Below are 107,788 nucleotides of genomic sequence, written 5' to 3' on the forward strand. Positions count from 1 at the left end.
TGACCGAGGCGCTGATCTTGACCGAGGGCTGGCCGTTCTCGGGGATCAGGCGGAACAGAACGGTTTCGGCCTCGCCCGCCGCCGCTGGCTGAATGGAAATGCTGGAGCGCAGCCGGCCCTCGCGATCGACGATCTCGAGTCCGCTGCCGCGCAGGATGCCCGAGCCGTCCTGTGCCTTCGTCGGCAGAACCTGCGACAGCCCTATCCCCGCGAGCAAAACCAGATTGACCGCAGTCAATGCGCCAAGAACCGCTTCACGCCCCATCATCGTTCCTCCCGTCTTGAAACCGATTGGCGCCGCCTTCGTGGGACTTCAGCTCCCGGGCGAGCCAAGCTCTCCTGCATCCCAGAACTGGTCGAGCCATAGGTTGAGCCGCAGGAAGCCGGCATTGCTGACGGTATAGACGCGCCTTGTGCCTTCGGCCTTGGCGTTGACCAGTCCGGCCTCGAGCAGCACCTTCAGATGCTGCGAAACCGCCGGGCGCGAAACCGGCAAGCCGGCGGCCAGTTCGTTGACGGTCTTCGGGCCGCGCCGGAGCTCTTCCAAGAGATAGCGCCGGTTGGGATCGGCAATCGCCATGAAGGCGTCGGAAAACATCATGCTTTATTTGTGAGGCAAAGCCTTTCGAATCTCAACCGTCGGTTTCATCTTTTCTGCGCGGGTCGAGTCGCAGCGCCTCCGGCGTGAGCGAGCGGTCGGCCGGCTGTGTCGTGAAGGCGTCGCGGTTTTCGATCGGCACCGGCGCGCGGCGGCTGATGCGCAGCAGCGTGTAACCAGCCAGGCAAAGATGCGCGAGCGCGGTCGCCAGGAACATGCCTTCGGGACGCATCCAGCCCATCAGGCCGGCGGCAAGCATCGGTCCGATCATCGTGCCGAAGCCATAGAGCAGCAGCAGGCCGCCCGATACTTTGACGAAATCCTCCGAGCGCGCATGGTCGTTGGCATGCGCCACGGCGATCGAATAGAGCGTGTAGGCGAAGGCGCCGTAGGCGGCTGTGCAGACAATGACGAAGACGCCGGATCGCGGTTCGAACAGGAAGATGGCGATGGCGAACAGCGCCGCTCCGAAGGCAGCGCCGGCAAGCACGAAGCGGCGGTCCGTCTTGTCGGAGAGGCGCCCGGCCGGAAGCTGCATGGCGGCGCCGGCAACGACCACAAGGCTCATCATCAGCGCGATCTCGGCGGTGGAAATGCCGATGCGGGCGCCATAGACGGCACCGAGCGTGCCCCAGGCGCCGTTGGCGATGCCGATCAAGAGGCAGGCGATCGCCGACACCGGCGAATTGGCATAGAGGCTCTTGACGTCGAGCTTGACGTCCTGCAGCGGCTTGGGGAGCGAAGCCGTCGAGACCGCGGTCGGGATCAGCGACAGGCAGAACAGGATGCCGGTGATCATGAACAATGAGGCCGATTTCACGTCGCCGCCGGCAACGATCATCTGGCCGCCCATGATCGAGGCATAGGTGACCATCATGTAGAGGCCGAAGACGGTGCCGCGGTTCTCATTGGTGGCCTTCTCGTTCAGCCAGCTTTCGATGACCATGAAGGCGCCGGCCATGGTGAAGCCGGTGAAGGCGCGCAGCAGGATCCAGGTATATTCATCGATGATCAGGCCGGTCAGCAGCGCGACGATCGCTCCCGACGCGGCAAAGGCGCCGAAAGCCCTGACATGGCCGGCGCGGCGCACGATGCGCGGGGCAAAGAAGCAGCCGGTGACGAAGCCGCCGGCCCAGGCCGTGCCCATCAGGCCGAGCGAAGCGGTCGAGAACCCTTCCAGCTGGCCGCGCAACGGCAGCAGCAGGCCGTGCAGCCCGGACGCCGCCAGCAGGAAAGCAGTGCCGCGAAGCAGCGAGAGGATCGGTCTGTATGTTGCGAACATTTGCTGATCCGGGCTGGAGCTTGGGTGCGGGGTCGGAAGACAATTGCTTTCAGGCTTTTCGGCGGCGCTTCCGCACCGAAACGATGCGCGGAAACTATCCGCGGCGGAACAGCGCCTCGGCCGCCGACTTGGTGGTGCCCTTGGCCTTGAGTTCAGCCTCCAGCCGCGCGATCTCCTGGCGCAGGATGCCGATCCGCTCGGATAGTTCGTCGACCGAAAGCAGCGCTAGGTCCTGGCCGATCTCGTGCGGGCGCGCTTTCTTCTTGGGTTCGTCGTCGAAGATCGCCATCGTCGCTCCTCCCTGGTGAGGTGAATTGCGGGTTCGCTACATCAGTTTGGCCATTTGCCTGATTTGGCAATCAGCATACATAGGGCAGGGGTGCTGATGCAAACAGCCGGCAATTAGACCGGCACGGGACAGTTCATGGCGAGCGCACAGAAAATTCCGGCGAGGATGACGGCCATTGCAATCTCCGAACCCGGCGGGCCGCGGGTGCTGAAACCCGAAACACGCGATGTGCCATTGCCCGGCCCCGGCGAAATCCTGATCCGGGTGCGCGCCGCCGGCGTCAACCGGCCGGATGTGCAGCAGCGCAAGGGCGCCTATCCGCCGCCGCCCGGCGCGTCCGACCTGCCCGGTCTGGAGGCAGCAGGCGAAGTGGCGGCCCTTGGCGACGAGATATCGCGCTGGCGCGTCGGCGACCGGGTCTGCGCGCTGACGCCGGGCGGCGGCTATGCCGAATATGTCAAGGTTCATGCCGGCAGCGTGCTGCCGCTGCCGGCCGGCTTTACCCATACCGAAGCGGCGGCGGTGCCTGAAAACTACTTCACCGTCTGGCACAATGTGTTCGAGCGCGGGGGCTTGAAGAAAGGCGAGACGCTGCTTGTCCACGGCGGCTCGTCGGGCATCGGCACCACCGCGATCCAGCTTGCCTCGGCCTTCGGCGCCTACGTCGTCACCACCGCCGGAGCCAAGGAGAAATGCGACGCCTGCCTGAAGCTTGGCGCCGACCGGGCGATCAATTACCGCGAGGAGGATTTCGTCGCGGCGGTCAAGGAGGCGACCGGGGGCAAGGGCGCCAACGTCATCCTCGACATGGTCGGCGGCGACTATGTGGCACGCAACTACGAGGCTGCGGCGATGGAAGGCCGCATTGTCCAGATCGCCACGCAGGGCGGGGCGGTGGCCAGCGCCGATTTTTCGAAGATCATGGTCAAGCGGCTCGTCCACACCGGCTCGACGCTCAGGCCGCGCACCATCGAGTTCAAGGCGGCAATCGCCGCCGCGCTGGAGGCCCAGGTGTGGCCGTTGCTCGGCACGCGCAAGGTGGCGCCCGTCATGGACATGATCTTCCCGCTCAAGGAGGCGTGGCGGGCGCATGAGCGAATGGAAGACGGCGAGCATATCGGCAAGATCGTGCTCGACGTCGGCTGACGCATCGGAACAAGCCGCGCGCCAACAAGCTGAACAAAAGCTTAATGGTGCAATGCAACAATTGCATTGCGGCCATGCAAAAGCGTCTGTTCAATTCCTGGGCAGCGATGCCTATTTGAGTGGCATCGAAACGAATGATCCAACCAAATGGAGGACTGCCATGAACCCGATCCGCGCTTTCCGTAACTGGCGCATGTACAATGAGACCGTGCGTGAGCTGAACAAGCTCAACGCCCGTCAGCTCAACGATCTCGGCATCAACCGTGCCGACATCGAGAGAATCGCCCGCCAGGCGATTTGATTTCGGGCAGGTCCGACGGAAAAGGCCGGACCTGCCGAAAAAGCCAGAGCCGCCGCTGACAGTTTTTCGTCGCCGGTTCCGAGCCCGCTGGACGCAAGTCCGGCGGGTTTTGTCATTTGGTGGCAGCCGACTGAGCGCGTCGGCAATCAGTGGTTGACCCCAGTTTTCAGCATGGCATTTTGGTCGCGCGGGAATCGGTCAGTTGTGGGAGCGATCCGGGCCGGCAATGCATTAACTGCGAAAAAGGCTCCACGCATTCCATGTTCGATCATCTTACGGACAAGATCTACGAAGCCGCCTTCGTCCCGGATCTTTGGCCGGACGTGCTGGAGGAGATCGATGCGGTCTCGGCCTCGGTGGCGGGCGCCGTGTTTCTGTTCGCCGACGAGCAGCCCGTGCGCGGCAAGTCGGTCGAGCCTCTGCAAGACTTGCTCGGCGAATTCCTGACGAGCGACACATTGCAGTTTTCGACGGTGGTCTCGCGCATGTGCGCGGTGCAGCCGGCAAGCTTCGTCGATGTCGAAAGCTTTTTGACGGCCGACGAAATCGCGAGCGATCCTATCCGCATACGCTTGCGCGCTTTCGGCATTGGCGCACACACCTGCACCGCCATACCGATGCCCAGCGGCGAGCTTGCGATCTTCGTGTTTCAGCGACGGCTTGGCGAAGGCGCCTACGATCAAAAGGGCCTTGATGTACTGGACGGCCTCAGGCCGGCGCTGGCGCGTGCCAGCCTGATCGCCGGGCGCCTTGGCCTCGAACGTGCCGAGGGAACGGTTGCCGCCATGACGGCCATGGGGCTGCCGGCGGCCATCCTTTCATCGAAGGGGCGCGTGCTCGCCTCCAATGCGATGCTTGAAGCCATGTCCTCGCTGTTCCTGCCTGTCGCCTTTGGCGGCATGGCGATTGGCGACGCGCAAGCCAACCGGCTGTTTCAGCAGGCCATCATCGCCGGGCGCAGCGAGACCGAGCCATCGGTTCGTTCCATACCCGTGCCCGCAAGCGAAAACCGACCGCCGATGATCGTCCATGTCCTGCCGCTGCGCCGCGCGGCGCACGAGATCTTCTCGGGCGCGGACATATTGCTTGCGGCAACGGCAGTGAGCGCCAGCTCAGTCGTGCCTTCGCCGAACCTGCTTGCCGGATTGTTCGATCTGACGCCGGCCGAGGCGCGGTTGGCTTCGGCGCTCTCGCAAGGGCAGCCTTTGAAGGATGCGGCGGCCAGTTCCAACATTACGGTGAAGACCGGCCGGACATATCTCGAACGAATCTTCGCCAAGACCGGAACCCGCCAGCAAAGCCAGCTCGTGGCGTTGCTTAAAAGCGTCGACTCTTTTCGATGACGACGATGCCCGCCTTGAGGCCATGGCGCTTGCTCGAATGACGTTGCGAAATGGCAAGAGAGCGGTTATACAGGCCGCGAATTTCCCATTTTGGTGGCACTAAAACCACCGCCCGCGCGGGAACGCGGGCGAACGAGAAGGATATTTCATAATGGCCAATACGCTGCTGATGCCCAAGGCGACCGCCGTCTGGCTGGTCGACAACACCGCGCTGTCCTTCGAACAGATCGCGCAGTTCTGCGGGCTGCATCCGCTCGAGGTCAAGGCGATCGCCGACGGCGAATCGGCGCAAGGCATCAAGGGCATGGACCCGATCATGACCGGCCAGCTGACGCGAGACGAGATCGCGCGCGCCGAGAAGGAACCGAACCATCGGCTGAAGCTGTCCGACCCCAAGGTGCGGGTGCCGGAATCCAAGCGCAAGGGTCCGCGCTATACGCCGCTGTCGAAGCGCCAGGACCGACCTAATGCCATCCTGTGGCTGGTGCGCAACCATCCCGAGCTGAAGGACGCGCAGATCGCGCGCCTCGTCGGCACCACCAAGTCGACGATCGACCAGATCCGCGACAGGAAGCACTGGAACTCGGCCAATTTGCAGCCGATGGACCCTGTGACTCTGGGCCTGGCCTCGCAGATCGACCTCGACATGGAAGTCAACCGCGCCTCGCGTGGCCGCGAGCAGGCACAGCCGGCCGGCGACACGCTGCTGCCGGCGGCGTTGACCGAACGGCTGGTGCCGGCACCGGAGAAGCCGAAGGACGAGGATGCCGAACTCGACGCCAGCGCCGTCTTCGCCAAGCTTTCGGCGCTTAAGTCGAAGGACAAGGACGAGGAAGCGGACAAAGAGTAAGCCGATGTCCGTCGCGGTTACCGGCCCGCAGCTCTCAAGAAAAAAAGCCCGCTCCGAGCGGGCTTTTTTCTTGGTATCAGGTTCGCCCGGCGCGGTCACGCGACATGCCGTAATCCTCGCTGCGTTCCACCGCGCGATAGAAATCGGCGAGCTGCTTGCCGCGCTCCGGCTTGAAGACGCGGCCGGCAATCACCACCGAGGCGATGCGGTCGATGCGGAAGGCGCGGAAATCGTCGCGCATCTCGCACCAGGCGACCAGCGTCCACACCTTGCCCCAGAACCACAGGCCCAACGGCCGGATGTCGCGCGCGGTGCCGCGGCCGGCCTCGTCGGAATAGTCGATGGTCAGCACCTGGCGTTTTTCCACGGCGCGTTCGATCAGGTCGATCGCCTCGCGAGCGGCATCGCTCACCACCCACATCGGTGTGTGGATCTCGGTGCGGGCGATGCGATCCTTTTCGGCGTCGGGCAGCACGGCGCCGATCTTGACCAGCGCCTCGTCGGCGGCGCGCGCCATGGCGGCGCCGCCAAAGGCCCGCACCATGCGGGCGCCGGCGACCAGCGCGACGATCTCGTCACGCGTGAACATCAGCGGCGGAAGGTCGAAGCCCTCCCTCATCATGTAGCCAACGCCCGCCTCGCCGTCGATCGGCACCCCGGTCGACTGCAGGTCGGCGATGTCGCGGTAGATGGTTCGCTCGGAAACTTCGAGCCACGTACCCAGCTTCTGGGCGGTGACCAGACGGCCACCGCGCAGATGCTGCACGATCTGGAAGAGCCTGTCGGCGCGGCGCATCGTATGGTCCCTCGGCGTTATCTCTATCCATGTCGTTGCCCCAAAACCGGTTCCGACTTTTGGGCGGCATGGCATTGTCTTTATGCATGTCGTGGTCCCAAAACCGGTTCCCACTTTTGGGCGACATGCATTATGGCTTCAGCCCTTCGCGCTTGCGCTGCGCGGCGACGAACTCCGCGCCAAAGGACAATTTCCTCGTTGTCGGCGTCTTCGCGTCGATCACTCGCCAGTACGGCGCGATGTCGCTCAGCGACATGCCGCGCTCAAGATCCTCATTGGCAGCCTCGGCCACGGTGCGCAGATGATAGCCGATGGTGACGGGACATGTCACTTCCGCACCGTGCTCGATGGCGAGCGCGCTGCGCAAGGCGCGGACATCCATCTCCACGCCTTCGGGAATCGAACGGATGAAATCATCGACCTGGCGTGCCGTCGGCACCAGCATCGACTGGCCTTCGACGACGTCCGCGACCGTGCGCGGCGACGGCTTGATGCCGTTGATGCCCGGTGTGTTCAGCCTGTCGTTCCAGCTCTTCACCACGCGAATGTTCTCGTCCTAAACAAAAAGGCCGAAACTGTTGCCGTCAGGGTCGAGGCAATAGGCGAATGTGCCGGCCGGAATGGAGATCGCCGGCGAGACGACCTGGCCGCCATTCTGCGTCACCCGTTCCATGGCGTCCTCGATGGGCGCGGCCACCGACAAATGGATGGTCGGGCCGGTTCCAGGCGCTGCCGGCTTTCCGGGATAGACGTGGCCCGATGCCATCCGATCCTGCGCACTGAACATGGCGATAGGGTTCGGGCCACTTTCCTCGAGCGCCAGATCATTCCCGAGCACCGACGCATAGAAGGCGCGGGCGCGCGCCATGTCGGTGACAGGAATCTCAAACCAGGCCGAGGCTTTTGCAGGAATGGAGGCCATATCTTTCTCCTGAACTTGCTGCTTTATCGCACGCAACTCCTGACAACATACTGTCAGGAGCCTTCAGCAGCCCCCGCCACCTACATCTGGGGACTGCGGCGCCGGTATCCAGTCTCGGCCCGCAAAAACACCTCAGTTGTCGTTCCTGCGGCCGCTGGCGTACATGTCCGGCCAGCCAATGTCCTTGCGGATGCTCAGAGGCAACTCGTTCATGAACCGCTGGGTGCGGATCTCGTTGCGTATCGTCCGGATCTTGCCGACATAATGCTGCACGCTGCGCAAAATCGTAAAACCGTTCATGGCTACCTCCTATGTTTTGATGGAGGCATCATCGCACACCCCTGCTGACAGCAGTCTGTCAGGAGGGTGCAGGGTCTCCAAAGGTCTTGCCACTCCCCGCTCATCGACGGGAGGCAAGGCAGCCCTTTGGGGCTTCCGATCGTGCCGGTCGGTGACGCTGATTGTTCACCGCAGGCATCAGCGAGAGGGACGTTCGTTCAGTCTGCGGCGACGGACTGTCGGCATTCGCGGACTTCAGCGGCGGGGCCGGGGTTCTGATATTGAGGGTGAGAGTTCAGAGATCAGGGAGACGACAATGAGCCTGCAACTGACAGGAATCCACCATCTGACCGCCATCACCGCGAACGCACCCGGAAACCTTCATTTCTACACCGGGGTTCTGGGCCTGCGGCTGGTGAAGAAGACGGTCAATCAGGACGACACGTCAGCCTATCACCTCTTCTATGCCGACGCGCAGGCGACGCCCGGCACCGATGTTACCTTCTTCGACTGGCCGGTCGGCCGCGAGCGGCGCGGCACCAACAGCATCGTCCGCACCAGCCTGAGGGTGGCCAGCCCGGAAAGTCTGGCTTGGTGGAAAGAACGGCTGAACGGCGAAACCATCGCAACGGGAGAGATCGGCGACATCGGCGGCTATCCGTCGCTGGATTTCGAAGACCCCGAGGGCCAGCGCCTGCGTCTTGTCAGCGATGGCGGCAAGGGCGACAGCCACCCGTGGACACAAAGCCCCGTTCCGGCCGAGCACCAGATACGCGGGCTCGGCCCGATCGTTATCAGCGTTCCCGACCTCACCAACACGGAGGCGGTGCTGACCAGGGTGATGAATATGCGCAAGACGCGAGACTATGCCTCGCCGGACGGCGAGGGCCGGGTCCATGTCTTCGAGATGGGAGAAGGCGGGCCTGCGGCGGAACTTCATGTCGCCGTGCAGCCGGGCTTTGCGCCGGCACGGCAAGGCGCGGGCGCGGTCCACCACGTCGCGTTCAGGGCGCCCGACCAGGAGACGTTGCACAAGTGGACGGCGCGGCTGGCCGAGTTCCGTCTGCCGTCAAGCGGTGAGGTCGAACGATACTACTTCCGCTCACTCTATTTCCGTGAGCCGAACGGCATCCTGTTCGAGATCGCGACCGACGGACCGGGTTTCACCGCCGACGAGCCGCTGGAGACGCTGGGCGAAAGGCTGGCCTTGCCGCCCTTCCTCGAACCGAGGCGGGCCTCGATCGAGGCCGGCCTGAAGCCGCTGGCATAGCGCCTCCTCAGGAACAGGCGCCAAGAGCACTTTGACAGCCGGCCGCGATGCTGGTCAAACGCGGCATGTCGAAACTCCTCGCGCTCGTCATCATCGCCATGATGGTCATTCAGCTCATCAAGCCGCTCGGCTGGCCGGGGCTGAAGCGGCGCAGCGATTTCTGGAAGCTGGCGCTGCTGGCCATGGCGGCGATTTCGATAACGGCGGTGCTGGGGCATTGGACGTAAAGCCGAATTACTTGGCCTGTCGCGATCACGCGTTCAGCACCAGGTCGACGAGATGTTCCGCCCAGGCCCGATAGCCGGCTTCCGAGGCATGGAATCCGTCGGAGGCAAAGCCGGCTTCCGGGTCGGTGATCGGCAGGCGCGGCGCCGGAACCGCGCCACGCTCGAGGCAAAGGCGCTCGCCCATCCGGTTCATCTCGACGGCGCGGATTTCAAGGATCTTGCCGAGCAATGGCGGCATTGCCGGCGCGCGGGTGAATTCCAGCACCGGCGACCAGACGACACGCGCCTCCGGCCATTTGGCGCGCAGCGCGTAGAGCAGGCCGCCGAACTCCTTCTTGAAGCGTGGCACCGAGTGGAAGTTCTTGGTGTCGTTGGTGCCGATGGCAAGCACGATATGCGTCCACGGATCGGCCGACAGATTGGGCAGGACATGGTCGCGGATCTGGCCCGAGGTCGCGGAATTGAAACCGGCCGCCCGCCAGCGCACGGCCTGACCCGTGCGTTGCGAGATCAGAACAGCCAATTGCGCGGCGAGCCCGTTCTCGGAATGGCCAATACCGACCGAAGCGGCCGAGGAGTCGCCCAGCACCAGCAACGAAATTATCGGCGCCTTGCCCGATATCTCGTGCATGACCGGCCCCTGCGCCGGCAGCATGCGGGAGGTGCGGCGGCGCACGCCGAGCCCCTGCCAGACATAGACAGGATAGGCAAGCCAGGTGAGGAGGGCTGGAAGGCGCTGCATTGCAACAGCCTTAGCGCATGTGAAGCCGCAGGTGAACGACCCAGCGGCTGCCTGTGGTGTCAGCCGCAACAGCTCTCCTGCGATTTCGACTTGTCCGCATATTCGTCATGCAGTCGCACCCAGTCCATCAGGCCGTGATAGGGGCCGGTTTCGTTGCGGCCCTTCGGCGTCATGTCGAGATAATGGTAGGCGCCGATAAGCGGGTCGCCACCGCGGGCGCGTGTCATGAAGGTCAGGAAGATGTCGCCGGCCTCATCCCGATAGAACACGCTGGCGCCGGGGAGATCCTTCGATTTTCGCGCGCGCTGCTCGAAATTGTAGGTGGTGTCGCCGGCCGCGATCTGCTTGTCGGTGAAGGAAACCTGCATGTCGAAGTTGAAATCCGAGGCGTAGGACGACACCCAGTCGAACTTCCAGCCCATGCGCTGCTTGTAAGGCAGCAGCTCGGCCAACGGCGCCCGCGCCACCACGACCAGCGATACGTCGTGATGCCTCAGGTGCTGGTTGGCGCCGTCGATGTGGTCGGCGAGGAAGGAACAGCCTTCGCAGCGGTAGTCGGCGCCCGGCCCGAACATGAAATGGTAGACGATCAGCTGGCTCTTGCCGGCGAACAGGTCGGCCAGCCTCTTCGGCCCCTGTTCGGTCTCGAATACATAGTCCTTGCGGAACTTCAGCCAGGGCAATTCGCGGCGTTCGGCAGCGATGCGATCGCGAAACCGCGTCAATTCCTTCTCGCGCGACAGATGTGCCTTGTGCGCCCGGAACCAGACCTCGCGTGAAACGGTCTTGTTGTTTGGCATGAGCCTGCTCCTCTTTTCTCCCAGAGGACGTTCGGCAGGGGCGCAAGCCGACAGGTTTTCTCTCTTCTTTCCGATTTAGGTCTGCGACGGGGGCTCCAAACAAAACCCGGGCACATCGGCCCGGGTCCAACAATGCGAGAAATTTCGGTCAGGCGGCCTTTTCCAGCGCCGGTTGCCATTTTCCAAGTGCCGCCAGATGGTTCATGTGGGCGCGATGGGCGAAGGCGGCCTGGCCGGCGGCGACATTCGCCGCCTTGCCGCTCCATGCCTTCTGCGGGGCCGCCTGCAGGGCGCGGCCATAGGAGAAGGTCAGCTTCCACGGATGCGGGCCGATGGCGTTGATGGCGTTGAGGTTGGCGGTCGCTTCCTCGTCCTCCTGGCCGCCGGAGAGGAAGGCGATGCCCGGCACCGCCGCCGGCACCGTCTCGCGGAACAGTTTTATGGTCTTCTCGGCGACCTCCTCGGGGCTGCTCACCTTGCCCGATTTCTTGCCGGCCAGCACCATGTTCGGCTTCAGGATGGTGCCTTCGAGGACGACACGCGCGGCATGGAGTTCGGTATAGAGTTTTGTCAGCGTGGCCTTGCTGATCTCGTAGCAAGTGGCGATGTCGTGGGCGCCGTCCATCAGCACCTCCGGCTCGACGATCGGCACGATGCCGGCCTCCTGGCAAAGTGCCGCGTAGCGGGCCAGCGCATGGGCGTTGGAGCCGATCGAGGCGGCGGAAGGCACGCCCTTGGCAAGGTCGATGTCGATCACCGCGCGCCATTTGGCGAAGCGGGCGCCCATCTTGTAGTAGTCGGCGAGGCGCTCGCGCAGGCCGTCGAGGCCCTCGGTGATGGTGTCGCCGGGAAAGCCGGCCAGGGGCTTGGCGCCGGCGTCGACCTTGATGCCGGGGATGGCGCCTGAAGCCTTGATGATGTCGACCAGCGGCGTGCCGTCGGCGGCCTTCTGGCGGATGGTTTCGTCATAGAGTATGACGCCGGAAATGTACCTGGTCATCGCCTCCCTGGCGCGGAACATCATCTCGCGATAGTCGCGGCGGCTGTCGGCGGTCGATTCGACGCCGATCACGTCGAAGCGCTTCTTGATCGTGCCGGAGCTTTCGTCGGCGGCAAGCAGACCCTTGCCGTCGGCCACGATCGCGGCGGCGATATCCTCGAGACGTTCGCTCATTGTGGTTCTCCCTGAATTGGTCCGCGCCTAGCAGAACATTAGCGCGAGGGAGGTTCAAGTCGAACCGTTGCACCGGGGCAAGCGCGAATCGATTGAAAGTCGCGAGCGCCCCTTCAGCGCCCTCGTTTCAGGGCTTCAGCGCGTCGACGCCGGGCAAGGGCTTACCTTCCATCCATTCCAGAAAGGCGCCGCCGGCGGTCGAGACATAGGTGAAATCGTCGGCGACGCCGGCGTGGTTGAGCGCCGCCACCGTATCGCCGCCGCCGGCGACGGAGACCAGTTTGCCGGCCTTGGTGCGCGCCGCGGCGTGCCTGGCCGCCGCAACCGTGGCATGGTCGAACGGTTCGATCTCGAAGGCGCCGAGCGGGCCGTTCCAGACCAGCGTCGCGGCGCGGTCGATCCAGTCGGCAATGGTCTTCACGGTCTTTTCGCCGACATCGAGGATCATGCCGTCGGCCGGCACCTCCGATATGGCGACGGTCCGGCTGGCCGCACCCGGTTTGAATTCCTTCGCGACAACGCCGTCGACCGGCAGGATGATGGCGCAGCCGGCCTCTGCCGCCTCGATCATGATCTGCCTGGCGGTGCCGGCGAGGTCGTGCTCGCAGAGCGATTTCCCGACATCGGTGCCGCGCGCGGCAAGGAAGGTGTTGGCCATGCCGCCGCCGATGACCAGCGCGTCTACCTTCTTCACCAGATTCATCAAGAGGTCGATCTTGGTCGAGACCTTGGCGCCGCCGACGATGGCGACGACGGGACGGACCGGATTGCCGAGGCCTTTCTCCAGCGCGTCGAGCTCGGCCTGCATGGTGCGCCCGGCGAAGGCCGGCAGAAGCTGCGCCAGCCCTTCCGTCGATGAATGGGCGCGGTGCGCGGCGGAAAAGGCGTCATTGACGAAAATGTCGCCATTGGCGGCGAGCTTTTCGGTGAAGGTCGGGTCGTTCTTCTCCTCGGCCTTGTAGAAACGGGTGTTTTCGAGAAGCAGCACGTCGCCCTTGTTCATGGCGGCGACGGCGCTTGCGGCTGTGTCGCCGATGCAGTCGGACGCAAAGCCGACGGGGCGGCCAAGCACCTCCGCCGTCGCCCTGGCGATCGGCTCGAGCGAGAATTCGGGGGTCGGACCATCCTTGGGGCGGCCGAAATGGGCAAGCAGGATGACCTTGGCGCCCTTGCCGGACAGCTCCGTGATGGTCGGCGCGATGCGTTCGATACGGGTGGCGTCGGTGACCTTGCCGTCGGCGACGGGAACGTTGAGGTCGACACGCACCAGCACGCGCTTGCCGCCGATGTTGCCGATGTCGTCCAGTGTATTGAAGCCGGCCATGCTGATCCCTTTCGCGAAAAATCGCCGGGACCATACCCCGCGCCAACGACGATGCAAGACCCGCGGCCGGGCCTGATGGAAAATATGAGCGCCGGCCGTCCGGGTCGGAGTGGTCAGTTCTCGGTTGCCGCCTTTTCGACGACGGGTTCCGGGGCCGGCTTCGCGTCCGCCTGTGCCTCGGCAATTGGCGTCTCGGCAATCTGCGCTTCGGGCGGCTTGCGCCAATTGCGGACGAAGGCGGCGATGCGGTCGCCGATCTCGCCGGCGCTGAGGAACACCGGCACCCGCGCCACGGGTGCGGTCGGCTCGAAGGAAAGACCAAGGCCCGTGATCCTGCCCTTGTCGTCGACGTCGCGAACGATCAATTCGATCGGGCCAAGCAGCACGCGGTCGGCATATTCGGCATGGCCGCCGAGCCGTGCCGTCACCAAGGCGCCGACGGTCAGCTTGCGTTCCTCCTCGGTCAAGCCCGGCGCATATGCTGCTTCCAGTTCCGCGGCCGAGCGCGCCGGGTCGACGGCGAAGGCGCCGAAGAAATCCGCATCCTCGGGATCGACCACGGCGCGGCTGGCGAACAGCTTGTCGAGCAGGCGCGGATAGCGGTCCGGCACGAAGATGTAGACATGGTCGCCGGCGGCCAGCCTGCCCATGTCCTGGAAGCGCATCGAGCGACCGTCGCGCAGCACCAGCGAGGGCCGTGCCCAGCGCGGAATGCGCTCGCCGCGCGCCACCGGGCTGCCGGGCGCCACGCGGTAGGCGAGCAACTCGTGATGGGCTGAACCCGGCAGTTCGAGCTCGACCTTGTCCAGCGGCCCGAGGCGAGCCGGCACGATCAGGCCGAGGCGGCGCGCCAGCGGGCCGACGGTCCATCCCTGCACGACCAGCGACACCAGCACGACGATGAAGGCGATGTTGAAGATGATACGGCCGTTCTCCAGGCCGCCGAGCAGCGGGGTGATGGCGAGCAGGATCGACACGGCGCCGCGCAGGCCGACCCATGAGATGAAGGCGATCTCGGGGCGGGGCAGGCGAAATGGGATCAGGCAGACCCAGACGGCGATCGGCCGGGCAACGAATATCAGGAACAGGCCGAGCAACACCGCGGGCACCAGGATCGCCGGAAATTGCGAGGGCGTGGCGAACAGGCCGAGGATCAGGAACATGATGATCTGCGCCAGCCACGACATGCCGTCCTGGAAGCGCTTGAGGATGGTGACGGCACGGATGTCGGAATTGCCGGCAACCAGGCCGGCGAGATAGACCGCGAGAAAGCCGGAACCGCCAATGGCGCCGGCGGCGGCGAACACCATCAACGACAAGGTCAGCACGAAGATCGGCAGCAGGCCGTGATCGAGATTGAGCCGGTCGACGAGGCGCACGATGGCGAGGCCGCCGAGCACGCCGACAACGGCACCAAGCCCCATATTGATGAGGAAGCCGAGGAAAAGATCGGTGACCAGCATCTTGGCTTCAGGGTTGGCGCGAGCCGCGATGATCTCGACCAGGGTGATCGTCAGGAAAATGGCGATCGGATCGTTGGTGCCGGACTCTACCTCGAGCGTGGAACGCGTGCGTTCACGCAGATTGATCTCGCCGGCACGCAGCAGGAAGAAGACCGCTGCCGCGTCGGTCGAGGCGACGGCGGCGCCCAGCAGGAAGGATTCCAGCCAGGTGAGATCGATAAAATAATGGGCGGCGGCGCCAAACAGGCCGGTGGTTATCAGCACGCCGAACGTCGCCAGCGACAGCGCCGGTCCTGCCGCCTGCCGCAAGGCGTTGAGCGGCGTGCCGAAACCGGAATCGAACAGGATGACGGCCAGCGCCAGTGAGCCGGCAAAATAAGCCAGCCGCGCATTGTCGAACTCGATGCCGAGGCCGTCGGTTCCGGTGGCGAGGCCGATGCACAAAAACAGCAGCAGCAGAGGGGCGCCGAAGCGGAAGGCGATCAGGCTCGAAAACGCGGCGGCAACGACGAGCGCGGTGCCGACCAGCGTCACGAGATAGATCGCATGCTCCATCCGAATTTGCCCCTCACATTCGTGTCCCTCTCGAATTACGGGAGAGTGAGGCGAAGACGTGACCAGTGCAAGGCGGGAGGGTGGCTTTTTGGCCTATGTCCTAACTTTCGTCATCCCAGGGCGGAGCGACGCGAAGCGGCGCGATGACCCTGGGATACATGCCATAACATCGACCGGAGAGTGCTACGGAGCAGAATTGTGCACCACAGCAGCACTGCGAAGTCATGGCATGGATACTATGGTCTGCGCCGCGTCGCTTCGCTCCTTGCTTCGCCATAGGATGACGAAGTGATGAGTGCGCCTTGCCTGGGACCCTGACGAAAAACGCCCGGACGGAGCCGGGCGTTTGAAGTCGTCAGACGACGGTTCGTGATCAGGCGATGGTCTTGCCGAAGGCGACAGCGGTGTCGGCCATGCGGTTCGAAAAACCCCATTCATTATCGTACCAGGACAGCACCGAAACGAAATTGCCGTCCATCACCTTGGTCTGGTCGAGGGCCATGATCGAGGAATGCGGATCGTGGTTGAAGTCGATCGAGACGTTCGGGTGATGGGTGACGGCGAGGATGCCCTTCAGCTTGCCGTTGGAGGCGGCGATCACCGCTTCGTTGATTTCCTGCACGGTGGTCGAACGCTTGGCGATGAACTTGAAGTCGACCACCGAAACGTTGGGGGTCGGCACGCGGATCGAGATGCCGTCGAGCTTGCCCTTGAGATCGGGCAGCACCAGGCCGATCGCCTTGGCGGCACCGGTCGAGGTCGGGATCTGCGACAGGGCCGCGGCGCGAGCGCGGTAGAGGTCCTTGTGCATGGTGTCCAGCGTCGGCTGGTCGCCGGTGTAGGAATGGATCGTCGTCATCATGCCCTTTTCGATGCCGACGGCTTCGTGCAGCACGGCCGCCAGCGGCGCCAGGCAGTTGGTGGTGCAGGACGCGTTGGAGATGACGATGTGGTCCTTGGTCAGCTTGTCGTGGTTGATGCCATAGACGACGGTGAGGTCGGCGCCTTCGGCCGGGGCCGAGACGATGACGCGCTTGGCGCCGGCGGTCAAATGTGCGGCGGCCTTGTCGCGCGCGGTGAAGATGCCGGTGCATTCGAGCGCGATGTCGATGCCGAGTTCCTTCCACGGCAGTTGCGTCGGATCCTTGATCGCGGTGACCTTGAACGTCTCCTTGCCGACGGTGATCTTGTCGCCGGAAACCGTCACTTCATGCGGGAAGCGGCCATGCACGCTGTCATAGCGCAACAGATGCGCGTTGGTCTCGACCGGGCCGAGGTCGTTGACGGCGACGATGTCGATGTCCTTGCGGCCGGATTCGTGGATGGCGCGCAGGATGTTGCGGCCGATGCGGCCAAATCCGTTGATGGCAACTCTGACGGTCATTTTTCTCTCCCTGGGAGCTGGAAGGCAGACAATTGGTCCGCAGCTTCATAGCGGCGGAGACGGAAAGAATCCAGCCGCGGCGACGTGGATTTAAATCGATTAGGTTAGGCCAGCCCCGCGAAATCGCTTTGCTCGATTTCGCGGGGCCTCGATCCCTTACTTGCCGTGCAGGCGGGCTTCCGCCGCCTTGGCCGCGGCTTCGGCGGTGATGCCGAAATGCGGATAGAGCTGTTCGATCGAGCCCGAAGCGCCGAAGCCGGTCATGCCGATGAAGATGCCGTCGATGCCGATGAGATGATCCCAGCCCTGGCGGATGCCGGCTTCGATCGCCATCTTCACCGGCGCGTCGCCGATCGTCTTCTTGCGGTAGGCTTCGCTCTGCTTGTCGAACAGTTCGAAGCAGGGAACCGAGACGACGCGGGTCGGGTGACCGTGCTTCTCCAGCAAGTCGCGGGCAGCAAGCGCGATCTCGACCTCGGACCCGGTGGCGAAGATCGTCACCGCCGCCTCGCCGCTGGCAGCGGCCAGCTCGTAAGCGCCCTGGCTGCTCAGGTTCTTCGCCGAGTATTCGGTGCGCACTGTCGGCAGGTTCTGGCGGGTCAGCGCCAGCGTCGACGGCGTGTTCTCCGTCTCGAGGGCCAACTGCCAGCATTCGGCGGTCTCGACCGCGTCGGCCGGGCGGAAGACATTGTGGTTCGGAATGGCGCGAAGTGCCGCCAGATGCTCGACCGGCTGGTGGGTCGGGCCGTCTTCGCCGAGACCGATGGAATCGTGGGTCATGACGAAGATCGAGCGGATGCCCATCAGGCAGGCAAGCCGCATCGACGGGCGAGCGTAGTCGGAGAAGCACATGAAGGTGCCGCCATAGGCGATGAGGCCGCCATGCAGTGTCAAACCATTGAGTGCCGCGGCCATGCCATGCTCGCGGATGCCGTAATGGACATAGCGCTGGCCGTAATCGTCGGGCGTGATGTTCTTGGTCTGGCTGGTCTTGGTGTTGTTGGAACCGGTCAGGTCGGCCGAGCCGCCGATGGTTTCAGGCACCGCGCCGTTGATGACTTCCAGCGCCATCTCCGACGATTTACGGGTGGCGACCTTCGGCTTGTCGGCCGACAGCTTCTTCTTGTAGTCGGCGATGACGGCGTCGAAATTGGCCGGCAGCTTGCCAGCGATACGGCGCTCGAATTCGCCGCGCAGCTTGGCGTCGGCCTTGGCGAGGCGGCCTTCCCAGTCGGTGCGGGGCTTGGCGCCAGCCTTGCCGGCGGTGCGCCACGCGTCGAGGATGTCGGCCGGAATCTCGAACGGAGGCGAATCCCAGTTGAAGAACTTCCGCGCGCCGGCAATCTCCTCGGCGCCGAGCGGCGAGCCATGCGCCTTGTTGGTGCCGGCCTTGGTCGGCGCGCCGAAGCCGATGATGGTCTTGCAGGCGATCATCGTCGGCTTGTCGGAGTGGCGGGCGGCTTCGATGGCATAGGCGATCGCTTCGGGGTCCTGGCCGTCAATGTGGCTGGCGTTCCAGCCGGAGGCCTGGAAGCGGGCGACCTGGTCGGTGTTGTCGGCCAGCGATACCGGACCATCGATCGAGATGTTGTTGTTGTCCCAGAAGACGATCAGCTTGTTGAGCTTGAGGTGGCCGGCAAGCGCGATGGCCTCCTGAGAAACACCTTCCATCAGGCAGCCGTCGCCGCACAGCACATAGGTGTAGTGGTCGACGAGGTCGTTGCCGAAGGCGGCATTCATGATGCGCTCGCCGAGCGCGAAGCCGACCGAATTGGCGAGGCCCTGGCCGAGCGGGCCGGTGGTCGTCTCGATGCCCGTGGCATGGCCGTATTCGGGATGGCCTGCCGTCTTCGATCCGAGCTGGCGGAAATGCTTGATCTGGTCGAGGGTCATGTCCTCGTAGCCGGTCAAATGAAGCAGCGAATAGAGCAGCATCGACCCATGGCCGGCCGACAGGATGAAACGGTCGCGGTCGGGCCAATGGGGGTTCTTCGGATCGTATTTCAGGAAGCGCGTGAACAGCACCGTGGCGATGTCGGCGCAGCCCATGGGCAGGCCGGGATGGCCGGAATTCGCCTTCTCGACGGCGTCCATGGAGAGAAAACGGATCGCATTGGCCATCCGGTCATGTTGTTCACGCGACGTCATGGTTCCTCCGGGGTGGGGGTTCGGGGCCTTGGGAGAGGCCTTGGAAAGGGTGCGCGACACATAGCAGGCGCGGCTCTTGAGTCAACAAATCGGTGCGTTTTTGCCGGTCTTGTGATGCCGCAACCCCGCTACATTAGCGTTAGCAGGGGACAGTCGCGAGAGCTTTATTGACGTCGCCTTCACACGGCGCGTAATGTTTCCCACATAACGCGTTCTGAACGTGAATGATTCGGTGATGGGCAGGGCGCAGGACGAAAGCCATGACCGGGGAAACGACGCTTAAGGAAGTTATCGCCAGGCTGGGTAAAGCCATCGAGGGGCTGGAAAACGCCGTGGCGGCCAAGCTCGAGAACGAGCGGGACTATTCGGAGGCCGAGGCCGAGGTGCAGCGCATGAACGCCGACCGCTCGCGGCTGGCGCAGGAACTCGACAATTCCGAAGCGCGCGCCGAACGGCTGGAGGATGCCAACAAGGAAGTCTCGCGCCGGCTGGTGACCGCCATGGAAACCATCCGCGCCGTGCTGGACAGATAGGGGCTGGCCCAATGGCACAAGTCACGGTTTCCATCGACGGCAAGCAATATCGCATGGCCTGCGACGAGGGCCAGGAAGAGCATCTGATCGACCTCGCCGAGCGCTTTGATCGCTATGTCTCGCATCTGAAGGATTCGTTCGGCGAGATCGGCGACCAGCGGCTGACGGTGATGGCCGGCATCATGGTCATGGACGAGCTTTCCGAACTGCAAAAGCGCGTCAAGGGCATGGAGACGGAAGTGCTGACGCTGCGCAAGACGCGCGATGACGCGCTGACCAAGGCCGACAAGAACGACAGCGTGCTGACCGGCGCGCTTGGCGCGCTGGCCCAGCGCATGGAGGATCTGGCGACGACGCTGGCGGTGAAGAAGGCCTGAGCCGGCGGGTCGCCATTAGAGCGACGTGCGTCCATTCGGAAAATACGCTCTAACACTTTGACTCTTCGCATCGTGCTTTCCGAAAATCGATTCCGATTTTCGGGCCGATGCGATGGCGGCAGATATTCCTGTTGCATTTGCCGAAAAATGACAAAAATTTTGCGCCACCGACAACGATGCCGGTGGCAACAGGCGTTTAAAGGATGACGCCGGAGTGGTAAAAGCGCATAATCGGCGCTTGCGCTCAGTGCCGGCCACAATCCGCAATCACAGGGGTAGGGACACGCCATGGGCCTTCGTATCAACGACATCGCACCGGATTTCACCGCCGACACCACGCACGGGCCGGTCAGCTTCCATGAATGGATCGGTGACGGCTGGGCTGTGCTTTTCAGCCATCCGAAGAATTTCACCCCGGTCTGCACCACGGAGCTCGGCACGATGGCCGGGCTGGAAGGCGAGTTCAGGAAGCGCAACGTCAAGATCATCGGCATTTCCGTCGATCCGGTCGAAAACCATGCCAAATGGCAGGACGACATCAAGACGGCGACCGGCCATTCGGTGCAGTATCCGCTGATCGGCGACAGGGATCTCAAGGTCGCCAAGCTCTACGACATGCTGCCGGCGGGCGCCGGCGAGACCTCGGAAGGCCGCACGCCGGCCGACAACGCCACGGTGCGTTCGGTCTACGTCGTCGGTCCCGACAAGAAGATCAAGCTGGTTCTCACCTATCCGATGACGACCGGCCGCAACTTCGATGAGATATTGCGCGCGCTCGATTCCATGCAATTGACCGCCAAGCACCAGGTGGCGACGCCGGCGAACTGGAAGCAGGGCGAGGATGTCATCATCACCGCCGCCGTTTCGAACGAGGATGCCGTCAAGCGTTTCGGCGCCTACGAGACGATCCTGCCCTATCTCAGGAAGACCAAGCAGCCTTCTGGCTGACCCGCGCTTCGGAACAGTTTTTGGCTTTCTTGCTCTTGCGAGGCAAGTGATGCTTGACTGACCCACCCGAGTGGACAACCATACTCCTCTCGGGTGCCGGGAGAGAAAAACATTCCTGCCGGGCGTTGGTTTGAGGAAGCCGAAATTGCACGTAGCTTTGGCGAAGCCACAGGTCAGCGGCTTCCATGACAAGCCGACGGGGGCCATCCAATATGTCGTCGCCGACCAGACGACGAAGCGATGCGCCATCATCGACCCGATCCTCGACTTCGACGAGAAATCCGGGGCAACCGGCACGAAGAGCGCCGACGCCTTGCTCGACTTCGTCGGGGACCACGGGCTGAGCGTCGAATGGATACTCGACACCCATCCGCATGCCGACCATTTCTCGGCGGCGCACTATCTCAAACAGCAGACCGGAGCGCCAACGGCGATCGGCGACAGGATCGTCGACGTCCAGGCATTATGGAAGGCGATCTACAACTGGCCGGATTTTCCCGCCGACGGTTCGCAATGGGACAGGCTGTTCGCCGAGGGCGAGACCTTCCGGATAGGAACCCTTCCCGTCAGGGTACTCTTCTCGCCTGGCCACACGCTGGCCTCCATCAGCTATGTAATCGGCGATGCCGCCTTCATCCACGACACGCTGTTCATGCCGGACAGCGGCACGGCGAGAGCCGATTTTCCCGGCGGCAGCGCCGAGCGGCTGTGGCGCTCGATCCAGGATATCCTGGCGCTGCCGGAGGAGACGCGCCTGTTCGTCGGGCATGACTACCAGGCCGGCGGGCGCGAAGCGCGATGGGAAAGCACGGTCGCGGAGCAGAAGGCCGCCAACATCCATGCTGCAGCCTACCGGACGGAAGCCGAATTCGTCGCCTTGCGTGAGGCGCGCGACAGGACGTTGCCGATGCCGAGGCTGATCCTGCACGCGCTGCAGGTCAACATGAATGGCGGCCGCCTGCCGGAACCGGAAGCCAATGGCCGCCGCTATCTGAAGTTTCCGCTGGATTGCCTTTGAGGGGTTGTCTCCGCGGCGATTGGTGCTGCCTGTCGGCACTCGCTATTCCGGATAGGGCCGTCAGCGAAACTGCCGATCTCCCCCCTTGCGGGGGAGATGCCTGGCAAGGCAGAGGGGGTGCTGTCCCTCCGACCTGTCAACCAATCACAGCCGTGCCTTCAACCTGGTTTCCGGGTGAAAACAGCTGACGTCGAAAGTTGGCGATCCTTCGCACCCCCCTCTGTCCTGCCGGACATCTCCCCCGCAAGGGGGGAGATCGGATGCCGCTTTGGCTTTCGCTAACCGCCAACGTTGGAAGGCAGCATGAGGGGCAGCGCAGACGTCAGTCAGAAACACCGAAGAGACAGTTCACAGCAGTCGGCGGAACCCATAAAAAACGGCGGCGCCAGTTTCCTGACGCCGCCTTCTGTTTCATTACCGATGCTGGCGTTACGCCGCCGGCTGTGCCTCGATGGTGCGCAGGGCCTGCATCTGGCGCTTGGCCGCGGCCTTGACCGCGTCCTGGACCTTCTCGAAGGCGCGCACCTCGATCTGGCGCACGCGCTCGCGGCTGATGTCGAACTCGGCCGACAGCTCTTCCAGCGTCAACGGCTCCTCGGCGAGGCGGCGCGCCTCGAAGATGCGCCGCTCGCGGTCGTTGAGCACGGCAAGAGCGCCGGACAGCATGCCGCGCCGGTTTTCCAGCTCGTCCTGCTCGATCAGCATCTCTTCCTGGCTTTCGTGGTCGTCGACCAGCCAGTCCTGCCATTCGCCTGATTCACCTTCGCTGGCGCGGATCGGCGCGTTGAGCGAAGCGTCGCCCGACAGGCGGCGGTTCATCGACACGACTTCGGCTTCAGAGACGTTCAGCCTTGTGGCGATCTCGGCGATCTGGTCGGGCTTCAAATCGCCGTCGTCGAGCGCCTGGATCTTGCCCTTCACCTTGCGCAGGTTGAAGAACAGGCGCTTCTGGTTGGCTGTCGTGCCCATCTTGACCAGGCTCCACGAGCGCAGGATGTATTCCTGGATCGAGGCCTTGATCCACCACATGGCGTAGGTGGCGAGCCGGAAGCCACGCTCCGGTTCGAATTTCTTGACGGCCTGCATCAGGCCGACATTGCCTTCCGAGATCACTTCGCCGATCGGCAGGCCGTAGCCGCGATAGCCCATGGCGATCTTGGCGACGAGCCGCAAATGGCTGGTGACGAGCTTGTGCGCAGCCGTGGTGTCCTCATGCTCGGCATAACGCTTGGCGAGCATGTACTCTTCCTGCGGCTGAAGCATCGGAAAGCGGCGGATTTCTTCCAGGTAGCGGCTGAGGCCGCCTTCGCCGGAAACGATACTGGGTAGTGACTGGGCCATGATAGCGCCCCCTCTCTATTGGAGTGATGCCCCCGAAACGCGGCGGGCATGTGACGCGAATGCCATAAGGCTCATTCGCGACAACCGATTTATACAGGAACAAAACCAGAAAGCACAGCATTTGTTCAACACGAAACAGTGTGTCACGCCAAAGTGAACAATGCCGGTCAGGTTTTTGCTGATCTGGTTTTTGAATGAATGGCAGGTTTTGAACAGATGGATGGGGGTTCAGAGTTTGCGAAAGCCGTCGACGAGTTCCTCCATGTCCCCCGGTATCGGCGCCTCGAACCTCATCGATAAATGGGTGGTCGGGTGCCGGAATTCAAGAAGGCGGGCATGCAACGCCTGTCGTGAAAATGCCTTCACTAGTCCCCTGAGCGGCTCGGGCAGCCGGTTCGCCTTGGTGCGGAAGGCCTTGCCGTAATCGGGATCGCCGACGACGGGATGACCGATATGGGCCATGTGGACGCGGATCTGGTGGGCGCGGCCGGTCTCCAGCCGGCATTCGACCAGGCTTGCCGTGGCAAATTCCTGCTGCTTTTCGCCAAAACGCTCGACCACGGTGAAATGGGTGATCGCATGGCGGGCATCGTCGCGGCCTTCCGGCACCACGGCGCGGCGCACGCGGTCGGCGGCGCGGCCGAGCGGCGCGTCGACCGTGCCGGTCGGCCTTGGCGGTATGCCCCAGACCAGCGCCAGATAGGCGCGTCTGAGATCGCCGGTCAGGCCGTGGTCGGCAAAGGCCTCCGACAAGGCCTTGTGGGCGCGGTCTGTCTTGGCGACGACCATGACGCCGCTGGTTTCCTTGTCCAGGCGATGGACGATGCCCGGCCGACGCACGCCGCCGATGCCGGAAAGACTGTCGCCGCAATGGTGGATCAGGGCGTTGACCAGCGTGCCGGTCCAGTTGCCGGCGCCGGGATGGACGACAAGCCCCGCCGGCTTGTTGATGACAATCAACTCGCTGTCCTCATAAAGGACGTCTAGCGCGATCGCTTCGCCTTGCGGCTCGGCCGGTTCCGGCTCCGGCATATCGACCGAGACGCGGTCGCCGGCGGCCATCCTGCGCTTGACTTCGTCGACCGGCTTGCCGCCGATGCTGACCGCGCCTTGCCGGATCAGCATCTGCACGCGGCTGCGCGACATGTCGGGACCGAGCTTGCCCGCCAGCCATTGGTCGAGGCGCTGGCCAGCCGCATCGGGGCCGGCTTCCAGCTCTGTCGGTCCGCCCTCTATGAATTGGTCCTCTATCAATTCAGGGGCCTCTTCGTTATGAGCGCTCATCGAAAATTGTTCCGGAATTCTTGCATGGCCAGGCCGCTTGCCGAGGAAGATGAAGAAAAGCCTCTCGACCCCAAAGTCGAAGGCGTGCGGAGGAAACTCGTGCGCTTCATGGCCATCAATCTCGGCCTGCTCTTCCTCGCCCTTATGGTGGTGATCGCAGCGCTTGTCTACAAAGCGCGCAACGCGCCGCCCGCCAGCCCGCTGCCGGCGGGCGATGTCCAGGTGCCACCAGGCGAGCCGCTGACCGGCGACATCGTGCTGCCGGTCGGCGCCAAAGTCGTCAGCCAGTCGCTCTCCGGCAACCGCGTCGCCATCGACGCCGAGCTTGCCGACGGCAGCCGCGAGATCTTCGTCTATGACATCGCGGAACGTCGCATCATCGGGCGCTTCGCAATCCGGAACAGATGACCTCGCTGCAAGAATCAGGGCCGCAACAATGACCGGCTTTGCTGAAAGCCGACGCGTCGCCACAGTCGCGCTCGTGGTCAGGAACTATGGCGAGGCGATTTCCTGGTATGTCGGCAGACTGGGCTTTGTCCTCACCGAGGACGTCGATCTCGGTGGCGGCAAGCGATGGGTCACGGTGGCGCCGGCGAACGGGCAGGGCGCGCGGCTGCTGCTGGCCGAGGCGGCGGACGAGGTGCAAGGAAATGCCATCGGCAACCAGACCGGCGGGCGTGTCTTTCTGTTCCTCGAAACCGACGATTTTGCCCGCGACCACGCGACCATGCTGGAAAAGGGCGTCGAATTCCGAGAGGAGCCGCGCGTCGAGCCCTATGGCACGGTAGCGGTTTTCGCCGATCTCCACGGCAATCTCTGGGACCTGATCGAGCCGAAACGATAGGCCTGCCGACGGCGGATTGTGGCCGCGGCCGGAGTGTCGGAAGCCCAGTTGCTTTTTCCCGGCCGTCAGCCTATATCGCCGGTTCTTGAACGCGCCCATCGTCTAGCGGTCAGGACACCGCCCTCTCACGGCGGGAACAGGGGTTCGATTCCCCTTGGGCGTGCCAAGGATTTTCAATGCACGTATTCGGGCCGGCGCCGAAAGGCATGAAGCGACCGGCGACACGCCCATCAGCAGCAGGCTAGCAACGTGCGCATCAGCGTACGGTGAAAAAACCGCTCGCACGCGCTGCATCGAAGCAGACTTTACTGGGACGAGGGCCCTTTAGTTCAGCTAAAAAAGCGGCGTAGCCACGGTCGTACTCTTTTGTGCCTTGGTACTTGAAGAAATTGTTCATAGAGGAGTACGCGTACGCATTTGGGCACGAGAAATAGGCTGCCATAATGTACCCGCCTTGGTATGCGGCCGACTTAGCGTAGGCATTTGGAGATAGAAGCAAACTTGCACCAAGTGCTGATACCGCAACAACGCGGCGAATACGGCGGCTAATTGTCACTGAATCCCCCCAACATTTATTCAATCGAGCTCTATTTCCGTTGTGGCTGCTAGTCAATGTTCGTGCGTCGAAGCAACCTCATTCCAGATAACATTAGAGCTGCGCCGCGGGCCGCCGGCGCTCGCCGGTTGCGGCCCCGTCCCCATTTAAGCCTTGCCGCCCCTCCGAGCGCGCTGGCGAACTGGAACTGCGGTGCCACGGTTGACCTGCCAACCCTGGTCGGCCGGCCGCGGGCAGGCTGTGACTAGCTCCCGCTAGTCATAGATATTGCGTGTTTATGGAGGAAAGCACAGACTAACTTAGGCTGCAGCGAGGCTCGCGTAACAGCCCTCTCACACCGGGAATAGGGGTTCGATTCCCCTTGGGCGTGCCAAGGATTTTCTGCCAGATGTGATGCTTGCGCAGTAAGGCATGTTGCAGCAAGCTGGCTGCATGAAACAACTAGCTTTGCCCCTTCTCATTTCCGCGTCCCTGATTGCCCAGTGTGGGCCGTCGTTCTCCAAGGACAGGAAGATCACTGGCACCATTCGAGATTTCGAATGTGGCGACAATTGCTATCTGACCATTGTCGACCGTAAGAAGGTGGAGCAAGTCGGCTTGTGTTCGGCTCCCGAGTGCGAAAGCTGGAACAATCAAACCGCGATGCCGTCCCGCTACAAGGGAAAACGCGTGACCGTTACAGTCGGGCAAGGGCAGCAGGTCGATGACAGCGGCAACGTGATGGGAGAGATGATGTCCTTCACGAAGATCAGATTTCTCGACTAGCGATACTGGCATCGGAGGCAATTCGCCTTAGGCGCAATGCCGGCCCGCTTCTGGCGCAGCGGGGCCGATTGCATTAGCATCGCGCCATGGATCCTGCGGCACGGCTCCAGCGGCGCGCAGAACGCCGGGTGTTCGGCGGATCCGGACGGACAGTTGATGCCTCGTGAGGGAGACCAATGCAGAAACTGCAGTCGCAGGGCGTCCATCACATCACCCTGGTCGGCGCCGGGCGCCAGACCTCGATCGATTTCTGGGAGGGTGTGCTTGGCATGCCGTTCATCTTCGAGCAGCCCAATCTCGACAGGCCCAGCGAGAGCCACCTCTATTTCGATCCGGGCGACGGCCGGCTGATCACCATCTTCACCGATGAGAGCCGCACGCCAGTGGCGCGGCGCACGCCGACGGATACGGGCTGCGTCCATCACATCGCCTTTGCGGTGTCGCGCGTCACCTTCCTGCAAGCGGTTTCCCGGCTCGACGAGGGCGCCATCAAGCACAGCGGCGTTAAGGATCGGGGCTTCATGGATTCGATCTATTTCGAGGATCCGCTCGGCCTCTTGATCGAGCTCGCCTCCTACCGCTTCGAGCCGCCGGCGGGCTTCACCCATGCCGACGTGCTGATGGAAGCGCACAAGCTGCGCGTCGGGCGCGGCGACTACAACATCGCGGAGGTACATCTCGCCGATGCGATCCAGGCGCTGGTCGAGCGCTCGCGCGCGACCTTGTCGGACGACAGGGCGCCGAAGAATCCATACTGACGACAGCCAAACCTCGGGAGGACCACAATGGCAAAGACAACAACGAAGAGTGCGAAGAAGCTGGTTGCCAAGGCAGCCATGAAACCAGTTGCCAAGGCCGCGACAAAGCCTGCAGCCAAGGCGTTGAAGGCCAAGCCGGCAAAGAAAGCCGCGCCGAAGGCCAAGGCGAAACCGGCGAAGGCCGGGAAAAGCGGGTTGAAGCTCAGCATGCTGAAGCCGAGCGTCAACAATATGAGCGTGCGGGTGTTCGCGCGCGCCGCCGGGCTCGACCATTTCGAGACCGATGTATGGGGTCATACGCGCTCGCCCGAATATATGGGGCGAAACCCGGCGCATCTGACGCCGATGATCGAGGACAAGGGCCTGCCGCGCGGAGTCCTGTGGGAGAGTTGCGCCATCATGCAGTATCTCGCCAACAAGCACGGGCTGGAGAAATTCTATCCGAAGGCGCCGGCCAAGCGGGCGATGATCGACAGCGCCATGTTCTATCTCATCGGCACGCTCTATCCCTATGTGGCGCGCGCCACCTATCCCGCGCTGAACTTCCCGCAATATGCCGGCGAGGTCGGCCACAGCGACGCCCACCCCGACAGGAAGTCGGAAGCCCAGAAGGCCGCTGCGGCCTCGATTGCGGAGCCGCTGGAGGTCTTTCACTCCTTCTTCAGGAACGGCAAGCCCTTCATCGGCGGCAAGAATCCATCGATCGCCGACATCCGCCTGGCGGCGACGCTCGAATTCCTGGCGGTCATCGACTACGCGCTGCCCGAATGGGCTAGGGATTATATGGCGGCGATGGAGAAGAAGCTTGGCAAGGCCTATGCCGAGCCGGCCGGCGACGTGCGCGGCTATATCGCCTATGTCAAGTCTCAGGTCCCGGCCTGAACATAGCTGGATGGCTGGACGGTTCGAGATCGGGGCCCTGGGCTTTTTCGCAAAGCCGCTCGGCACTTTTGCGATTCCGGGCCATTTGCCACGACATCCAGAAAATCCGGCTGTCAATTGGACTTATGACAGGGACCGCTAACAGATTCGCTGTTTTTTTTAGACCGCCATGCCGTTACATTAGGATGATCAAATCGGTTTTTTCTGCGAGTTCTATCAATGGGTTCACTGGGTATGAAAGAAAAAGGTTACATAGGATTCGGGCAGAAAAAACCTTGAATTCGCCTGCGGGGGCGATGACGTGTCAATTCGGGAGAATCTCGCCACAAATCTCAGGCGGCTCTGCAAGGACCACGCCTCGGTGAGCGCGGTGTGCCGTGAGTTGCGCATCAATCGCACGCAATTCGAGCGCTATCTGCAAGGCCAGACCGTTCCCAACAAGGCCACCGCCAAGCTGATCTGCGACTATTTCAAGATCGACGAGGCGGAACTGTACCAGGACCACGGTGCTGCGGAGCCGATGGTCCCAGGCCTGCCGCCGATTTCCGAAAGCCTGTTCAAGCAGTTGATACGCCCGCCAAGCCCTTCGATCGCCGGCGGCACCTACTTGACCTACTTTTCCATACCAGGTCGCACCGACCTTTTGATGCGTTCGGTAACGTTCGTGCGGCGCGAAGCCGAACTTGTTACCTTCAGAAGGGTGACCGGGTGGTCCGAGCGGCGAGGTTCGACATGGGCACGCGCGCGCGGCAACCACTATGGGGTGGCGATCTCGCGCCTGAACTGGATCTACTTCAGCGGGATCAACCGCCGGCAGACAGGCGAGCCGTCGCTTATCTCGGTGCAATGGGCACCCATCTCCGAACCTGTCCTCACCGGCAGGGCAATGCTGCTGACCGAATCCGGGCCAGCCTTCGTGTCGGTGATCATGCGGCAAGAAGTTGCCATCAGCTCAAGAAACGCGATCCGGATGGCGCATGTCGTCAAGCTCGACGACCCAAGCGTCGATCAACTCGTCGTGGGCCTGACCCGGGATGGAGTCGACTGACAGGTGGCTTGCCCATAACGCTTTTTAAGAATAAATATACTCAATATTAGCGTAAATACCAGTAGACTACGCTATACAAGCGTAAAATGTCGCGCTACTTATATTATATAAGGATGCACGTCATACCATACTAGTATTGGTACCAAATTTACTACAATTTTAAGAAACTGTTAGGATTTCGGACCCTACCTTTCTTTCTGCGGATCCCATTGTGGGGCTCTTAAAGAGAGGGACGAAAAATGGCTAAGAAAGTGAACACCGCTCCGAAGCTGACGATCAGCGCCGGCACGCAGACCGTCTTCTTCACCCAGGGCATGCACTACAACAAGCGCTGAAATCGTGAGGCGCCGGCAGGCCTTTCGCTTGCCGGTACCGCGTCTTCGCGATGGCGTCGAACCGATGAAAATGCGCTCCTCAAAAACGCTGGTCTTCTATCCCGGACCCGGCAAGGTCACCGCTTGCAACTTCCTCACCAGGACTGTGTTCGAGTGCAGCTCCGAAGTGATCGGTCTTCTCGCGGCTTGGGATAAATGGGCATCGCCGGCGGATGTCTCGCGTACCCTTGGGTGGTCGCATTCCGAGCTTAGGGCGATCGTTCCCCAGCTGGTCGATTTCTCCGCGCTGGTGACGGCCGGGTCGCGGATCGCCGAACAGGAGGCCGCGTTCTCCGGGCAGTGGGGCTGGGGCGTGCCAACCGCGCTGATGCATTTTTGCGTGCAGGACAGCGAATTCATCAGCACCGAGCAGTCGGAGGAGCGGCAGATCGAACGCGCGGGGCGCATTCCGCAGCCCGACCTTCTGCTCAAGAACCCGCCCGGCGCCATTCGATTGCCGGAGGCGTTGGACGACAATGAGCTGCTCGCACTGATGGCGCGGCGGCGCACCAATCGCACAATGGGTGCGCCTACCATCACGTTGAAGCAGCTCTCCGACTGCCTGTTTGCCGGGGTGGGTATTACCGGCGAAACCACCAATTGCGTGGGTTCCCTGCCGCTCGCGATGACGCCTTCGGGCGGCGCGCGGAATCCCTATGAAGCCTATGTCGTTGCGATCGCGGTCGAAGGCCTCGAGCCCGGCGTCTACCACTATTCGGCCGCCGACCACGACCTCGGCAGGATTTCGGCAAATCATCTGCCGAAGATCTCCGATCTGATCGGAGGCCAGGAGTGGGCGGATGCGATGCCTTGCCTGATCCTGCTCTGCGCAAAACTCGATCGCACCATGTGGAAGTACGAGGACGCCAACGCCTACCGGGTGGTGCTGATCGAGGCGGGCCATATCGGCCAGAATATCATGCTGGCGGCGACCAATCGCGGCTTGTCGGCGTGCCCGACGGCAGCGCTATGCCATTCGGCGATCAAGCGTCTGCTCGGCCTGGAGCGCCTCACCGACGCGCCAGTCTATGCATTGACCATCGCAGTCCCGGATCCGGCTTCGCATTCCGAAGCCAGGTCGAGCAATTAGTTGCCCGGTACGTGTCCCCCGAGTTCCACCAGATGAACAGGAGCAGCCACGTGCCAAATCAAGCGTTGCGCCAATCCGAAATCGAAAACCTTCAATACATTTCCACCATGACCAATGAGCTGCTGCAGATGGCTGAAGCGAGCCGTTTCCCGATGATCGCGTATCTGCTGGGCATGGCCTATGCGGAGGCATTCGATGTCCTTCGCGGCGGGCAGCCGGTCCGGCAGATGGCCAGCACGCCGCGCCGCTCGGCGCTTCCACCAAAAGCAGTGCGGGCCCAATCGGTGGGTGCGTGAGGGAACACGAATGGCGATCTCCGATGCAGGGATGAGCTCGCTGCCTTGCCCAAACCGGTCGGAGGCACTTTGCACGCCGCAGGACCTGCTGCCGGTCCTGAGAAGGACGGTCGCCCCTGCCCGGCACGAAAGGAGCGCAAGACATGAACATGATCGCATCCATCAAAAGCGCCGACGTCACGGGCGCCGAGACCAGGAAAGACGCTTTTAGCCGACTTGAAGCCCTGATCGCCGAACGGCCGTGCTCGTTGGCCGCTGCTCGCGCGGAAGCCCGCCAGCTCGTTTCAGAGGCGATGGCCGATACCTGCCATTTCGACACTCTTTTGGGGGCGGTGGATGCGTTCCACGCCCATTTCGAATTCATGATGCAGACCATCGAGATCAATGGAGCCAGCGACGCCAGTCTCGGAAGTCTGCGGGTGCGCTGCCGCTTCTACCTCGAAGAGGTCGAGGCCCTCTGTCTGGCATCGCGCTATCGGTAGAATGGCGTCGTTCATTTGGCTGATGGCAAGTGCGCGGCAAAGGTTAAGGTTTCGTTTACCAATACTGCTGTCTACTGGTGAGCAGTTCACCTCATGCCCGCGACCGCGGATGTACCGGCGCGGATGTCGAGGAGGAAAAAAGGTCGGCCACGCGCCGGCCTTTTTGTTTTCAGCTTTGTTTCATCGCCGGCAATGTCTTGTCCCAATGGTCGTGCGAACCCGTTCAAGACGTCTAATGGTGACTGCGCCTCGCCTCGACGTGCCGCGCCAATTCCGGCGTCTCGAAGACATAGTCGCTCCAGGCCGATTCCGGAATTTGGCCGGCCAGATAGCATTCCAGCAGCAGACTTTCCTCGGGGTTGAGAGGCCGCGGTGCGCGCTCATGATCCATGCCCAGCGAGTGAAACAGATTTCTCGTCAGGTCCGAGACAGTGAAGTGGATCGACATCATGCGTCTCCTTTGCTGCATCAACGTCCGAGGCAAGACAAAGGTTTCAGCGGAACTGCCGGTAACGCCGGATTGATCAAGGAAGCTGCCGGCCATCAAATTTTTGATGGCCGCAGGGCGCCGGCGACGTGAATTGACGTCTTGCTGCGTTGTTGGCTCCAGCATCCAGGAAATTAGAAATGAAAACCACCGCGTGGCGTAGCTCGCTCTTCGGCGATAAATAAAGACCAAGAATTTTATACTAATACCATTTAGCGATATCGTTTTATCTTCGAACATTATCAAAAAATAGCAAGCATCGAATTTATAGGCTTTTAGTTTGGAATATCATATCGAATAACTTGATCTCTCCATGGAGATCTGGAAATTGACTTGCCGCCCTGCTCGATTTCCAGATGAATTTCGGATTCGCCACGCAAGCGTTGCTATTGCTGGTTTCGTCTCAATCTTGAAACAAAAGTGTAATATCGAATTTACGAGAGCTGGTTTAATAGACTAGAGCTAAAATCTCTAGAAATCGCGGATTTGCCTGGATTAGATGAGCCTCATTTAGTTCAGTCTTATTCACGATCAAAAAAGAGTTCGGCTCCGGGTTCTCGGCGGAAACAAGGCAAGGGTCACTCCAATGACACGCTTCTGGTCTAACGCTATGCTGGTGCTGGTGTTGGCGACGACATTCGCGCTCGGCGTTTCCTCTTCATACGCGGATACCTGCAGCGCGATCAGAAGCCAAATGCTCTCGGCCGGTCGCGGCGCCGGGTCGAGCCCGCAGGTCACCCAGTTGCGACGGCAGCTTGTCGCGATCCAAAGGCTGGAGAAACAGCGCCGATGCTCGGCGAAAAGCTCGATGGTCGGGTTCTTCTTCAACCCCTGCGCCGATCTCGTCCAGAGCAAGGCGCAGGTGCAGCGCCAGATTGCGAGCGCGTCGAATTCGGGCAGGGATACATCCGGCCTGAAGGCGCGGTTCGTTGCCTTGGGCTGCGCGTCTACAGCCAAGGAACGGCGGAAAGCGCAGCCGCAGCAAGTGGAGGCGCAGCAGCGTTCAGTACCCAAAACCGGATCCGACGGCATGAAATATGCCGGCAGCCCGATGCTGTTTTGTGTGCGCCTTTCGGACGGATATTTCTTCCCCGCGCCAAAATCGCAATTCGCCAAAAAGGACGATCTGAAAGAGACCGCCGATCAATGCCGCTACATTTGCGACGATGTCGGCGTCGACCTCTACACGCTTAGCGATGCCAGCCGCGAGACCGAAGAGATGGTCGCGCTGGAAACGAAACAACCCTATGTAGAGCTTCCGACCGCTTTCAAATACCGCGACGATGCGAATTTCAAGGCGTGTGACGTCAAGCGCTACAACCTGCGGGTCGCCGAACTCAGGGCACGGACGGTAACGCCCGCCAATATGGCCAACGCCATCATTCCTTTGCCGACGGCAAAGCCGGATCTTGGCACCGTTGCGCAGATCCCCGAAGCCGAAGCCCCCGATGCCAAAGTCCCGGAGGCCAAGGGCGCCGCCCAGCATCAGTCGATCGAAAAACTGGCCGGGACACGACCGGTAAGGGTGGTCGGACCGGCTTTCTTTCCCGAAGATTGATCTCCCCCGGAATTGACGAGGAAGATTGACGGGGCGGCGGCCAGCCGGGCCGCCGTTCTCGGGTGCTCCCGGCCATTGGCCCGATTCCCCAACTTCCCGGTCCCCAACTCGTAGCGGCCGTTCCTGCTGGAACGCATTGGCCGGTCGAAGCGTTGTCGCTGGAGCAATCGGAGAGCAGTGCCATGGTCACATTCAGGGAAATGAAGGTCCAGGAGATTGTCGAAGGCGAATCCATGACCACCGAAGAGAAGATCGCCAAACTTCGAGAGATCGAATCCGAAGCGCGGGGAATGCAGCGCGCGGCATCGGAAAGCCCGATGGGCGACGACGATGGCTGGCAGGACGAACTGCGCCAAGTCCGTATTGCGCTGGACAAGCTCGGCGCGGAAGAGCCCAAGAAGGGAGCAGCGTCATTGTAGCGTCACCTCGCTCGGCCCTGCTGTTCGAACATCAAGCGCGTCGCAGGGCATGCTTTTGGCCGATGACGTTATTCGCAGACCATACGGGCCCGCTTGCCGGGCTCGCTGACATTCCTGCAAGCGAGCGGCTTTGCTGGCCCGGTCGACAGAATGGGCGGGTTGTTGGACGTCATGCGCCTGGCAGGCGCCGCGGATGCGGTGCTCCTGCGAGCCACCGATCGCCTTGGCATTTGCGGCGCTACGGGAAAGACGTCGCTCTCCAGTTGCAACTGATCGGCTTGTGCATGCGGCGGGGGCTTGTCCCAAATGCGCCGGGCGTCGAGCGGCCTGGGAATGACCACGGTGCCGTCGTAACTGCGCGAGCAACCGCCCCCGAACAAAAGTACCGGGCACAGGAAGAAAGCCAGGATCCGTCCCAACATCAGTAACACCCCTGCAGAAATTATAACGCGCCTTCGGCACTGGCGACAACGGGCAGATCAGCGCAGGCTAATGCGTCTCCAGAGATGCGTCCGCTGCGATCCCAGGCTGCACAACGAGCGGATTTACCAAATCAATCGCAGGTCGCGATCCGTTAAGGTTAGCGGAACGTTAATGCTTCTCAGGCACATTCCGCCGACGAGCCATGGAGGGAAGGTTCGGCCTTGATCTTCGGGTTGGAACAGGATGGCAGAAGCGGGGGAACCAGTACGCGGCAAACGCAAGCCTCGCAAGACGGTGGCGCGTGGCCGCAAGGCGTCGTCGTCGGGTGAAAATAGGGATTCGACGAAGGCGCTTAGCGAACTGGTCGAGGCCGACTGGATTTGGGAGACTGACACCGAGCTGCGCTTTTCCTGGCTTTCAGAAAGCTTTCAGATGGCCACCGGCATCGATCCGGCCAGCGTGCTCGGCCGCTTCTGCTTCAACTTCTTAGAACAGGTCCTGGTCGGCAACCGAAACGCCGCTGCCCATCTGGAGGATCTGCAGGCACATCGGCCGTTTCGTGATTTCGTCTATGAGCTGAAGCGCGGCCGGGCGGATTGCCGTTGGGTTTGCATCGGCGCCTTTCCCCGTTTCGATAGCGAGAAGAAATTTGCCGGCTATCGCGGCATCGGCCGCAATGTCACAGCGCTCGCCAATGCATTCGACGAGCTGAGGCGGACGCAAGAGCAAAGCGTTGCGTCGACAGACGGCGAGACCGAACAGATCCTGTCCGACGTGGCGCGCACGGTAGCCACCGTGCTCATGGATGACGGACCCTATACGCTCGTCGCCAGCCAAGCTCATCCGGGGGGCTCCGGGGCGCTCGAAAGTGAAGTGGCGGCCGAACCTTTTGCCACCCTTCGCATCATGGTCGATTCAATGCCAATCGGCATTGTCCTCCTCGACGCGGAACTGCGCGTGGAAATGATCAACCAGGCCTTTTACGAACTCTGGAAGGTCGACCCCCGGCGCGCTGGTGTCGGGAGCTCGTTTCGTGATGTCATGGAGGCCAGCCGGAACGTCGATCCCAATGGTTCCGATGAAGAGGCCTGGCAGAAGCACATCGCCGGGCGCGAGACGGAAATCAGGGCGGGCGTGGTGGGATCGCGGCAATTGCCGCGCAATGACGGCCGGACACTGGTCTCTTCGATAGCGTCGCTTGCCGATGGCAGGCGGCTGATTTCCTATGTCGACGTCACCGACATCAAGGACCGTGAGGCGGAACTCGCCGAGGCGCTCGAAAAGTCCCGGCTGGCCGAGGCGGTGATCAACGACGTCAAGGATCCGATCTTCGTCAAGGACGACAATCTGCGCTTCGTGTTCGTCAACGAGGCGTTTGCCGCGCTGTACGGACAGCGGCCGCAGGCCATGCTCGGCAGGCCTGGAGGCGATTTCGTCAAGCCTGAAGAGGCCAGAAGCTTCGAGGAGAGCGAAAGGCACGTGCTGGCGAGCGGCCAGCCCTATGAGGTGGAAGAAAACTTCGCCTATTCGGGCATCGGCAGCTCTCGCATCGTCAGGAAAAACCGCGTCTCGATGGCGAGCGGCCGCAACTATGTTGCCGGCTTCATCTTCGACATTTCCGACATGAAGCGCCGCGAGACCGAAGCCGAAGACGCGCGCAAGCATCTCGCCACCGTGCTGGATTCACTGCCCGCCGGTGTCCTCATCTACGACCGCGACGATAATTTCGTCTTTGCGAACCGCAAGCTGCAGGACATGCTGCCCGCCTTGAAATCCGCGTGGCAGGCCGGACGCTCGTTCCGCGAGGCGTTGGCGCTCGGTCATTCAGCCGGCTATTTCCGCGTCAGCGGCGATCCCGAACTCGACAAGCTCTATGACAGCGATCCCGGCCGTTGGCTTGACGGCATATTGGCCCGCTATCGCCTGCCCAGTGCGTCCTTCGAACGCGTCAATCCCGACGGCCACTGGTATCAGGTCCAGGACATGCGGACCGATGACGGCACGTTCATCGGCGTGCGCGTCGACATCTCCGAGATCAAGAGCCGCGAAAAGGCGCTGCAGGAGAGCATGCGCCAGATCGAGCTGTTCCGGCATGTGATGGATGAACTGCCGGTAGCCGCTTTCATCAAGGCCGAGGATCTGAGCATCGAGTTCGTCAACAAGGCCTGGTGCGCCATGACCGGCATCCCCAAGGAGGATGTCATCGGTCGAACCGACTACCAGCTCTTCGGAGCCGTGGATGCCGAAAACTTCAGTCGCGACGATACCGAGGTCGTCGTCACCGGCAGTTTCAAGGAGATCGAGGAACCTGTCGCCCATCGCGACGGGACGGTGAGGCAAATGATGACGCGCAAGAACCGTCTGGTGGCACTGGACGGGTCAGTGCATCTGGTCGGTTCCAGCACCGATATTACTGACGTCAAGGCGCGAGAACGGGCCCTGGAACAAAGCATGCGCGAGAACGAGGTGTTCCGCAGCCTCATCGACAATGTGCCGGTGTCGATCTACGCCAAGCGCTCCGACCTCAGGCTGTTCTACGTCAACAAGCGCTGGTGCGATCTTACCGGCTTCAGGACGGAAGAGGCGATCGGCAAGACCGACATCGAGATTTTCGGGACGGATGGCGAAGCCTTCGTGAAAGGCGATCTCGCGGTGCTGGGCAGCGGCGAGACCCAGGAGATCGAGGAGACCGTAACGCTGGCCGATGGCCACATCCGCCACCAGTTCGCCCGCAAGGGCGCGCTGATCGCGTCAGACGGCTCGCTCTACCTGATCGGCTCGACCACCGACATCACCGAGATGAAGCAGCGCGAGGCCGAACTGCGCGAGGCACGGCAGCGGGCCGTGCTCGCCGACCGTGCCAAGTCGGAATTCCTTGCCAATATGAGCCACGAGATCCGCACGCCGATGAACGGCGTGCTCGGCATGGCCGAGTTGCTGGCCAAATCCAATCTCGACCCGAAGCAGAGGATCTTCACGGATATCATCGTGAAATCGGGGAACGCGCTGCTCACCATCATCAACGACATCCTGGATTTCTCCAAGATCGATGCCGGCCAGCTCGTGCTCGACCCGGCGCCGTTCAACCTTGCCGAGGCAATCGAGGACGTGGCGACGCTGATGTCGGCACGCGCCAAGGAGAAGGATCTCGAGCTCATCGTGCGCGTCCAGCCCGACCTTGAAAGCCTGTTCGTCGGCGATGCCGGCCGTATCAGGCAGATCGTCACCAATCTGCTGGGCAATGCGGTGAAATTCACCGACGAAGGTTTCGTTCTGGTCGACGTGACCGGCGAGGGAGATCCGGAAGGCACCAGGCTCAAGATCTCGGTGACCGATACGGGTATCGGCATTGCGCCGGACAAGCTGAAACTCGTCTTCGAGAAATTCAGCCAGGTCGACACCTCGTCGACAAGGCGGCACGAAGGCACCGGGCTTGGCCTTGCCATCACCTCGCGGCTCGTCGACCTCATGGGTGGCGAGATCGGCGTCGACAGTGCCGAGGGCAAGGGCTCTACTTTCTGGTTTACGGTGACACTGCCCGCCGCCGGGAACCAGACCGGGCAACGTATCACGCCGGTGGACGTGACCGGCGCGCGGGTGCTGATCGTCGACGACAATGCCGTCAACCGGTCGATCCTGACCGAGCAGATGATTGCATGGGGTTTCGATTCCTGTGCGGCAGAAAGCGGCGACGTGGGACTTGACGTGCTCGTCACCGCCGCTGCCTATGGCGTGCCGGTCGACTGCGTCGTGCTCGACTATCAGATGCCGGAGATGAGTGGCGCCGAAATGGCGCGGATCATGCGCAACACCGCCGGTCTGGCCGACACACCGATCATCATGCTGACGTCCGTCGATCAGTCGCCGGCCAACACCAGCTTTCATGATCTCGGCATCGATGCCCAGCTGATCAAGCCGGCGCGCTCCTCGGTGCTGCTGGAAACGCTGGTCGCCACCATCCAGCGGCGCCGCCACACCATGACGGGCACCGGCGCGCAGCCGGCCGGTTCGGGAAGCGACATGTCGCAGCCATCGCCGGCGCAATCGCCCGCTGCGGCGTCGGACGCGTCCGAAAGGGCGCTGCTTGAGCCGCCACCGGTTCGCCCCCGCGTGTTGGTGGGCGCCGGGCATCGGCTGGACATCCTCGTTGCCGAGGACAACGAGGTGAACCAGCTGGTCTTCAACCAAATCCTCGGAGAAACCGGCTACCGCTTCGAGATCGTCGACAATGGCCGCAAGGCGCTGGACGCTGTCGGCAGGCTCGATCCGCGCATGATCCTGATGGATGTCTCGATGCCTGAGATGAACGGTCTCGAAGCGACTGCCGCGATTCGCCGGCTGGAGGAAGAGAGCGGCAGGCATGTCCCGATCGTCGGCGTCAGCGCGCACGCGGTGAAGGACGATCGCGAGCGATGCCTGGAGGCCGGCATGGACGATTATCTGTCCAAGCCCATCAGTCCGAGGGCCTTGCTCGAAAAGATCGAGCGCTGGCTCGACGCCGATGGCGTGGTCCAGCTCAACGCGGGATAGAATCCAGCAGTACCGCAGTACCGCGCTCCCTTTGGACGCGCCAACGACGCCGCGGCCTTTTTATTTTTTGCACGTGATCCTTTTCGAACCTTCGGTTCGCGGGTGATGCGCAAGTTCATGAAGATTATCGCAAAATCAGCCGAGATTCGGGTGGCGCCTTGCGGACAAGACTATGGTGCGATCGCACCATACCAAAGCGCACGCCCAGCCGGAACAATGAGCGCATTCGACTTCCGCCCCTCCAGTTACGGGCGGGAGCAGCGACCGCCGGCAAGAGACAGCGTCAAATTCTACCCCAACGGACCCTGTTTCGGCGATGGCACGGGCCATGACATCCTCTGGCCGCATGCAACGCGCTCCCGCCCGGATTTTCTTTTTTGACTAGACCGTTCGGCCAGCGAACGGCCGGAAATCGTGCAAGTCGCTGATTCCAGCGGCAAACCGCGGTCATGCCGGCGAGGGCCCGCGATCAATCCTTTCGACATGGCTGTGCGGCGTTACCGGTGTGACATGAAACTGTCATGCAACTGTAATAATCGAAGGCTATTGGCCTCAGCGGGTGCCGATACACAATGGCGCCGAGAGACCATCTTCCGAACAGGAGCAGGCCACATGAAGAAATTCCTCCTTACGGCGTCGGCCGCGGCGCTTGCGCTCGCCGCGTCGTCCGGCTTCGCCGTCGCGCGCGACCAGATCCAGGTTGCCGGGTCGTCGACCGTTCTACCCTATGCCAAGATCGTCGCCGAGCAGTTCGGCGAAACCTTCACCAACTTCAAGACCCCGGTCGTCGAATCCGGCGGCAGCGGCGCCGGCATCAAGGAATTCTGCAAGGGCGTCGGCGAAGACACGATCGATATCGCCAACTCCTCGCGCCCGATCAAAAAGGACGAAATCCAGTCCTGCGTCGACGCTGGCGTGAAGGAAATCCAGGAAGTCCGCATCGGCTATGACGGTATCGTCTTCGCCACCGACATCAAGGGTCCGGACTGGGCGCTGGTACCCTCCGACATCTACAAGGCGCTCGCCGCCAAGCTCGTCGTCGACGGCAAGCTCGTCGACAATCCGAACACCAAGTGGAACCAGGTCAATCCGAAGCTGCCCGACTGGGATATCGCCGCCTACATCCCCGGTGAAAAGCACGGCACGCGCGAGGTGTTCGAGACCAAGCTTCTCGATGCCGGCTGCGACAAGGACGCCCTGAAGGCCGCTGGCGTCGCCGATGAGAAGGAAATCGGCAAGGCCTGCATCGCCATCCGCAAGGACGGCAAGGCTGTCGACATCGACGGCGACTATACCGAGACGCTCGCCCGCATCGACTCGAACAAGACCGGCGTCGGCGTGTTCGGCCTCGCCTTCTACGAAAACAATGCCGACAAGCTGAAGGTCGCCACCGTTGAAGGCATCGTACCTTCGACCGAGACCATCGCCGGCGGCACGTATCCGGTATCACGCCCGCTGTTCTTCTACGTGAAGAAGGCGCATCTCGGCGTCGTTCCGGGCCTCAAGGAATATGTCGAGTTCTTCCTCGACGACCAGATGGTCGGCCCGGAAAGCCCGCTCGCCGAATACGGCCTCGTTGCTGCTCCGGACGCCGAGCGTCAGGCCCAGCGCGACGCTTTCGCCGCCGGAAAGTCGATGTAGTCAAACTACGGAGCCGGGGCGCGGGTTACCCGCGTCCCGGTTTTCATCGCCCGCAATGGCGGTGGCGACGGCAGCATGATCCCGAGTGGGAAACCGGTGACCTCCGGTTCGGGTAAGATCATGCTCAAACAAGGAATTTCCCTGGGGTGGGTTCATGTCGTCTTTGCTGGTACTCGCCATTGTCATTGCCATCGGCGTCGTTGCATTCTTCATCGGCCGGCAGCGTGCCGCGGCGCATGACAATGGCGCGGTGAAGCCGCATTCGCGCGCCCATTATCATGGCTGGTGGGCCTTTCTGCTCGCCGTCTTGCCGGCCGTTTTGCTGCTTGCCGTCTGGACCATCGGCTCATCCTTCTACCTCGACCGGCACATTCGCGCCGCTCTGCCCGAGCGCACCGCCGACAGCAAGGTTGCGAGCGAGGCGCTGGACGTCAGCCTGGTGAAGAGCCTCGCCAAAGGCCTGCGCAAGCTCGATGCGGACACCGCGCTGCCCGCCACATTCGCCGAACTGCAGCCGCCGCTCGCCGCCAAGGGTGTGGCGCTGGCGAGCGATACGCAGGACTACATGATCCCGATCGCCGTCGAGGCGAATGCGGTGCAGAGCCGGCTCGGCCTGTTCGGTGCGGTCATTACGCTTGCCCTGTCGATTGCCGGCGCCTTCTACGCGCTCAGGCAAATCGCGCCGCGCGCCAGGGCGCGCAACAATGTCGAGAAGCTGATGCTGTGGGGACTGCTCGCCGCCTCCACCATCGCCATCCTGACCACGGTCGGCATCGTGCTTTCGATGCTGTTCCAGACGATCACTTTCTTCGAGAGCGTGTCGCCGATGGGTTTCTTCTTCGGCACCGTCTGGGACCCGCGTTTCGCCGCTGCCGGTTCGGGCGGCAGCCAGGGCCAGTTCGGCCTGATCCCGCTTCTCGCCGGCACGCTCTACATCGCCCTCGTTGCGCTGGTAGTCGCGGTGCCGGTCGGCCTGATGTCGGCGGTCTACATGGCCGAATATGCGTCACCCAGGGTGCGCTCGGTGGTCAAGCCGGCGCTGGAACTGCTCGCCGGCATACCGACCATCGTCTACGGCATCTTCGCCGTGGTCACGCTCGGGCCGTTCTTGCGCGATCTCTCCGCCGCGCTCACCGGCGGGTCGCCCTTCATCCAGGGGCAGAGCATTTTCACCGCCGGCCTCGTCATGGGCATCATGCTTATCCCCGTCGTGTCTTCGCTTTCCGATGATATCATCACGGCGGTGCCGCGGGCCATGCGCGACGGCTCGCTCGGCCTCGGCGCGACGCGCTCGGAGACGATCAAGCGGGTGATCCTGCCGGCGGCACTGCCCGGCATCGTCGGCGCCATCCTGTTGACCGCCTCGCGCGCCATCGGCGAGACGATGATCGTCGTGCTGGCGGCGGGCGTCGCCGCCAATCTCACCGTCAACCCGTTCGAGGCGATGACGACCATCACCGTCAAGATCGTCAACCAACTGACCGGCGACCTCGAGTTCAATTCGCCGCAGACGCTGGTCGCCTTCGCGCTCGGCCTGACGCTGTTCGTGCTGACGCTGGTGATGAACATCGTCGCGCTCTACATCGTGCGCAAGTACCGGGAGCAGTACGAATGACCGACATCTCCATGGATACGATGGCCCGGGCCGTGGCTCATCCACGCCGCGACATCGGGCTGAAGGGCCGCTATGCCGCCGAACGCCGGTTCCGCATCTACGGCGCGGTGGCGATTTCGGTCGGTCTTGCGTTCCTGGCCATCATGCTCATCACCATCGTCTCGAAGGGCTACACCGCCTTCTGGCAGACGACGGTGACGCTGCCGATCAATTTCGACGAGAAGGTGATCGATCCCTCCAACAAGCGCGCGACCGACCCGAGCGTGCTGATCAAGGCAAACTATCCAAAGCTCGCCGAAAACGCGCTGGTCGCCAAGCTCGGAATCAATCCCGACGACAAGCCTATGATCCAGAAGCTCAAGGGCTTCCTGTCCGAAGGCGCCCGCGTCCAGTTGCGCAACATCGTCGCCGCCGATCCGTCGGTGATCGGCACGACGCGCAACGTCGACATCCTCGCCGCCGCCAATCTCGATTCGGCCTTCAAGGGCCAGATCGACCTCAGCGTCGAGGAAGCGCGCCGCAAGGTCTCGGACCAGCAGATCGCCTGGATGGACAAGCTCAAGGCGGACGGCGCGATGGCCGAGCATTTCAACACCGGCCTGTTCACCTACGGCGCCTCCAGCCGTCCGGAAACCTCTGGCATGGGTGTGGCGATCATCGGCTCGTTCTACATGATGGTAATCGTGCTGCTGCTGGCGCTGCCGATCGGCGTTGCCGCCTCGATCTATCTGGAGGAATTCGCCAAGAAGAACCGCCTCACCGACCTGATCGAGGTCAACATCAATAATCTTGCCGCGGTGCCGTCCATCGTCTTCGGTCTGCTCGGTCTGGCCGTCTTCATCAATTTCCTCGGCATGCCGCGTTCCGCGGCTTTCGTCGGTGGCCTCGTGCTGACGCTGATGACGCTGCCGACGATCATCATCGCCACGCGCGCCGCCCTTGCCGCCGTGCCGCCGTCGATCCGCTCCGCCGCGCTCGGCCTCGGCGCTTCCAAGATGCAGATGGTGTTCCACCATATCCTGCCGCTTGCCGCTCCGGGCATCCTCACCGGCACGATCATCGGCCTGGCGCGCGCGCTCGGCGAAACCGCGCCGCTGCTCTTGATCGGCATGGTCGCTTTCGTCGCCGACTATCCGAAGACGCCTTTCGATCCGGCGACGGCGCTGCCGGTGCAGATCTACATGTGGGCGAACGAGGCCGAACGCGCCTTCGTCGAGCGCATGTCGGGCGCCATCATCATTCTGCTCGTCTTCCTCATGGCCATGAACATCACCGCGATCGTGCTTCGGCGTCGGTTCGAGCGGCGCTGGTAGAAAAAAGGCATTTTGGTATGAACATCATGACCGAACAGTCTCTTGAGAACGCAGTGGGCGAAAAAATGAGCGCCAAGTCGAACGAAGTGATCAAGATGCGCGGCGACAAGGTCGGCGTCTTCTATGGCGAGAAACAGGCGCTGTTCGACGTCAACCTCGACGTGCGCCTGAACCAGGTGACGGCGCTGATCGGCCCTTCCGGCTGCGGCAAGTCCACCTTCCTGCGCTGCCTCAACCGCATGAACGACACCATCGACTCGGCGCGGGTGACCGGCAAGATCACGCTCGACGAAGAGGACATCTACGACAAAAGCATCGATGTCGTCGAACTGAGAGCCCGCGTCGGCATGGTGTTCCAGAAGCCCAATCCGTTCCCGAAGTCGATCTACGAGAATGTCGCCTATGGCCCGCGCATCCACGGGCTGGCAAAGCGCAAGGCTGACATGGACCAGGTCGTCGAATCCAGCCTGAAAAAGGCGGCGATCTGGAACGAGGTCAAGGATCGCCTGCAGGAGCCCGGCACCGGCCTTTCCGGCGGCCAGCAGCAGCGCCTGTGCATCGCGCGCGCCATTGCCGTGTCGCCAGAAGTGATCCTGATGGACGAGCCCTGCTCGGCGCTCGATCCGATCGCCACCGCTCGCGTCGAGGAACTGATCGACGAGCTGCGCCAGAACTACACGATCGTCATCGTCACCCACTCGATGCAGCAGGCAGCGCGCGTGTCGCAGCGCACGGCGATGTTCCATCTCGGCTATCTGGTCGAGGAGGGCGCCACCGACAAGATGTTCACCAATCCCGACGACCAGCGCACCCAGGACTACATCACCGGTCGCTTCGGCTGAGCGGTTCCGACCACGCATAGAAGGACAGGATCATGGGTGAACATCATACGGTTGCGTCTTTCGACGAGGATCTCGGAGCGATCAGCAAGCTGATCTCTGACATGGGCGATCTGGCCCGCTCAATGGTCGCCGGCTCGACGCGCGCGCTGCTCAATTCCGACAATACGCTGGCGCAGCGCGTCGTTTCCGACGACGCCATCATGGATGCGCGGCAGCGCGAGCTGGACGACCGCGCCATTACGCTGATCGCCAAGCGCCAGCCGATGGCCAATGATTTGCGTGCCGTGGTCGGCTCGATCCGCATGGCCGGCGACCTCGAGCGCATCGGCGACCTGGCCAAGAACATCGCCAAGCGCGTCGGCACCGTCGGCCTCAGCGTCACCCCGCGCGACCTGTCGCATTCCATCGACGCGATGGCGCAACTGGTGCTCATCCAGGTGGAGGGAGTGATCGAGGAATATGCCGCAAAAAACGCGGCGGCACTCGCCAAGCTCCGAAACGAAGATGAGCGTATAGACGTCAAATACACTTCGGTGTTCCGCGAGCTCTTGACCTACATGATGGAGGATCCGCGCAACATCACCGCCTGCACGCATCTCCTGTTCTGCGCCAAGAACCTCGAGCGCATCGGCGACCATGTCACCAACATCGCCGAGAATGCCCATTATGTGCTGACCGGCCAGCAACTGCCCGCCAATCGTCCGAAGCAGGACGAAACGGCGATGTCGGCGCCGGCGGCATGACAGGGGCGACCGGCTAATGATCGCGCCACGCATCATGGTGGTGGAGGACGAGGAGCCGCTGGGGGTACTGCTCCGCTACAACCTCGAATCCGAAGGCTACCAGGTCGAGGTGGTGACGCGTGGCGACGAGGCCGAGATCCGGCTGCAGGAGAACGTGCCCGATCTGCTGGTGCTCGACTGGATGGTGCCGGCGGTTTCCGGCATCGAGCTTTGCCGGCGTCTTCGGATGCGGCCCGAAACCGAACGGCTGCCGATCATCATGCTGACCGCGCGCGGCGAGGAAAGCGACCGGGTGCGCGGCCTCTCCACCGGGGCCGACGACTATCTGGTCAAGCCGTTCTCGACGCCGGAATTCATGGCCAGGATCAAGGCGCTGCTGCGCCGCGCCAAGCCCGAAGTGCTGTCCAGCGTGCTCAAGGTCGGCGACATCGTGCTCGACCGAGAGTCGCACCGGGTCTATCGCAAGAAAAGCGAGATCAGGCTCGGGCCGACCGAATTCCGATTGCTCGAATTCATGATGCGGCACCCCGGTCGCGTCTTCTCGCGCAGCCAGTTGCTCGACAATGTCTGGGGCGAGACGATCTATATCGACGAACGCACGGTGGACGTCCATGTCGGCCGGCTGCGCAAGGCGGTCAACAACGGCCGCATGCCCGATGTCATCCGCACCATCCGCGGCGCCGGCTACGCTATCAGGGAAGACTGAGCGCAGCCTCTGAGTTCAGGCCACGTCTTTCTTTCCGGGCTTTGCCTGGATGCCCGGCGCGAAAATTTCCTGGTCGACGAAGCTTAGCGCACGCATGGCGCAGCCTTCGCGGATCAGCGGCAATTCATTCGGCTCGGTGTCAAAGGAGATCGAACCCGAATGCTGGCCGCCGGCAGTCTGGGCGATGGCTTCGCGCAGAGCCGGTTCGATCAGATCGAAGGCACCGGCGCTGACGCCGACCATGGCGACCGGCGCCGGATCGATCAGCGCGAACAGGCTGCCGAGGCCAAAGCCGAGCGCTTCGCCGGCGCGGCGGTAGGCTTCGCGCTCCGGCCCGTCCGCCTCGCGCGCCCGGGCGGCCAGCGCCCGCATGTCGGCATCGCTGACATCGGCGACCGGCTCGGCATTCTCGCTCAATTGCCTGGCGTTGCGCCAAATTGCGTAATTGCCGGCATAGGCCTCGACACAGCCGCGCCGCCCGCACCGGCAAAGCGCGCCGCCCGGCCGATGGATCATGTGGCCGAACTCGCCGCCCGAGGAATGGGTGCCGGTGAACAATTCACCCTTCAACACCAGCCCCATGCCGATGCCGTGCGAGAGCAGGATGGCGATGAAGTCGTCGCGATAGCGGTCCGGGTCGCGCCAGCGCAGCGCCACCGCCATCATGTTGCAGTCGTTCTCCATGGTGGCCGGAATACCGAACTCGCCTTCCAATATGTCGGCGAAGGCGATGTTCGTCTGCGGCGTGATCGGCGACCACAGCATGGCGCGCGCATGGGAATCGGTGATGCCTTGGATCGCCAGCGCGATGCGGGCGATGCTTTGCACATCGAGGTCGGGATCTTCGAGCCGGCGCCGGACTATTGCCGTGCATTCGCCGATCAGCTCGTCGCGCGGCATGGTCAGCGTGTCCAGCCGGCGCTGCTCCTCGGCGATCACTTGTCCGGCATAGTCGATGACGGCGACCGAAAGGAAATTCAGCGACAACACGACGGTCAACACCGCCGCCGCTTCCGGATTGAGGGCGAGGCCGACCTGCGGCCGGCCGCGTTTCAACGAAACGGCCTCGCTTGCCTTGCTCTCGCTCAGGATGCCTTCCTGGATCAGGTCGGAAGAGATCGCCGATATGGTCGAATGGCTGAGGCCGGTGGTCGCGGCGATCTCCGTCCGCGACGGCTGGCCGGCCCGGCGCACGGCCGAAATGACCATCGCCCGGTTGCGACGGCGCAAATCGTCGTGGCGGATTCCAACCGACATTCCTTCGCCTCCTCCCTATTGCCGCGGCCGCTCATGAATCGGCAGCCGTCGGTAATGTCCGACAAATACTGTCAGAAGGACAAGGTCCTGTCATTATTTATTCCGGGACTCGAAAAAAACTCGGCAAGGCATTAAAATCCATCAGAATCGATGTTGACAGCGCCCGGGTGTTGGATCAGTATTTTTTCGAGGCTCGAAAAAATAGAGCCTCTGTGCCGGCCTTCGGGTCAGTCTAGTCACGCCATACGTGGCGCAGGGAGGATATCATGAAGAGATTCGCAGCCGCCATCCTGGCGGGTGTCGCCATGTCGCTGACGCTCGCGTCGGTCGCGCAGGCGAAGGACAAGGTCATCGGCGTTTCGTGGTCGAACTTCCAGGAAGAGCGCTGGAAGACCGACGAAGCCGCGATGAAGGCAGCCATCGAGGCCGCCGGCGACAAGTATATTTCCGCCGACGCGCAGTCCAACCCCGGCAAGCAGCTCACCGATGTCGAGAGCCTGATCTCGCAGGGCGCCAATGCGCTGATTATCCTTGCGCAGGATGCCTCGGCCATCGGGCCGGCGGTGCAGAAGGCGCTGGACGAAGGCATTCCGGTCGTCGGCTATGATCGGCTGATCGAGAACAAGGACGTGTTCTATCTCACCTTCGACAACAAGGAAGTCGGCCGCATGCAGGCCCGCGAAGTGTTCAAGGTCAAGCCGGAAGGCAATTACGTCTTCATCAAGGGCTCGGGCGCCGATCCGAACGCCGATTTCCTGTTTGCCGGCTCGATGGAAGTGCTGAAGGAAGCCATCGACAGCGGCAAGATCAAGAATGTCGGCGAGGCCTATACGGACGGCTGGCTGCCCGCCAACGCCCAGAAGAACATGGAACAGTTCCTGACCGCCAACGACAACAAGGTCGATGCCGTGGTTGCGGCCAATGACGGCACCGCCGGCGGCGTCGTCGCCGCGCTGACGGCGCAAGGCCTAGCCGGAACCGTTCCGGTGTCTGGCCAGGACGGTGACTATGCCGCGCTCAACCGCATCGCGCTCGGCACGCAGACCGTGTCGGTGTGGAAGGACGCGCGTGAACTCGGCAAGAACGCCGCCGAGATCGCCTCGCAGCTGGCCGACGGCAAGAAGATGACCGACATTGCCGGCGTCAAGGATTTCACCACGCCGGGCGGCAACACCGTCACCTCGCTGTTCCTGACGCCGATTGCCATCACCAAGGACAACCTCAACGTCGTCATCGACGCCGGCTGGATCAAGAAGGACGCGGTCTGCGCCGGCGTGGCGGCGGGCAGCGTCGCGACCTGCAACTAAAACCGGGCTGCTACCGGTCTGAATCTCGACGCCGCGGCCCAAAAGCCGCGGCGTTTCTCAAGGTGCTTTCCGCTTCAAATGACCGTGGAAAGCAAATAGCATCGTGTTCCGGTATCCGCGCCAGACGGCAAACCGGTGGGAGGACATCATGACCGACACGACTTCCAACACGCCGGTCGCCGACACAGCCGCGGATCGGGCGCGTGCGTCCGAGCTCAGCGCCGTCGGGCGGTTCCTCAAGGCGACTGAACTCGATACGCGCATGCTCGGCATGATCGGCGCCCTGCTGGTCATCTGGGTCGGGATCCACATCCTGTCTGGCGGGCTTTTCCTGACGCCGCGCAATCTCTGGAACCTGTCGGTGCAGACCTCCTCGGTCGCGATCATGGCGACCGGCATGGTGCTGGTCATCGTGATGCGCAACATCGATCTGTCGGTCGGCTCCGTCGAGGGCGTGATCGGTATGGTGATGGGCGTGGCGCAGGCCGAATTCCTCATCCGCGTCATGGGTTTCCAGCTCGGAAATCCCTGGCTCTGGATCATCGCGCTGGCCGTCGGCGTGGTGCTCGGTCTTGTGATCGGCGCGTTCCAGGGCTTTATCATCGCCTATCTAGAGGTTCCGGCCTTCATCGTGACGCTGGGCGGCCTGCTGGTCTGGCGCGGCATGGCGTGGCTGATCACCAGCGGGCGCACGGTTGCGCCGCTGGATACCACCTTTCAGCTCATGGGTGGGGGGCCGCGCGGCTCGATTGGCGCCACCGCGAGCTGGATCGTCGGCATTCTCGCCTGTGCGGCCGTCGCCTTCATGCTGCTCAACGGCCGGTCGCAGCGCAAGCGGTTCAATTTTCCGCTGCGCCCCGTCTGGGCGGAGACCTTGCTTGGCGTCGTCGCCTGCGCCGCCATCCTCGGCGCCGTCTGGATCGCCAATTCCTATCCCTGGCCGATCGGAATCGTGCGCCAATACGCCCAGCAGAACGGTATCACCGTCCCCGAAGGCGGCCTGTTCATCGCCCATGGCATCGCCATACCGGTGCTGATGGCGATCGCCACCGGCATCGTCATGACCTTCATCACCAGGCGCACCCGTTTCGGCCGTTATGTCTTTGCCATCGGCGGCAATCCGGAAGCGGCCGAACTCGCCGGCATCAACACGCGCTGGGTGACCATGAAGGTGTTCATGATCATGGGTGTGCTGGCAGCGATCAGCGCGGCGATTGCGTCGGCCCGCCTCAATGCGTCAACCAATGCGCTGGGCACGCTGGATGAATTGCTGGTCATCGCCGCAGCCGTCATCGGCGGCACGTCGCTTGCCGGCGGCTCCGGTACGGTGCTCGGCGCCATGCTCGGCGCGCTTTTGATGCAGTCGCTGCAGTCCGGCATGGTGCTGCTCGGCATCGACTCGCCGCTGCAGAGCATCGTTGTGGGCGCCGTGCTGGTCGTCGCCGTCTGGCTCGACACCGTCTATCGCAAGCGGGTCTGAGCATGATCCCGAAAAGTGGAAGCCGGTTTTCGGACAGATCATGGTCGAGCAAAAACCATAGGGAGGAGAACGATCGTGGCTGACAAGTCCGTTCCCACAGGCACGCCGCTGATCGACATGCGCAACATCTCTATCGCCTTTGGCGGTATTCGCGCCGTCGACGATGCATCGATCGACCTTTTCCCCGGCGAGGTCGTGGCGCTGCTCGGCCATAATGGCGCTGGCAAGTCGACGCTGATCAAGATCCTGTCGGGCGCCTACAAGCGCGACTCGGGCCAGATCTTCGTCAACGGGCAGGAGGCGTCGATCTCCAATCCGCGCGACGCCAAGAAATACGGCATCGAGACGATCTACCAGACGCTGGCTCTTGCCGACAATGTCGACGCCGCCGCCAATCTCTTCCTCGGCCGCGAGCTGATGACCGGCTGGGGCACGCTCGACGATGTCGCCATGGAGGCCGAGGCGCGCAAGGTGATGGGCCGGCTCAATCCGCGCTTCCAGCGCTTCAAGGAGCCGGTGATCAAGCTTTCGGGCGGCCAGCGGCAATCGGTGGCGATCGCGCGCGCCATCCTGTTCAACGCCCGAATTTTGATCATGGATGAGCCGACGGCGGCGCTTGGACCACAGGAGACCGCTCAGGTCGGCGAACTGGTCAGGCAGCTCAAGGCCGACGGCATCGGCATCTTCCTGATCAGCCACGATATCCACGACGTGTTCGAGCTTGCCGACCGCGTCTGCGTGATGAAGAACGGCCAGGTGGTTGGCACTGCGCGAACGAGCGATGTAACCCAGGACGAGGTGCTCGGCATGATCATCCTGGGCAAGTGCCCACCCGGCGCCATCCCGGGACCAGGCGCGCTGAAGATCGCCGCCTGAAGCGCGGCGATACTTGTATCGTTGCGGCACGAGGAGCAACGCCGGCTGGAGTTCCGATAAGCACGACGAGCGAGAAATGAAAAGGCCGCCGTATGTTGAAGCAGACGGCGGCCTTCGCGTGCCTACCCCAGTCCCCGTCGGCGCGCTTGAGTGCTACATTAGCGATAGCGAAAACACCAAATCAACATCATTTGTTATGGCAGATCAGATCCGCATCCAACCGTGACAAAAATGCCGCCGTGGGAGGTGCAATCGAAAAAGCCCAGCTCGGTGGCCAGTCTCTTGACTTGGCGACGGTTTAGTGCTGGGCGACGCTTTAGTAAGCCGGCAAATTTCTTCTGCGTGATATGCCAGCCGTCATGATGAATTGGCCTCGCCATTGTGTTGACGCGGGGAGTTGCCCATAAAGGTCTCGAACCGACCATGGGCCGCCGCAGCAGTTGAAGAAGTTCTTCCCGATTGTCGCTTTCATCGCCGTCGCGCTGATCAGCCTGATGATGGCGGGATTCGCCTATTTCGCCACGCAGGAGGCGGCGCGCATCAAGTTCGAGGCGACGGCGGACGACGCGCTCAACCGGATCGAGGGCCGCATCGACCTGCATCTGTCGCTGCTGCGATCGACCCAGGCGCTGTTCGACGCCCGCAATGGCGACATTTCGCGCGGCGAGTTCAAGGCGTTCTTCAGCGCGCTCGATATCGACAAGAACTTCGCCGGCCTGCGCGGCATCGGCTTTCTGCGCCTGGCGAAAACCGGGGACGAGGCAGCGGTCGAACGTGACATCCTGCACGACCATGGCGTGGCCCGTGCGATCTATCCGGATACGACGCTGCCATGGCGCACGCCCATCGTGCTTTTCGAACCGCTCGACCCTTCCAACCAGTCCAGCATCGGCTACGATATGTTCACCGACCCGGCGCGGCGGGAAGCGATCGAAAAAGCGATGGCCGACGACCAGCAGCACGCAAGCGGGCTCGTCAAGCTTGGCCAGGACACAGGCGCCGCACAGACCTTCACCGGGTTCCTGGTCCTCGTGCGGCTCAACGTCGAAACCGCCCCGGACGTCATCAATGCGTCCAGGTCCTCGACATCAGGCTTTCTTTATGCGGCCTTCCGTGCCCGCGACCTGTTCCAGACCGCGCTCAGCCGCACGCCGCTGCTGCCGGTCAACACCGAAATCTATGACGGCAAGGTGGACGCCGACAATCTGTTGTTCCAGTCGGAAACGCCGCCGGTCTCGACCTTCGGCGACAGGCTGCTGGTTTCCCGCAAGATTACCGTCGCCGGCCGCCAGTGGACCGTCCTGTTCCGGCCGACAAGCGCTTTCTCGCAACCCTCTTCGCGCGCCATCCCGGTGATGCTCGGCCTGTTCGGGCTTTTACTGGCAGGCGCCATAGCGTTGGTGGCACGCTATCAGGAGCGGGCCTATGACGCCGTGTCGCTGCTGCACGAGACGACGGAAAAGAGCCTGCTGGAAAAAGACTTGATGCTGCAAGAGATGAAGCATCGCATCAAGAACTCGATCACGCGGGTGCTGGCGATCGCACGCCAGACGGCATCGCACGCCACCGACGTGAAGGAATTCTCGTCCTCCTTCTCGGCTCGCCTGCAAGCGATGGCGGCGTCCCAGGACATGCTGACACGCTCGCGCTGGCAGAAGGCCGATCTCGGCGATCTCCTGCGCATCGAGCTTGGCCAGGTGTTCGGCAAGGAGCTTCCCGACGGCATCCTGTCCGGTCCGCAGGTTCTTCTCGACGAGACGACGACGCAGGCGCTTGGCCTGACCTTTCACGAACTGGCGACGAACGCACTGAAATATGGCGAGGCCGGCAATTCAGCCAATACGCTCAAGGGCGATTCGGCGTTGAAGGTCGACTGGTCGCTTGAAGGCCGCGGACGCGACAGGATGCTGGCCCTCAACTGGCGCGAATCGGGCCAGAAGAAACTCGAAGCGCCGGCAAAAACCGGGTTCGGCACCAAGCTGATCGATCTGAACGTCACGCGCGAATTGGGCGGTACGATCAATCGCCATTTTCGCGATGACGGGTTGAGTGTGGAAATCAGGATTCCATTGCCGGCCTGAAACGTGACGGCATAAGCCGGCGCGCAAATGCGGAGACCGGGGTCTCCGCATTTGACGTTTCAGCTATCGCTTGAATTAGTTGCAGCGAGCTGTGTAGATTCGGCCGTGACGGTCTCTGTACTGGCAGTAGCCATTCTGGAGACGGCGCACGAGCAGACCGCCAATCGCACCAGCGCCGGCGCCGATCAAAGCGCCCTTGCCACCACCAACGGCGCCACCGATGAGCGCGCCGCCCACGGTGCCGATACCCACGTTTTCCTCCGTGGTGGTACAGCCGCTAACCGCGACCACGGCAACCATGGCAATAATCATCTTCCGCATAGAGTCACTCCTCGCTTTGTCCTCACTTTAACAAGCTCCAGCAGCCATTTAGCATGAATTGGCGGCCTTTGCCTGCCCGATTTCATTGTTGGCTAAGATAGTCTTTTTCGGGGCGCGCGCCGTTCGACGCAACGACAAGATTGGAAATCTCCACCGATGCATCGAGCGTGCCGTCCGGACGTACAGTCCAGACGATCTGATCGTAGTCATCTTCCAGCGCAGGGTCGACGGGAAGGCATTTGGCGACTATGCGCGTCGCTTGGCCCCGGACATCGCTCAAGGCGAAGGGACGCTCGGCAGTGCATTCGGCGGCGGTTTCGAAAACACTCACCGGTACGTTGAGTTCCCGGCACTCGGTCATGCCGTTCGAGCAACCGATGACCAGCAGCACGGCAGCAATGTGTTCCATGGCAACTATCCTCTCGCCACAAGAACGGCCCACAACAGCCAAAGTTCCTGTGTGAGCGACATGGCCCGTGAAATAATTGGAGGCGCGGCACAGTCAAGTGACTGACGATGAGCCTCATTTGGCGCGGCACTCAGCCCGAAGAAGTCTCGACCTGAGGTCAGGCCAACTGCAATGCCGCTATCAGCACGATGGCCGCGATCAATACGATAATTGCGAAGCGAAGCGTCGGGTGGTGGGACGTATGGGGCGAGGCCGAGACTTCGAGATCCTGAAACCCTCCCATCGAGACACGGGCGGCCTGCTCCAGCCTGTTCATATCTGAAACCGTCAAGATCATTCCTCCCATGCTGCGCTACGAACCGCTGCCAAAACGTCGGGTGGATCGGCAAGTTTCCAGCTTTATCTGGGACCAATAGCATCGGACTTTATGGTGAACAGCCGGTTAACTTTCGGCTGCCATCCTCCGCGCCCTTTCCAAGACAGTCATCATCTGTTTGATCAATCCGTCTCGAAATTGCCGTGGGGAACGACAAGGCGGTATTCCAGGCGGCCGTACGCGATTTCAAGCGTCGCCGTGCCATTCAGCGATGAAGGCACGACACGTTCGAGCGCAACACTGCCGAACCGCTTTTCGCTGCGCCTGATTTCGTTGGCTCCGATGGCCTCGGCCCATGTCAGCGACAGGGCGATCCCGTCGGCGTGGGCGGCTGTCATATCGGCGGTCACCTCGACGAAGCCGTCGGCTCGCGACAGAGCGCCGTAGCTGACCGAATTGACGGCGAGCTCATGCATGGCCAAGCCGATATGCAGGGCCGCATTGGGGTTGAGGTATGGGTTCGCGCCCCGAAAACGCAGGCTGCGCAACGGATCGGCTCCGTAACGGCTGACTTGGCCGGACACGAGTTCGCGCAGTGCGGCTCCGCGCCAGTTGGACGACGTCACCAGGTCCTGGGACGAGGCAAGCGACTGCAACCTGCCGCGAAAGCGTGTCAAGAAATCAGGGAGCGTGTCCGAGTAACGGCCGGTCTGGGTGGCGATGCTCTGGATAATGGCCAAAAGGTTCTTCGAGCGGTGGCTGACTTCGCGCAGCAGCGTCTTCAGGGTCTGCTCGCGGCGCTTGTGCTCGGTCGTTTCGACCATGGTAGTGACGACCCCGATCACGGCATCGCCGTCGCCGTGATCAGCGTCTACCCATACCTGGAACCAGCGGACGCCATCGTCGGCGGGAACGCCGAGTTCGAGGTGTTCCGGATTGCCGGATGCAATGACGCTGCGTTTGGCCGCACCGATGCGTTCCGCCTGCGCCGGCGGCAAGATGCCATTGCTGTCGGCCGTGTCGACGGCCCATGGCGCGCGCATGTTGCGTGCCCATACGGTTTTCATCTCGCGATCCTGATAGAGAACCGAAATGCCGGCATTGTGCAGTGCATGAAGAAGGGCGCGGCCAAGCTGCATTCCGCTCTCAGCCGGATGCAAAGCGATGATCTCGTCACTTTGTCCTCTGACTTTCATGTCTCCGGCTTTGGAATGCATCGTTCACGCCACCCACCCGGTTTGACGCTGAACGGCTCACCGGCAAATGGGTTCCCTAAACGGTCCGCCGGACGGGTTCCCTAAACGGTCCGCCGGACGGTGCTCTGTTGGGAACTCCGCCCGGCGGTGGCTGGAAACCGTTTGAGGGGTGCGGTCTCCAGTGTTCGCTCAGGTGACCATCGGGCTTCACGCCCGTTTAAACAGACCGGCGATAAGCGAAATGATCAGGAAAGCGAGAAAGATGAAAAACAGTATCTGCGCTATACCGGCAGACGTGCCTGCGATGCCGCCGAAACCAAGCGCACCAGCGATAATCGCCACAACGAGAAATACGAGCGCCCAGTAAAGCATGGTTCATCTCCTTCGACTGATGTACGAAAAACGTGGTTCGCTGACGTTTGTTCCACCAATTCCCGAAAAAGACGATCCGGAAATGGCGTGATGCGAGGCCGCCCAGATCCTAAAGCGCGTCGAGCTGAAAAGGTTTTCAGTCGACCCGCTTCAAGTCTATTCATGCATGTCGTTGTCGCAAAACCGCTGCGCACCCTCGGTTCAAGCCCGAGGGCATGCTTTTGGGCGACAAGCATTAGGCGGCGGCTTTTGCGTGCCGGTCGAAGAACAGCGCCTGGCTGATCAAGGCTTTGACCATATCCGGATTGAACGGCTTGGTGACAAGGAAGGTCGGTTCCGGCCGCTCGCCGGTGAGGAGGCGCTCGGGGAAGGCGGTGATGAAGATCACCGGCACGGACGTCAACGACAGGATCTCGTTCACCGCCTCGATGCCCGAGCTGCCGTCGGCAAGCTGGATGTCGGCCAGCACCATCCTTGGCCGCGTCTTGCCGAACATCGCCACGGCTTCGGTATGGGTGCGCGCCGTTCCGACAACGCGATGGCCGAGGCTTTCAACCATTTCCTCGATGTCCATGGCGATCAGGGGTTCGTCCTCGATGATCAGCACATCGGTCGCCACCTGGCGGGAAATCTCGTTGCTGGCCTGGGAGAGAAGCTCGGAGAATTCCTGCGCGTCGGCGTCGAGAATCTCGGCCGCCTCATCCTCGCTGAAGCCTTCGACGGCGACCAGCAGGAAGGCCTGGCGGGGACGGGGCGCGATCGCATTCAGATTGGCCGCCGCGCGCTGCTCCCACGCCGACTGCGCGTGCTCCTGCGGAACGCGGATGGCGACCGAGGTGAACAGCCTGGCAAAGACCTTATAGAGCGCGATGCGTTCGGTGGATGCCTTGGGAAAGACGTCGATGTCGGCGATGATGGCTTCAAGCATCGCGGCGACCAGCGCGTCACCACTTTCCTGCGATCCGGAAACGGCCCGCGAGAAGCGGCGCAGAAACGGCAGGTGCGGAGCGATGGTTGCTGACAGGCCCATGATAGACGTCTCCCTCTGACGCGATTGCTTAGATTGCAGGTCAAGCCGATTGCAAGCCCCGAAAGCACAAACGCCGATTTTCCGAAAAAGTTCCGATGGTTGCGGAACTAATATAAGCGGAAGGCGTTGGAGGTCGGGATGGGCAACCAGACAAGGGTGCCGCTTGTGTTGAATATTGTGCGGCTCGGGTGCTGGGAATGAAGGGCGAACCAAGGATATGACGAAAAATATCACGGCTGGCGCCGCGGACAGGCGCCGGGCTGCTTCCAGCGACCTGCTCGGGCCGAACTCGGAAATCGGCCGCAAACTCAAACAATACTACGACGAGCTGGTCTCCGATCATGTGCCGGATCGCTTCGCCCAATTGCTCAGCCAATTGGAACAGGCCGAACCCGCACAGAAGAAGGACTGAGGCATGGTGGCCGTCTCCCAAGGCTTCAAGACCGATCTGCTCGGCTCCATCCCGAGCCTGCGGGCCTTTGCCGTGTCGCTGACGCAAAATGCCGACAAGGCCGACGATCTGGTGCAGGAAACACTGGTCAAGGCCTGGGACAAGCATGAAAGCTTCCAGCCCGGCACCAATCTCAAGGCATGGCTGTTCACCATCCTGCGCAATGAATTCTATTCGCAAATGCGCAAGCGCGGCCGCGAAGTGCAGGACAGCGACGGCATCATGACGGCCCGGCTTGCCGTTCATCCGGCCCAGCATGGCCAGCTCGACCTCAAGGATTTTCGCGGCGCGCTCGAGCAATTGCCGGAGGACCAGCGCGAAGCCATCATCCTGATCGGCGCGTCGGGCTTTTCCTACGAGGAAGCCGCCGAGATCTGCGGCTGCGCGGTCGGAACGATCAAGAGCCGCGTCAGCCGCGCCCGGGCACGGCTGCAGGAAATACTCAAAATTTCCGGCGAAGACGAGTTCGGCCCGGACGCGATCTCGGCGCAGGTGACTGGCTCGAACGCCGCCTGAAGCATGGCCCCGATCGCGAATGGAGCCGCGTTTCAAACAACAAGAGGTCCGCGGCCACACGCCGCTGCCACCGCGCCGATGAGATCGTCTCCCGAATAGGGCTTCGTGACCAGTCTGACATCTGGAAAGGACGCCTTGATTTCGTCCGCGTCCGAATAGCCCGAGGCGAAGACGAATGGCACGCCGGATTGAAGCAATCCCGAGGCGAAATCGAGCGTCGAGGTGCCGCCCAGCATGAGATCGACGATGGCCGCGTCGAACCGCGAGGCAACGTTCTTTCGATCGATCTCGGCCAGATCGCGGGCGATGACCACGTCGCCGGCGCCATAGTCGCGGCAAAGCTGCTCGACATCCATGGCGATCAGAAACTCATCCTCCAGGACAAGAATCCGCAATCCGTCTAGCAATTGGGGCACCCGACAATGTCTCCTTCAAAACGCAAGGAGTCATGGCCGCTATTTGGTGTTCTGTCATTTAAAAAAGACATGTAAAAAAGACATGCCGGTCGCCGGTGGCGGGAACCTCGATCCCCGCAAGGCGTTTGCATTGCGCCCTTTCGAAGGGGCTTTCGAAGAGGGGTCGAAATGCCGGGCCAGAATGGTCATGCCTTTTCCAGCCGCCGGTATCCATGCGAGAAGTGTCCGCTCCGGCCATTGCCGGTCTTTCGCGAATTCGAAAAGCAGGAACTTGCCTTTGTCAGCACGTTCAAGAAGGGCGAGCTCGCCGTCGACAAGGGCGCCACTGTCCTGGTCGAGGGCAGCCACAGCGCCCATCTCTACACGGTGCTTTCCGGCTGGGCCTTCCGCTACAAATTGCTGTCGGACGGGCGCCGCCAGATCCTGAACTATTCCATGCCAGGAGATCTCATCGGGTTGCAGGGCAGCCTGATGGGCGAGATGCAGCATTCCGTCGAGGCACTGTCGCCGATGCTGCTCTGCGTCTTCGAGCGCGAATATCTGCACGAGCTCTACCGTAACCATCCGGGGCTCGCCTACGATATCACCTGGATCGCCTCGAGGGAGGAGCGCATGCTGGACGAAAACCTGCTCAGCGTCGGCCGCCGCACCGCGCTCGAACGCGCCGCCTATCTCATCGCGTTCATCTTCAGCCGCGCCAGAACGGTCGGACTGAACGGCAAGACACCGGTGCGGATCCCGATCACCCAGCAGCACATCGCCGACACGCTCGGCCTGTCGCTGGTCCATACCAACAAGACGATCCGCAAGCTGATGGACCGCAAGCTGATCGTCTGGCGTGACGGTGGTTGCGAGGTGGTCGACGGTGAAAGGCTGAAGGAGCTCGCCCGCTGGGAAGGGTTGGGCGAGGATCGCCGGCCGCTAATCTGAACACCCAGCGGGGATGTTCGCGCCGGGCTGGACTCGGGTGCGGAAACACCCTTTCATGGGCCCTGTGCCGATTTCGGAACCTTGACGTGTATCAAGCGTTTGAAACCAAGCAAACGCAAGGAGTTAAGCAATGGCGACTGCCGCAGGAAAGACCGCGAACGAAAGCCAGACGAATTCGGACCTCGAAGCCGACATCAGGCAATTGAAAGCCGACATCGAAAAACTCACCAAGCAATTGGCCAAGACCGGCGAACATGGCTACGGGACGGCCCGGCGTGCCGCAACCGAAGGCGTCGAACAGTTGCGCGCCCAGGGTGAAGCTGCCTTCGACAGCCTGCGCGGCAACGCCAAGGACATCGAGGCGCAGATGGTAGCCAGCGTGCGCGAAAAGCCGGTGACGTCGCTTGCGATCGCGGCCGGCGTCGGCTTCCTCTTCGCGCTTCTCGCACGACGCTAGCTCGACCGGATGGGAATGCTGGCAACCCTGATCTCGGGTTTGGCTTCAGGGGAAACCGTCGCAGCCATGCGCCGCGCGCGCACGGCTGCCGTCGTTTACGTGTTGGCGGGACTTGCCGCCTTTTGCGGCCTCGGTTTCCTTGTCGGGGCGGCCTATATCTGGGCCGCGGGCCGCTATGGGTCGATGGCGGTTGCTCTTGGGTTCGGGATCGGCTTCCTGCTGATCGCGGGGATCATCCTGCTTGTCTATCAGATATCGGCCGGCACGCGCGCCCGGCGTCGGGCGCAAAGGCGCAACGCCGACATCAAGGCGATCGGCATCGCAGCCGCGCTCGCCGTGCTGCCGACATTGCTCAAGGGGAAAAGCGGTCTGGGCGCCGTTCTCGGCCCGGCCATTGCGCTCGCCGCCTATGCCATCTATCGCGAGAACGTGAAACCCGGCCCCGACGATCCGGATGCCGGTGGCACGACATAAGTCACTTCGACAGATCCTCCAGCGGCATCGATATTTCAGCGAACACGCCTTCGGGCCGGTATTGGTGGATCACTTCGCTGGAGAGGACCTTGGCCAGGCTGCGGCGGATCAGGATCGAGCCGAAGCCGTGACGTTCGGGCGGGGCGACCTCAGGGCCGCCGCTCTCGCGCCAGGTCAGCACAAGGCGTCGCGTGCCTCTCTTGCCCAGGGTCTTCCAATCGAGATCGACCTTGCCCGAAGGCGCCGACAGCGATCCGTATTGCAGCGCATTGCTGGCCAGTTCGTGCAGGATCAGGCCCAGCCCAACCGCCTGGTCGGGTGAAAGCAGGAGGTCGGCGCCCGAGATTGTCATGCGCGGCTGTTGGACGCTGTCGAACGGCTTCACTTCGATCTGCACGAGCTCGCGAATGCCGATGCCGCGCCACTCACGGTCGGATAGGAGGTTGTGGGCGGCGCCCAGCGCCTGCAGCCTGGCGCCGAAAGCCTGGAGGAATTCGCTCGGGTGACGGGCGTGGCGAACGGTCTGCGTTGCCAGCGCCTGCACCGTCGCCAGCGTGTTCTTAACGCGGTGGTTCAGCTCGCGCAGCAGCAGCCGTTGCCGTTCGTCGCCGAGCTTGCGTTCGCTGATGTCGTAATTGACGCCGAAGATCAGCGTCGGCTTGCCGTCGCCATCGCGCTCGATGACACGGCCGCGCGTGGCGATCCATCGCGGCGGATCGAAGCCTTTGACGCGGTATTCGCCGAAATAGTCGTCGCTGCCGGTCAGCGCGTCGCGGAAGCGCGTCTCCGTCTGGTAGACGTCGCGCGGGTCGATGGCGGTCAGGATGTCGCGCGCCTTGAGCCGGTTCGAACGCGGCAGATTGAACAGCTCGGACAAGAGAACATCGCATTCGATGACGTCGGTGCGGATGTCCCAGGCCCAGCTGGCGAGCGAGGCAGCGTCAAGGGCGATGGCGCGGCGCTTTTCCTCACGCGCAAGCGCGGCCTCGGCAACGGCGGCGTCGCGGGTGGCATCCTTCAGCACGAACAGGCTGGCAGCGAGGCCGGCGAGCGCCTTCAACTGGCCGAGTTGGGCAGGAGATGGAAACGAGCGCGGCTTGCGGTCGAGCACGCAGAGTGTGCCGATCCGCGCGCCGGCCACCACCATCGGCGCGCCCGCATAGAAGCGGACATGGTGCGCGCCGGTGACTAGCGGATTGGCTGAGAAGCGGGGATCGACGGCTGCATCGGTCACCACCAATGGTTTGTCGCCTGCGGCGATGGCATGGGCGCAGAAGGAAATGTCGGTCGCTGTCTCCGTCTCATCCAGCCCGACACAGGATTTGAACCATTGCCGCTCGGCATCGAGCAGCGTGACCAGCGCGATGGGCGCTTGCATCGCCGCTGCGGCAAGTCGGCTGATCCGGTCGAAGTCAGGATCGACGGCCGTGTCGAGCGCGTCGAGGCCGTGAAGCACGGCAAGCCGGTCGGCATCCTCGACGGCGCGACGGACGCTGGCCGGCAGTGCCGGCATTTTCTGGACTCGCTTATCCACCAAGCCCCCAAATTCGCCGGCCTGCCGTCATCGCCGCCATGAGCTGTTGTCTCAGGAACTTTCGTAGCAGGGAATCGTTACCGGACAATGCCTTGCCAGACGTCGCCGCCAACCCACAGGGAGGCCAAACATGGCCAAGATCATTCCTGGAGACAAAGCCCGTCAAGGGCGGTGGGGTCGTCATGGTTTGCGTATCTTGATCGCCGCATTGCTTCTGGCTTTCATTGCCTGGGGTATCGCCGAAATCTATGGCGAGATGATCGACAAGACGCCGACAGCCGAACAGGGCGAGCCTCCCAAAGGCTGAAGCCTGGCAATTGATCGTGCCGGCCTGCATCACGCGGCCTTCGCCTGGGCAGAACGCACCGGAACCAGAACGTTCAGCGCGCCGGGATGGATTTCGATCGTCGTTTCGCGATCAAGTCCGCCCAGCTCGCCATCCATGACGGCGCGGAATTTCCTTCCCGCCGAGTGGATTTTCAGAACGACCCGGTCAGCCTGATGGATTTCGACATGCTGGCTGGCGCGCCATCTGCCGCGCGCGATGTCGAAGAGGAACCTGACCAGCTCGCCGCGCTGCTGCGCCACCGTGACATAGATGCCGAGAACGCCGCCGGCCGGATTGTCGGCATAGGGCAGGTGGCCCTCACCAAACAGATTGTTGGTGACGCCGATGCCGGTGGTGCGCGTCACGATCTCGGCCTCGCCGATGACCAGGGTCACCTTCATGGCCGACGGATTCTTGATCGTCGCCCAGGCGGCCCGCGCGGAGGCCTGCATCTTTCCCAACCGAGATCCGAATTCCATGTTCTGGCGTAGCTGCACCATTCTGGCATGCAGGCCGATCGAGAACTGATGCACGAATGGCTGGCCGTTGGCGGTTGCCACATCGACCGCGATCACCTCGCCGTCGGCAAAGGACTTCACCGCTGCGTCAAGCGTCTGCGGGATGCCGAGCCCGCGCGCAAACAGGTTCATGGTGCCGGCGGACAATATGGCAAGCGCCTTCTTCCCGCCCATCAACCGCGCTGCCGCGGCCGAAATGGTGCCGTCGCCGCCACCGGCCAGCACAATGTCGACGCTGCGTTTGGAAGCGATGCTGTCCAGGGTCGCGACGATGTCCTTGCCGGCAACGATGTCGATATCGATGGAGTGACCAGCGGCCTCCAGCGTCCGGCGCATCTGGTCCGAAAAGGCGGAAAGATCGGTGGTCCGCAAGGTGCCGCCGTCCCGGTTCAGCACCGCTGCAAATCGCATTCCCCACTCCATTTCTACCGGCTGCGCCGGGCAACCCGCCAAGCCAGCCACAGGCTGGAACGGGGTGGCCTAAAAAAGGTTCCGCAACCCCTGACGAAATCCAAGAGCAAATTCTACCGGGCTGACGCAGGGTTAGGTCTGATTCAGCGCATTCTTCACGACAACGTTTTTTCGGAACAACAGCGTGCTCACGACGTTGTGAACATGTAGAGATGCCGCGTCCCTCCCGGCAGCGTTCCAAGCGGGCGCGGCGTGCATGAAATCACGCATGAGGAGAGATGGTCATGGTTCGCACCCTTTTTGCCACGACGGCACTCGCCACGCTGATTGCCACGGGCGCTTATGCACAGTCGGCGACAACGCCTGCGGAGGCGCAGGCGCCCACCACCCAGGAAACCGCCCCGGTCGTGCAGCGCGCCGAGGGCAGCCTCGCCACCAACATCATCGGTGAATCGGTCTACAATGGCACGGGTGACGATGCCCAGAATATCGGCATGGTCAGCGATGTCGTGTTCGACGAAACTGGCCAGGCGAAATCCGCTGTCATTGGGGTTGGCGGTTTCCTCGGCATAGGCGCCAAGAACATCGCTTTCGATTATGGCAAGCTGCAATGGGTCGAAAGGAATGGCGACCGCTGGCTGGTCGCCCGGACGACAAAGGAGGAGTTGACGGCGCAGCCGGAATTCGACCGCGAGCCTTACGATCCGGCCCCTGCGGCCTCGACCGACGCCGCGACGCCGGCGGAACCCTCGGCCTCCGGCGACAGCGCGCAAGGCGGACCGCCGGCGCCCGTCGACATGAATGCCGCACCGGCTGAACCGGTGAAGCGCGCCGAGGGTAATCTCGCCACCAACATCATCGGTGAAACCGTCTATAACGGGACTGGCGACGATGCCCAGAATATTGGCGACGTCAACGATATCGTGCTGACCAAGGAGGGCAAGGCCGACTCGCTTGTTATCGGCGTTGGCGGGTTCCTCGGCATGGGCGAAAAGAGCGTCGCTTATCCTTTCGACAAGGCTGCCTGGGCAGAGAAGAACGGCGATCGCTGGCTGGTGGCCGAGACCACCGAGGACGAACTGCGGGCGCTGCCGGACTTCAACCGCAAGGCCTATGATCCAGCTCCGGCGACCATGGCATCCAACGACGCCACATCGCCTGCCCCGATGGCTGCCGCTCCGGCTGACACCGCTGCCCCGGCCCCGATGGACAAGACGGTTGAGGCCCCGGCTGCGGCAACGCCTGATGCGAAGACGACCGACCCCACTCAAACCGCGGCGATCGACAAGTCGGCGCTGACCGAGGTGCCGGTAGGTGAAATTCGCGGCGACGACCTGAAAGGCACCACCGTCTACGGCGCCAATGACGCCAAGGTCGGCGAGATCGGCGATGTCGTGCCGGCGCCCGACGGCAAGACCGACGCGGTGATCGTCGATGTCGGCGGTTTCCTCGGCATCGGCGAGAAGCAAGTGGCGGTCGGCATGGACAACCTCAAATTCATGACCGACAAGGATGGGAAGAAGTATCTCTACACCGCCTTTACCAAGGAACAGCTCGAGGCACAGGCCGCCTACGACAAGGGCAGCTATGCCGAGAAGCGCGACGCGCAGCGCCTGATCGTGCGCTAGTTCGTTCCAGCGACGAAAAGGCCCGCACCGGCAACGGTGCGGGCTTTTTCATGCCTGGAAAGGTGGCAGCCCGGCAACATGGCCGGCAACGCCATCCCCGGTCAGTTCGGCAAGCGCCAGCGATTGATCGAGATGCTCGGCGCGCCAGGCGAGCAACCTTTCGGCAAGCTCCAGCCGCACCGGCAGGTAGCCAGGGTCGGCGGCGACGTTGTTCAGCTCGCCTGCATCCTTCTCCAGGTCGAACAGCAGCGGCGGCAGGCCGCCGCCGAAATGCACATATTTGAATTTTTCCGTGCGGATGACGGCGAGATTGCACTGGCGCGAAGCGATGCCGAAATGCCGTTCGGCCTCGCCTTCGGCGATCGAGCGGAAATCGAATTCCCAATGCGCGGCATCGCGCCAGTCCCCAGGCGCCTCGTTATCGAGGAATGGCTTTAGCGAGCGTCCGTCGAGATGCGGCGGCGGGTCCTCTCCGAGCAGGTCGAGCAGCGTCGGCAGTATGTCCACAGCCTCGGTGAAGCGATCGACGCCAGTGCCGGTCGCCTTGGGGCGGCGCGGGTCGCGGACGATCAGCGGGATATGGTAACTGCTGTCGAAGAAGCCACCCTTGCCCAGCATGAAATGGTCGCCCATCATCTCGGCATGGTCGGAGGTCAGCACGATGATGGTGTCGTCCCATGCACCGGCCGTCTTGACCGCTCGCCAGATACGGCCAAGCTGCGCGTCGACTTCCGAGATCATGCCATAATAGAGCGCGCGGACGCGGCGGAAATTGTCGTCGCCCCAGTCGCGCACCTTGCCCTTTGCGCCGGGGCGGAAGTTTGTCCGCTTCTGCCGGCCAAGGTCATAAGCGAGATAGGGATGGCTCTCCGCCTCGGCCTGCCAATTCTCGGCACGGCGGAAAGCAGGACCATCGGCGAAATCGTACATCGTGTTGTAAGGTTCCGGCACGATGAAGGGTGGGTGCGGGCTGATGAAGGAAAGATGCGCGCACCACGGCGCATCGCGCTCCTGCTCGCCGAGCCAGCGGACGAATTCGCCGGTCAGGAAGGCCGTGGGCGTCTCGTCCTTCGAATAGACTGGCGGTGCGTTGGTGACGGTGCTGCTGATGCTGCCCGCTTCACCCGCCGGCCGATGGATATCGGGAGAGCCGGCGCTGGCATCGACGCCGCGTAGTTTGAGCCAAGACAGCCATGGCTTCTGGTGCTCCGGCAAAAACTGGCGCACGGTGAAGCCGGGCAGCACGCCTTCATAGCTCCTCAGCGCCGGGTCGCCCGGCGTCAGGTTGCGCGGATCGAGCGACACGTCGGTGTAGCCGAACAGGGTCGGATCGTAGCCAAGTCCGCGCAAGGACAGCGCGATGTTGCGGTGACGGGCGTCGAGCGGCGTGCCATTGCGGCAAACGCGGTTGTTCATCTGGTAGAGGCCGGTGTAGAGGCATGCGCGCGCCGGCGAGCAAGGCGCCGCGCCGCCATAGTGCCGGCGAAACAGAACGCCCTCGGCGGCCAGCGCATCGGCGTTCGGCGTCCTCACCACTTTGTGGCCCGCAGCCGACAGGCAGTCGCCGCGCCACTGGTCGCAGCTGATCAGGAGAACATTCGGGTGTCTGCCTTTTCTGGCCAATCCTGTATCCTCAACGTGGTCCGCTTCGCCGCTCAAGGAGCCGAATTTCAACGGGGATGCAACCTCGTCGCCTTTGCAAAATGGTGAACAAAAATCATCACACTGTTCACTTTTAAAGCACAGTCCATTCTGTGTTTACGGCCTTTGCCGCTGATGGGCGTGTCCTCATATTGAGGTGGAACAGCGGCAAGGCCGCATAAGGACAAAGGGAAGGAGCAAAAAATGCTCGACCAGATCAAGGGCCTACATCACGTCACCTCGATGGCCAGGGACGCGCGCCAGAACAATGAATTCTTCACCAAAAAGCTCGGCCTGCGCAGGGTCAAGAAAACCGTCAATTTCGACGCGCCCGACGTTTATCACCTCTACTACGCCGACGAGATCGGCACGCCCGGTTCGGTGATGACCTATTTCCCGTTCCCCAACATCGGCAGGGGCCGTCACGGCGTCGGCGAGGTCGGCACCACGGTCTATTCGGTGCCCGAGGGCACGCTCGGCTATTGGGAAAAGCGTTTTGCAGATGAGGGCGTTGCCGGTCTGTCGCGCGACGAGACATTCGGCGAGAAGCGTCTTGCGTTCGCCGGTCCCGACGGCGACGGTTTCGCGCTGGTCGAGGACAAGGCCGATATGCGCGCGCCATGGGCAAAGGGTGGTATTCCCTCGGATGAGGCGATCCGCGGGTTTCACTCCGTGGCGCTCAGATTGCGGGATGGCGGCGCCACCGAAGAACTCCTGAAATTCATGGGCTATGAGGAGGTCGACAAGGCAGGCAATGTCAGGCGGCTGACGGTGAAGAACGGCAATGGCGCCGACGTTGTCGATATCGAAACGCTGCCGGGTGCCGCCTTTGCCGATCTCGGCGCCGGCTCGGTCCACCATGTCGCCTTCGCCGTCGAGAACCGCGCCAAGCAGCTCGAGGTGCGCAAGGCGCTGATGGACACCGGCTACCAGGTGACGCCGGTGATCGATCGCGACTATTTCTGGGCGATCTATTTCCGCACGCCGGGTGGCGTGCTGTTCGAAGTCGCCACCAACGAACCGGGCTTCGACCGCGATGAAGACACCGCCCATCTCGGCGAAGCGCTGAAGCTGCCGTCGCAGCACCAGCATCTCAGGCCCTATCTGGAAAAGCATTTGCAGAAACTGGAAGAATGAGGATCAGCGCATGCACAAGGATTCCTACATCCACAAGGTGGCGCCCGGTTCGCCGGGCGGTCCGCTGCTCTTCGTCTTCCACGGCACCGGGGCGGACGAGAGCCAGCTTCTGTCGCTCGGGCGCGACCTCGCGCCGCAAGCGACCATCGTCTCGCCGCGCGGCGATGTTTTGGAATATGGCGCCGCGCGCTTCTTCCGCCGCACCGGCGAGGGCGTCTACGACATGGCCGACCTGGCGCGGGCGACCGACAAGATGGCCGGTTTCGTCAAGGCGCATATCGAGGCGGCAAAGCCGTCATCGGTGCTGGGCCTCGGCTATTCCAACGGCGCCAACATACTGGCCTCGGTGGTGTTCGCGGCGCCTGATCTGTTCGATGCCACGGTGCTGATGCATCCGCTGATCCCGTTCGAGCCTGAAGTGAAGGGAAGCCTTGCCGGCTGCCGCATTCTGGTTACCGCGGGCCGGCGCGATCCGATCTGCCCGCCCAACCTGACATCACGGCTCGAAGCCTATTTGCGCGCCGATGGCGCCGATGTCACAGTGGAATGGCACGACGGCGGCCATGAGGTGCAGTCGAACGAGATCGAAGCAGCACGGCGGTTCCTTGCTGTCGCACTGGCTGAAGGAGCGTAAGCGATGCCTGACCAATTGCCGGAGATCGAACTGGAGGACCGCGGCTCCAAGGGCCGCTATCTCCTGCGCGGGCCAGGTGGCGCCGAGGCGGAGATGACCTTCACCAAGGTCGGCGAGCATCAGCTCATCATCGACCATACCGAGGTGCCGGATGTGTTTCGCGGGCAGGGCGCGGGGCTCCGTCTCGTCACCCGCGCCGTCGAGGACGCGCGCGCGGCGGGCAAGAAGATCATCCCGCTTTGTCCGTTCGCCAACGCCCAATTCCGGCGTCACCCGGAATGGGCTGACGTGCTGAAGCGATAGGATCTCCCACAACAAGGGGAGAAGGGGGAGCCACAAAGCAGGCCGGCCAAGACTCTGGGTTCCGATGGACAGCAACAAGCGACAAAGCCGGTCTGGCATTTGCGCAGTTCGGCCATCTTGCCTAAGTAGACAGATCATCCGCGATTTTCTTCCCGCTCGACCTGCCAACCAATCGAATGACCCCTTGATGACCGAAACCGACCTCGTTCCCGTCTTCGACGGTCACAACGACACTCTGCTCAGGCTCTATCAGTCGAAAGATGCGGATGTCGAAAAGCTCTTCATCGAGGGAACGCAAGGTGGCCATATCGACCTGCCGCGCGCGAAAAAGGGTGGATTTGCCGGCGGCATGTTCGCGATCTTCCCGCCGCCGGTCGAGAAGTCCCGGCGCAGCGCGGTTCCGCCGGCACCCAGCGATACCGAGCCTTTGCCGCCCGAGGTCCCCCACGCCGATGCGCTCGCCTCCACTGTCGCCATGGCCTCGATCCTGTTCAGGCTGGAACGCGCTTCGGCACTCACCGTCTGCCGGAGTGCCGGCGACGTGCGACATGCGATGGCGCAGGGTTCGATCGCGGCCGTGTTCCACATCGAGGGGGTCGAGGCGATCGACACCGAACTGACCATGCTCGACGTGTTGCACGCCGCCGGCCTGCGCTCGCTCGGCATCGTCTGGAGCCGCCCGAACGCTTTCGGTCACGGCGTGCCGTTCCGCTTTCCGTCGTCGCCCGACACCGGGCCCGGACTGACCGATGCCGGCAAGGCGCTGGTCGGAGCCTGCAACAAGCTCAAGATCATGGTCGACCTCTCCCACCTCAACGAAAAGGGGTTTCGCGACGTTGCCGAAATCAGCGACGCACCGCTGGTGGCGACCCATTCCAATGTCCACGCGATCTGCGGCCACTCCCGCAACCTCACCGGATGGCAGCTCGGCGCGATCCGCGACTCCGGCGGCATGGTCGGCTTGAATTTCGCCACCGGGTTCCTGCGCGAAGATGGCAGGATGAATGCCGACACCAGCCTCGACATCATGGTGCGCCATGTCGATTCGCTGCTGCAGGCGCTGGGCGAGGACGGCGTCGGCCTGGGTTCGGATTTCGATGGCGCCATGATCCCGGCCGCGATCGGCGATGTCACGGGATTGCCGAAGCTGCTCGACGCGTTCGCCGCGCGGGGCTTCGGGCGCGCGCTGATCGAGAAGATCGCCTATCGCAACTGGGTCAGCATGCTGGAAAAGACGATCGGGTAGGGCACACCTGGGGCGAGTTATTCGAAACCCATGCGCTTCAGCCAGTCCTGGCCGATGCCGCGATCACGGGTGATCGGCAACGGATCCGTCGAATCCAGCCGGGCGCAGATGCGGTAGACTTCGAGCGTCTCGGCGCTCATTTCGCCGCGCTTGTAGAAGAACATCGCGGCGGCATAGCGCGTGCGGCCCGACCATTTTTCACCGAGCGGCGTGTTGACCAGTTCCCACTGCTCGGCGGCTTCACCATCGACGTCGTGCTTGTCGGTTTCGTCCGTCATAGTCAGAAATCCGCCGGCGGATTGGCGGTGCGGCGGTCGAGCTTGATGAAGGGCCGAGGCACCACCTTGGCTCGCTTCATCAGCTTCTGATACTGCAGCTCGCGCATGGCGTAGATCTCGACCCAGAGGTCGTCGACCATCGTATCGTCGAACGGCCGCGCCAGCGAGGCGATGGCGATGTTGCGCTTGGCCATTGGCGACCACATGGCGGCGCTGACCAACCCGACCTCCTGGCTCTTGCGATGATAGACGATGGCGTGTTCCGCCGGAATGTTGCCCTCGATCTCCAGCCCGACCAGCACATGGCGCAGCCTGTTCTTGACGCGGGCTTCAAGGATAGCGCGGCGGCCGTTGAAATGGCCCTTTTCCAGGTCGATCATGAAGCCGAGCCCGATCTCGTCCGGCATGCGCAAGCGGTCGGCGCGGATGGCGTGCTCGGCGGTGACGAAGTCGGCATTGGCGACGATCAGCCCGGCTTCGAGCCGGGCGCGGTTGAGCGCGGTGTAGCCGACGGCGCGGATGCCGCGCAGTTCGCCCGCCGCCATCAGCCGGTCCCAGAGGCTGAGCGCCTGCTCAGCCGGCACGAACAGCTCGTAGCCGAGATCGCCGGTGAAGCCGGTGCGCGAGATAGTGACCTGGCCGATTCCCTGGGCGCCGCCATCATGCGGGAAGTCGGCGAGGTCAAATACCTTCAACTGTTCGACACCGGAAAAGCCGGCATCGCGCAGCACGGCAAAGGAAGTCGGACCCTGCAACGCCAGACCGGCGACGGCTTCGGTTTCTTCCTCGACAGTGACGTCAAAACCAATGGCGCCGTCGAGCAGCCAGGGCAAATGCCGCTCCTGAGAGCACAGCCGGAAGCGTGTCGGCGACAGCCGGAACAGCGTGCCGTCGTCGAGCACGAACCCCTCGTCGTCGCACCAGGCGGTGTAGTGGACGCGGCTGGACTTGAGCTTTGTCACGTCGCGCAAGGTGACGCGGTTGAGGAAGGCTTCGGCGTCCTTTCCCTCGATCCGGTATTTCGTCATCGGCGAGATGTCGAACAGGGCGGCCTGGCTGCGAATGGCGAAATATTCGAGCTCCTCGTCCCACAGCGAATGCGGGGCGCGGTAACCGGCCCAATTGTACCAGTCGTTGGTCCTGGCCAGCGCATCGATGCGCGGCTGGAACGGCGTGCCGCGCCGCAGCGCGCGGAAATGGGATTGCGCTGCAATACGGGCCGAGATGATCGGGCTCGTCGTTGGCGCGCTGGATTTCTTTTTTATCGCCTGTGCCATGACCTAGCCCTTCATCCCAATAATGCGCTTGGCGGCATTCAGCCCTGGCGCACCTGAAACGCCGCCGCCCGGATGCGAACCGGCGCCGGCGAGGAACAGCCCTTCGACCGGAGTGTCGTAGCCCGACCAGCCGGAGACGGGCCGCGACATCAGCATCTGGTCGGCCTGCAATTCGCCGTGGTGCCAATGACCGCCCGGCATCCGGTAGCGCGTTTCTATGTCGGCCGGCGTCAAAAGCTCGGCATGGAGCACGGTCTGGTCGATCCCGGGCGCATAGGTCTCGAGCTGAGCCATGATCGCTTCAAGAAATTTCGGCTTGCCCGCGCTCCAGCCCTCCTTCAGCGCATAGGGCGCGTACTGCACGACGGCTGACAGCACGCAAGCGCCCGTGGGGGCGAGCGACGGATCGGCGAGGCTGGGCAGCGTGATCTCCATCACCGGTTCAGGTGAGAACGCGCCGTATTTCGACGGATTGAAGGCGCGCTCGACATGATCGGGCGAAGGCGCGATGACCAGCCGGCCCTTGTGGCCGGCGGCATCGACGCCGCTGAATTCAGGTTGCCGGTCGAGCGCCAGATTGAGCTTCGCCGCATCACCCTTCATGCGGATATTTTTCACCTTGCGCACGAAGCCGGTGTCGATCTCGCGCGGTCCGACAAGGTCGAGGAACGTGGTCGCCGGATTGATGGCCGAGACGATCGTTCTGGCGCGAATTTCCTCGCCACTGTCGAGCGTAACGCCAACGGCGCGGCCCTTCTCGACGATGATCTTCGCCACCGGCGTCGCCGCGCGGATGGTCGCGCCGGCCTTTTCCGCCGCCGAGCGGATGGCGATGACGACCGCGCCCATACCGCCTTTCGGCAATATCTGCACGCCGGCCGCGCCAGTGGTTTCGCCCGCCAGCCGATAATAGAGGCCGAGCAGCGAGGTCGGCGAACGCGGGCCGAGATGGCTGCCCAGCGTGGCATCGAAGGCGAGCAGGCCCTTCAGGCGATCGTCGGCAAGTTGTTCGTCGAGCAGGTCGGCGACATTCATCAACAGCACGCGCAGGAAATCGCGCATGTCTTCCTTGCCGAGTTTCTTCAAAGCCAGCGCGGTCTGGCCAAGTGCTGCCGTCTCGAGCAGCGACATGGCGCCGAGATTGGGCGGGCGGCGAGAGAGGAACGGTTTCAATATGCCGGCATAGCGCAGCAACTGAGCGCGCAACTCTTTCCAGGCAGATTGCTCTGACGGATTGGCGCCGGTCAGCACCTCGCCATAGGCGCCATGCAGGACAAGCGGCGGGCCGTTCGTCGACAGCGCCACTGATGGCACGAAATCGCCGCGCGCGAACTGCAGCCCGTGCTTCTCCAACTCCAACGTCTTCACCACATCGGGGTGCAGCCGGTTGAGCAGGTGGGCGACTGAGGAGACGCGAAAGCCGGGCGCGAATTCCTCGGTGCGCGCCGCGCCGCCGACGTCGCCGGCGGCTTCCAGCACCAGCACCTTGCGGCCGGCTTTCGCCAGCGTGGCGGCGGCGACGAGGCCGTTGTGGCCGCCGCCGATGACAACAACATCAAATGACGTCATGGGCCGGGCTCATATGCTGATTTGGCTTGGCGAGGTCGCGCAGGATTTCGGCCGCGGCATTGCGGCCAGGTGCGCCCATGACGCCGCCGCCGGGATGGGTGGAGGAGCCGCAGATATAGAGCCCGCCGACCGGCGAACGGTACTGCGCGTAGCCCGGCACCGGGCGGTTGAACAAAAGCTGGTCGAAGGTCAGTTCGCCCTGGAAGATATTGCCTTCGGTGAGGCCAACCTCGGCCTCGATCTCGCGCGGCGTGCGCACCTCCATGTGGACGATGCGATCGCGGAAGCCCGGCGAATACTCGGCGATCTGCGAAATCACGCTTTCGGCGAAACCATCGCGGTCGGCATCGGTCCATTCGCGGCCGTTCACCTTCGGCGGGGCGTATTGCACGAAGCAGCTCATGAAGTGCTTGCCCGGCGGCGCCATGGTCGGGTCGAGCGTCGTCGGGATCACCATGTCGAGGAAAGGATCCGCCGACCAGCGCCCGGCCTTCCAGTCGTCATAGGCGCGCTCCATGCGTTCCATCGAGTCGGTGAAGTGCATGTCGCCGCGATAGACCGGCGAATCCTTCGGCAACGCCGGGAATTCGGGCAGCGAATCGAGCGCGATGTTGACCTTGCCCGACGAGCCGCGGATCTTGAAGTTCCTGACCCGACGCAGGAAGATGTCCGGCAGTTCCTTTTCCTCGACCAGCTTGAGAAAGGTGCGCTTCACGTCGGCGTTGGAGACGACGAGCCTGCCATAAATCTCCTCGCCGTCGGCCAGCACCACGCCTTTGGCCTTGCCGCGCTGGATCAGCACGTGGTCGACCTCGGCGCCGGTGCGGATGGTGCCACCCGAGGCCTGGAAGGACGCGGCCAGCGCCTTGGTGACCGCGCCCATGCCGCCGCGCGCATAGCCCCAGGCGCCGACCGAGCCGTCGACCTCGCCCATATAGTGGTGCAGCAGCACATAGGCGGTGCCCGGCGACATCGGACCCAGCGCAGTGCCGATGATGCCCGACAGCGCGAAGTTCGCCTTGATGACGTCGGTCTCGAAATATTCGTCGAGGAAGTCCGAGATCGACATCGTCCAGAAGCGCAGCGTCAGCGCCATTTCCTCGGCCGACAGCCCGGCGAATTTCTTGCCGAGGTAAAGAAGCTCGCCGAGGTCGCGCGGCCGGAAACTGGTCGGGTCGGGCGCGGTGCGCATCAGCAGCGGCTGGATGAAGCGGCACTGCCGCGTCACGTCGCGGGAATAGCGGTCATAGGCTTCGGCGTCGCGCCTGGAAAAGCGGGCGAACTCACGCCGGTGGGCATCGTGGTCGCGGTAGTTGGCGAGGTAGTCGCCGTCGCGGGTGAACACCGCGCCGCCCTCGTAGGATATCACCTGCAGGCCGAAGCGCGGCAGTTCGAGGTCGCGCATGATCTCGGGGCGAAACAGCGAACAGACATAAGAGCAATTGGAATAGAGAAAGCCGGGCGTCAATTCCCTGCTGGTGGCGGCGCCGCCGACCCAGCCGTTCTTTTCGACGACCAGCACGTCGAGCCCGGCGCGCTGCAGGTAGCAGGCATTGACCAGACCATTGTGGCCACCGCCGATGACAATCGCATCCCAAGCCTTCATTTGCGCGCAGCCTTCATCGCGACCTGCTCTTCATTTTTGCGTGATCCGCTCGCCGGATGTGGGGAATTTGGCATGGCGACCGCCATTTTGTCCAGCCATTCTGAATGAATGTTCAACAAATGATGTTGCGTTTTCCCTGACATGCGCTAGGCTTTGCCAATATTCTCGAGTGGGTTTTCGAGGGTTGGGACCGAGGTCTGATGATCGAAACGGCGGACGCCGAGCCGGAATATGACGACACCGCCATCCGCTTCCTCGAGGCGCTGTGGGGCGATGGTTATCTGTCGCCGGGCGGACCGGAGGAGGTCGACCGCGTGGTCGAGGGCCTGTCGCTCGAGGGCAGGACGGTCCTCGACATAGGCTGCGGCTCAGGCGGCATCACGCTGCATCTGGTCGAACGCCATGGTGCGGCCCACGCCACCGGTTTCGATGTCGAGCGGCCGGTAATCGAAACGGCCAGGCAAAGAGCGGCCGCACGCGGGCTTTCAGATCGCGCCAGCTTCGTCCAGGCACCGCCCGGGCCATTGCCTTTCGCCGATGCTTCCTTCGATGTCGTCTTCTCCAAGGATGCGCTGCTGCATGTGCCCGACAAGGATGCGTTGTTCGCCGAGATCTTCCGCGTGCTGAAGCCGGGCGGCATCTTCGCCGCTTCGAACTGGATGATCTCGCATGACGGCGAACCATCGCCAGAGATGAAGGCCTATGTCGCCGCGGAAGGCCTGTCCTTCGCCATGGCGTCGCCGGCGCGCTATGCCCAAGCGATGCGCCGCGCAGGCTTTGCCGACGTCAGCGTGCGGGACCGCAATCCCTGGTACCGCGAGGTCGCACGGGAGGAATTCGCCCGCCTCAAAGGTCCGCTCTACGCCACGGTCGCGGCGGCAGTCGGGGCAGCCTATGTCGACAAGAACATACGAACCTGGGAAGCCATGCAGAAGGTGCTTGACAGCGGCGAGCACCGTCCCACTCATCTTCGCGGTCGAAAGCCGGTTGGATAGCCGGCGATGCTGGAGACCATCACACCCATGAAGACAGCAGAGGCCAGGGAAGCCGTCCTTGAGTCAGCGCGGAAAAACGGGGAGTCTGCGCGGAAAAACGAGACCGAAAGACGCGGCCGCAAGGCATCGAAGGAGGTCCGGCAGCTTCAACTGATCGAGGCGACGATCGATTCGCTGGCCAGGCGCGGCTATTCGGAAACGACGATGGCCGATGTCGCCGACGGTGCCGGCCTGTCGCGCGGCATCGTCAATTTCCATTTCGAGAGCAAGGAGAAGCTGCTCGTCGCCACGTTGGCATACATGGCCGACGAATATGCCGCGCATTGGCGCGCGGCCCTCACCAGGGCCGGCGACGATCCCGCCCGCCAGTTGCAAACCCTGGTCGCCGCCGATTTCGATCGCTCGATCTGCAACAAGCGCAAGCTGGCCGCCTGGTGCGCCTTCTGGGGCGAGGCCAAGTCGCGTCCGACCTATCAGGCGCTGTGCGGGGCACGTGACGCCGCCTACCAGAAGATCTTCATCGACCTTTGCGCGACGCTCAGGGAGAGCGGCGGTTATGCCTATGAACCGCAGGTCATGGCATTGGCGCTGAGCGCCATGCTGGAGGGTCTGTGGCTGCGGCTGATGATGGGCACCGAGGACGTCACCCGCGAAACCGCGCTGCAGGCGGCGAACGAATTCCTGTCGGCGGCATTTCCGAAACATTATCCATGGGCCAGCGGCCCCAAGAAGGCTTGAAGCAAAAAACCAAAAGAGGATGGAACAGCAATGAAGACAATGACCCGACGCCTGACACTGACATTGGCGCTGACCGGCGCGCTGGCGGCTTCGGCCGCCGCGCTTGCGGTTGCCGCTGACAAGGACCTGATCATTTTCGACTGGTCCGGTTATGAGGACCCCAGCTTCCACCCGAAATATGTCGAGAAGAATGGCGATTCGCCGACCTTTGCCTTCTTCGGTGACGAGGACGAGGCGTTCGAAAAAGTCCGCTCCGGCTTCAAGGCCGATCTTGGCCATCCCTGTTCGCAGAGCGTGGTGAAATGGCGAGAGGCCGGTCTGCTGCAGCCGCTCGACACTTCCAAGATCACTGGCTGGAAGGATCTCAATCCCGGCATCATGGCGATGAAGGATCTCGCCACCACGGCCGACGGCAAGGCCTGGTTCATGCCCTGGGACTGGGGCAATACGCAGCTCACCTACAATTCCGACAAGATAGACGCCAAGGACGTGCAGTCGCTGAAGGCCTTCGCCGATCCCAAGTTCAAGGGCAAGGTTTCGATCGGCGACAATGTCGACGACGCCTATGCGCTGGCCAGCCTTGCCATTGGGCTCAAGGACTGGACCAAGATGACGGACGACCAGTTCAAGCAGGCGTCCGACTTCCTGCGCGAGGTGCACAAGAATGTGCGCTCCTACTGGACCGATTCCACTGACATCGTCCAGCTGTTCAGCGGCGGCGAGGTCGATCTCGCCTGGGCATGGAATGATGCGACAGTGCAATCGGTCGCCGCCGGCGTGCCGATCAAGGCCAAGAAGGATACCGACGAGGGCATTTCGACCTGGGTCTGCGGTTATGTGCTGTTCAAGGACGCGCCCGGCAATACCGACAAGGCCTATGATTATCTGAACGCGATCAACGATCCGGAAGTCGCCAAGGTCCTGGTCAAGGACTGGGGCTACGGCCAGGCCAATGCCAAGGGCATGGAAGGTGTCGACCAGGCGGTATTGAAGGAGAAGGGCTACGACGACGTGCAGAAATTCGTCGACAAGACGCTGTTCCAGTCACCGGTGCCCCCCGAACTCAAGCTCAAGATGATCGCCGAATTCGAGAAGATCAAAGCCGGCTATTGAGCCCTGTTTGGCTGCCCCGTCCGCCTGCCAATATGGTGGGCGGACGGGCTCGCCAAAGCCTGGGAATTCTCCTAACCTCGCAGGAGTTGTTTGCGACGGGGGAATTTCCAGACATGAAGTCCATGCTTCGCAACCTTGCCATCGCCGCCGCATGCACGATTGGCGCTGGCGTCCATTTCGCATTCGCGGCGGGCGGCGGCGACCTCGTCGTGTTCGATTGGTCGGGCTACGAGGATCCGCTGCTGCATCCCGCCTACGCCACCAAATATGGCGCCGAACCAACCTTCGCCTTCTTTGGCGACGAGGACGAAGCCTTCCAGAAGATGCGGGCCGGCTTCAAGGCCGATATTGCGCATCCCTGTTCGCAAAGCGTGGTGAAGTGGCGCGAAGCCGGCATGTTGCAGCCGCTCGACACGTCCAAAATCGCCGGCTGGAAAGACCTCAATCCCGGCATCATGGCGATGAAGGATCTCGCCACCACGGCCGATGGCAAGGTCTGGTTCATGCCCTTCGATTGGGGCAACACATCGCTGCTCTACCGCACCGACAATGTGACGGCAGAAGAGGCGCAGTCGCTGCGGATCTTTGCCGATCCGAAATTCAAGGGGCGCGTCACCATCGGCGACAATGTCGATGACGCCTACGCCCTGGCAAGCCTGGTCATCGGCCTCAAGGACTGGACCAAGATGACGGACGCGCAGTTCAAGGAGGCGTCCGATTTCCTGCGCCAAGTGCACAAGAACATCCGCTTCTACTGGACCGATGATACCGACATCAACCAGGCGTTCTCAGGCAATGAGGTCGACCTCGCCTGGGGTTGGAACGAGACGTTTGTGACGCTCAAGAGCCAGGGCGTGCCGATCGCCATGAATCGCGGCACCAGGGAAGGTATATCGACCTGGGTGTGCGGCTATGTGCTGATGAAGGACGCGCCGGGCAAGCTCGACCAGGCCTATGATTTCCTGAACGCGGTCAATGCGCCTGCCGTGTCGAGCTATATGGTCACGACATTCGGCTACGGCCACGGCAACGCCGCCGGCATGGCGGCGATCGAACCCAAGCTGCTGGCCGAACGGGGCTTCGACAATCTCGACAAATTCCTCGACAAGACCCTGTTCCAGCAACCGGTGGCGCCGGAGCTCAAACAGCGGATGATCGAGGAATTCGAGAAGATCAAGGCCGGCTATTGAAGCGTGGAACTGAAAGAACCGATGTCGTCATCGTCGGCGCCGGTTTTACCGGCCTGTCGGCCGCGCTCGAGCTGAAGAAGGCCGGCATCGATTTCGTGCTGCTCGAAGCGCGCGACCGCGCCGGCGGGCGGGTGGAATCCAGGCAGAACGGGCTCGGCGAGCGCATCGACAGTGGCGGCCAGTTCCTGTGCGAAGACATGCCGGAACTGATGGCTCTGCTGCAGGCGCGCGGCAAGACACTGGTCGAGACCCATGTCGAGGGCGAGTTCGTCACCCAGCCGCGGATGAGCGCGAACCAGGGCGAGCGAATCTTTGTCGCCTCGATGGCGATTCGCGACCGGATGAATACGATCGCGCCGGACGATCCTGATATTGCCGGGTTGACGGTTGCCGCATGGCTCGAGCGTCAAAGCGATCCGGATGAGGTGAAAGCTGCATTCCGTTCGATGATCGAGGGCCTGTGGTGCCAGGCGCTGGAAAGGATGCCGCTGTGGCACCTGATCGACAATGACCGGCGCATCACCAATGAGGTATCGGAGTTGCAGTATCTCGTGCGCGAAACCATGCATTCGCTGGCGGATGATCTGGCTCGTGATCTCGGCGACCGCCTGCGATTGAATGCGGCGGTCGAAACCATCGAGAACGGGCCGGAAGGGGTTCGCCTCGTCACGGCGGCAGGCGCGATTGAAGCGCGGTCTACCTTGGTCGCGGTGCCGCCAGTGATGGCCTCGAAGCTGGATTTCGTGCCGGCGGCGCCGGCTGCCTTGGAAAGAGCGCTCGGCGTCTGGCAGAGCGGCGCGGTGATCAAGGTCCTGGTGCGCTATCCCACGGCGTTCTGGCGCGCCAGGGGCCTGAGCGGCATGGTGATGTGGCGTGATCTGCCAGGCCTGTTTGCCTGCGACGTCAGCAAGGACGACGACCATGCCGCGCTGGTCGTCTTTATCGGCGGGCCACTGGCGTTGCGCTGGCGTGAATTCGGCGATGCCAAATTGCGCGGTGAACTGACGGCAAGGTTGCAGGACGCGCTCGGCGCCGAGGCAGCCGGCATCATCGACCTCAGCTATCGCGACTGGACACACGATCGCTGGAGCGGCGGCGCCTACAGCGACCTCATCGTCGACGCGACGGCGACGGATGCCGAACGGATCATCCTGGCCGGTGCACCGCCGGTCTATTTCGCCAGTTCAGAACTGTCGCCGTCATTTCCCGGCTATGTCGAGGGCGCGATCGTGGCGGGGCGGATCGCGGCGCGAAAGATCATTGCGGATGTTCAGTCCGCCATCGCCACCAGCGCCTCGGGGTCGTAGGCGAGGCGGATCGAGGTGCCGACGGGGATGTCGTCGGCGCCGAAATCATTGGTTTCGGTCACCGACAGCGGCTTTTCCAGCCCGGGTATCTCGACGATCAGATGGGTGATCTCGCCGAAATAATGGCGCTCGACCACCTTGCCGGCGACTTCGAATTTGGCCGTCGCATTGTCCCACAGCACGCGCAGGCGCTCAGGCCTTATGCCGAGTGTGGCCGCCCCGCCATTGCGGACGAAAGCTTTCGGCTTATCGGTCTTGATGCGGCCGAAACCCAGCGTGTCGAGGACCAGCGAGGCGCCGTTCTCCTCGACGATCTCGGCCTTGACGAAGTTCATGCCGCCGAGGAAGTCGGCTACCTGGCGGTTGACCGGCCGCTGGTAGATTTCCTTGGGCGAGGCGATTTGCGCGATCCTGCCGCCGAACATCACGGCGATGCGGTCGGACATGGCCAGCGCCTCATACTGGTCGTGCGTGACGAGCACGAAGGTGATGCCGACCGCCTGCTGCAGGCGGCGCAGTTCGACCTGCATCTGCTCGCGCAGCTTCTTGTCCAGCGCCGACAGCGGCTCGTCGAGCAGCAGCACCTTGGGCCGCATCACCAGCGCGCGGGCAAGTGCCACGCGCTGGCGCTGGCCGCCGGAAAGCTCGGTGGCGAGGCGCTTGCCAAGACCGGTCAGCGACACCTGCGCCAGCGCCTCCTCGACGCGGCGTTTTTCTTCCGATCCCGCCAGCTTCAGCCGCTTCAGCCCGTAGGCGACATTCTGCTCGACATTGAGGTGCGGGAAGATGGCATAGCTCTGGAACACCATGTTGGTCGGCCGGCGGTTGGCGGGAATGCCCTCCATCGATTGGCCATCGACGGAGATCGAGCCGCTGGTCGGGTTGTCGAAACCGGCGATCATGCGCAGCAGCGTGGTCTTGCCGCAGCCGGACGGGCCGAGCAGCGAGAAGAATTCACCCTCCTTGATGGTCAGCGAAGCGTCGTCGAGCGCCTTGAAGGCGCCATAGCTGCGGGTGACGCTTTTGATCTCGATCATTGGGCGTTCGGCTTGGGGCCGCTCAGGCATAGAGGCCTCCCTCGTTCTGGGTGCGTTTGGCCGCGCGTCGGCGCAGGATTTCGGCAATGGTCATCAAGAGGAAAGAGGCAGCCAGCAAAAGCGTGCCCAGCGCCAGAACGCCAGGCAGCTTCGAGGCGAAGCGCAATTGGCCCCAGATATAGATCGGCAGCGTGGCCTCGGTGCCTGTCAGGAAGAAGGCGATGAGGAACTCATCGAGCGAAATGGTGAAGCAGACGAGCAGGCTGGAAATGATCGCCGGCGCCACCATCGGCAGCGTCACGCGCCGGAAGGTGCCGAAGGCGCTCTCGCCGAGATCGGCGGAGGCTTCCTCCAGGCTGCGGTCAAAACCCTCGAAGCCGGCGGTCAGCACCGTCATCGAATAAGGAATGCAGACCAGGACGTGACCAAGCACGACGGTGAACAGCGACAGGCTCAGCCCAAGTTGCAGTAACACCAGCAGCAAGGAGATGGCGACGATGATTTCGGGCAGCACCAGCGGCGCCATGATCAGGCCATTGATGGCGCGGCGGCCCGGATAGCGGTAGCGGGTGATCGAACGGGCGGCGAGGATGCCGAGAACCGTGGACAGGATGGCGGCCGACACGCCGACAACCAGGCTGTTCCAGGCGGCGTCGAGCAGCGCCGGTGTGCGCGGCAGGTCCTCATACCATTTGAGCGTGAAGCCGGAGAGCGGGAATTTCGGCGTCGCGGCCGTGTTGACCGAGAAGATCGGCAGGAAGATGACCGGCAGATAGAGGAAGACGACGTAGAGAAACGCGTAAGTGGACAGCCAGCCTTTGGTCAGGAAGCGCCGCATCGTCGTCATCGCGCCAACCTCATCGCGCTAGCCTCTGGGCGGCACGGAGGATCAGCACGGTGGCACCGGCGATCAGCGTCACGATCAGCATGGTGGTGACCGAAAGTGCGGCACCCAACGGCCAGTTGGAGGCCTTGCCGAACTGAGCCTGGATGGCGTTGGCGATCATGACGCCGTCCTTGCCGCCGACAAGCTTGGGCGTGACATAGTCGCCGACCGTCGGGATCATGACGATCAGCGCCGCCGAGATGACACCTGGCGCCGACAGCGGCAGCGTCACGCGCAGGAAGGACCGAATGGGACCGTCGCCGAGATCCTTGGCCGCCTCGACCAGCGTGCGGTCGACCTTTTCCAGCGAGACGAAGATCGGCAGGATGGCGAAGGCCGCCCAGGCATGGGTCAGCGTGATGATGACGGCGGTCGAATTGTAAAGCAGCGCCGTCGACGGCTCGTCGATGACGCCAAGCCCCATCAGGCCGGAATTCAAGACGCCATTGTAGCCGAGGATCACCTTCCACGACATCACGCGCAAGAGATAGCTGGTCCAGAACGGGATGGTGATCAGGAACAGCCACAGGCTCTTGTGGCGGCCGCCATGGAAGGAGATGAAATAGGCGATCGGATAGGCAAGCACGACCGTGAAGAGGCTCACCGTCAGCGAGATGTAGAGCGAACGCCAGAGCAGATCGCGATAGATAGGCTCGGTCAGTGCGATGCGGTAGTTTTCCAGCGTGAAGGTGCGGTCGATGGTGAGGTAATTCTGTGTCCAGAAGGAATGCGCGATGACCACCAGGATCGGCAGTACCAGAAGTATGAGGGCGTAGAGAAAGGTTGGGCTGATCAGGGCAAAGCCCTGGACGGGTTCGGACCGCAGAAGGGCGTTTCGCCTGGCCCGCGTCATGCCGAACGCGGGCGACCCCTCCGCGGCCGCCGTCATTGCAAGCCCTCGGGCAGGACCCCTGGCGTGATCTCGGTTGCTGGCATGGATTGTCCTGCCATGCGACTCCCATTCGCTGGCGCATCGGCCCGAAAATCGGAATCGATTTCGGAAAGCACGATGCGCACATTCAAAGTGCTAGAGCGTACTTTGTGCGTCCAAGTCGACACACGTCGCTCTAGTGCCGGCTGCCTGTTCCCAATTTTTATGTTTGGAGAGCGATCGACCATTTGCCGATCGCGCTCCAAGCTTGCCGGCTTTCTTTCATCATGAGCGCATCCGTGGATTGAAATCAAGCGCTATTTCTGCAATATTGATTGAACGGACATTCAAAATGAAGTGAAGGGAGCCAGCCTCCGGCGGGTGGCGGCGAGCTTGGTGTCCGATGAAAATTTGCGACGAACCGATGCGAGGCGATGATGGCGGCTGCAAGAGATCTGAGGGCGACCGGAATGACCGGGCCTGGCGATGAAGATGCCGTCGAGCTGGCCAAGCGCCACCTCGTCCAGCCTTGGCCGTTCGCCGGCTCGGTCGGCGCGGAGGCGCGCGCGCTGATCGGCGAGGGCGACGGCATTTACATCACCGACAGCGCCGGCAAGAGGCTGATAGACGGGCCGGCCGGCATGTGGTGCATCAATATCGGCCACCGCCGCGAGGAACTCGCCAAGGTGATGTACGACCAGGCGATGGCGCTCTCCTACAACACGCCGTGGTACACGATGAACGCGCCGTCGGCACAGCTTGCCATGCGCATCGCCGGCCATGCGCCCGGTGACCTCAGCCATGTCTTCTTCACCACGGGCGGCTCCTCGGCGGTGGAGACAGCGCTGCGCTTCATGCAGTTCTACAACAATGTGCGCGGCCGCCCGGAAAAGAAGCTGATCCTGAGCCGTGGCAGCGCCTATCACGGCTCGACCTATCTGTCGGCTTCGCTCAACGGGCGCCCGCGCGACCGTGACTGGATGGACGGCGCCGACGAGCTCGTCGTCAAATTGTCGTCGCCCGATCCGTTCCGCCGTCCAAAAGGCATGAGCCTTGCCGCCTTCGCCGATGTGCTGGTCGATGAATTCCGCGACACCATCGCCCGCATCGGCACTGAGCGGATCGGCGCGTTCGTCGGTGAGCCGGTGCAGGCCTCTGGCGGCGTCGTGGTGCCGCCCGATGGCTATCTCAAGCGCATCCGCGAGATCTGCCGCGACAACGATATCCTCTATGTTTCCGACGAGGTGGTGACCGCCTTCGGCCGGCTCGGCCATGTCTTTGCTTCGGGCGAGGCGTTCGGCATCGATCCCGATATGATCACCTTCGCCAAGGGCGTGACATCAGGCTACTTCCCGCTCGGCGGCGTCATCATCTCGGAACGGCTGCTGGAGGAGTTGCGCCGCTCGAACCATCCCGACGCCATGTTCGGCCATGGGCTGACCTACACCAGCCATCCGGTCGGCTGCGCGGTGGCGCTGAAGAACCTCGACATCCTCGAAGACAGCGTGCTCGACCACACGCGCGAAGTCGCGCCCTATTTCCAGGCGCAACTGAAGACGCTGGAGGATCTGCCGTTGGTCGGCGAGGTGCGTGGGCTCGGGCTTATGGGCTGCGTCGAATGCGTGGCCGACCGCGAAAGCAAGGATCCGCTGCAACTCGACAAGAATGTCGGCAAGCGCATCGACGCGCATTGCCACGAGCTTGGCCTTTTGGTCAGGCCGCTGATCAACATGTGCGTGATGTCGCCGCCGCTGATCATTTCGCGAGAACAGATCGACGATATGGTGGCGATCCTGCGCGAAGGCATTTCGCGCACGATGGACGATTTGCGGAAAGAGAAGGTGTGGCAGGGGTGAGGGCCAATCTCCCCCCTTGTGGGGGAGATGCCCGGCAGGGCAGAGGGGGGCGCTCCCGCCGACCTCTCAACCAATCCTGGGAGCGTCGTCACGCCAGTTTTCAGCACTATCGCTAGTTGACTCAAAGGCTCGCGATCCTTCGCGCCCCCTCTGTCCTGCCCCCACGAGGGGGGAGATCGGCGGCTTCGCCGTCCCGTCCTGCGACTGCGACCGCAGCGCGTCGTTCAGCGCCCACATGTCCTTTTCCTCCGGCGCGGTTTCCAGCCCGAGCACGGGGATCTGTTTGCGCAGATGGTCGTGGTGGGTGCGCACGCCATATTCGAGGTCGGAGAGGTAAAATCCCTCGAAGGCTTCGGACAGCATGGATTCGTTCGACCACACGGAAAGTTGCACGTCCTCGTTCATGGTGTCGCGATCGATACGGTAGGCGAGGTAGCGCGCCGCCGCCTGTTCCCTGGTCTCGTCGGGATAGCGGTAGATGGCGCCGCGCAGCAGCGTCTCGCCGGTCGACAGCGGGAACTCCTGATAGAACTGCACGGATTCCGGCATGATCGACAGGGCGTTGTTGGGGAAGATGCCGTAATAGATCCAGGCCTTGCGCAGATGCTCCGGCAGATGCGCCGCCTCGGGTGCGAGCTTGATGTACTGCCCCACACTCCAGCGCCGTCCGGCATGCGGATTGTAGGTGGCGAAGGAGCGCGATACGCCGTTGATGAACGGCTCGTCGAAATAGGTCGCGCCGTAGAGATCCTGCAAGGCCGGATGCGCCATGGCGACATGGTAGCCTTCATTGTCGACGTCGCGCACCGACTTCCAGTTGACCGGCGACTTCTGCGTCCAGATGCCCCAGGACGGCACCATGTCGGCGACGCCATAATGCGCCATCTCGGCCTCGATCGGCTTCAGCAGTTCGGCCACCGACGGCTGCGGGCCGCCCTTGCGGAAGCGGATGAAGATGAAGCCCATCCAGATTTCGAGGTCGAGCGGCATCAGGCCGAATTCGGTCTTGTCGAGATCGGGGAAGGAGCGCGGGCGGGCAGCACCGCGCAGCGTACCGTCGAGATTGTAGACCCAACCGTGGAAGGGGCAGACCAGCGCGTTCTTGCACGTGCCCTGGCTGTCGGCGACGACACGGCTGCCGCGGTGGCGGCACATATTGTTGAAGGCGCGCACGACGCCGTCCTTGCCGCGCACGATCAGCGCCCGTTCGCCGACCACGTCCATGGTCAGATAGTCGCCGGCATTCGGCACATCGGAGACATGGCCGGCGATCTGCCAGTGATTGCGGAAGACGTACTCTTTCTCGAGTTCGAGCAGGGCGTCGGAATGATAGCTCCAGCCCGGCAAGCCCCGCCGGTCCCAATCATTGGGGATCGCCACGTCACGGAGGTGCGGGTTCATAAACGGCTCTTCATTTGTTGAATACTCATTCAATAAAAGCATATTTTTCATTGAAATGCAATGGTTTGTGGAAATCAGAAGTTTCCAGGGGGCTGAGTTCTGGCGCTTTCTGAACCAGCATGGCGAGAGAAAATCCCGGAAATTCCGGGTGTTAACATGAGTTGTGAAACAGGCGCGCCATGTGGGGATTCGGGGCTGCCGCGTCGGGAAAATGACCTCGCCTGGCAGGGAAAGATCGCCGCTGCCCCGGTAATCCATTCCGAAGTGTGGGATTGGTCACTGTCCGGCGACCGATTCAGGCCTAGAGGGGTGTTAGCAGCGTCCTTGTCGCGCAAGGAGTTTCGCAAACGAACCTGTGTCGGGTGTGGCCAAATATGCCGGTAATAACCGAAATTTCTCGTTTCAAAGCCGTTACACGAGCAAGCGGGATGCATCATTCGCCCGTTACCAGGCGCGATTAAGTTCGTTTTACTGAAAAAAGAAAATCGACGACAGGGAACGATGATGTTTACCAAAATCCGGACCGCCAGCCACGACCACCAGTTCCAGGCCCCCGAGCGCAATGACCGCCGCCCGAAGCTGGCATTGCGCCAGCGCGCCAGCGACAACCCGATGGGGATGTTCACGGTGCTGGCGACCGCCGCATTCGTCGGCATGGCGTTCGCGCCGACCGTTGGCCCGGCCTTTGCCTCGCTGAACCCACCCGCGAACGTCATCGATGGCGCGACAACCACGACCAAGACCGGGCGCCTGCCGATGCCGCAGATCGATTTTGCCTGCAAGGGCCAGGCCTGGGGCGCCGAGAGCGTGAACTGCCTGCGCGCCATCGCCCAGCAGTCCGGAGTGCACAGGGCTCGTGCCGTCCGGATGATCGCCAATGCCGCGCCAATGGCCAGTACGCCAAACGTTTTCTGATACTTTCGAGCGTCCTCCAGCGCTCCAGTCAGGCTCCCGCCGTATCGTCGGTCGGGAGCTCTTTTTTTGCCATATCGTTATCGCAAAGCCGCTGCGCACCCTCGGATCAAGCCCGGGGGCATGCTTTGCGCGACATGCATTAGCTGCCCAACGCCGCCTGTTCGGCAATGGCCGATAGCACGCCGCGCACGTCCAGCGTGCTGAACGGCTTTTCCAGGATCTGCGGCCGCAGTTGCGCGGGCAAGGCCTCGATCTCGGCCTTGGCGCCGATCAAGTCGCCGGTGACCAGCACGAAGCGCCGCGCCAGGTCAGGCCGCTCGGTGAGCAGTTCGCGATAGATCGATATGCCGCTGGTGCCGGGCATGCGCAGATCGGAAAAGACGATGTCCGGCGGCATGTGGCCGCCCAAGGTCGCAGCCGTCGATGCCCAGATCGGCACGATGCGCGACTTGATGCCCATCAGTTCCAGAATGTCGGAGAGCGAGGCGGCTACATCGGGCTCGTCATCGATGATCAGCGCATGGCGCAATCCGCTCGACCGCACTTGGCTTTCGCCGGTGACGGCGCCACTGGCGGCAATCGCCGGCAATTGCACGACGAAACGTGCGCCCCTTGGCACAACCTCCTCGAACCAGACATTGCCATTGTGCCTTTCGATGATCGACTTCGAGATCGACAGGCCGATGCCGGTGCCGACGCCGACCGGCTTGGTGGTGAAATAGGATTCGAAGATACGGGCGCGTATCGCCTCCGGCACGCCCGGGCCGTTGTCTTCGACGGAGAAACTGGGATTGCCGCGGTCACTGCGAAAGGTGCGGACCTTGATCAGCCGGTCGCCGCCGATACCGGCCAAGGCGTGCTGGCTGTTGACGAGGAAGTTGGCGGCCACCTGGGTCACATGGTCGGCGTCGGCCATGGCCAGCAGCGGACCGCTGGCAAAATCGGTATCGATAATGATGCCGGTCGATCTGGCGCCATAGGCTGTCACTTCGAGGGCCGCGCGAACCACCTGGTTGAGGTCGGTCTCTGCCTGGGCCGCGGGATGAAGGCGCACCATCGACAGAAAGCTCTTGACGATGCGGCCGCAGCGCTCGGCGGCGGCGCGCACCTTTTCGGCGCGCACCTTGGTCTGCGGATCGGACGCGAATTCGTGCAACAGCGTCGATTGGGCAACGACCACGGCCAACGGGTTGTTGAGCTCATGCGAAACGCCGGCAAGCAGCGAGCCCATCGCCGCCATCTTCTCGTTCTGGTGCAGCTTTTCGCGCTGGCGGCCGATCTCCTCCTCGGCGCGCAGCTTGTCGCGCAGGTCACGGATAGAGCCGAAGATCAGGCGACGGTCGGCGACCCGCATCTCGGTCGCCGTCAATTCGATCGGAAAGACTTCGCCGGCCGCGTTCTGGGTAACGGTCTCGAGCCGCTGGCCGACCATCGGCGCGCCGCGGCCCGACATGTATTCGGCGCCCGACGCATAGCCCTTGCGGTAATATTCCGGAACGACGGTGTCGAGCAGGTCCTTGCCGAGGATGTCGCTGCGCTGGTAGCCGAACATCTTTTCGGCGGCCGGATTGAATTCGATGATCGACCCGGTTTCGTCGATGACGATGATGGCATCGAGCGAGGCCTGCAGCATGGTGCGGCGGATGACCTCGCTGGCATGGGCATCGGAAAGCGAGCGTTCGATGGCGTCGCTGATGGCCAGCGCGATGATGTGCAGCGTGGCCTCTTCCTCGTCGGTCCATTCTCGCTCGTTCACACAGTCGTTGATTGCCAGCGTGCCCCACAGATGGCCGTGCGCAAAGACCGACACCGACAGGAACGACTTGATGTGCTGCTTTTCGAAATCGGTTCTCAGGAAACCGTCGAGGTCGCGCGTGTGTCCGGCGAAGACCTTGCCTTGCCGTTCATCCTCGCCCAACCGTTCCAGCAGCGGATCCGAATTGACGATCGACTGCATGATCACCGTCGGCGAAGCCAATTCGCCGCCAGACCGAGGGTCGATCCAGTAGGCCGCGACCGACTGGGCAAAGCCCTGGCCTGGCAGTTCGCGCAGACGAAACAGGACGCCGCGCTGGCAATCGAGCGCCGTGCAGAGCGTCGCAAGGATGTTTTCCATCTCGCGCTGCCAGTCACCGGCTTCGCGCAGCCGGCGAACGACATTGACAGCCGCCATCGCCGCACCTTGCCTGGCGCCGTGCATATCGGTGCGTCCTGCTTCAGCAGTCATCGTTAGCCGTCATTTTCAGGGCCGTGCCAGGCCAGAGTGGATACCAGCGGCCCGTTCAGTTGCCTTCACCGGTCGGCAACGAGAAGATATAGCCTTCGCCGCGCACCGTGCGCAGGAATTTCGGATTGGCCGGGTCCGCCTCGATCTTCTTTCTCAGCCGCATGATGCGGATGTCGACGGCGCGTGACGATTCCGGATCCTCGACGAAGCCGATCGCCTCGGAGATGGCGGCCCGCGTCAACAGCCGATTGGCGCGTGTCAGGAAAACCTCGAGCACGTCGAACTCGCTCTTGGCCATGTCGATGACCGTGCCGTTGGCGCCAGTGACGAACCTGCCATCGAGATCGGCATGGAAGGGCCCGAAGCTCATGGAACGGCGGTCGGCCGTTGCGTCGGCCTTGGCGCCTTGCGGCTTGGTCGGTTGGGGAACACGGCGCAGCACGCTGCGGACCCTCGCCAGCACCTCGCGCAATTCGTAAGGCTTGACGATGTAGTCGTCGGCGCCGAGTTCCAGCCCGACGATGCGGTCGAGCGCGGTGCCGGCGGCGGTGGCATAGATGACGCCGATCGGCATTTTCGAGCGCAGCCAGCGGCCGAGCGACAGGCCGTCCTCGCCGGGCATGGCGATGTCGAGGATGGCGAGATGGAACGACTGCGTTTCCAGCAAACCGCGCGCTGCTGCGGCGCTCTCAGCCGTCGCCACATCGTAGCCGCTGGCGCCGAGATACTCGGCAACCGCGTCCCTCAGATCGGGCTCGTCCTCGACGATGATTATTCGTGCCCGCACTATGCTCTCGCTCTCGCTCCCGCTTTCAGTGGAAAGTAGATTGGGTATAAACATCATGTCCAGCGCTCATATTCGGTTGCTGAGGGAATGGTAGGAAAAATGGCCGCACGATCCGTTATTGCGCTTGTTTCCGTCGCTGACGTGGTCGCGACCGATCTCGCCGACCATCTTGAGCGGCGCGGCCATGATGTGCGCGCGGTGCGGCAACCCTGGGAAGCCGAATCCCTGCTTTCCGGAAAGGGCATCGATGTCGCCGTCATCGGCGACAGCCTCAGCCAGGCGGAGGGACGTGACCTGCTCAGGCGTTTCGGCGGCGACGGCGGGCCCGATTTCATCCTGATCTGCCGGCCAGCCGATCTGGTCGACAAGGTGCTGGCGCTCGAACTGGGTGCGGCCGACGTCGTCGAGAGCCCGCTCAATGTCAGGGAACTCGCCGCCCGGATCGGTGGATTGCTGATGCGCCGCGGCAGGAGCGCCGGGGAACTGATCGTATTGGAGAACGCGACGGTCGACCTGCGGTCGGCCATGGTCATGCATCGCTCCGGCACGGAGGAACAACTGTCGCCAGGTCAGGTGGCGCTGCTCAAGCTGTTTCTGGCCAGTCCGCGCAAGGTGCTGACGCGAGACGACATCATTGCCGGAGCGCCCGCCGAAAATGCCGATGCCTTCGATCGTTCGATCGATTCGCGCATCGTGCGGCTGCGCCGCAAGCTCGATACCGAAACCATCACCACAATAAGAGGCGCGGGCTACCGGTTCGATCCGCCGATGCAGTTCACCGATTGAGGAAAGTTCATCGATTGAGAGCAGGGTGGCCACCTGCTGTCTACAAGTCCTGGCGCTCAACGCGCCACGAGAAGCGACGGACCTGACGGCATTTCGCCAGGCCCCGTTTGGCTGGCAATGACGATCTCTGTCGCCTGAGCGCGGTCCTTCAGTAGCACGGTGACAAGACCGACAAAGCCGAGCAGGCCCTGAGCATAGAGCAGTGCGGAAAGCACTGAAGCTGCGAATTTCGTGTTCATCGTATCCACTCCCCAAATTCAGATATGCGTCATGCTTCGGGATACCCCCGAAGTGCCCGCGCCGCTGCGGAGCCCCCCGTTGCGGCGCGGGCCTTCGGTCCTCTCGGCTGCAAGTTGCCGGAGGGGCCGCGCATCTTTCTTCAGCCCAAAACCGACCCGCCAGAGGGCCTTGAGCCGGTTGACGCGCAGGCTGGAAACGATCCAGACCGTGGCGAGAAACAGGACGCCGGTTTCGATTTCATGCCGATTTTCGTTTGGCGCCGGCTGTTTCCGTTGGGTCAAATCTGCGGCTGGCCTGTATCCGCATCATGCCGCCCCACGCCACGCTTTGTTGCAAGTTGGTTTCGAGCGAGGTCGAATTTCTTTCATATGAGGGAAAAGCGAGTTTTCGCCAGGGGTTAGCCGGCATCTTCCGTTCGCCGGGCTCGACGGCAGCCGATGCTGTTTGCTTCGGGTTCCACTTCGAAAGACCGCACCGAGCGGGTTGCTTCCGTTAATCATAAGAAACAGATTCGAAACATAAACGCGCATCCTCCGAAATCAGTTCGAAACACGTGCCAACGATAAGCCGTTCATCGAATTGGAACCGGCCATATCCGGCAAACAGGGGGACATCATGCACACCACCATTTCCGCCAAGCTTATCCACATTACCGCGGCCGCCCTGACGGGTGCGGCCCTTCTGCTCGGCGCCGGCAATGGCGCTGCGCAAGCCGCCAACAAGATTGTGGCGCGGGTCTCGCTTTCGCAGCAGACCATGGAAGTCCTGGTCGACGGGCGGCCGACCTTCGCCTGGAAGGTCTCGACCGGCGCCAGGGGGTATGTCACGCCGACCGGCTCGTTCAAGCCGACCCGCATGCACCAGATGTGGTATTCGAAGAAATACGACAACGCGCCGATGCCGCATTCGGTCTTCTTCAACGGCGGCTACGCCGTGCACGCGACCAATGCCGTCAAGCGCCTGGGCCAGCCGGCCTCGCATGGCTGTGTGCGGCTGCATCCGGACAATGCCGCCGACTTCTATCAGCTTGTCGAGGTCTTCGGGCCGGCCAACACCAGCATCGTCATCGTCAAGTAGGCTGTATTGGAGCGGTTGGGAGGCCCTGAGCTATCGGGCTTTACCGCTCCGGCTTCCCGCCGGAGGCGTCGGTAAAGTCAAGCAGCCAAAAGAGGCCGGGTTTTTCCGGCCTCTTTTATTTGGCTCTAGTCCTGCAGTGCCGGCATCAGCTTCGGGTCGGGCTTTTCGGCAAGATGCGGCAGGTCCTTGCTGGCGATGAAGGTGTAGAACATCGGCACCACGAAAAGGGTGAACATGGTTCCGACCAGGATGCCGGTGAAGATCACCAGGCCCATCGAATAGCGCGCCGCCGCGCCCGCGCCGCTGGAGGTGATAAGCGGCACCACGCCAAGCGCCATCGCCGCCGTCGTCATCAGGATCGGTCGCAGCCGCACCTTGGCCGAAGCGATGATTGCGTCGCGCCGCCGCATCCCGTGCTGCTCACGCTGCTGGTTGGCGAACTCGACGAGAAGGATGCCGTGCTTGGTGATCAGGCCGATCAGCGTGATCAGGCCGACCTGCGTGTAGATATTCAATGTCCCTAAGCCCAGATTGAGCGGCACGATGGCGCCGAAGATCGACAGCGGCACCGCCATCATGATGATCAGCGGGTCGCGGAAGCTTTCGAACTGTGCCGCCAGCACAAGATAAATGACGATAACGGCCGCGCCGAAAGCGATCAGGATCGTGTTGCCCTGTTCCTTCTCCTGCCTGGACTGGCCGGAGTAGTCGATGAAGAAGGTGTCGGGCAGGTTCTCCTTGGCTATATCCTCGAGGGCTTTCAATCCGTCGCCAGTGGTGACGCCAGGCAGCGGGAGCGCGGAAATCGTCGCCGAATTCAACTGGTTGAACTGCTCGATGGCGGCCGGCGACGCGTTGGTCGAAATTTTCACGACCGCCGAAAGCGGCACCATCTTCCCGTCCACGCTGCGCACGAAATATTCGCCAAGCTTCTCCGGGTTGTCGCGGAATTCCTGCGGCACCTGTGGGATGATGTCGTAGCTGTTGGAGTCGCGGTCGAACTGCGCCACTTCGGCGCCGCCGACGAGCAGCGTCAAGGTCTGGCCGATATCGGCAATCGGCAGGTTGAGGGCCGCGGCACGGTCGCGGTCGATGGTCACCGTCACTTGCGGCGCGTCAAAAGCCATCGAATTCTGCACGACGATGAAACGGCCGGAGGCCTGGGCCTTGTTCTTGATCTGCTCGGCCACCTCGTACACTTCGGAGGAATCGCCGGTCGAGCGTACCACCATGGCGATGGGCAGGCCGCCACCGGAGCCCGGCAGCGTCGGCGGCGCGAAGACGAAGGCTTCGACGCCTGCTACTTTGGCGATACGAGCGGTAATGTCGGCCTGCAGTTCCTTGGAATTGCGTTTGCGCTCCGCCCAATCCTTGAAGGCAAAGCCGACGAAGGCGCTGTTTGTGGTACCCTCGAAGGCGACGGCCGAGAACTGGGCCCGCGTCTCCGGAATGTCCCTGACCAGGCCGAGAATCTGGTTGACGTATGTCTCCGTGTAATCGGATGTCGCATAACGTGGCGCCGTTACCAGCGAGAGCAGGAAGCCCTGGTCCTCCTCCGGCGCCAATTCGCTCGAGGTCTTGGTGAACATGAAGCCGGTGACGCCAACAAGCGCAAGCACAATGATCAGCGTCAGCGGGCGATAGTTCAGCGAACCGGTCACGGCTCGCTCATAAACGTGCTCGACCCGCGCGAAAGTGCCGTCGACAATACGTTGGAAACGGCCTGACGTGCCGGACTTCAGGAGGCGCGCCGACATCATCGGCGTGATGGTGACGGCGATGACGCCCGACAGCACCACCGAGCCGGCGAGCGTGACCGCGAACTCACGGAACAGCGCGCCGGTCAGGCCACCGGTGAAGGCTAGCGGCGCGAACACGGCCGCCAGCGTCATGGTCATTGCGACGATGGCGCTGGCGATCTCTCGCATCCCGCTGAAAGCTGCTTGCATCGGCGACATGTGGTCTTCTTCCATGTGGCGGTGGATGTTTTCAACCACCACGATGGCGTCATCGACGACATATTCGTTCTCGGTGTTGCCGGGCGCCGACAGGAAGTTGGAATTGTTGATCGCCGTCAGCACTTCCGAGGCCGTCACGCCGCGCGCGGCAAGCCTGACCGGATCGATCCAGACGCGCATCGAAGTCTGCTTGCAATCTATATCAAGCTTTCGGCCAGGGATTGCGAGGAGCCGCAACCGTCGGCCTCGTGGATCTTTTCCGCGATCGCGGAGGATCCCGATTTCCTGACGCCGATAAAATCGTTCAAGCGGCAGCTCTTCGATCGGCTGAAGGGAGAAACGCCTGATCTCAAGGCGCTGCTGGTCTGCTTTCTCGCCATCGAGGGGCTTCGCAGCATGAACCTCTTCGATTCGGATATCCTTTCGGCCGATGAACGCGGGCTGCTGGTATCGTCCTTGCTGCGGATTGCGGGATAGTTGCCCGGGGGCGGCCGGGAACGCTCAAGGGGCCGGAAAGCACGCGCAGAAGGCTGCCTCGACAATGGCAAGCTTGGCAGCCTGGACGGCCATGTATTCCTGGTGGAACTGCTTCGAAACCCACATGACCGAATGGCCGCGCCGGCCCAGCCAGCCGACGCTGCCGAGGTCTTCGGCGTCGCGCAACTTGCGTGACAGATGGGTCCGGGAAAGCTCGAGCCAGTTGGCGAAGTCCACGATCGACACAACGCTGGTCGGGATCTGGTCCAGCGCCGCGCGCCCTTGGATGCGCAAAGATGCTGTAGCCCTTTGATTTTTGCGTGTGATCTCCAGCGAAGCTGGGAAGGGAATTCGCTCACTGCGCTGCTCTAAATGATGCGAATGTCGAATTCGCCGCATCCGCCGCAAAGACGCAAATCACATTTTTCCAGTCTACACGCGCTGGTGTTCCAGAATCCGGCAACGATCTCGGATCGATCACGATAAGGTTATCCAGGCAGTTGCTGTTTGCAGCCTCCGGAGTGCCGTGCACGATCCGTGCCGTCACATAGGGTTCATTGTGCGGACATAGCGTTTCCCCCGGTTTTTGCTGCAATGCAAGAGGAACGGGACATGGTGGACGTTGTTTCAAGCGAAGCGGGGATCCCGAGACCGAACCATCCGCTCGATCAATCAGGCGGCGCGAAGTGGTTCCTGCCGGCCTTCGGCCTGCTGGTGCTCGCCGGTATTGTCTATGTCGGCTACGCGCTCAGCCAGGATCTGGCCGTGGCCAAAACGGTGCCGTGGCTTCTGCTCGGCATCGCCTTGCTGATTGCGCTCGGCTTCGAGTTCGTCAACGGCTTCCACGACACCGCCAATGCGGTGGCGACTGTCATCTACACGCGCTCCTTGCCCGCGGAATTCGCGGTGATGTGGTCGGGTTTCTTCAATTTCCTTGGGGTTCTCACTTCAAGCGGCGCGGTTGCCTTCGGCATCCTGTCGCTGTTGCCGGTCGAGCTTATCCTGCAGGTCGGCTCGTCGTCAGGTTTTGCCATGGTGTTCGCGCTGCTCGTTGCCGCGATCCTGTGGAACCTCGGCACCTGGTTCCTCGGCCTGCCGGCATCGAGTTCGCACACCATGGTCGGCTCGATCATCGGCGTCGGCCTTGCAAACCAGTTCATGGCGCCGGCAGGCAGCGCCACCAGCGGCGTCGACTGGGGGCAGGCGACCAATGTCGGCATCACCTTGCTGGTCTCGCCGATCGTCGGCTTCTTCGCCGCCGCCGCCCTGCTCTATGCGATGAAGCTGCTGGTGCGCAATCCGGCGCTCTATGAAGCGCCGAAGGGCAACACCCCGCCGCCATGGTGGATCCGCGCCTTGCTGATCTTCACCTGCACCGGCGTCAGCTTCGCGCACGGCTCCAATGACGGGCAGAAGGGCATGGGCCTGATCATGCTGATCCTGATCGGTGTCGTGCCGACGGCCTACGCACTGAACCGGACGCCTGATGTGAACTACCTCGAAGCCTACAAGTCGGCTTCGGTCGGCGTCGAGCAGGCGCTGGGCAAATATGTCAAGCCGGGCGTTACCGTGGCGGATGCAAAGGCAGCGGTCCAGGACGCCGTCCGCACGAAGACCTGGAACGACCAGACCACGCTCGCGCTGCAGACATTCATCAACAGCACAACGGCTTCGCTTCAGCCCTACGCCTCGGTCGACAAGGTTCCGACCGATCTGGTCAGCAACGCCCGTAACGAGATCTATCTGATCGGCGAAGCGCTGAAGCTGATCGACAAGAAGCAGTTGCTGCCGATGGAGGCCACCGATCTCAAAGCGGTCACCGACTACCACAAGGCGGTCGACAACGCGACGAAGTTCATCCCGCTCTGGGTGAAGATCGCCGTCGCGCTGGCGCTCGGTCTCGGCACCATGGTCGGCTGGAAGCGCATCGTCGTCACGGTCGGCGAGAAGATCGGCAAGAGCCACCTGACCTATGGCCAGGGCGCCGCGGCCGAGTTGGTGGCGATGGTCACGATCGGCGCGGCCGACCGCTTCGGCCTGCCGGTGTCGACGACCCATGTGCTGTCGTCGGGCGTCGCCGGCACGATGGCGGCGAACGGCTCGGGCCTGCAATGGTCGACGGTGCGCAACCTGCTGCTTGCCTGGGTGCTGACGCTGCCGTGCTCGATTGCGCTCGCGTTCGTGCTGTTCATCATCTTCCGCCAGGTGTTCTGAGCGAAACGAAACAGTCTTCATAAAGACAAAGGCAGCGCCGGAGACCGGTGCTGCCTTTGTCGTGTTCGGAGCAATTCTGCTGAGCCTGAGGGCCTACACGCAATTTCGGACGGAAACCGCTACACGCTTTTCCTGGAATTGCTTTAGGTCGGATCCTCGCGGTGCAGATCGTGGATGGCGACGCCCTCGGCATCGCTCGGCAGTGTCAGCCATTGGCGATGGCGCAGCGTGCGCTGGGTATCCTCGAGCCCCATCTCCCAGTGTTCGCGCATCGAGGTGCCCGAGAATTCGTAATCCTTGGCGTGGCCCTCGTAACCCTTGCGCTGGTAGATCAGGTGGACGATGTTGACCACGCCGGCCTTCGAATAGTCCTCGATCAGCTCTTTTTCGCCATCCCCCAGCAATTCGGCGGGGACGCGCTTCAGCGCATCGAGCAGCTTCATCTTCAGGGCGTGGATGCGCTGGAAATTGTCGGTGTTCTGCCGCGTGCGGCTCGAATACATGATGTCCTTGTGCCGCGACAAAACATCGGCCATGCCGCGCGGCAAGGTCCCGCGAGCACTGAACAGGTCGACCTGGAACACCAGCGAAGAGCGGTCCTCTTCCTGGTCGAGAAGATATTGCAGCGGCGTGTTGGAGACGATGCCGCCGTCCCAGTAATACTCGCCCTCGATGCGGATCGCCGGGAATGCCGGCGGCAGCGCGCCGCTCGCCATGATGTGCTCGGGGCCGATGCGCACCTTCTCGGTATCGAAATAGACGAAGTTGCCGGTCCTGACATTGACCGCGCCGACGCTCAGCCGCTTCTTGCCGTCGTTCAACACGTCGAAATCGATCAGGCTCTCCAGCGTGTCCTTCAGCTCTGCGGTGTCGTAGAAGCTGGTGGCGCCCTCGGCGCCCGGCTGCTCGAACCAAGGGTTGGGGTTGCGCGGCTTGAAGAAGCCGGGCTGGCCCATGGTCATCGTCATCCACGAGGAAGTTCGGTTGCGGATGTCGCGGTAGATGTCGCCTTCCGGCGTATAGGCCCAGATCTTGCGCCCCGAAATCGTCTGCCAGAACTGCTCCAGCCGCTGCAGCCGCCGGCTCGGCTCGTTGCCGGCGATGATCGACGCGTTGATGGCGCCGATCGACACACCGGAAAGCCAGCTCGGCTCACAGCCGGCGTCGGCCAGCGCCTGATAGACCCCGGCCTGATAGGCGCCCAGCGCCCCGCCGCCCTGGAACACCAGCGCGACGCGGTCATATTGCGCCGAGATCTCCTCGATGGTGGCGGCTGCCGCCTTCTTGCTGTTGCGTTCGAGCACGGTTTTGGTCTCCGATTTCTGTTTGAGCATGATCTTGTCCGAAAACCGGTTCCCACTTGTTCGGGATCACGCTCTGAATATCTGGCCCGGATCAGCCATGGTCGGCGAGATAGTCGTGAACCACCTCGCCCAGCCCAAGCGTCAGATCGGCGGTGAAGTGAACGGCCGACACGATGTCGAGCACCGGCAGGCGCGCCACGTCGGCCATGACATGAGGCCGGAGGTCGAGTGCGGCCGGCGCCGTCCAGGCTTCCTTCAGCGTCACGTCGGTGAGGTGATAGCGCACCAGCTCGCAAATGCGCGGCGTGCCGTCGACATGCGGGATGATCTTGATCAGGAAGTTGGGTGCCGCGAGCGAGGCGAGGATCTGGTCGTGATCGGCCGGCCTGTGCTTGTAGCCCATCGTGCCGGTGGCGCACAGCACACTGCCATAGTGCAAGGTGCCGACCACCACCTCGCCCTCATGCACGATCTTGGGATTGGCGAGCTTCTTCGGAAAGCCCCACAGCTCGCGGCCGCCGGCGATCGGCGCGTCGTCATCGAGATACATGGAATGGACATAGGCGCCGTGTTCGCCCTTGTAGCGCACGGGAATGACCTGGCCGGTTTCGGTGTAGTCGCCGAAGCCGGTCGAATCGGGCATGCGGATGAATTCGTACTTGACCAGCGGCTCGTCGATTTCGAGCGGCGCCGGCACCACTGCTTCAAGCGCTTCGCGCGTGGTGCGGTAGGTGATGATGACATATTCGCGGTCGAAGAAACGATAGGGACCGGGCGGGAAGGAGGGGTTGGTGAGCGGCATCGCATAGGCGCGCTTCACGACGTCGGCGATTTCCAAGCTGTTGCCCCATTCGTTGAGGAATGACCGCGCGAGCGCGCGGTGGATTATGTTGCATGGCACCATGACAGTGCCATGTCAGCCGTCTGGCAGTCCCTTTGGAACAGGCTTGTTGACGCCGTCGCAACCCTGTAATCGCACAGACATATGGCTGTGGCATTGTCATGCTGCGGCGCACAAAGCCACTCCTCAACTTCCCTCCCACCTGTCGCGAGATCATCATGGCCATGCTGTCTTCCAAGAACGCCCTCGTCACCGGCTCGACCAGCGGCATCGGCCTGGCCATTGCCCGTGCCTTCGCCGCCGAAGGCGCCAACATCACCATCAACGGGCTGGGCGACGCCGCCGCATTAGAGCAGGAGCGCGCCGGCATCGAGAAGGATTTCGGCGTCAAATGCCGCTATTCCGGCGCCAACATGATGGACGGCGCGGCGGTGAGCGCCATGGTGCACGAGGCCGAGCAGGCTTTCGGCAGCCTCGACATCCTGGTCAACAATGCCGGCATCCAGCATGTCGCGCCGATCGAGGAGTTTCCCGACGACAAATGGGAAGCCATCATCCGCATCAATCTGCTTGCCGCCTTCTATGCGATCAAGGCGGCGCTGCCCGGCATGAAGGCGCGCAAATGGGGCCGCATCATCAACACCGCGTCGGCGCATGCGCTGGTCGCCTCGCCATTCAAGTCGGCCTATGTGTCGGCCAAGCACGGCATAGCCGGCCTGACCAAGACGGTGGCGTTGGAAGCCGCGCAAGACGGCATCACCGTCAATGCGATCGCGCCCGGCTATGTCTGGACGCCGCTGGTCGAAAAGCAAATACCCGATACGATGAAGGCGCGCGGCATGACCGAGGAGCAGGTCAAGCACGATGTGCTGCTTGCGGCGCAGCCGACCAAGGAGTTCGTCACCGTCGAGGAGCTTGCGGCGCTGGCGCTGTTCCTGTGCTCGGATTCGGCCAGACAGATCACCGGAACGACCTTGCCGATGGATGGCGGCTGGACGGCGCAGTAAAGTACTGGCGTCCTTGCCGCAGCCATCATTGTCATTGCCGGATTTCCAACGTATTGCCCCACCCATGCCGTGCCGTTTGTTCGAACAATCGGCGCGCAGCGCGGTGATACGCCAATGGGTGAAGCATGAGCGAAATCAGGGTGGAGCGTCTCAGCAAGCGGTTCAACGAAACCGCCGCGCTTGACGCCGTTTCGCTTCGTTTTACGGCGGGCTCCTTCACGGCGCTGCTCGGCCCGTCCGGGTGCGGCAAGACCACGATGCTGAGACTGATCGCCGGCTTCGAGGCGCCCAGCGAAGGCCGCGTGCTGTTTGGCGAGGAATTGATGGCCGATCCGCGGCGGCAGGTGCCGCCGGAAGCACGCGGCGTCGGTGTCGTCTTTCAGTCCTATGCGCTTTGGCCGCATATGGATGTCGCGGCAAACGTCGCCTATCCGCTGAAAGCCCGGCATGTCGAACGGAGCGCTATCGCCGGCCGCGTCGGTGCGGTTCTCGATATCGTCGGGCTCGACGGTTTTGAAAGCCGCCGCATCGAGGAATTGTCCGGCGGCCAGCGCCAGCGCGTGGCGCTGGCGCGTTGCCTGGTTGCCGACGCCAGGATCATCCTGTTCGACGAACCGCTCGCCAATCTCGACATGCATCTGCGCGCGTCGATGGTCGACGCGTTTCGCGACATCCATCGCCGTACCGGCGCCACCATCGTCTATGTCACCCACGACCAGGCCGAGGCCCTGGCATTGGCCGACCGGGTCGCCGTCATGAGCCAGGGCAAGGTGCTGCAGGCGGCACCGCCGCAGGAGGTCTATCGCGCGCCGGCCAATGCGACGATCGCCGGCTTTGTCGGGCGCGGGTCGATCGTTGCGGGGATGGTGATGGATCCTGCGGAGAAGACCGCAACGGTCGACATAGCTGGGCATCGCCTCATTGCGCGAAGTGCCGGGGCATCGGCGGGGCCGGCCAAAATCCTGCTGCGCCCGGAGGCGCTGCGGATTTCACCTGAGGGCATGCCGGCAACGGTGCTCGACAGCATCTATCGCGGCCCGGTCCACGAGGTGCGGCTGGCACTGTCTGCACCGGGACAGGAATTGCTGATCGACAGTGCCGATGCGCTTGCGATCGGCCAGCAAGTGCATGTAGCAGTCGCGGACGCGTGGATCATCCCGGACACTTGAGCCGGCTCACCGCCAGGGCAACACACCCGCCGGAAGTCGCCGTCCGAACCGGTCGAGCACAAGCAGCAGGACGACGACAACGGCGATCGTGGAAACGGCGATCGCCGCGGCCTGGGTTCCAAGGCCGGCCTCCTCGAGGCTGAACAGCACCACGCCCAGCGTCTCGTTGCCGCTCGACCAGAGCAGGGCCGAGACCGTCAGTTCGTTGAAGGCGCTCATGAAGACGAGCAGTCCGCCGGCCACGGCCGCGGGTGCCGCGAGCGGTGCTGTTATCGTCATTAGCCGGCGAAGGCCTCCGGCTCCCGACACCGCCGCCGCCTCGTCGAGATCGCGCGAAATCTGTCCGACCGCGGTCGCCACCGGTTTCAAGGCGAGCGTGAAAAACCGCATCGCATAGGCAATCACTATGATCGACGCCGTTGCATAGAGGCTGCCGATCAGCGGCAGCGGGCGCAGGAACAGAAGGATGCAGGCAATGGCAAGGACGACGCCGGGGACAGCATAGGGCAGGTCGACGATGCCGCCGAGGAGACGCTGCCAGCGCCGGCCGAGCCGTTCGAGCACCGCGGTCACCGGAATGACGCCGACGGCGAGGATCAGCGCTGCACCGCCGGCAAAAAGGATAGAGTTGCGGAAAGCGCGGACCGTCGAGGCCTGCCGGACCAGAACCTCGGCATAGTTGGACGCAGTCATCGTCTGCCAGCCAAGCGGCACGCCGAAGGACGGGACGAGCGACGTCGCCAGCAGCGCGCAGGCCGGAAGCACCAGGATGAAGCCGATCACCAGCCAGCCAAGGCCGGCGAGCGGCAAGCGGTAGCGCCTGAGCTCGAAACGCGCCGGCGTGCCGGCGGTGAAGCGGTGCGCGGCACCGCGCAAGGCCAGCGACTGGCAGGCGACGCCGGCCAGTGCCAGCACGCCGACCAATACCGACAGCGCCGTGATCCGCGGCAGCACGCCGGGACCGAAGCTCGACAGATCCTGATAGATCAGCGTCGGCAGCGTCAGATAGTTGACCGGCATTCCAAGCAGGGCCGGGATGCCGAAATTGCCGACGCCCGACACGAAGGCGAGTGCGGCCGCGGCCACGACATAGGGACGCACGACCGGCAGCACGATGGTCCACAGAACCGACAGCGGCTTGGCGCCGGAAGCCCTGGCCGCCTCGACGAGATCGCGCGGGATGCGGGAGAGCCCGGCCCGCAGCGTGATGAACACGATCGGCGCGTGCTGGACGGCGTAAAGCAGGATGATGCCGTTGCGGCCGAGCATCGGATTGGGCGTGCCTGGCGGCGGCGCCATGTCGGCCATGCCGAGAAGCGTGCTGGACGGACCGAACAGATGCAGCCACGACAAAGCGGTGACCTGCGGCGCGATCATCAGCGGCAACAGCAGCAAGAAGCCCAGCGCCTTTCGCCCGGGCAGGTCCGTCATGGTGACGGCGATGGCGAAGGGGCCACCAAGGCAGACCGCCAGTACGGCGCCAAGGAAAGCCGTGTCCAGCGTGTGCCACATCGCCCGCAAGGCGGCCGGCTTGGCAAGGCGTTGGACGAATGCGCCGAAGTCGAGCTCGCCGCCCGGCGCGATAGCCGCGATGACGAGCCTCACCATCGGCAACAGGCTGAGCAGCGCGATCACCAGGAGGACGGCGAGCGCCGATGCGCGAAACCCTGGCGTGGCTCGCGACATGTGCCCGCGTCGCGCCGGCACACGCTGCCCGGGGAGGATATCCTGCGCCGACGACACCGTTGGGCTAATTGGCTGGCTACTGGCTCATCACGGCGCCGAACTTTTCCTTGTTGGCGGCGTCGTTGGCGAGTGCCGCGGCTGCGTCGTAACCCAGCACCTTGATCGACGAACGGTCGGGATAGCCGGCCGGCAAGGCGACATCGGCGCGCGCCGGAATGTAGCCCATCTTGGCGGCGACTTCCTGGCCGTCCTTGGACAGCAGGAAGTCGACGAAGGCCTTGGCAGCCTCGGTGTCCTTGGCCGTGGACAGGATGGCGACCGGCTCGGTGACGGCCGAAACGCCTTCCCTGGGGAAGACGAACTCGACGGGAGCGCCCTTGGCCTTCTCGCGAATGGGCATGTAGTCGACGATCATGCCGAACAGCTTGTCGCCGCCGCTGACGGCCTTCAGCACGTCGCCATTGCCGCCGCTCGCCTGGGCGCCGTTCTTGGCCAGCGCGTTGTAATAGTCCCAGCCCTCCGGCAGATTGCCGGTCAGCGTCACGGTGTGGATCATCGCGGCACCTGACGTCAGCGGGCTCGGCATCGCGACAAGCCCCTTGGCCTCCGGCTTGGTGAGGTCTTCCCAGCTCGACGGCACGAAGGGCGCTTTGGTGTTGTAGACGATGCCGGTGGTGATCAGCTTGGTCGAGAAATAGGTCTTGTCCTTGTCGTAGAGAGTGGCGTCGATGCCCGAGACATCGGCCTCGGGAAAGCTGAGCAGCCTTCCTTCCTTCTTCAACCCTTCCATGGTCACGACATCGGCAATCAACAGCACGTCGGCCTGCGGCTGGCCGGCCTCGATCTCGGCACGCAGCTTGGCCAGGATCTTCGGCGTTCCATCGCGCACCCATTCGACCTTGATTCCGGGGTTCTTCGCCATGAAGGCATCGACGGTCTGCTGGGCGTCGGTGTTGGGCTGGCTGGTGTAGAGGACAAGCTTGCCGTCGGCAGCCGAAGCGCCTCCGATGGCGGATGCCAGCAACATGGCGGCGAGAACGATCTTGCACATGAAAAACCCCACTTGGTGTGAAGAGACGGATCCGGCCGACGCCGGATGCGGGAACGCTCTCCCTATCGCTGCAGGATAAACCTATTGTGACAGGCGGAGCCGACAAGAATTGACGGATTCTCGACGGGTCCAAGGTGCCGCCCGGGGGAACTTTTGTTCTGCTAACGATTTTGGATGTATGGTGGAAAATCGAACGGCCAGAAGGGGATTGCCAAATGACGATAAAACGCTTTGCGATCCGCGTGCTCGCTCTCGCTATAGGTTGCAGCCTATCCGCCTCGGCTTTCGCGGGCGACAAATACCGCGATCACCGGCACCGCGACTATCGGGTTCAATCCGAACGCTACGTTCCCGCCGATCGCGATATCATCGCCGTCCTGTTCGGCGGCCCGCGCTACTATGATCAGCAGTTGTTCACGACGGCCGCCAGCGCCTGTTCATACGACAGGATCGGGCCCGATGCGAATGCGCTGAACAAGATCAACGATCACCATTGCGGGAAGTAGGCAGTAGCCTCAGCGGCCGGCAGTCTCCTTCATCCGCTCGATGATTTCCGCCATCAGCGCCAGGTCGCGGCGTGAATCGGCAAGGTCCGTCAGCGGCTTCGTTCCGTCGGTGATGTGGCGGTGGAAAATCTCCAGTTCATTCGAGAAGGCGTCGCCATAGAGCGGCCCGAATGTCCGGGTTACCGGGCCGAGCGGGCCGGCTTCAGTCACCTCCAGCCGTGTCGGCAGGCTGCGGATGTAGGGCGTGTCGTAGATGATGCGTACGCGCTTGGTGTTCGAGCGCACCTCGATCATGGCGTCGAACAGGCCAAGTTCGTCAACGACCGCGTCGTAGCAGCAGGCGAAATGCCCATAGTCGAAGGTCACTGAGGTGTTGGCGCCGCCATTGGTGCGGTGCGCGGCGAGCACCCTGACGGGTTCGCCGAGCAGCCCGCGCATCGCCGAAATATGGTGCGACGACAGCGCCGTCAGGCCACGATAGGCGCGCATGAGATCGGCCGGCGCATCGGCGCCCACGACTTCGCGGATCAGCGTGTCGCGCTCCCTGGCGCCACGCTCCAGGAGCGTAGGGTCGATATCCCTGGGATAGAGGATGTTCTGGCTCTTCTTCAGGAAATGCCGGCCCTCGGAGATCAGGTCGAAGACGCGCGCATGGGTGATGTCGGCAATGTCCGGCAGTTCGTCCTTGGCCGCCAGATAGGCCGGTGCATAGCGACGCATGTAGCCGACGAAGATCGTCTTGGCGTAGTTCGTCGTCAGCGCCAGCAGCTCATCGATCTCGCGCACCGTCAGGCAGGCAGGCTTTTCCAGAAGGATGTGCTTGTCGGCCTCTACGGCGGCGCGGACGAAGCGGCTGTGGGTGTCGTCGGATGAGAGCACGAAAACCGCGTCTACGTCGGGCGAATTAATCAGCGCCTCGGCCGTTTCGAAGGCCCTGGCGGTTGGGTATTCGGATGTGGAGAGCGCCACCAGACTCGGCGAGACGTCATGGACGCCCGCTATCACCCAGCGGTCGCGCTGGTCGGCCAATACAGGCAGATGGATCGACTGCGCGACCTCGCCAAGACCCACAAGTCCGACACGGATTACCGCCACTCGCAAACTCCCTTCTCTATCATTCAATTCGTAACGAGCCGGCGAATGGATGGCTTCTACGCCGCGCCGGTGACAAGTGCGACGAGTTCGTTGCCGGTGGTTTCCGACGAGCGCACCGTCGCCACCATCCGTCCAGCCCGCATCACCCAGATCTGGTCGGACAGGCGCCGCACCTGATCGAAATTGTGGCTGACCAGGATGACGCTCACCGCCTGCTCGCGCAGGCGCCGGATCAGCGCCTCGACATTGGCGGTCTCCTGCACGCCGAGTGCCGCCGTCGGCTCGTCCATCACCACGAGCTTGGCGCCGGAGCCAGCAGCGCGGCAGATCGAGATCGCCTGCCGCTGCCCGCCCGACAGACGCCGCACGCGCTGGTTGACCGAAGGCATGTTGATCGACAGGCGCGACAGCATGGCGCGCGCCTGCTCTCGCATCGCCTTGCGGTCGAGCAAGGCGATGGGGCCGATCCGGCGCACGATCTCGCGGTTGAGGAACAGGTTCTGCGCCACGGTCAGTTCGTCGATCAGCGCGAGGTTCTGGTGCACCGTCTCGATGCCGGCCTTGCGCGCCTCGTCGGGATTGGCGAAGGGACGCGGCCGGCCGTCGAAGAAGATCTCGCCGCCGTCCGGCACATGCACGCCGACCAGACAGCGGATCAGCGTCGACTTGCCGGCGCCGTTGTCGCCGATCACCGCGGTGACCTCGCCGCGGCGGGCCTGGAAGGCGACGTCGGTGAAGGCGCGAATGCCGCCGAAATGCTTGCTCAATCCTTCGCAGGCGAGGATCGCCTCGGACGACGGGATGTGATGGACGGCGCTCATTTCTGGTACCGCATGATCAGGGCGGCCAGCACCACGATGGCGCCCACGGCGAGCGGTTGGTAGAAGGCGGAAACGCTGAGCAGGGTCAGTCCATTGACCAGCGCGGTGAGCATCAGCGCGCCGATCGCCGGGCCAAGAATGCTGGCGCGGCCGCCGAACAGGCTGACGCCGCCCAGCACCACCGCCGCCACCGAATTGAGCAGAAGGCTGGTGTTGATCAGCGGTTCGGCCGAGCCGATGCGCGCCACCAGAAGCAGCGAGGCGATGCCGGCGCAGAAGCCTGAAATCGTATAGGCGGCGATCTTGACCCGGTTGGTGCTGATGCCGAGCGCACCAGCACTTTCGACCTGGCCGCCGGTGGCCAGCAGATGCACGCCGAAGCGGGTATGATAGAGCGCGATATGCGCGACGATGACGGCCGCGATCGCCACCCAGACGGGATAGCCGAACGGTCCGAAGGAGCCGGAGGCGAGCTTGAGCAGGAAGGTCGAGCCGACCATCGTCGGCTCGCCGCCCGACAGGATGAGGCCGAGCCCGGTGATGCCTGAAAGCGTGCCGAGCGTCACTACGAAGTCTGGAATTCTTCCGGCGGTGATGAGGACGCCGTTGAGGAAGCCCACCGCGCTGGTGGCAAGAACAGCCAGCACGCAGGCGAGGAAAATGCCCCAGCCGGCGGCGTAGACGAGACCGAGGATGATGGCACCCAGCATGACCGCGGCAGCCAGCGAGAGGTCGATACCGGCGGTGGCCACGACGAAGGTCTGGCCGATCGACAGCACGACCAGGATCGCCGCCGCCAGGAGCAGGGCCTGCAAATTGGCGATGCTGAGAAAGACCGGCTGGGCGATGCCGAAGACGATGACGAGGCCGACAAGGCCGACGACCGATGCCCAGTCGGCCCAGAAGGAAGGATCCAGGAGGAGAGCCGACAGGGAGGGGCGGCTCTCCTCCGCCGCGCCCGCGGTATGCACGGGCGCGTTTTGTTCAGGAGTGCTCACTTCAACATCTCGCGGAAGGGATCGGGATAGTCGCCGCCCGGGCGCGGGAAGTTCTTCAGCGAGGCTTCGGCATTGTCCTTGTTGATCAGCAGCACCGGCGCCGGCACGTTGGCGGGCAGTTCCTTGCCCATGGCCGCTGCCTTGCAGGCCTCCACGCCCATGGCGCCGACGACGTACGGATACTGGGCGACGGTGGCGGAGAGTTCGCCGGCCGCGACCGATTTCAGCGCGTCGACGATGCCGTCAAGGCCGATCACCTTGACGTCCTTGCCCGAGGTCTGCACGGCACGCTGGACGCCGAGCGCCATGATGTCGTTGGCGGCGAAGAAGCCGGCGAGATCGGGATGCGCGGCGAGAATGTCGGTGGCCGCGGTCAGGGCCTTCTCGCGGTCCCAGTCGGCGCTGACCATCACCACGACGTCCAGCTTGCCTTCGACGGCCTGCTTGAAGCCCTTGATGCGGGCGTTGCTGCCGACATCGCCGACGATGCCGGCCACCAGGGCGACCTTGGAGCCGTTCGGAACCAGCTTCAGCATCTCCTCACCTGCCAGCACGCCGGCGGCGACGTTGTCGGTGCCGATATAGGTTGAGATGGCGAAGCCGGCGGCCTTGGCCTGCTCGGCGTCGATGGTGCTGTCGATGTTGACGATCGGTTTCTTCTTCTGGGCGACGGGAACAAGCGCCTGGACGAGGTTGGAGACGCTGATCGGATTGACCAGGTAGCAGTCGAAATCCTGCATGGCCATGGCGGTCAGGCGATCGGCCTGTCCGGTTGCGTCGCCCATATTGGCGGCTGCCTGGACAGTGACGCCGACGCCGTCGGCCTTGGCCTGCTCTTCGATGCCCTTCTGCATGTACTGGAAGAACGGATTGTCGAGGCCCTTGACGATGGCCGCGACTTTCGCCGCGTCCTCGGCATGGGCCGGCATTGAAATCACGGTTGCAAACAGACCTGCGGCAAGCGTCAGGCAATTGAACATGCGCATGCTTCGTCCTCCTCCTAATTGTTGGTTGCTTTGTATTCGGCTCGTTTCTCGACGAATGGAATGCCTGTGCCGGGCGGGGCAATGGCCGGCCCGGCGCTTGCAGCGGCAAGCTCCCGACCAATCGTCGATCGCCATGCGGCTCGCAGATTCAGGGCCTGGTTCGGGCCACTTTTCGTATCAGGCATTTCTCCTCCCAGAGTGCTGACGGATACAGGTCAGCATTTCCGCATGTTTTAGAAAAATTTGACATGCGTCAAGAATTAAAATGGTGTGCAGTGGCTTTTGATGTGCTGCAGCGCAGCAGGAATTGGGAGAGGCAGACTCAAGGATATTTGAACGTCGAGGCAAACCTTGAGGTGCTGGAGGGACAGCACCCCCCTCTGTCCTGCCGGACATCTCCCCCGCAAGGGGGGAGATTGGCAGCTTCAGCGCCCCGCTTCCCTGCAGCGTTGGTAATTGGCGAAAGCCAAAATGACGTCCGATC

The 107,788-nt window shown here is 62.8% G+C and carries 107 protein-coding genes, 1 tRNA gene and 3 pseudogenes; 58 read left to right on the plus strand and 53 right to left on the minus strand.

Going from position 1 to position 107,788, the window contains the following annotated elements; translation table 11 throughout:
* From MESS4_RS06415 to MESS4_RS06430, 4 genes are all read right to left on the minus strand, one after another.
* A partial coding sequence (locus tag MESS4_RS06415) for a hypothetical protein (protein ID WP_244441057.1) occupies positions 1-268 on the minus strand: 268 nt, incomplete at its 3' end.
* Between the two features lie 45 nt (positions 269-313).
* Positions 314-601, minus strand: coding sequence for a metalloregulator ArsR/SmtB family transcription factor (locus MESS4_RS06420; protein WP_006327950.1), 288 nt, complete (start codon positions 599-601; stop codon positions 314-316).
* Between the two features lie 31 nt (positions 602-632).
* A complete protein-coding gene (locus MESS4_RS06425; protein WP_006327952.1) occupies positions 633-1,880 on the minus strand; it encodes an MFS transporter in 1,248 nt (415 codons plus the stop codon).
* Positions 1,881-1,974: 94 nt separating this feature from the next.
* Positions 1,975-2,169, minus strand: a complete 195-nt coding sequence (locus tag MESS4_RS06430) for a DUF1192 domain-containing protein (RefSeq protein ID WP_006327953.1) — start codon at positions 2,167-2,169, stop codon at positions 1,975-1,977.
* Positions 2,170-2,304: 135 nt separating this feature from the next.
* Between MESS4_RS06430 and MESS4_RS06435 the strand changes: the two genes are divergently transcribed.
* The 4 genes from MESS4_RS06435 to MESS4_RS06450 all read left to right on the plus strand — a co-directional run bounded on the left by MESS4_RS06435 (position 2,305) and on the right by MESS4_RS06450 (position 5,809).
* Positions 2,305-3,315, plus strand: coding sequence for an NAD(P)H-quinone oxidoreductase (locus MESS4_RS06435; protein WP_006327954.1), 1,011 nt, complete (start codon positions 2,305-2,307; stop codon positions 3,313-3,315).
* Positions 3,316-3,475: 160 nt separating this feature from the next.
* On the plus strand, positions 3,476-3,616 hold the full coding sequence (locus MESS4_RS31790) for a DUF1127 domain-containing protein (RefSeq protein ID WP_006327955.1): 141 nt from the start codon (positions 3,476-3,478) through the stop codon (positions 3,614-3,616).
* A gap of 260 nt (positions 3,617-3,876) precedes the next feature.
* Positions 3,877-4,959 (plus strand): hypothetical protein, encoded by a 1,083-nt coding sequence (locus MESS4_RS06445; protein ID WP_006327956.1) that lies wholly within the window; start codon positions 3,877-3,879, stop codon positions 4,957-4,959.
* Between the two features lie 151 nt (positions 4,960-5,110).
* Entirely contained in the window at positions 5,111-5,809 is a 699-nt protein-coding gene (locus MESS4_RS06450; RefSeq protein ID WP_006327960.1) for a DUF1013 domain-containing protein, read from the plus strand.
* Positions 5,810-5,885: 76 nt separating this feature from the next.
* On the opposite strand, the gene MESS4_RS06455 is transcribed toward MESS4_RS06450, so the two are convergent.
* The 4 genes from MESS4_RS06455 to MESS4_RS31795 all read right to left on the minus strand — a co-directional run bounded on the left by MESS4_RS06455 (position 5,886) and on the right by MESS4_RS31795 (position 7,827).
* A complete protein-coding gene (locus MESS4_RS06455) occupies positions 5,886-6,605 on the minus strand; it encodes a YafY family protein (RefSeq protein WP_006327961.1) in 720 nt (239 codons plus the stop codon).
* A gap of 130 nt (positions 6,606-6,735) precedes the next feature.
* The gene (locus MESS4_RS06460) at positions 6,736-7,143 is read right to left on the minus strand and encodes a hypothetical protein (RefSeq protein WP_081609652.1); all 408 of its coding nucleotides are present in this window, start codon (positions 7,141-7,143) and stop codon (positions 6,736-6,738) included.
* Between the two features lie 18 nt (positions 7,144-7,161).
* Positions 7,162-7,527, minus strand: a complete 366-nt coding sequence (locus tag MESS4_RS06465) for a VOC family protein (RefSeq protein ID WP_006327963.1) — start codon at positions 7,525-7,527, stop codon at positions 7,162-7,164.
* Positions 7,528-7,659: 132 nt separating this feature from the next.
* Positions 7,660-7,827, minus strand: a complete 168-nt coding sequence (locus MESS4_RS31795) for a hypothetical protein (RefSeq protein ID WP_006327964.1) — start codon at positions 7,825-7,827, stop codon at positions 7,660-7,662.
* A gap of 295 nt (positions 7,828-8,122) precedes the next feature.
* On the opposite strand from MESS4_RS31795, the gene MESS4_RS06470 reads away from it, so the two are divergent.
* Together MESS4_RS06470 and MESS4_RS06475 are read left to right on the plus strand one after the other, a co-directional pair.
* Complete coding sequence (locus MESS4_RS06470; protein ID WP_006327965.1) at positions 8,123-9,076, plus strand: ring-cleaving dioxygenase; 954 nt, start codon at positions 8,123-8,125, stop codon at positions 9,074-9,076.
* Between the two features lie 47 nt (positions 9,077-9,123).
* A complete protein-coding gene (locus MESS4_RS06475; protein WP_006327967.1) occupies positions 9,124-9,303 on the plus strand; it encodes a hypothetical protein in 180 nt (59 codons plus the stop codon).
* Between the two features lie 25 nt (positions 9,304-9,328).
* Here MESS4_RS06475 and MESS4_RS06480 read toward each other — a convergent pair whose 3' ends face one another.
* The 7 genes from MESS4_RS06480 to tkt all read right to left on the minus strand — a co-directional run bounded on the left by MESS4_RS06480 (position 9,329) and on the right by tkt (position 18,893).
* On the minus strand, positions 9,329-10,045 hold the full coding sequence (locus tag MESS4_RS06480; protein WP_006327968.1) for an SGNH/GDSL hydrolase family protein: 717 nt from the start codon (positions 10,043-10,045) through the stop codon (positions 9,329-9,331).
* Between the two features lie 59 nt (positions 10,046-10,104).
* A complete protein-coding gene (locus tag MESS4_RS06485) occupies positions 10,105-10,845 on the minus strand; it encodes a thioredoxin family protein (RefSeq protein WP_006327969.1) in 741 nt (246 codons plus the stop codon).
* Between the two features lie 148 nt (positions 10,846-10,993).
* Positions 10,994-12,019 carry a class I fructose-bisphosphate aldolase gene (locus tag MESS4_RS06490; RefSeq protein ID WP_006327970.1) on the minus strand — a complete coding sequence of 342 codons (1,026 nt, stop codon included), beginning with the start codon at positions 12,017-12,019 and terminating at the stop codon, positions 10,994-10,996.
* Positions 12,020-12,146: 127 nt separating this feature from the next.
* Positions 12,147-13,343, minus strand: a complete 1,197-nt coding sequence (locus tag MESS4_RS06495) for a phosphoglycerate kinase (protein ID WP_006327971.1) — start codon at positions 13,341-13,343, stop codon at positions 12,147-12,149.
* A gap of 113 nt (positions 13,344-13,456) precedes the next feature.
* Positions 13,457-15,361, minus strand: a complete 1,905-nt coding sequence (locus tag MESS4_RS06500; protein ID WP_006327974.1) for a potassium/proton antiporter — start codon at positions 15,359-15,361, stop codon at positions 13,457-13,459.
* 373 nt (positions 15,362-15,734) lie between these two features.
* Entirely contained in the window at positions 15,735-16,745 is a 1,011-nt protein-coding gene (gap, locus tag MESS4_RS06505; protein ID WP_006327978.1) for a type I glyceraldehyde-3-phosphate dehydrogenase, read from the minus strand.
* A gap of 156 nt (positions 16,746-16,901) precedes the next feature.
* On the minus strand, positions 16,902-18,893 hold the full coding sequence (tkt, locus tag MESS4_RS06510) for a transketolase (protein ID WP_006327980.1): 1,992 nt from the start codon (positions 18,891-18,893) through the stop codon (positions 16,902-16,904).
* Between the two features lie 260 nt (positions 18,894-19,153).
* On the opposite strand from tkt, the gene MESS4_RS06515 reads away from it, so the two are divergent.
* The 4 genes from MESS4_RS06515 to MESS4_RS06530 all read left to right on the plus strand — a co-directional run bounded on the left by MESS4_RS06515 (position 19,154) and on the right by MESS4_RS06530 (position 21,769).
* Positions 19,154-19,426, plus strand: coding sequence for a DUF4164 domain-containing protein (locus MESS4_RS06515; protein WP_006327981.1), 273 nt, complete (start codon positions 19,154-19,156; stop codon positions 19,424-19,426).
* Positions 19,427-19,437: 11 nt separating this feature from the next.
* Positions 19,438-19,803 (plus strand): cell division protein ZapA, encoded by a 366-nt coding sequence (locus MESS4_RS06520; RefSeq protein ID WP_006327982.1) that lies wholly within the window; start codon positions 19,438-19,440, stop codon positions 19,801-19,803.
* Between the two features lie 288 nt (positions 19,804-20,091).
* Positions 20,092-20,751: a peroxiredoxin gene (locus MESS4_RS06525; RefSeq protein ID WP_006327983.1), complete on the plus strand. Its 660-nt coding sequence runs from the start codon at positions 20,092-20,094 to the stop codon at positions 20,749-20,751.
* Between the two features lie 145 nt (positions 20,752-20,896).
* A complete protein-coding gene (locus MESS4_RS06530) occupies positions 20,897-21,769 on the plus strand; it encodes an MBL fold metallo-hydrolase (protein WP_006327984.1) in 873 nt (290 codons plus the stop codon).
* Positions 21,770-22,198: 429 nt separating this feature from the next.
* Here the strand turns inward: MESS4_RS06530 and rpoH are convergent, their stop codons facing one another.
* Positions 22,199-23,110 (minus strand): RNA polymerase sigma factor RpoH, encoded by a 912-nt coding sequence (gene rpoH / locus MESS4_RS06535; protein WP_006327985.1) that lies wholly within the window; start codon positions 23,108-23,110, stop codon positions 22,199-22,201.
* A 228-nt stretch (positions 23,111-23,338) separates the two neighbouring features.
* On the minus strand, positions 23,339-24,394 hold the full coding sequence (locus tag MESS4_RS06540) for an RluA family pseudouridine synthase (protein ID WP_006327988.1): 1,056 nt from the start codon (positions 24,392-24,394) through the stop codon (positions 23,339-23,341).
* Between the two features lie 24 nt (positions 24,395-24,418).
* On the opposite strand from MESS4_RS06540, the gene MESS4_RS06545 reads away from it, so the two are divergent.
* The 10 genes from MESS4_RS06545 (at position 24,419) to MESS4_RS06590 (ending at position 31,489) form a co-directional block, all read left to right on the plus strand.
* A complete protein-coding gene (locus MESS4_RS06545; protein ID WP_006327989.1) occupies positions 24,419-24,802 on the plus strand; it encodes a hypothetical protein in 384 nt (127 codons plus the stop codon).
* A gap of 28 nt (positions 24,803-24,830) precedes the next feature.
* Positions 24,831-25,238, plus strand: a complete 408-nt coding sequence (locus MESS4_RS06550) for a VOC family protein (RefSeq protein WP_006327991.1) — start codon at positions 24,831-24,833, stop codon at positions 25,236-25,238.
* Between the two features lie 91 nt (positions 25,239-25,329).
* Positions 25,330-25,404, plus strand: a tRNA-Glu gene (locus MESS4_RS06555).
* An 801-nt stretch (positions 25,405-26,205) separates the two neighbouring features.
* Positions 26,206-26,559 (plus strand): hypothetical protein, encoded by a 354-nt coding sequence (locus MESS4_RS06560; RefSeq protein ID WP_006327997.1) that lies wholly within the window; start codon positions 26,206-26,208, stop codon positions 26,557-26,559.
* A gap of 176 nt (positions 26,560-26,735) precedes the next feature.
* On the plus strand, positions 26,736-27,317 hold the full coding sequence (locus MESS4_RS06565) for a VOC family protein (protein ID WP_006328002.1): 582 nt from the start codon (positions 26,736-26,738) through the stop codon (positions 27,315-27,317).
* Positions 27,318-27,344: 27 nt separating this feature from the next.
* Positions 27,345-28,199 (plus strand): glutathione S-transferase family protein, encoded by an 855-nt coding sequence (locus MESS4_RS06570; protein ID WP_006328004.1) that lies wholly within the window; start codon positions 27,345-27,347, stop codon positions 28,197-28,199.
* Between the two features lie 301 nt (positions 28,200-28,500).
* Positions 28,501-29,247 carry a helix-turn-helix transcriptional regulator gene (locus MESS4_RS06575; protein WP_006328006.1) on the plus strand — a complete coding sequence of 249 codons (747 nt, stop codon included), beginning with the start codon at positions 28,501-28,503 and terminating at the stop codon, positions 29,245-29,247.
* A 405-nt stretch (positions 29,248-29,652) separates the two neighbouring features.
* Entirely contained in the window at positions 29,653-30,711 is a 1,059-nt protein-coding gene (locus tag MESS4_RS06580; protein WP_244441058.1) for a SagB/ThcOx family dehydrogenase, read from the plus strand.
* A 50-nt stretch (positions 30,712-30,761) separates the two neighbouring features.
* Positions 30,762-31,007 carry a hypothetical protein gene (locus MESS4_RS06585; protein WP_006328012.1) on the plus strand — a complete coding sequence of 82 codons (246 nt, stop codon included), beginning with the start codon at positions 30,762-30,764 and terminating at the stop codon, positions 31,005-31,007.
* 143 nt (positions 31,008-31,150) lie between these two features.
* On the plus strand, positions 31,151-31,489 hold the full coding sequence (locus tag MESS4_RS06590) for a hypothetical protein (RefSeq protein ID WP_006328014.1): 339 nt from the start codon (positions 31,151-31,153) through the stop codon (positions 31,487-31,489).
* A 232-nt stretch (positions 31,490-31,721) separates the two neighbouring features.
* Here MESS4_RS06590 and MESS4_RS34325 read toward each other — a convergent pair whose 3' ends face one another.
* Complete coding sequence (locus MESS4_RS34325) at positions 31,722-32,168, minus strand: hypothetical protein (RefSeq protein WP_244441059.1); 447 nt, start codon at positions 32,166-32,168, stop codon at positions 31,722-31,724.
* Between the two features lie 394 nt (positions 32,169-32,562).
* Between MESS4_RS34325 and MESS4_RS06600 the strand changes: the two genes are divergently transcribed.
* The 9 genes from MESS4_RS06600 (at position 32,563) to phoB (ending at position 45,766) form a co-directional block, all read left to right on the plus strand.
* Entirely contained in the window at positions 32,563-33,534 is a 972-nt protein-coding gene (locus tag MESS4_RS06600; protein WP_006328021.1) for a DUF2865 domain-containing protein, read from the plus strand.
* Between the two features lie 233 nt (positions 33,535-33,767).
* Positions 33,768-33,953 (plus strand): hypothetical protein, encoded by a 186-nt coding sequence (locus MESS4_RS06605; protein WP_244441060.1) that lies wholly within the window; start codon positions 33,768-33,770, stop codon positions 33,951-33,953.
* 666 nt (positions 33,954-34,619) lie between these two features.
* Positions 34,620-38,906 carry a PAS domain-containing protein gene (locus tag MESS4_RS06615; protein ID WP_006328027.1) on the plus strand — a complete coding sequence of 1,429 codons (4,287 nt, stop codon included), beginning with the start codon at positions 34,620-34,622 and terminating at the stop codon, positions 38,904-38,906.
* A gap of 612 nt (positions 38,907-39,518) precedes the next feature.
* Positions 39,519-40,547, plus strand: a complete 1,029-nt coding sequence (locus tag MESS4_RS06620; protein WP_006328031.1) for a substrate-binding domain-containing protein — start codon at positions 39,519-39,521, stop codon at positions 40,545-40,547.
* A 154-nt stretch (positions 40,548-40,701) separates the two neighbouring features.
* Positions 40,702-42,162: a phosphate ABC transporter permease subunit PstC gene (gene pstC, locus MESS4_RS06625; RefSeq protein WP_006328033.1), complete on the plus strand. Its 1,461-nt coding sequence runs from the start codon at positions 40,702-40,704 to the stop codon at positions 42,160-42,162.
* Complete coding sequence (gene pstA, locus MESS4_RS06630; protein WP_006328035.1) at positions 42,159-43,475, plus strand: phosphate ABC transporter permease PstA; 1,317 nt, start codon at positions 42,159-42,161, stop codon at positions 43,473-43,475. The genes pstC and pstA overlap by 4 nt, the downstream gene beginning before the upstream one ends.
* Before the next feature lie 17 nt (positions 43,476-43,492).
* Positions 43,493-44,317 (plus strand): phosphate ABC transporter ATP-binding protein PstB, encoded by an 825-nt coding sequence (gene pstB, locus MESS4_RS06635; protein WP_006328036.1) that lies wholly within the window; start codon positions 43,493-43,495, stop codon positions 44,315-44,317.
* A 32-nt stretch (positions 44,318-44,349) separates the two neighbouring features.
* Entirely contained in the window at positions 44,350-45,060 is a 711-nt protein-coding gene (gene phoU, locus MESS4_RS06640; RefSeq protein WP_006328037.1) for a phosphate signaling complex protein PhoU, read from the plus strand.
* A 16-nt stretch (positions 45,061-45,076) separates the two neighbouring features.
* Complete coding sequence (gene phoB, locus MESS4_RS06645) at positions 45,077-45,766, plus strand: phosphate regulon transcriptional regulator PhoB (RefSeq protein WP_006328038.1); 690 nt, start codon at positions 45,077-45,079, stop codon at positions 45,764-45,766.
* Positions 45,767-45,781: 15 nt separating this feature from the next.
* On the opposite strand, the gene MESS4_RS06650 is transcribed toward phoB, so the two are convergent.
* The gene (locus MESS4_RS06650) at positions 45,782-47,023 is read right to left on the minus strand and encodes an ROK family protein (protein WP_006328039.1); all 1,242 of its coding nucleotides are present in this window, start codon (positions 47,021-47,023) and stop codon (positions 45,782-45,784) included.
* A gap of 266 nt (positions 47,024-47,289) precedes the next feature.
* Between MESS4_RS06650 and xylF the strand changes: the two genes are divergently transcribed.
* The 4 genes from xylF to MESS4_RS06670 all read left to right on the plus strand — a co-directional run bounded on the left by xylF (position 47,290) and on the right by MESS4_RS06670 (position 52,767).
* The gene (gene xylF / locus MESS4_RS06655; protein WP_006328040.1) at positions 47,290-48,330 is read left to right on the plus strand and encodes a D-xylose ABC transporter substrate-binding protein; all 1,041 of its coding nucleotides are present in this window, start codon (positions 47,290-47,292) and stop codon (positions 48,328-48,330) included.
* 148 nt (positions 48,331-48,478) lie between these two features.
* Positions 48,479-49,810 carry a sugar ABC transporter permease gene (locus tag MESS4_RS06660; RefSeq protein ID WP_006328042.1) on the plus strand — a complete coding sequence of 444 codons (1,332 nt, stop codon included), beginning with the start codon at positions 48,479-48,481 and terminating at the stop codon, positions 49,808-49,810.
* 117 nt (positions 49,811-49,927) lie between these two features.
* Positions 49,928-50,686, plus strand: coding sequence for an ATP-binding cassette domain-containing protein (locus MESS4_RS06665; RefSeq protein WP_244441061.1), 759 nt, complete (start codon positions 49,928-49,930; stop codon positions 50,684-50,686).
* A 440-nt stretch (positions 50,687-51,126) separates the two neighbouring features.
* The gene (locus MESS4_RS06670; protein WP_006328048.1) at positions 51,127-52,767 is read left to right on the plus strand and encodes a CHASE domain-containing protein; all 1,641 of its coding nucleotides are present in this window, start codon (positions 51,127-51,129) and stop codon (positions 52,765-52,767) included.
* Between the two features lie 75 nt (positions 52,768-52,842).
* Here the strand turns inward: MESS4_RS06670 and MESS4_RS06675 are convergent, their stop codons facing one another.
* The 6 genes from MESS4_RS06675 to MESS4_RS06700 form a co-directional block, all read right to left on the minus strand.
* Complete coding sequence (locus MESS4_RS06675; protein WP_006328050.1) at positions 52,843-53,088, minus strand: YMGG-like glycine zipper-containing protein; 246 nt, start codon at positions 53,086-53,088, stop codon at positions 52,843-52,845.
* Positions 53,089-53,170: 82 nt separating this feature from the next.
* Complete coding sequence (locus MESS4_RS06680; protein WP_006328051.1) at positions 53,171-53,497, minus strand: hypothetical protein; 327 nt, start codon at positions 53,495-53,497, stop codon at positions 53,171-53,173.
* Between the two features lie 157 nt (positions 53,498-53,654).
* A complete protein-coding gene (locus MESS4_RS06685) occupies positions 53,655-53,834 on the minus strand; it encodes a hypothetical protein (RefSeq protein WP_036240809.1) in 180 nt (59 codons plus the stop codon).
* Between the two features lie 161 nt (positions 53,835-53,995).
* Entirely contained in the window at positions 53,996-55,030 is a 1,035-nt protein-coding gene (locus tag MESS4_RS06690; protein WP_006328053.1) for a sensor histidine kinase, read from the minus strand.
* 186 nt (positions 55,031-55,216) lie between these two features.
* Positions 55,217-55,381 (minus strand): DUF1328 domain-containing protein, encoded by a 165-nt coding sequence (locus MESS4_RS31810; RefSeq protein WP_036240811.1) that lies wholly within the window; start codon positions 55,379-55,381, stop codon positions 55,217-55,219.
* Between the two features lie 235 nt (positions 55,382-55,616).
* On the minus strand, positions 55,617-56,411 hold the full coding sequence (locus MESS4_RS06700; protein ID WP_006328057.1) for a response regulator: 795 nt from the start codon (positions 56,409-56,411) through the stop codon (positions 55,617-55,619).
* A 217-nt stretch (positions 56,412-56,628) separates the two neighbouring features.
* On the opposite strand from MESS4_RS06700, the gene MESS4_RS06705 reads away from it, so the two are divergent.
* Positions 56,629-56,823, plus strand: a complete 195-nt coding sequence (locus MESS4_RS06705) for a NepR family anti-sigma factor (protein WP_006328069.1) — start codon at positions 56,629-56,631, stop codon at positions 56,821-56,823.
* A 3-nt stretch (positions 56,824-56,826) separates the two neighbouring features.
* Positions 56,827-57,378, plus strand: coding sequence for a sigma-70 family RNA polymerase sigma factor (locus MESS4_RS06710; protein ID WP_006328070.1), 552 nt, complete (start codon positions 56,827-56,829; stop codon positions 57,376-57,378).
* A gap of 32 nt (positions 57,379-57,410) precedes the next feature.
* Here MESS4_RS06710 and MESS4_RS06715 read toward each other — a convergent pair whose 3' ends face one another.
* Positions 57,411-57,794: a response regulator gene (locus MESS4_RS06715; protein WP_081609651.1), complete on the minus strand. Its 384-nt coding sequence runs from the start codon at positions 57,792-57,794 to the stop codon at positions 57,411-57,413.
* 168 nt (positions 57,795-57,962) lie between these two features.
* Here MESS4_RS06715 and MESS4_RS06720 point away from each other — a divergent pair, with 168 nt between their 5' ends.
* The 3 genes from MESS4_RS06720 (at position 57,963) to MESS4_RS06730 (ending at position 59,655) form a co-directional block, all read left to right on the plus strand.
* The gene (locus MESS4_RS06720) at positions 57,963-58,724 is read left to right on the plus strand and encodes a Crp/Fnr family transcriptional regulator (RefSeq protein ID WP_006328073.1); all 762 of its coding nucleotides are present in this window, start codon (positions 57,963-57,965) and stop codon (positions 58,722-58,724) included.
* Positions 58,725-58,854: 130 nt separating this feature from the next.
* Entirely contained in the window at positions 58,855-59,181 is a 327-nt protein-coding gene (locus MESS4_RS06725) for a DUF883 family protein (protein WP_006328074.1), read from the plus strand.
* Between the two features lie 9 nt (positions 59,182-59,190).
* Positions 59,191-59,655: a hypothetical protein gene (locus tag MESS4_RS06730; RefSeq protein ID WP_006328076.1), complete on the plus strand. Its 465-nt coding sequence runs from the start codon at positions 59,191-59,193 to the stop codon at positions 59,653-59,655.
* A gap of 1 nt (position 59,656) precedes the next feature.
* Here the strand turns inward: MESS4_RS06730 and MESS4_RS06735 are convergent, their stop codons facing one another.
* Complete coding sequence (locus MESS4_RS06735) at positions 59,657-61,168, minus strand: HWE histidine kinase domain-containing protein (protein ID WP_006328078.1); 1,512 nt, start codon at positions 61,166-61,168, stop codon at positions 59,657-59,659.
* A 151-nt stretch (positions 61,169-61,319) separates the two neighbouring features.
* On the opposite strand from MESS4_RS06735, the gene MESS4_RS33915 reads away from it, so the two are divergent.
* Entirely contained in the window at positions 61,320-61,496 is a 177-nt protein-coding gene (locus tag MESS4_RS33915) for a hypothetical protein (protein ID WP_006328081.1), read from the plus strand.
* A 29-nt stretch (positions 61,497-61,525) separates the two neighbouring features.
* On the opposite strand, the gene MESS4_RS06740 is transcribed toward MESS4_RS33915, so the two are convergent.
* Entirely contained in the window at positions 61,526-62,446 is a 921-nt protein-coding gene (locus tag MESS4_RS06740; protein WP_006328082.1) for a diacylglycerol kinase family protein, read from the minus strand.
* Positions 62,447-62,730: 284 nt separating this feature from the next.
* On the opposite strand from MESS4_RS06740, the gene MESS4_RS06745 reads away from it, so the two are divergent.
* Positions 62,731-64,074, plus strand: coding sequence for a PRC-barrel domain-containing protein (locus MESS4_RS06745; protein ID WP_006328084.1), 1,344 nt, complete (start codon positions 62,731-62,733; stop codon positions 64,072-64,074).
* A gap of 48 nt (positions 64,075-64,122) precedes the next feature.
* On the opposite strand, the gene MESS4_RS06750 is transcribed toward MESS4_RS06745, so the two are convergent.
* Positions 64,123-65,697 carry an alkaline phosphatase family protein gene (locus MESS4_RS06750; RefSeq protein WP_006328085.1) on the minus strand — a complete coding sequence of 525 codons (1,575 nt, stop codon included), beginning with the start codon at positions 65,695-65,697 and terminating at the stop codon, positions 64,123-64,125.
* A gap of 222 nt (positions 65,698-65,919) precedes the next feature.
* On the opposite strand from MESS4_RS06750, the gene MESS4_RS06755 reads away from it, so the two are divergent.
* The 4 genes from MESS4_RS06755 to MESS4_RS06770 all read left to right on the plus strand — a co-directional run bounded on the left by MESS4_RS06755 (position 65,920) and on the right by MESS4_RS06770 (position 69,035).
* Complete coding sequence (locus MESS4_RS06755) at positions 65,920-66,852, plus strand: VOC family protein (RefSeq protein WP_006328086.1); 933 nt, start codon at positions 65,920-65,922, stop codon at positions 66,850-66,852.
* Between the two features lie 10 nt (positions 66,853-66,862).
* A complete protein-coding gene (locus tag MESS4_RS06760; RefSeq protein WP_006328088.1) occupies positions 66,863-67,486 on the plus strand; it encodes an alpha/beta hydrolase in 624 nt (207 codons plus the stop codon).
* A gap of 3 nt (positions 67,487-67,489) precedes the next feature.
* On the plus strand, positions 67,490-67,789 hold the full coding sequence (locus tag MESS4_RS06765; protein ID WP_006328090.1) for a GNAT family N-acetyltransferase: 300 nt from the start codon (positions 67,490-67,492) through the stop codon (positions 67,787-67,789).
* Positions 67,790-67,976: 187 nt separating this feature from the next.
* A complete protein-coding gene (locus MESS4_RS06770) occupies positions 67,977-69,035 on the plus strand; it encodes a dipeptidase (RefSeq protein WP_006328092.1) in 1,059 nt (352 codons plus the stop codon).
* A gap of 17 nt (positions 69,036-69,052) precedes the next feature.
* Here MESS4_RS06770 and MESS4_RS06775 read toward each other — a convergent pair whose 3' ends face one another.
* The 5 genes from MESS4_RS06775 to MESS4_RS33315 are packed head-to-tail and all read right to left on the minus strand — an operon-like array spanning position 69,053 to position 73,908.
* The gene (locus tag MESS4_RS06775; protein ID WP_006328093.1) at positions 69,053-69,313 is read right to left on the minus strand and encodes a hypothetical protein; all 261 of its coding nucleotides are present in this window, start codon (positions 69,311-69,313) and stop codon (positions 69,053-69,055) included.
* Positions 69,314-69,315: 2 nt separating this feature from the next.
* Entirely contained in the window at positions 69,316-70,590 is a 1,275-nt protein-coding gene (locus MESS4_RS06780; RefSeq protein WP_006328095.1) for an aminomethyltransferase family protein, read from the minus strand.
* Positions 70,591-70,593: 3 nt separating this feature from the next.
* Positions 70,594-72,159 (minus strand): NAD(P)/FAD-dependent oxidoreductase, encoded by a 1,566-nt coding sequence (locus MESS4_RS06785; RefSeq protein WP_006328096.1) that lies wholly within the window; start codon positions 72,157-72,159, stop codon positions 70,594-70,596.
* Entirely contained in the window at positions 72,146-73,765 is a 1,620-nt protein-coding gene (locus MESS4_RS06790) for an NAD(P)/FAD-dependent oxidoreductase (RefSeq protein WP_006328097.1), read from the minus strand. Before MESS4_RS06790 ends, MESS4_RS06785 begins: the two co-directional genes overlap by 14 nt.
* Positions 73,762-73,908, minus strand: coding sequence for a hypothetical protein (locus MESS4_RS33315; protein WP_157385516.1), 147 nt, complete (start codon positions 73,906-73,908; stop codon positions 73,762-73,764). The genes MESS4_RS06790 and MESS4_RS33315 overlap by 4 nt, the downstream gene beginning before the upstream one ends.
* 57 nt (positions 73,909-73,965) lie before the next feature.
* On the opposite strand from MESS4_RS33315, the gene MESS4_RS06795 reads away from it, so the two are divergent.
* From MESS4_RS06795 to MESS4_RS06815, 5 genes are all read left to right on the plus strand, one after another.
* Positions 73,966-74,760 (plus strand): methyltransferase domain-containing protein, encoded by a 795-nt coding sequence (locus tag MESS4_RS06795; RefSeq protein WP_006328098.1) that lies wholly within the window; start codon positions 73,966-73,968, stop codon positions 74,758-74,760.
* Between the two features lie 6 nt (positions 74,761-74,766).
* Complete coding sequence (gene betI / locus MESS4_RS06800; protein WP_006328099.1) at positions 74,767-75,498, plus strand: transcriptional regulator BetI; 732 nt, start codon at positions 74,767-74,769, stop codon at positions 75,496-75,498.
* A gap of 30 nt (positions 75,499-75,528) precedes the next feature.
* Complete coding sequence (locus MESS4_RS06805; RefSeq protein ID WP_006328100.1) at positions 75,529-76,611, plus strand: ABC transporter substrate-binding protein; 1,083 nt, start codon at positions 75,529-75,531, stop codon at positions 76,609-76,611.
* Positions 76,612-76,724: 113 nt separating this feature from the next.
* Complete coding sequence (locus tag MESS4_RS06810) at positions 76,725-77,801, plus strand: extracellular solute-binding protein (RefSeq protein WP_006328101.1); 1,077 nt, start codon at positions 76,725-76,727, stop codon at positions 77,799-77,801.
* Entirely contained in the window at positions 77,798-79,108 is a 1,311-nt protein-coding gene (locus tag MESS4_RS06815; RefSeq protein ID WP_006328112.1) for a flavin monoamine oxidase family protein, read from the plus strand. The genes MESS4_RS06810 and MESS4_RS06815 overlap by 4 nt, the downstream gene beginning before the upstream one ends.
* Here the strand turns inward: MESS4_RS06815 and MESS4_RS06820 are convergent.
* From MESS4_RS06820 to MESS4_RS06830, 3 genes are read right to left on the minus strand one after another with little or no spacing between them, the layout of a single operon-like run.
* The gene (locus MESS4_RS06820) at positions 79,072-80,145 is read right to left on the minus strand and encodes an ABC transporter ATP-binding protein (protein ID WP_006328113.1); all 1,074 of its coding nucleotides are present in this window, start codon (positions 80,143-80,145) and stop codon (positions 79,072-79,074) included. The genes MESS4_RS06815 and MESS4_RS06820 overlap by 37 nt on opposite strands.
* Positions 80,146-80,167: 22 nt before the next feature.
* Complete coding sequence (locus MESS4_RS06825) at positions 80,168-80,992, minus strand: ABC transporter permease (protein ID WP_006328116.1); 825 nt, start codon at positions 80,990-80,992, stop codon at positions 80,168-80,170.
* A 10-nt stretch (positions 80,993-81,002) separates the two neighbouring features.
* A complete protein-coding gene (locus MESS4_RS06830) occupies positions 81,003-81,920 on the minus strand; it encodes an ABC transporter permease (protein ID WP_006328118.1) in 918 nt (305 codons plus the stop codon).
* Positions 81,921-82,339: 419 nt separating this feature from the next.
* Between MESS4_RS06830 and MESS4_RS06835 the strand changes: the two genes are divergently transcribed.
* Positions 82,340-83,758: an aminotransferase gene (locus tag MESS4_RS06835; RefSeq protein WP_036240815.1), complete on the plus strand. Its 1,419-nt coding sequence runs from the start codon at positions 82,340-82,342 to the stop codon at positions 83,756-83,758.
* Between the two features lie 66 nt (positions 83,759-83,824).
* On the opposite strand, the gene MESS4_RS06840 is transcribed toward MESS4_RS06835, so the two are convergent.
* The gene (locus MESS4_RS06840) at positions 83,825-85,159 is read right to left on the minus strand and encodes an aromatic ring-hydroxylating dioxygenase subunit alpha (protein WP_006328129.1); all 1,335 of its coding nucleotides are present in this window, start codon (positions 85,157-85,159) and stop codon (positions 83,825-83,827) included.
* Between the two features lie 504 nt (positions 85,160-85,663).
* Here MESS4_RS06840 and MESS4_RS06845 point away from each other — a divergent pair.
* Positions 85,664-86,074 (plus strand): hypothetical protein, encoded by a 411-nt coding sequence (locus MESS4_RS06845; RefSeq protein WP_006328131.1) that lies wholly within the window; start codon positions 85,664-85,666, stop codon positions 86,072-86,074.
* 139 nt (positions 86,075-86,213) lie between these two features.
* Here the strand turns inward: MESS4_RS06845 and MESS4_RS06850 are convergent, their stop codons facing one another.
* Together MESS4_RS06850 and MESS4_RS06855 are read right to left on the minus strand one after the other, a co-directional pair.
* Positions 86,214-88,301 carry a hybrid sensor histidine kinase/response regulator gene (locus MESS4_RS06850; protein ID WP_051070850.1) on the minus strand — a complete coding sequence of 696 codons (2,088 nt, stop codon included), beginning with the start codon at positions 88,299-88,301 and terminating at the stop codon, positions 86,214-86,216.
* Between the two features lie 55 nt (positions 88,302-88,356).
* Complete coding sequence (locus MESS4_RS06855) at positions 88,357-89,088, minus strand: response regulator transcription factor (RefSeq protein ID WP_036240814.1); 732 nt, start codon at positions 89,086-89,088, stop codon at positions 88,357-88,359.
* A gap of 99 nt (positions 89,089-89,187) precedes the next feature.
* Here MESS4_RS06855 and MESS4_RS06860 point away from each other — a divergent pair, with 99 nt between their 5' ends.
* Positions 89,188-89,874: a response regulator transcription factor gene (locus MESS4_RS06860; protein WP_006328140.1), complete on the plus strand. Its 687-nt coding sequence runs from the start codon at positions 89,188-89,190 to the stop codon at positions 89,872-89,874.
* Positions 89,875-89,930: 56 nt separating this feature from the next.
* Here MESS4_RS06860 and MESS4_RS06865 read toward each other — a convergent pair whose 3' ends face one another.
* The gene (locus MESS4_RS06865; protein ID WP_006328141.1) at positions 89,931-90,113 is read right to left on the minus strand and encodes a hypothetical protein; all 183 of its coding nucleotides are present in this window, start codon (positions 90,111-90,113) and stop codon (positions 89,931-89,933) included.
* A 616-nt stretch (positions 90,114-90,729) separates the two neighbouring features.
* Here MESS4_RS06865 and MESS4_RS06875 point away from each other — a divergent pair.
* Positions 90,730-91,191 (plus strand): L,D-transpeptidase, encoded by a 462-nt coding sequence (locus MESS4_RS06875; RefSeq protein ID WP_006328145.1) that lies wholly within the window; start codon positions 90,730-90,732, stop codon positions 91,189-91,191.
* A 125-nt stretch (positions 91,192-91,316) separates the two neighbouring features.
* Here the strand turns inward: MESS4_RS06875 and MESS4_RS06880 are convergent, their stop codons facing one another.
* A complete protein-coding gene (locus MESS4_RS06880; RefSeq protein WP_006328150.1) occupies positions 91,317-93,329 on the minus strand; it encodes an efflux RND transporter permease subunit in 2,013 nt (670 codons plus the stop codon).
* A gap of 9 nt (positions 93,330-93,338) precedes the next feature.
* Here MESS4_RS06880 and MESS4_RS06885 point away from each other — a divergent pair.
* Positions 93,339-93,626: pseudogene (locus MESS4_RS06885) on the plus strand (TetR/AcrR family transcriptional regulator); the annotation flags it as partial.
* Between the two features lie 24 nt (positions 93,627-93,650).
* Here MESS4_RS06885 and MESS4_RS06890 read toward each other — a convergent pair.
* Positions 93,651-93,896, minus strand: a pseudogene (locus MESS4_RS06890) (hypothetical protein); the annotation flags it as partial.
* A 342-nt stretch (positions 93,897-94,238) separates the two neighbouring features.
* Here MESS4_RS06890 and MESS4_RS06895 point away from each other — a divergent pair.
* Complete coding sequence (locus tag MESS4_RS06895) at positions 94,239-95,840, plus strand: inorganic phosphate transporter (protein ID WP_006328162.1); 1,602 nt, start codon at positions 94,239-94,241, stop codon at positions 95,838-95,840.
* Between the two features lie 143 nt (positions 95,841-95,983).
* Here MESS4_RS06895 and MESS4_RS06900 read toward each other — a convergent pair whose 3' ends face one another.
* Both MESS4_RS06900 and MESS4_RS06905 read right to left on the minus strand, forming a co-directional pair.
* Positions 95,984-97,144 (minus strand): patatin-like phospholipase family protein, encoded by a 1,161-nt coding sequence (locus MESS4_RS06900; protein WP_036240821.1) that lies wholly within the window; start codon positions 97,142-97,144, stop codon positions 95,984-95,986.
* A 91-nt stretch (positions 97,145-97,235) separates the two neighbouring features.
* Entirely contained in the window at positions 97,236-97,982 is a 747-nt protein-coding gene (locus MESS4_RS06905) for an acetoacetate decarboxylase (RefSeq protein ID WP_006328165.1), read from the minus strand.
* 221 nt (positions 97,983-98,203) lie between these two features.
* Here MESS4_RS06905 and MESS4_RS06910 point away from each other — a divergent pair, with 221 nt between their 5' ends.
* Complete coding sequence (locus tag MESS4_RS06910; RefSeq protein WP_036240822.1) at positions 98,204-98,992, plus strand: 3-hydroxybutyrate dehydrogenase; 789 nt, start codon at positions 98,204-98,206, stop codon at positions 98,990-98,992.
* Between the two features lie 125 nt (positions 98,993-99,117).
* Positions 99,118-100,161 (plus strand): ABC transporter ATP-binding protein, encoded by a 1,044-nt coding sequence (locus MESS4_RS06915; protein WP_006328173.1) that lies wholly within the window; start codon positions 99,118-99,120, stop codon positions 100,159-100,161.
* Between the two features lie 6 nt (positions 100,162-100,167).
* Here MESS4_RS06915 and MESS4_RS06920 read toward each other — a convergent pair whose 3' ends face one another.
* On the minus strand, positions 100,168-101,847 hold the full coding sequence (locus MESS4_RS06920; RefSeq protein ID WP_006328174.1) for an iron ABC transporter permease: 1,680 nt from the start codon (positions 101,845-101,847) through the stop codon (positions 100,168-100,170).
* Between the two features lie 76 nt (positions 101,848-101,923).
* Positions 101,924-102,898, minus strand: coding sequence for an ABC transporter substrate-binding protein (locus tag MESS4_RS06925; RefSeq protein ID WP_006328175.1), 975 nt, complete (start codon positions 102,896-102,898; stop codon positions 101,924-101,926).
* A 215-nt stretch (positions 102,899-103,113) separates the two neighbouring features.
* On the opposite strand from MESS4_RS06925, the gene MESS4_RS06930 reads away from it, so the two are divergent.
* Positions 103,114-103,404, plus strand: coding sequence for a hypothetical protein (locus MESS4_RS06930; protein WP_006328176.1), 291 nt, complete (start codon positions 103,114-103,116; stop codon positions 103,402-103,404).
* A gap of 9 nt (positions 103,405-103,413) precedes the next feature.
* On the opposite strand, the gene MESS4_RS06935 is transcribed toward MESS4_RS06930, so the two are convergent.
* The 6 genes and pseudogenes from MESS4_RS06935 to MESS4_RS34190 form a co-directional block, all read right to left on the minus strand.
* Positions 103,414-104,499 (minus strand): Gfo/Idh/MocA family oxidoreductase, encoded by a 1,086-nt coding sequence (locus MESS4_RS06935; RefSeq protein WP_006328177.1) that lies wholly within the window; start codon positions 104,497-104,499, stop codon positions 103,414-103,416.
* Between the two features lie 56 nt (positions 104,500-104,555).
* The gene (locus MESS4_RS06940) at positions 104,556-105,320 is read right to left on the minus strand and encodes an ATP-binding cassette domain-containing protein (RefSeq protein ID WP_006328178.1); all 765 of its coding nucleotides are present in this window, start codon (positions 105,318-105,320) and stop codon (positions 104,556-104,558) included.
* Positions 105,317-106,318, minus strand: a complete 1,002-nt coding sequence (locus tag MESS4_RS06945; protein WP_006328179.1) for an ABC transporter permease — start codon at positions 106,316-106,318, stop codon at positions 105,317-105,319. Before MESS4_RS06945 ends, MESS4_RS06940 begins: the two co-directional genes overlap by 4 nt.
* The gene (locus MESS4_RS06950; RefSeq protein WP_006328181.1) at positions 106,315-107,304 is read right to left on the minus strand and encodes a substrate-binding domain-containing protein; all 990 of its coding nucleotides are present in this window, start codon (positions 107,302-107,304) and stop codon (positions 106,315-106,317) included. Before MESS4_RS06950 ends, MESS4_RS06945 begins: the two co-directional genes overlap by 4 nt.
* Positions 107,305-107,318: 14 nt before the next feature.
* Entirely contained in the window at positions 107,319-107,489 is a 171-nt protein-coding gene (locus MESS4_RS33320) for a hypothetical protein (protein WP_006328182.1), read from the minus strand.
* Positions 107,482-107,788: pseudogene (locus tag MESS4_RS34190) on the minus strand (hypothetical protein); the annotation flags it as partial. The gene MESS4_RS33320 and the pseudogene MESS4_RS34190, both read right to left, overlap by 8 nt.

The sequence above is a fragment of the Mesorhizobium sp. STM 4661 genome, from assembly GCF_000359125.1.
Taxonomy (GTDB): domain Bacteria; phylum Pseudomonadota; class Alphaproteobacteria; order Rhizobiales; family Rhizobiaceae; genus Mesorhizobium.

Bases quoted from the DNA above. Each gene is read 5' to 3' on its own strand.
- MESS4_RS06420 (WP_006327950.1), bottom strand. From the start codon at position 601: ATGATGTTTTCCGACGCCTTCATGGCGATTGCCGATCCCAACCGGCGC.
- MESS4_RS06425 (WP_006327952.1), bottom strand. From the start codon at position 1,880: ATGTTCGCAACATACAGACCGATCCTCTCGCTGCTTCGCGGCACTGCT.
- MESS4_RS06430 (WP_006327953.1), bottom strand. From the start codon at position 2,169: ATGGCGATCTTCGACGACGAACCCAAGAAGAAAGCGCGCCCGCACGAG.
- MESS4_RS06435 (WP_006327954.1), top strand. From the start codon at position 2,305: ATGGCGAGCGCACAGAAAATTCCGGCGAGGATGACGGCCATTGCAATC.
- MESS4_RS31790 (WP_006327955.1), top strand. From the start codon at position 3,476: ATGAACCCGATCCGCGCTTTCCGTAACTGGCGCATGTACAATGAGACC.
- MESS4_RS06445 (WP_006327956.1), top strand. From the start codon at position 3,877: ATGTTCGATCATCTTACGGACAAGATCTACGAAGCCGCCTTCGTCCCG.
- MESS4_RS06450 (WP_006327960.1), top strand. From the start codon at position 5,111: ATGGCCAATACGCTGCTGATGCCCAAGGCGACCGCCGTCTGGCTGGTC.
- MESS4_RS06455 (WP_006327961.1), bottom strand. From the start codon at position 6,605: ATGCGCCGCGCCGACAGGCTCTTCCAGATCGTGCAGCATCTGCGCGGT.
- MESS4_RS06465 (WP_006327963.1), bottom strand. From the start codon at position 7,527: ATGGCCTCCATTCCTGCAAAAGCCTCGGCCTGGTTTGAGATTCCTGTC.
- MESS4_RS31795 (WP_006327964.1), bottom strand. From the start codon at position 7,827: ATGAACGGTTTTACGATTTTGCGCAGCGTGCAGCATTATGTCGGCAAG.
- MESS4_RS06470 (WP_006327965.1), top strand. From the start codon at position 8,123: ATGAGCCTGCAACTGACAGGAATCCACCATCTGACCGCCATCACCGCG.
- MESS4_RS06475 (WP_006327967.1), top strand. From the start codon at position 9,124: ATGCTGGTCAAACGCGGCATGTCGAAACTCCTCGCGCTCGTCATCATC.
- MESS4_RS06480 (WP_006327968.1), bottom strand. From the start codon at position 10,045: ATGCAGCGCCTTCCAGCCCTCCTCACCTGGCTTGCCTATCCTGTCTAT.
- MESS4_RS06485 (WP_006327969.1), bottom strand. From the start codon at position 10,845: ATGCCAAACAACAAGACCGTTTCACGCGAGGTCTGGTTCCGGGCGCAC.
- MESS4_RS06490 (WP_006327970.1), bottom strand. From the start codon at position 12,019: ATGAGCGAACGTCTCGAGGATATCGCCGCCGCGATCGTGGCCGACGGC.
- MESS4_RS06495 (WP_006327971.1), bottom strand. From the start codon at position 13,343: ATGGCCGGCTTCAATACACTGGACGACATCGGCAACATCGGCGGCAAG.
- MESS4_RS06500 (WP_006327974.1), bottom strand. From the start codon at position 15,361: ATGGAGCATGCGATCTATCTCGTGACGCTGGTCGGCACCGCGCTCGTC.
- gap (WP_006327978.1), bottom strand. From the start codon at position 16,745: ATGACCGTCAGAGTTGCCATCAACGGATTTGGCCGCATCGGCCGCAAC.
- tkt (WP_006327980.1), bottom strand. From the start codon at position 18,893: ATGACGTCGCGTGAACAACATGACCGGATGGCCAATGCGATCCGTTTT.
- MESS4_RS06515 (WP_006327981.1), top strand. From the start codon at position 19,154: ATGACCGGGGAAACGACGCTTAAGGAAGTTATCGCCAGGCTGGGTAAA.
- MESS4_RS06520 (WP_006327982.1), top strand. From the start codon at position 19,438: ATGGCACAAGTCACGGTTTCCATCGACGGCAAGCAATATCGCATGGCC.
- MESS4_RS06525 (WP_006327983.1), top strand. From the start codon at position 20,092: ATGGGCCTTCGTATCAACGACATCGCACCGGATTTCACCGCCGACACC.
- rpoH (WP_006327985.1), bottom strand. From the start codon at position 23,110: ATGGCCCAGTCACTACCCAGTATCGTTTCCGGCGAAGGCGGCCTCAGC.
- MESS4_RS06540 (WP_006327988.1), bottom strand. From the start codon at position 24,394: ATGAGCGCTCATAACGAAGAGGCCCCTGAATTGATAGAGGACCAATTC.
- MESS4_RS06545 (WP_006327989.1), top strand. From the start codon at position 24,419: ATGGCCAGGCCGCTTGCCGAGGAAGATGAAGAAAAGCCTCTCGACCCC.
- MESS4_RS06550 (WP_006327991.1), top strand. From the start codon at position 24,831: ATGACCGGCTTTGCTGAAAGCCGACGCGTCGCCACAGTCGCGCTCGTG.
- MESS4_RS06560 (WP_006327997.1), top strand. From the start codon at position 26,206: ATGTTGCAGCAAGCTGGCTGCATGAAACAACTAGCTTTGCCCCTTCTC.
- MESS4_RS06565 (WP_006328002.1), top strand. From the start codon at position 26,736: ATGCAGAAACTGCAGTCGCAGGGCGTCCATCACATCACCCTGGTCGGC.
- MESS4_RS06570 (WP_006328004.1), top strand. From the start codon at position 27,345: ATGGCAAAGACAACAACGAAGAGTGCGAAGAAGCTGGTTGCCAAGGCA.
- MESS4_RS06580 (WP_244441058.1), top strand. From the start codon at position 29,653: ATGCGCTCCTCAAAAACGCTGGTCTTCTATCCCGGACCCGGCAAGGTC.
- MESS4_RS06590 (WP_006328014.1), top strand. From the start codon at position 31,151: ATGAACATGATCGCATCCATCAAAAGCGCCGACGTCACGGGCGCCGAG.
- MESS4_RS06600 (WP_006328021.1), top strand. From the start codon at position 32,563: ATGACACGCTTCTGGTCTAACGCTATGCTGGTGCTGGTGTTGGCGACG.
- MESS4_RS06605 (WP_244441060.1), top strand. From the start codon at position 33,768: ATGACCACCGAAGAGAAGATCGCCAAACTTCGAGAGATCGAATCCGAA.
- MESS4_RS06615 (WP_006328027.1), top strand. From the start codon at position 34,620: ATGGCAGAAGCGGGGGAACCAGTACGCGGCAAACGCAAGCCTCGCAAG.
- MESS4_RS06620 (WP_006328031.1), top strand. From the start codon at position 39,519: ATGAAGAAATTCCTCCTTACGGCGTCGGCCGCGGCGCTTGCGCTCGCC.
- pstC (WP_006328033.1), top strand. From the start codon at position 40,702: ATGTCGTCTTTGCTGGTACTCGCCATTGTCATTGCCATCGGCGTCGTT.
- pstA (WP_006328035.1), top strand. From the start codon at position 42,159: ATGACCGACATCTCCATGGATACGATGGCCCGGGCCGTGGCTCATCCA.
- pstB (WP_006328036.1), top strand. From the start codon at position 43,493: ATGAACATCATGACCGAACAGTCTCTTGAGAACGCAGTGGGCGAAAAA.
- phoU (WP_006328037.1), top strand. From the start codon at position 44,350: ATGGGTGAACATCATACGGTTGCGTCTTTCGACGAGGATCTCGGAGCG.
- phoB (WP_006328038.1), top strand. From the start codon at position 45,077: ATGATCGCGCCACGCATCATGGTGGTGGAGGACGAGGAGCCGCTGGGG.
- MESS4_RS06650 (WP_006328039.1), bottom strand. From the start codon at position 47,023: ATGTCGGTTGGAATCCGCCACGACGATTTGCGCCGTCGCAACCGGGCG.
- xylF (WP_006328040.1), top strand. From the start codon at position 47,290: ATGAAGAGATTCGCAGCCGCCATCCTGGCGGGTGTCGCCATGTCGCTG.
- MESS4_RS06660 (WP_006328042.1), top strand. From the start codon at position 48,479: ATGACCGACACGACTTCCAACACGCCGGTCGCCGACACAGCCGCGGAT.
- MESS4_RS06665 (WP_244441061.1), top strand. From the start codon at position 49,928: ATGCGCAACATCTCTATCGCCTTTGGCGGTATTCGCGCCGTCGACGAT.
- MESS4_RS06675 (WP_006328050.1), bottom strand. From the start codon at position 53,088: ATGCGGAAGATGATTATTGCCATGGTTGCCGTGGTCGCGGTTAGCGGC.
- MESS4_RS06680 (WP_006328051.1), bottom strand. From the start codon at position 53,497: ATGGAACACATTGCTGCCGTGCTGCTGGTCATCGGTTGCTCGAACGGC.
- MESS4_RS06685 (WP_036240809.1), bottom strand. From the start codon at position 53,834: ATGATCTTGACGGTTTCAGATATGAACAGGCTGGAGCAGGCCGCCCGT.
- MESS4_RS06690 (WP_006328053.1), bottom strand. From the start codon at position 55,030: ATGCATTCCAAAGCCGGAGACATGAAAGTCAGAGGACAAAGTGACGAG.
- MESS4_RS31810 (WP_036240811.1), bottom strand. From the start codon at position 55,381: ATGCTTTACTGGGCGCTCGTATTTCTCGTTGTGGCGATTATCGCTGGT.
- MESS4_RS06700 (WP_006328057.1), bottom strand. From the start codon at position 56,411: ATGGGCCTGTCAGCAACCATCGCTCCGCACCTGCCGTTTCTGCGCCGC.
- MESS4_RS06705 (WP_006328069.1), top strand. From the start codon at position 56,629: ATGACGAAAAATATCACGGCTGGCGCCGCGGACAGGCGCCGGGCTGCT.
- MESS4_RS06710 (WP_006328070.1), top strand. From the start codon at position 56,827: ATGGTGGCCGTCTCCCAAGGCTTCAAGACCGATCTGCTCGGCTCCATC.
- MESS4_RS06720 (WP_006328073.1), top strand. From the start codon at position 57,963: ATGCCGGGCCAGAATGGTCATGCCTTTTCCAGCCGCCGGTATCCATGC.
- MESS4_RS06725 (WP_006328074.1), top strand. From the start codon at position 58,855: ATGGCGACTGCCGCAGGAAAGACCGCGAACGAAAGCCAGACGAATTCG.
- MESS4_RS06730 (WP_006328076.1), top strand. From the start codon at position 59,191: ATGGGAATGCTGGCAACCCTGATCTCGGGTTTGGCTTCAGGGGAAACC.
- MESS4_RS06735 (WP_006328078.1), bottom strand. From the start codon at position 61,168: ATGCCGGCACTGCCGGCCAGCGTCCGTCGCGCCGTCGAGGATGCCGAC.
- MESS4_RS33915 (WP_006328081.1), top strand. From the start codon at position 61,320: ATGGCCAAGATCATTCCTGGAGACAAAGCCCGTCAAGGGCGGTGGGGT.
- MESS4_RS06740 (WP_006328082.1), bottom strand. From the start codon at position 62,446: ATGCGATTTGCAGCGGTGCTGAACCGGGACGGCGGCACCTTGCGGACC.
- MESS4_RS06745 (WP_006328084.1), top strand. From the start codon at position 62,731: ATGGTTCGCACCCTTTTTGCCACGACGGCACTCGCCACGCTGATTGCC.
- MESS4_RS06755 (WP_006328086.1), top strand. From the start codon at position 65,920: ATGCTCGACCAGATCAAGGGCCTACATCACGTCACCTCGATGGCCAGG.
- MESS4_RS06760 (WP_006328088.1), top strand. From the start codon at position 66,863: ATGCACAAGGATTCCTACATCCACAAGGTGGCGCCCGGTTCGCCGGGC.
- MESS4_RS06765 (WP_006328090.1), top strand. From the start codon at position 67,490: ATGCCTGACCAATTGCCGGAGATCGAACTGGAGGACCGCGGCTCCAAG.
- MESS4_RS06770 (WP_006328092.1), top strand. From the start codon at position 67,977: ATGACCGAAACCGACCTCGTTCCCGTCTTCGACGGTCACAACGACACT.
- MESS4_RS06775 (WP_006328093.1), bottom strand. From the start codon at position 69,313: ATGACGGACGAAACCGACAAGCACGACGTCGATGGTGAAGCCGCCGAG.
- MESS4_RS06780 (WP_006328095.1), bottom strand. From the start codon at position 70,590: ATGGCACAGGCGATAAAAAAGAAATCCAGCGCGCCAACGACGAGCCCG.
- MESS4_RS06785 (WP_006328096.1), bottom strand. From the start codon at position 72,159: ATGACGTCATTTGATGTTGTTGTCATCGGCGGCGGCCACAACGGCCTC.
- MESS4_RS06790 (WP_006328097.1), bottom strand. From the start codon at position 73,765: ATGAAGGCTTGGGATGCGATTGTCATCGGCGGTGGCCACAATGGTCTG.
- MESS4_RS33315 (WP_157385516.1), bottom strand. From the start codon at position 73,908: ATGTCAGGGAAAACGCAACATCATTTGTTGAACATTCATTCAGAATGG.
- MESS4_RS06795 (WP_006328098.1), top strand. From the start codon at position 73,966: ATGATCGAAACGGCGGACGCCGAGCCGGAATATGACGACACCGCCATC.
- betI (WP_006328099.1), top strand. From the start codon at position 74,767: ATGCTGGAGACCATCACACCCATGAAGACAGCAGAGGCCAGGGAAGCC.
- MESS4_RS06805 (WP_006328100.1), top strand. From the start codon at position 75,529: ATGAAGACAATGACCCGACGCCTGACACTGACATTGGCGCTGACCGGC.
- MESS4_RS06810 (WP_006328101.1), top strand. From the start codon at position 76,725: ATGAAGTCCATGCTTCGCAACCTTGCCATCGCCGCCGCATGCACGATT.
- MESS4_RS06820 (WP_006328113.1), bottom strand. From the start codon at position 80,145: ATGATCGAGATCAAAAGCGTCACCCGCAGCTATGGCGCCTTCAAGGCG.
- MESS4_RS06825 (WP_006328116.1), bottom strand. From the start codon at position 80,992: ATGACGACGATGCGGCGCTTCCTGACCAAAGGCTGGCTGTCCACTTAC.
- MESS4_RS06830 (WP_006328118.1), bottom strand. From the start codon at position 81,920: ATGACGGCGGCCGCGGAGGGGTCGCCCGCGTTCGGCATGACGCGGGCC.
- MESS4_RS06835 (WP_036240815.1), top strand. From the start codon at position 82,340: ATGGCGGCTGCAAGAGATCTGAGGGCGACCGGAATGACCGGGCCTGGC.
- MESS4_RS06840 (WP_006328129.1), bottom strand. From the start codon at position 85,159: ATGAACCCGCACCTCCGTGACGTGGCGATCCCCAATGATTGGGACCGG.
- MESS4_RS06845 (WP_006328131.1), top strand. From the start codon at position 85,664: ATGTTTACCAAAATCCGGACCGCCAGCCACGACCACCAGTTCCAGGCC.
- MESS4_RS06850 (WP_051070850.1), bottom strand. From the start codon at position 88,301: ATGACTGCTGAAGCAGGACGCACCGATATGCACGGCGCCAGGCAAGGT.
- MESS4_RS06860 (WP_006328140.1), top strand. From the start codon at position 89,188: ATGGCCGCACGATCCGTTATTGCGCTTGTTTCCGTCGCTGACGTGGTC.
- MESS4_RS06865 (WP_006328141.1), bottom strand. From the start codon at position 90,113: ATGAACACGAAATTCGCAGCTTCAGTGCTTTCCGCACTGCTCTATGCT.
- MESS4_RS06875 (WP_006328145.1), top strand. From the start codon at position 90,730: ATGCACACCACCATTTCCGCCAAGCTTATCCACATTACCGCGGCCGCC.
- MESS4_RS06880 (WP_006328150.1), bottom strand. From the start codon at position 93,329: ATGCGCGTCTGGATCGATCCGGTCAGGCTTGCCGCGCGCGGCGTGACG.
- MESS4_RS06895 (WP_006328162.1), top strand. From the start codon at position 94,239: ATGGTGGACGTTGTTTCAAGCGAAGCGGGGATCCCGAGACCGAACCAT.
- MESS4_RS06910 (WP_036240822.1), top strand. From the start codon at position 98,204: ATGGCCATGCTGTCTTCCAAGAACGCCCTCGTCACCGGCTCGACCAGC.
- MESS4_RS06915 (WP_006328173.1), top strand. From the start codon at position 99,118: ATGAGCGAAATCAGGGTGGAGCGTCTCAGCAAGCGGTTCAACGAAACC.
- MESS4_RS06920 (WP_006328174.1), bottom strand. From the start codon at position 101,847: ATGTCGCGAGCCACGCCAGGGTTTCGCGCATCGGCGCTCGCCGTCCTC.
- MESS4_RS06925 (WP_006328175.1), bottom strand. From the start codon at position 102,898: ATGTGCAAGATCGTTCTCGCCGCCATGTTGCTGGCATCCGCCATCGGA.
- MESS4_RS06930 (WP_006328176.1), top strand. From the start codon at position 103,114: ATGACGATAAAACGCTTTGCGATCCGCGTGCTCGCTCTCGCTATAGGT.
- MESS4_RS06940 (WP_006328178.1), bottom strand. From the start codon at position 105,320: ATGAGCGCCGTCCATCACATCCCGTCGTCCGAGGCGATCCTCGCCTGC.
- MESS4_RS06950 (WP_006328181.1), bottom strand. From the start codon at position 107,304: ATGCGCATGTTCAATTGCCTGACGCTTGCCGCAGGTCTGTTTGCAACC.
- MESS4_RS33320 (WP_006328182.1), bottom strand. From the start codon at position 107,489: ATGCCTGATACGAAAAGTGGCCCGAACCAGGCCCTGAATCTGCGAGCC.